Annotated in this window: 97 protein-coding genes and 4 tRNA genes (2 of these 101 cut by a window edge); 29 read left to right on the top strand and 72 right to left on the bottom strand. The window is 69.4% G+C overall.

The genetic code is table 11. The features are described from left to right. From mltG to aspS, 6 genes are all read right to left on the bottom strand, one after another. Window positions 1-806 carry the 5' portion of an endolytic transglycosylase MltG gene (gene mltG, locus DFO65_RS11750; protein WP_245940669.1) on the bottom strand. The gene continues 517 nt to the left of window position 1, outside the view, so 806 of the gene's 1,323 nt are visible here — the first part of the coding sequence; it begins with the start codon at window positions 804-806; the stop codon falls past the left edge of the window. Next, window positions 803-1,279, bottom strand: coding sequence for a Holliday junction resolvase RuvX (ruvX, locus tag DFO65_RS11745; protein ID WP_113904617.1), 477 nt, complete (start codon window positions 1,277-1,279; stop codon window positions 803-805). Before ruvX ends, mltG begins: the two co-directional genes overlap by 4 nt. Then, window positions 1,276-3,930, bottom strand: coding sequence for an alanine--tRNA ligase (gene alaS / locus DFO65_RS11740; RefSeq protein WP_113904616.1), 2,655 nt, complete (start codon window positions 3,928-3,930; stop codon window positions 1,276-1,278). Before alaS ends, ruvX begins: the two co-directional genes overlap by 4 nt. A 189-nt stretch (window positions 3,931-4,119) precedes the next feature. Beyond that, window positions 4,120-4,719, bottom strand: coding sequence for a 30S ribosomal protein S4 (rpsD, locus tag DFO65_RS11735; RefSeq protein ID WP_181778714.1), 600 nt, complete (start codon window positions 4,717-4,719; stop codon window positions 4,120-4,122). Window positions 4,720-4,964: 245 nt separating this feature from the next. Beyond that, on the bottom strand, window positions 4,965-6,683 hold the full coding sequence (locus DFO65_RS11730) for an AAA family ATPase (protein ID WP_113904614.1): 1,719 nt from the start codon (window positions 6,681-6,683) through the stop codon (window positions 4,965-4,967). A 61-nt stretch (window positions 6,684-6,744) separates the two neighbouring features. Continuing rightward, on the bottom strand, window positions 6,745-8,526 hold the full coding sequence (gene aspS / locus DFO65_RS11725) for an aspartate--tRNA ligase (protein WP_113904613.1): 1,782 nt from the start codon (window positions 8,524-8,526) through the stop codon (window positions 6,745-6,747). Between the two features lie 136 nt (window positions 8,527-8,662). On the opposite strand from aspS, the gene DFO65_RS11720 reads away from it, so the two are divergent. Beyond that, window positions 8,663-9,010: an ArsR/SmtB family transcription factor gene (locus DFO65_RS11720; RefSeq protein ID WP_113904612.1), complete on the top strand. Its 348-nt coding sequence runs from the start codon at window positions 8,663-8,665 to the stop codon at window positions 9,008-9,010. Between the two features lie 94 nt (window positions 9,011-9,104). Here the strand turns inward: DFO65_RS11720 and hisS are convergent, their stop codons facing one another. Beyond that, window positions 9,105-10,439, bottom strand: coding sequence for a histidine--tRNA ligase (hisS, locus tag DFO65_RS11715; protein ID WP_113904611.1), 1,335 nt, complete (start codon window positions 10,437-10,439; stop codon window positions 9,105-9,107). 125 nt (window positions 10,440-10,564) lie between these two features. Then, window positions 10,565-11,209 (bottom strand): MBL fold metallo-hydrolase, encoded by a 645-nt coding sequence (locus tag DFO65_RS11710; protein ID WP_113904610.1) that lies wholly within the window; start codon window positions 11,207-11,209, stop codon window positions 10,565-10,567. A 115-nt stretch (window positions 11,210-11,324) separates the two neighbouring features. Between DFO65_RS11710 and DFO65_RS11705 the strand changes: the two genes are divergently transcribed. Continuing rightward, a complete protein-coding gene (locus tag DFO65_RS11705; protein ID WP_113904609.1) occupies window positions 11,325-12,677 on the top strand; it encodes a DUF349 domain-containing protein in 1,353 nt (450 codons plus the stop codon). A 105-nt stretch (window positions 12,678-12,782) separates the two neighbouring features. Next, complete coding sequence (locus DFO65_RS11700; protein WP_245940667.1) at window positions 12,783-13,355, top strand: hypothetical protein; 573 nt, start codon at window positions 12,783-12,785, stop codon at window positions 13,353-13,355. A 169-nt stretch (window positions 13,356-13,524) separates the two neighbouring features. Here DFO65_RS11700 and DFO65_RS11695 read toward each other — a convergent pair whose 3' ends face one another. From DFO65_RS11695 to DFO65_RS11605, 19 genes are all read right to left on the bottom strand, one after another. Further along, a complete protein-coding gene (locus DFO65_RS11695) occupies window positions 13,525-15,837 on the bottom strand; it encodes a RelA/SpoT family protein (protein WP_113904608.1) in 2,313 nt (770 codons plus the stop codon). 19 nt (window positions 15,838-15,856) lie between these two features. Next, a complete protein-coding gene (gene secF / locus DFO65_RS11690; RefSeq protein ID WP_113904607.1) occupies window positions 15,857-16,873 on the bottom strand; it encodes a protein translocase subunit SecF in 1,017 nt (338 codons plus the stop codon). After that, the gene (gene secD / locus DFO65_RS11685; protein ID WP_245940665.1) at window positions 16,870-18,936 is read right to left on the bottom strand and encodes a protein translocase subunit SecD; all 2,067 of its coding nucleotides are present in this window, start codon (window positions 18,934-18,936) and stop codon (window positions 16,870-16,872) included. Before secD ends, secF begins: the two co-directional genes overlap by 4 nt. 90 nt (window positions 18,937-19,026) lie before the next feature. Beyond that, window positions 19,027-19,635 carry a preprotein translocase subunit YajC gene (gene yajC / locus DFO65_RS11680; protein WP_245940663.1) on the bottom strand — a complete coding sequence of 203 codons (609 nt, stop codon included), beginning with the start codon at window positions 19,633-19,635 and terminating at the stop codon, window positions 19,027-19,029. A gap of 80 nt (window positions 19,636-19,715) precedes the next feature. Further along, window positions 19,716-20,759, bottom strand: coding sequence for a Holliday junction branch migration DNA helicase RuvB (gene ruvB, locus DFO65_RS11675; protein ID WP_113904675.1), 1,044 nt, complete (start codon window positions 20,757-20,759; stop codon window positions 19,716-19,718). A gap of 71 nt (window positions 20,760-20,830) precedes the next feature. Next, window positions 20,831-21,430 (bottom strand): Holliday junction branch migration protein RuvA, encoded by a 600-nt coding sequence (ruvA, locus tag DFO65_RS11670; protein ID WP_181778709.1) that lies wholly within the window; start codon window positions 21,428-21,430, stop codon window positions 20,831-20,833. A gap of 271 nt (window positions 21,431-21,701) precedes the next feature. Then, on the bottom strand, window positions 21,702-23,735 hold the full coding sequence (locus DFO65_RS11665; RefSeq protein ID WP_181778708.1) for an HNH endonuclease signature motif containing protein: 2,034 nt from the start codon (window positions 23,733-23,735) through the stop codon (window positions 21,702-21,704). An 820-nt stretch (window positions 23,736-24,555) separates the two neighbouring features. Further along, complete coding sequence (gene ruvC, locus DFO65_RS11660; RefSeq protein WP_113904602.1) at window positions 24,556-25,152, bottom strand: crossover junction endodeoxyribonuclease RuvC; 597 nt, start codon at window positions 25,150-25,152, stop codon at window positions 24,556-24,558. Then, window positions 25,152-25,904, bottom strand: a complete 753-nt coding sequence (locus DFO65_RS11655) for a YebC/PmpR family DNA-binding transcriptional regulator (protein WP_113904601.1) — start codon at window positions 25,902-25,904, stop codon at window positions 25,152-25,154. The genes ruvC and DFO65_RS11655 overlap by 1 nt, the downstream gene beginning before the upstream one ends. A gap of 241 nt (window positions 25,905-26,145) precedes the next feature. Continuing rightward, window positions 26,146-26,625 (bottom strand): NUDIX hydrolase, encoded by a 480-nt coding sequence (locus DFO65_RS11650; RefSeq protein WP_113904600.1) that lies wholly within the window; start codon window positions 26,623-26,625, stop codon window positions 26,146-26,148. After that, a complete protein-coding gene (gene pgsA / locus DFO65_RS11645) occupies window positions 26,612-27,232 on the bottom strand; it encodes a phosphatidylinositol phosphate synthase (RefSeq protein ID WP_113904599.1) in 621 nt (206 codons plus the stop codon). The genes DFO65_RS11650 and pgsA overlap by 14 nt, the downstream gene beginning before the upstream one ends. A gap of 4 nt (window positions 27,233-27,236) precedes the next feature. After that, window positions 27,237-29,411: an alpha/beta hydrolase family protein gene (locus DFO65_RS11640; protein WP_113904598.1), complete on the bottom strand. Its 2,175-nt coding sequence runs from the start codon at window positions 29,409-29,411 to the stop codon at window positions 27,237-27,239. Then, window positions 29,408-30,016 carry an HIT family protein gene (locus tag DFO65_RS11635; RefSeq protein ID WP_113904597.1) on the bottom strand — a complete coding sequence of 203 codons (609 nt, stop codon included), beginning with the start codon at window positions 30,014-30,016 and terminating at the stop codon, window positions 29,408-29,410. Before DFO65_RS11635 ends, DFO65_RS11640 begins: the two co-directional genes overlap by 4 nt. Beyond that, window positions 30,013-32,019, bottom strand: a complete 2,007-nt coding sequence (gene thrS / locus DFO65_RS11630; protein ID WP_113904596.1) for a threonine--tRNA ligase — start codon at window positions 32,017-32,019, stop codon at window positions 30,013-30,015. Before thrS ends, DFO65_RS11635 begins: the two co-directional genes overlap by 4 nt. A 156-nt stretch (window positions 32,020-32,175) precedes the next feature. Continuing rightward, on the bottom strand, window positions 32,176-33,480 hold the full coding sequence (locus DFO65_RS11625) for a DUF4190 domain-containing protein (protein WP_113904595.1): 1,305 nt from the start codon (window positions 33,478-33,480) through the stop codon (window positions 32,176-32,178). Window positions 33,481-33,690: 210 nt separating this feature from the next. Next, window positions 33,691-33,762, bottom strand: a tRNA-Val gene (locus tag DFO65_RS11620). Window positions 33,763-33,800: 38 nt separating this feature from the next. After that, window positions 33,801-33,872: transfer RNA gene (locus DFO65_RS11615), tRNA-Val, on the bottom strand. 32 nt (window positions 33,873-33,904) lie between these two features. Further along, window positions 33,905-33,975, bottom strand: a tRNA-Cys gene (locus DFO65_RS11610). 26 nt (window positions 33,976-34,001) lie between these two features. Continuing rightward, window positions 34,002-34,074: transfer RNA gene (locus DFO65_RS11605), tRNA-Gly, on the bottom strand. A gap of 251 nt (window positions 34,075-34,325) precedes the next feature. Between DFO65_RS11605 and DFO65_RS11600 the strand changes: the two genes are divergently transcribed. Beyond that, window positions 34,326-34,685: a TIGR02611 family protein gene (locus DFO65_RS11600; RefSeq protein WP_113904594.1), complete on the top strand. Its 360-nt coding sequence runs from the start codon at window positions 34,326-34,328 to the stop codon at window positions 34,683-34,685. A gap of 51 nt (window positions 34,686-34,736) precedes the next feature. Here DFO65_RS11600 and zapE read toward each other — a convergent pair whose 3' ends face one another. The 8 genes from zapE to hrcA all read right to left on the bottom strand — a co-directional run bounded on the left by zapE (window position 34,737) and on the right by hrcA (window position 42,633). Further along, window positions 34,737-35,753, bottom strand: coding sequence for a cell division protein ZapE (gene zapE, locus DFO65_RS11595; RefSeq protein ID WP_113904593.1), 1,017 nt, complete (start codon window positions 35,751-35,753; stop codon window positions 34,737-34,739). 72 nt (window positions 35,754-35,825) lie between these two features. Beyond that, window positions 35,826-36,761, bottom strand: coding sequence for a GTPase Era (era, locus tag DFO65_RS11590; RefSeq protein ID WP_113904592.1), 936 nt, complete (start codon window positions 36,759-36,761; stop codon window positions 35,826-35,828). Window position 36,762: 1 nt separating this feature from the next. Beyond that, window positions 36,763-38,016, bottom strand: a complete 1,254-nt coding sequence (locus DFO65_RS11585) for a hemolysin family protein (RefSeq protein WP_113904591.1) — start codon at window positions 38,014-38,016, stop codon at window positions 36,763-36,765. A gap of 2 nt (window positions 38,017-38,018) precedes the next feature. Then, the gene (gene ybeY, locus DFO65_RS11580) at window positions 38,019-38,507 is read right to left on the bottom strand and encodes an rRNA maturation RNase YbeY (RefSeq protein ID WP_113904590.1); all 489 of its coding nucleotides are present in this window, start codon (window positions 38,505-38,507) and stop codon (window positions 38,019-38,021) included. Then, window positions 38,504-39,508, bottom strand: a complete 1,005-nt coding sequence (locus tag DFO65_RS11575; protein ID WP_245940661.1) for a PhoH family protein — start codon at window positions 39,506-39,508, stop codon at window positions 38,504-38,506. The genes ybeY and DFO65_RS11575 overlap by 4 nt, the downstream gene beginning before the upstream one ends. 162 nt (window positions 39,509-39,670) lie before the next feature. After that, window positions 39,671-40,420, bottom strand: coding sequence for a 16S rRNA (uracil(1498)-N(3))-methyltransferase (locus tag DFO65_RS11570; RefSeq protein WP_113904588.1), 750 nt, complete (start codon window positions 40,418-40,420; stop codon window positions 39,671-39,673). Beyond that, on the bottom strand, window positions 40,417-41,529 hold the full coding sequence (gene dnaJ, locus DFO65_RS11565) for a molecular chaperone DnaJ (RefSeq protein WP_113904587.1): 1,113 nt from the start codon (window positions 41,527-41,529) through the stop codon (window positions 40,417-40,419). Before dnaJ ends, DFO65_RS11570 begins: the two co-directional genes overlap by 4 nt. Window positions 41,530-41,589: 60 nt before the next feature. After that, window positions 41,590-42,633 (bottom strand): heat-inducible transcriptional repressor HrcA, encoded by a 1,044-nt coding sequence (gene hrcA / locus DFO65_RS11560; RefSeq protein WP_113904674.1) that lies wholly within the window; start codon window positions 42,631-42,633, stop codon window positions 41,590-41,592. A 197-nt stretch (window positions 42,634-42,830) separates the two neighbouring features. On the opposite strand from hrcA, the gene DFO65_RS11555 reads away from it, so the two are divergent. Beyond that, on the top strand, window positions 42,831-43,679 hold the full coding sequence (locus DFO65_RS11555) for a DUF3097 family protein (RefSeq protein WP_113904586.1): 849 nt from the start codon (window positions 42,831-42,833) through the stop codon (window positions 43,677-43,679). A gap of 120 nt (window positions 43,680-43,799) precedes the next feature. Continuing rightward, window positions 43,800-44,666, top strand: coding sequence for a DUF4870 domain-containing protein (locus DFO65_RS17395; RefSeq protein ID WP_113904585.1), 867 nt, complete (start codon window positions 43,800-43,802; stop codon window positions 44,664-44,666). A 229-nt stretch (window positions 44,667-44,895) separates the two neighbouring features. On the opposite strand, the gene hemW is transcribed toward DFO65_RS17395, so the two are convergent. Both hemW and lepA read right to left on the bottom strand, forming a co-directional pair. After that, window positions 44,896-46,128, bottom strand: coding sequence for a radical SAM family heme chaperone HemW (gene hemW, locus DFO65_RS11545; RefSeq protein ID WP_113904584.1), 1,233 nt, complete (start codon window positions 46,126-46,128; stop codon window positions 44,896-44,898). After that, on the bottom strand, window positions 46,129-47,982 hold the full coding sequence (gene lepA, locus DFO65_RS11540) for a translation elongation factor 4 (protein ID WP_147233345.1): 1,854 nt from the start codon (window positions 47,980-47,982) through the stop codon (window positions 46,129-46,131). Between the two features lie 97 nt (window positions 47,983-48,079). Between lepA and DFO65_RS11535 the strand changes: the two genes are divergently transcribed. Together DFO65_RS11535 and DFO65_RS11530 are read left to right on the top strand one after the other, a co-directional pair. Beyond that, the gene (locus tag DFO65_RS11535; protein ID WP_113904582.1) at window positions 48,080-48,847 is read left to right on the top strand and encodes an endonuclease/exonuclease/phosphatase family protein; all 768 of its coding nucleotides are present in this window, start codon (window positions 48,080-48,082) and stop codon (window positions 48,845-48,847) included. A gap of 11 nt (window positions 48,848-48,858) precedes the next feature. Further along, window positions 48,859-49,467, top strand: a complete 609-nt coding sequence (locus tag DFO65_RS11530; RefSeq protein ID WP_113904581.1) for a type II toxin-antitoxin system PemK/MazF family toxin — start codon at window positions 48,859-48,861, stop codon at window positions 49,465-49,467. Here DFO65_RS11530 and DFO65_RS11525 read toward each other — a convergent pair. Continuing rightward, window positions 49,439-49,633 carry a hypothetical protein gene (locus tag DFO65_RS11525; protein ID WP_147233343.1) on the bottom strand — a complete coding sequence of 65 codons (195 nt, stop codon included), beginning with the start codon at window positions 49,631-49,633 and terminating at the stop codon, window positions 49,439-49,441. The genes DFO65_RS11530 and DFO65_RS11525 overlap by 29 nt on opposite strands. Window positions 49,634-49,650: 17 nt before the next feature. Further along, window positions 49,651-50,838 carry an APC family permease gene (locus DFO65_RS11520; RefSeq protein WP_113904579.1) on the bottom strand — a complete coding sequence of 396 codons (1,188 nt, stop codon included), beginning with the start codon at window positions 50,836-50,838 and terminating at the stop codon, window positions 49,651-49,653. Here DFO65_RS11520 and DFO65_RS11515 point away from each other — a divergent pair. Continuing rightward, a complete protein-coding gene (locus tag DFO65_RS11515; protein WP_181778707.1) occupies window positions 50,815-51,774 on the top strand; it encodes a GlxA family transcriptional regulator in 960 nt (319 codons plus the stop codon). The genes DFO65_RS11520 and DFO65_RS11515 overlap by 24 nt on opposite strands. A gap of 190 nt (window positions 51,775-51,964) precedes the next feature. Then, window positions 51,965-52,225: a 30S ribosomal protein S20 gene (gene rpsT / locus DFO65_RS11510; protein ID WP_113904578.1), complete on the top strand. Its 261-nt coding sequence runs from the start codon at window positions 51,965-51,967 to the stop codon at window positions 52,223-52,225. A 169-nt stretch (window positions 52,226-52,394) separates the two neighbouring features. Here rpsT and holA read toward each other — a convergent pair whose 3' ends face one another. The 5 genes from holA to DFO65_RS11485 all read right to left on the bottom strand — a co-directional run bounded on the left by holA (window position 52,395) and on the right by DFO65_RS11485 (window position 59,079). Further along, window positions 52,395-53,378, bottom strand: coding sequence for a DNA polymerase III subunit delta (holA, locus tag DFO65_RS11505; RefSeq protein WP_113904577.1), 984 nt, complete (start codon window positions 53,376-53,378; stop codon window positions 52,395-52,397). A 43-nt stretch (window positions 53,379-53,421) separates the two neighbouring features. Then, a complete protein-coding gene (locus tag DFO65_RS11500) occupies window positions 53,422-55,881 on the bottom strand; it encodes a ComEC/Rec2 family competence protein (protein WP_245940657.1) in 2,460 nt (819 codons plus the stop codon). Next, entirely contained in the window at window positions 55,865-56,749 is an 885-nt protein-coding gene (locus DFO65_RS11495; protein WP_113904575.1) for a ComEA family DNA-binding protein, read from the bottom strand. The genes DFO65_RS11500 and DFO65_RS11495 overlap by 17 nt, the downstream gene beginning before the upstream one ends. Before the next feature lie 159 nt (window positions 56,750-56,908). After that, window positions 56,909-57,775 (bottom strand): DegV family protein, encoded by an 867-nt coding sequence (locus DFO65_RS11490; RefSeq protein ID WP_113904574.1) that lies wholly within the window; start codon window positions 57,773-57,775, stop codon window positions 56,909-56,911. Then, window positions 57,772-59,079 (bottom strand): UDP-glucose dehydrogenase family protein, encoded by a 1,308-nt coding sequence (locus DFO65_RS11485; RefSeq protein ID WP_113904573.1) that lies wholly within the window; start codon window positions 59,077-59,079, stop codon window positions 57,772-57,774. The genes DFO65_RS11490 and DFO65_RS11485 overlap by 4 nt, the downstream gene beginning before the upstream one ends. A gap of 94 nt (window positions 59,080-59,173) precedes the next feature. On the opposite strand from DFO65_RS11485, the gene DFO65_RS11480 reads away from it, so the two are divergent. Continuing rightward, a complete protein-coding gene (locus DFO65_RS11480; protein WP_113904572.1) occupies window positions 59,174-59,869 on the top strand; it encodes a hypothetical protein in 696 nt (231 codons plus the stop codon). A 148-nt stretch (window positions 59,870-60,017) separates the two neighbouring features. Here the strand turns inward: DFO65_RS11480 and nadE are convergent, their stop codons facing one another. Together nadE and leuS are read right to left on the bottom strand one after the other, a co-directional pair. Beyond that, on the bottom strand, window positions 60,018-60,845 hold the full coding sequence (gene nadE, locus DFO65_RS11475) for an NAD(+) synthase (protein WP_113904672.1): 828 nt from the start codon (window positions 60,843-60,845) through the stop codon (window positions 60,018-60,020). 43 nt (window positions 60,846-60,888) lie between these two features. Then, window positions 60,889-63,810, bottom strand: a complete 2,922-nt coding sequence (gene leuS / locus DFO65_RS11470; RefSeq protein WP_113904571.1) for a leucine--tRNA ligase — start codon at window positions 63,808-63,810, stop codon at window positions 60,889-60,891. 181 nt (window positions 63,811-63,991) lie between these two features. Between leuS and DFO65_RS11465 the strand changes: the two genes are divergently transcribed. Together DFO65_RS11465 and DFO65_RS11460 are read left to right on the top strand one after the other, a co-directional pair. Further along, window positions 63,992-65,800, top strand: a complete 1,809-nt coding sequence (locus DFO65_RS11465; protein ID WP_113904570.1) for an AMP-dependent synthetase/ligase — start codon at window positions 63,992-63,994, stop codon at window positions 65,798-65,800. A 126-nt stretch (window positions 65,801-65,926) separates the two neighbouring features. Then, entirely contained in the window at window positions 65,927-66,961 is a 1,035-nt protein-coding gene (locus DFO65_RS11460) for a glutathione S-transferase family protein (protein WP_245940656.1), read from the top strand. A 55-nt stretch (window positions 66,962-67,016) separates the two neighbouring features. On the opposite strand, the gene DFO65_RS11455 is transcribed toward DFO65_RS11460, so the two are convergent. Next, a complete protein-coding gene (locus DFO65_RS11455; RefSeq protein WP_245940655.1) occupies window positions 67,017-67,835 on the bottom strand; it encodes a DedA family protein in 819 nt (272 codons plus the stop codon). A 109-nt stretch (window positions 67,836-67,944) separates the two neighbouring features. Between DFO65_RS11455 and DFO65_RS11450 the strand changes: the two genes are divergently transcribed. The 3 genes from DFO65_RS11450 to DFO65_RS11440 are packed head-to-tail and all read left to right on the top strand — an operon-like array spanning window position 67,945 to window position 71,132. Further along, window positions 67,945-68,982, top strand: coding sequence for a YhjD/YihY/BrkB family envelope integrity protein (locus tag DFO65_RS11450; RefSeq protein WP_113904568.1), 1,038 nt, complete (start codon window positions 67,945-67,947; stop codon window positions 68,980-68,982). After that, window positions 68,979-69,668 (top strand): DNA-3-methyladenine glycosylase, encoded by a 690-nt coding sequence (locus DFO65_RS11445; protein ID WP_113904567.1) that lies wholly within the window; start codon window positions 68,979-68,981, stop codon window positions 69,666-69,668. Before DFO65_RS11450 ends, DFO65_RS11445 begins: the two co-directional genes overlap by 4 nt. Before the next feature lie 12 nt (window positions 69,669-69,680). Further along, on the top strand, window positions 69,681-71,132 hold the full coding sequence (locus DFO65_RS11440; RefSeq protein WP_113904566.1) for a glyceraldehyde-3-phosphate dehydrogenase: 1,452 nt from the start codon (window positions 69,681-69,683) through the stop codon (window positions 71,130-71,132). Window positions 71,133-71,207: 75 nt separating this feature from the next. Here the strand turns inward: DFO65_RS11440 and DFO65_RS11435 are convergent, their stop codons facing one another. The 9 genes from DFO65_RS11435 to DFO65_RS11395 all read right to left on the bottom strand — a co-directional run bounded on the left by DFO65_RS11435 (window position 71,208) and on the right by DFO65_RS11395 (window position 82,211). After that, window positions 71,208-71,783, bottom strand: coding sequence for a hypothetical protein (locus DFO65_RS11435; RefSeq protein ID WP_113904565.1), 576 nt, complete (start codon window positions 71,781-71,783; stop codon window positions 71,208-71,210). Then, a complete protein-coding gene (locus DFO65_RS11430; protein ID WP_113904564.1) occupies window positions 71,780-72,745 on the bottom strand; it encodes a D-2-hydroxyacid dehydrogenase in 966 nt (321 codons plus the stop codon). Before DFO65_RS11430 ends, DFO65_RS11435 begins: the two co-directional genes overlap by 4 nt. Continuing rightward, complete coding sequence (locus DFO65_RS11425; RefSeq protein WP_113904670.1) at window positions 72,687-74,414, bottom strand: MDR family MFS transporter; 1,728 nt, start codon at window positions 74,412-74,414, stop codon at window positions 72,687-72,689. The genes DFO65_RS11430 and DFO65_RS11425 overlap by 59 nt, the downstream gene beginning before the upstream one ends. An 8-nt stretch (window positions 74,415-74,422) precedes the next feature. Continuing rightward, on the bottom strand, window positions 74,423-75,064 hold the full coding sequence (locus tag DFO65_RS11420; protein WP_113904563.1) for a TetR family transcriptional regulator: 642 nt from the start codon (window positions 75,062-75,064) through the stop codon (window positions 74,423-74,425). Between the two features lie 119 nt (window positions 75,065-75,183). Next, window positions 75,184-77,217, bottom strand: a complete 2,034-nt coding sequence (gene dnaG / locus DFO65_RS11415; protein ID WP_113904562.1) for a DNA primase — start codon at window positions 77,215-77,217, stop codon at window positions 75,184-75,186. Window positions 77,218-77,220: 3 nt separating this feature from the next. Next, window positions 77,221-78,492: a deoxyguanosinetriphosphate triphosphohydrolase gene (locus DFO65_RS11410; protein WP_113904669.1), complete on the bottom strand. Its 1,272-nt coding sequence runs from the start codon at window positions 78,490-78,492 to the stop codon at window positions 77,221-77,223. A 35-nt stretch (window positions 78,493-78,527) separates the two neighbouring features. Continuing rightward, entirely contained in the window at window positions 78,528-79,772 is a 1,245-nt protein-coding gene (dusB, locus tag DFO65_RS11405) for a tRNA dihydrouridine synthase DusB (protein WP_181778713.1), read from the bottom strand. 5 nt (window positions 79,773-79,777) lie between these two features. Further along, entirely contained in the window at window positions 79,778-81,478 is a 1,701-nt protein-coding gene (locus DFO65_RS11400; protein WP_113904561.1) for an ATP-binding cassette domain-containing protein, read from the bottom strand. Between the two features lie 184 nt (window positions 81,479-81,662). Then, window positions 81,663-82,211 carry a helix-turn-helix domain-containing protein gene (locus DFO65_RS11395; RefSeq protein WP_113904560.1) on the bottom strand — a complete coding sequence of 183 codons (549 nt, stop codon included), beginning with the start codon at window positions 82,209-82,211 and terminating at the stop codon, window positions 81,663-81,665. Window positions 82,212-82,267: 56 nt separating this feature from the next. Between DFO65_RS11395 and DFO65_RS17390 the strand changes: the two genes are divergently transcribed. Beyond that, a complete protein-coding gene (locus DFO65_RS17390) occupies window positions 82,268-83,752 on the top strand; it encodes an L-lactate permease (RefSeq protein WP_113904559.1) in 1,485 nt (494 codons plus the stop codon). Between the two features lie 21 nt (window positions 83,753-83,773). Here DFO65_RS17390 and DFO65_RS11385 read toward each other — a convergent pair whose 3' ends face one another. Continuing rightward, window positions 83,774-85,102 (bottom strand): M24 family metallopeptidase, encoded by a 1,329-nt coding sequence (locus DFO65_RS11385; protein ID WP_181778706.1) that lies wholly within the window; start codon window positions 85,100-85,102, stop codon window positions 83,774-83,776. 174 nt (window positions 85,103-85,276) lie between these two features. Between DFO65_RS11385 and DFO65_RS11380 the strand changes: the two genes are divergently transcribed. Beyond that, on the top strand, window positions 85,277-85,762 hold the full coding sequence (locus tag DFO65_RS11380; RefSeq protein WP_113904558.1) for an Lrp/AsnC family transcriptional regulator: 486 nt from the start codon (window positions 85,277-85,279) through the stop codon (window positions 85,760-85,762). Then, window positions 85,759-87,150: an aspartate aminotransferase family protein gene (locus DFO65_RS11375; RefSeq protein WP_113904557.1), complete on the top strand. Its 1,392-nt coding sequence runs from the start codon at window positions 85,759-85,761 to the stop codon at window positions 87,148-87,150. Before DFO65_RS11380 ends, DFO65_RS11375 begins: the two co-directional genes overlap by 4 nt. A 142-nt stretch (window positions 87,151-87,292) precedes the next feature. Here the strand turns inward: DFO65_RS11375 and DFO65_RS11370 are convergent, their stop codons facing one another. Together DFO65_RS11370 and DFO65_RS11365 are read right to left on the bottom strand one after the other, a co-directional pair. Next, the gene (locus DFO65_RS11370; RefSeq protein ID WP_113904556.1) at window positions 87,293-88,729 is read right to left on the bottom strand and encodes a YibE/F family protein; all 1,437 of its coding nucleotides are present in this window, start codon (window positions 88,727-88,729) and stop codon (window positions 87,293-87,295) included. A 36-nt stretch (window positions 88,730-88,765) separates the two neighbouring features. Continuing rightward, a complete protein-coding gene (locus tag DFO65_RS11365; RefSeq protein WP_113904555.1) occupies window positions 88,766-90,148 on the bottom strand; it encodes a glycine--tRNA ligase in 1,383 nt (460 codons plus the stop codon). Between the two features lie 416 nt (window positions 90,149-90,564). On the opposite strand from DFO65_RS11365, the gene DFO65_RS11360 reads away from it, so the two are divergent. Further along, entirely contained in the window at window positions 90,565-92,382 is a 1,818-nt protein-coding gene (locus DFO65_RS11360) for a DEAD/DEAH box helicase (RefSeq protein WP_113904554.1), read from the top strand. 457 nt (window positions 92,383-92,839) lie between these two features. On the opposite strand, the gene DFO65_RS11355 is transcribed toward DFO65_RS11360, so the two are convergent. The 4 genes from DFO65_RS11355 to DFO65_RS11340 all read right to left on the bottom strand — a co-directional run bounded on the left by DFO65_RS11355 (window position 92,840) and on the right by DFO65_RS11340 (window position 97,644). Next, entirely contained in the window at window positions 92,840-93,616 is a 777-nt protein-coding gene (locus DFO65_RS11355) for an isoprenyl transferase (protein WP_113904553.1), read from the bottom strand. Next, entirely contained in the window at window positions 93,613-94,341 is a 729-nt protein-coding gene (gene recO / locus DFO65_RS11350; RefSeq protein WP_113904552.1) for a DNA repair protein RecO, read from the bottom strand. The genes DFO65_RS11355 and recO overlap by 4 nt, the downstream gene beginning before the upstream one ends. A gap of 107 nt (window positions 94,342-94,448) precedes the next feature. Next, window positions 94,449-96,203, bottom strand: coding sequence for a 2-isopropylmalate synthase (gene leuA / locus DFO65_RS11345; protein ID WP_113904551.1), 1,755 nt, complete (start codon window positions 96,201-96,203; stop codon window positions 94,449-94,451). A gap of 271 nt (window positions 96,204-96,474) precedes the next feature. Further along, the gene (locus DFO65_RS11340; RefSeq protein WP_147233341.1) at window positions 96,475-97,644 is read right to left on the bottom strand and encodes a DUF6636 domain-containing protein; all 1,170 of its coding nucleotides are present in this window, start codon (window positions 97,642-97,644) and stop codon (window positions 96,475-96,477) included. Window positions 97,645-97,705: 61 nt separating this feature from the next. Between DFO65_RS11340 and DFO65_RS11335 the strand changes: the two genes are divergently transcribed. Beyond that, window positions 97,706-98,542, top strand: a complete 837-nt coding sequence (locus tag DFO65_RS11335; protein WP_113904549.1) for a L,D-transpeptidase family protein — start codon at window positions 97,706-97,708, stop codon at window positions 98,540-98,542. After that, window positions 98,543-99,091, top strand: a complete 549-nt coding sequence (locus tag DFO65_RS11330; protein ID WP_113904548.1) for a hypothetical protein — start codon at window positions 98,543-98,545, stop codon at window positions 99,089-99,091. Between the two features lie 22 nt (window positions 99,092-99,113). On the opposite strand, the gene DFO65_RS11325 is transcribed toward DFO65_RS11330, so the two are convergent. Both DFO65_RS11325 and DFO65_RS11320 read right to left on the bottom strand, forming a co-directional pair. Beyond that, window positions 99,114-99,770, bottom strand: coding sequence for an NAD(P)-dependent oxidoreductase (locus DFO65_RS11325; protein ID WP_113904547.1), 657 nt, complete (start codon window positions 99,768-99,770; stop codon window positions 99,114-99,116). Between the two features lie 17 nt (window positions 99,771-99,787). Further along, window positions 99,788-101,470, bottom strand: coding sequence for an N-acetylmuramoyl-L-alanine amidase (locus tag DFO65_RS11320; RefSeq protein ID WP_113904546.1), 1,683 nt, complete (start codon window positions 101,468-101,470; stop codon window positions 99,788-99,790). A gap of 255 nt (window positions 101,471-101,725) precedes the next feature. Here DFO65_RS11320 and DFO65_RS11315 point away from each other — a divergent pair, with 255 nt between their 5' ends. Next, window positions 101,726-104,419: a penicillin acylase family protein gene (locus DFO65_RS11315; RefSeq protein ID WP_113904545.1), complete on the top strand. Its 2,694-nt coding sequence runs from the start codon at window positions 101,726-101,728 to the stop codon at window positions 104,417-104,419. Between the two features lies 1 nt (window position 104,420). Here DFO65_RS11315 and DFO65_RS11310 read toward each other — a convergent pair whose 3' ends face one another. Further along, window positions 104,421-105,620 (bottom strand): alpha/beta hydrolase family protein, encoded by a 1,200-nt coding sequence (locus DFO65_RS11310; RefSeq protein ID WP_113904544.1) that lies wholly within the window; start codon window positions 105,618-105,620, stop codon window positions 104,421-104,423. A 141-nt stretch (window positions 105,621-105,761) separates the two neighbouring features. On the opposite strand from DFO65_RS11310, the gene msrB reads away from it, so the two are divergent. Together msrB and DFO65_RS11300 are read left to right on the top strand one after the other, a co-directional pair. Then, window positions 105,762-106,163 carry a peptide-methionine (R)-S-oxide reductase MsrB gene (gene msrB, locus DFO65_RS11305; RefSeq protein WP_113904543.1) on the top strand — a complete coding sequence of 134 codons (402 nt, stop codon included), beginning with the start codon at window positions 105,762-105,764 and terminating at the stop codon, window positions 106,161-106,163. Further along, window positions 106,160-106,747, top strand: coding sequence for a GNAT family N-acetyltransferase (locus tag DFO65_RS11300; protein WP_113904542.1), 588 nt, complete (start codon window positions 106,160-106,162; stop codon window positions 106,745-106,747). Before msrB ends, DFO65_RS11300 begins: the two co-directional genes overlap by 4 nt. Here DFO65_RS11300 and DFO65_RS11295 read toward each other — a convergent pair. Further along, window positions 106,655-107,209, bottom strand: coding sequence for a MarR family winged helix-turn-helix transcriptional regulator (locus DFO65_RS11295; protein WP_113904541.1), 555 nt, complete (start codon window positions 107,207-107,209; stop codon window positions 106,655-106,657). The genes DFO65_RS11300 and DFO65_RS11295 overlap by 93 nt on opposite strands. Before the next feature lie 118 nt (window positions 107,210-107,327). On the opposite strand from DFO65_RS11295, the gene DFO65_RS11290 reads away from it, so the two are divergent. Next, the gene (locus tag DFO65_RS11290) at window positions 107,328-107,546 is read left to right on the top strand and encodes a hypothetical protein (protein WP_113904540.1); all 219 of its coding nucleotides are present in this window, start codon (window positions 107,328-107,330) and stop codon (window positions 107,544-107,546) included. A 1-nt stretch (window position 107,547) separates the two neighbouring features. Here the strand turns inward: DFO65_RS11290 and hemQ are convergent, their stop codons facing one another. Genes hemQ through hemE form a run of 3 tightly spaced genes read right to left on the bottom strand, consistent with a single transcriptional unit; the run spans window position 107,548 to window position 110,704 of the window. Beyond that, on the bottom strand, window positions 107,548-108,258 hold the full coding sequence (gene hemQ / locus DFO65_RS11285; RefSeq protein ID WP_113904539.1) for a hydrogen peroxide-dependent heme synthase: 711 nt from the start codon (window positions 108,256-108,258) through the stop codon (window positions 107,548-107,550). Further along, the gene (gene hemG, locus DFO65_RS11280) at window positions 108,255-109,658 is read right to left on the bottom strand and encodes a protoporphyrinogen oxidase (RefSeq protein WP_245940654.1); all 1,404 of its coding nucleotides are present in this window, start codon (window positions 109,656-109,658) and stop codon (window positions 108,255-108,257) included. Before hemG ends, hemQ begins: the two co-directional genes overlap by 4 nt. Then, on the bottom strand, window positions 109,658-110,704 hold the full coding sequence (gene hemE, locus DFO65_RS11275; RefSeq protein ID WP_113904665.1) for a uroporphyrinogen decarboxylase: 1,047 nt from the start codon (window positions 110,702-110,704) through the stop codon (window positions 109,658-109,660). The genes hemG and hemE overlap by 1 nt, the downstream gene beginning before the upstream one ends. 156 nt (window positions 110,705-110,860) lie before the next feature. Between hemE and DFO65_RS11270 the strand changes: the two genes are divergently transcribed. Further along, entirely contained in the window at window positions 110,861-111,475 is a 615-nt protein-coding gene (locus tag DFO65_RS11270) for a DUF3000 domain-containing protein (RefSeq protein WP_113904538.1), read from the top strand. Further along, window positions 111,472-112,656, top strand: coding sequence for an HRDC domain-containing protein (locus DFO65_RS11265; RefSeq protein ID WP_113904537.1), 1,185 nt, complete (start codon window positions 111,472-111,474; stop codon window positions 112,654-112,656). The genes DFO65_RS11270 and DFO65_RS11265 overlap by 4 nt, the downstream gene beginning before the upstream one ends. A 114-nt stretch (window positions 112,657-112,770) precedes the next feature. Here DFO65_RS11265 and dxs read toward each other — a convergent pair whose 3' ends face one another. After that, window positions 112,771-114,705: a 1-deoxy-D-xylulose-5-phosphate synthase gene (dxs, locus tag DFO65_RS11260; protein ID WP_113904536.1), complete on the bottom strand. Its 1,935-nt coding sequence runs from the start codon at window positions 114,703-114,705 to the stop codon at window positions 112,771-112,773. Window positions 114,706-114,809: 104 nt separating this feature from the next. Here dxs and DFO65_RS17200 point away from each other — a divergent pair, with 104 nt between their 5' ends. Beyond that, window positions 114,810-115,094, top strand: a complete 285-nt coding sequence (locus DFO65_RS17200) for a hypothetical protein (protein ID WP_220151291.1) — start codon at window positions 114,810-114,812, stop codon at window positions 115,092-115,094. A 121-nt stretch (window positions 115,095-115,215) separates the two neighbouring features. On the opposite strand, the gene acnA is transcribed toward DFO65_RS17200, so the two are convergent. Further along, window positions 115,216-115,343, bottom strand: the final stretch of a protein-coding gene (gene acnA, locus DFO65_RS11250; RefSeq protein WP_113904535.1) for an aconitate hydratase AcnA. Its footprint extends 2,557 nt past the window's final position; the window shows 128 of its 2,685 coding nt (coding positions 2,558-2,685); its start codon lies off the right edge, out of view — the gene reads right to left on this strand; the stop codon is at window positions 115,216-115,218.

Below are 115,343 nucleotides of genomic sequence, written 5' to 3'. Positions count from 1 at the left end.
GACTCCCCGAGGTCGTAGGTGGCTGGGTAGAGGTACCCCTCGAGGCTGGGGGCGTCGACGTCGAGGCCGTAGTCCTTCGGCTTCTTCCCGTCGATCGCCTGGTCGACCGCCTCGGCGCTCATCCCGGACTCGATCATCGTCGCCTTGATCTGGTCGATCCTGCGGCCCTCGGCGATCGTGATCGTCGGCGGCTTGATCGGGTCGACGAGAGCGTCGACCGCGGCCTCCGCGCTCATCTTCTCCCGCATGATCACGGGTCCTGCCTTGATCGTCACGTCACGGCGCTCGATCTCGTCGAGGAACGGCTCTGAGTTCATGATCACCCCGGCCTCGACGAACTGGTTCGCCACGGACCGCGCCGAGGCGCCCGGCGGGATCTCGAGGGTCACCTCGCTTGTGCCCTGTCCCTCGTAGTCGCCCTTGGGCCCGAACAGGTCGCTCACCGCTCCCCCGGCGGACTTGACGGCGAAGAAGCCCCCGAAGCCGAAGACGAGCACGCACAGGGTGACGATGACGGTGGTCCGGCGGCGGCGCAGCATCCGCCGGCGCTTCCGCGCCTTGAGCTCGGCTCGGCTCAGGCCCGCGTCCGCGCCGAAACCGGGGACGGCCGGCGCGTCGGCACTACCCGGTGCGTCATCGGGAGCCGTCGGGTCGGACTCGGCGCGGGCGCCCGGCGACGGTGTGCCGGCGCCTGCGGCATCACTGCCCGCGCCGGCGCGCGGATCCTGCGCATCGGCGCCCGTGGTCTCTCGTCGTGTCTCGGGGTCCGGCTCGGAATCCGAGGGTGGGCCTGGGAACGGACTCATGGTTCTCCCTCCGTCTGCGGCATGTCGCGACCGGCCGCGGCACCGGTGGTGTGCTCGTACTCGAGAGCATGCTGGAGGATGATGACGGCGGCCTGGGCGTCGACGATCTCCCTGCGCTGGCGTGAGTTCCTCCCTGCCGCGGCGAGTGCCTGGTGCGCCTCGGCGGTCGTGAAGCGCTCGTCGACGAGGCGGATCGGCGTCGTCGTGGTCTCGCCGATCCGGCGGGCGAACTCGAGCGCGGCGCCAGCCGCGGCGCGGGCGGTGCCGTCGAGCGACCGGGGGTCGCCGACGATGATCTCGATGGGCTCGTACTCGTCGATGATCTCGGCCAGGGCCCGCAGGGCGGCCGGTTCGTCACCGCGCCGGACCACGGTCAGCGGGGTCGCGAGGATCCCGTCGGGGTCGCAGGCCGCGACCCCGATCCGCACGGAGCCGATGTCGAGGCCGAGCCTGCGGCCCCGGCGGAAGCTCACTGGAGCGCAGCCTTCACCGCGCCGATCGCCGCGGGCACGGAATCGACGTCGCTGCCGCCGCCCTGGGCCAGATCCGGCTTCCCGCCGCCTCCGCCGCCGAGTTCGCGGCAGGCGAGGCCGACGAGCTTCCCGGCCTGGATCCCGGCCTCCCGGGCGCCCGGGGTCGTGGCGATGACGACGACGGGCTTGCCGTTGCTCACGCCCACGCCGAGGACGACGGCCGACTGGTCGGACACCCGGGAGCGCAGGTCGGTGACGATCGTGCGGATGTCCCCGGCGTCGGAGACCTCGCCGAGCTCGGCGACGACGAACAGCGTCGAGCCGACGCGCTGAGCGGAGTCGAGGAAGCGGCCGGCCTCGGCGAGCAGCTGCGCCGAGCGCAGCCGCGCGATCTCCTTCTCGGCGTCCTTGAGCCTGGTCATGAGGTCGGAGACGCGGTCGCGGACGTCGGGGCCGGGAACCTTGAGCATCTCCGAGAGCGAGGACACGATCGTCCGCTCGGCCGCGAGCGACCGGAACGCGTCCATGCCCACGGCCGCCTCGATGCGCCGCACCCCGGACCCGACCGAGGCCTCGGAGAGCACGGAGATCGGGCCGACTTCGGAGGAGGCGGCCACATGGGTGCCGCCGCACAGCTCGCGGGAGAAGGGCCCGCCGATGTCGACGACGCGCACGACGTTCGGGTACTTCTCCCCGAACAGGGCCATGGCCCCGGACTTCCGCGCGACGTCGAAGGGCAGGTACTCGGTGCCGACCTCGTAGTTCGACCGCACCGCGAGATTGGCGACGTCCTCGATCTCGGCCCTCATCTGCGGGCTCGGGGCCTCGGGGAAGGAGTAGTCGAAGCGCATGTAGCCCGGCTGGTTGAGCGAACCGGCCTGGACGGCGTGGCTGCCGAGGATCTCCCGCAGCGCGGCGTGGACGAGGTGGGTCGCGGTGTGCGCCTGCGAGCCCTGGAAGCGGTGGTCGTGGTCGACGGTCGCGAGCACGTCGGAGCCGACGCGGATCTCTCCGGCGAGGACCTCCACGCGGTGGACGGGCAGGCCCTTGATCGGGTTCTGGACGTCGAGGACGCGGGCGCTGAAGCCGTCGCCCTTGATGAGGCCGATATCGGCGCGCTGACCGCCGGACTCCGCGTAGAACGGGGTGAGGTCGAGGATGAGGTCGGCGGTCTCGCCCGTGCCGATGACCTCCCGCGCCTCGCCGTCGACGACGATGCCGCGCACCCGGGAGTCGGCGTCGAGCTGGTCGTAGCCGACGAACGTCGGTGCGCCCTCCTCGAGCAGCGCCGAGTAGGCGGAGAGGTCGGTGTGGTCGCCGCCCTTCTTCGCCTTCGCATCGGCCTTGGCCCGCCGGCGCTGTTCGGCCATGAGGGACCGGAAGCCCTCCTCGTCGACGGAGACGCCGTGCTCGGCGGCCATCTCGAGGGTGAGGTCGATGGGGAAGCCGTGGGTGTCGTGGAGGGCGAAGGCGATGTCGCCGCTGAGCGTGCGCTCACCCTTGGGCAGCGAGGCGGCGGCGTTCTCGAACAGCTGCGTGCCGGATTCGAGAGTGCGGAGGAATGCCTTCTCCTCGGCGTAGGCGATGCGCGAGATCCTGTCGAAGTCGGTCTCGAGCTCCGGGTACGAGGACTTCATCGCCTCCATCGACACGGGCAGGAGCTCCGGGAGGACCTCGGTGGTGACGCCGAGGAGGCGCATCGCCCGCACGGCCCGACGGAGCAGCCGGCGCAGGATGTAGCCGCGGCCCTCGTTGCCGGGCCGGACGCCGTCGCCGATGATGATGAGCGCCGAGCGGACGTGGTCGGCGACGACGCGCATCTGCACGTCCTCGTCGTGGTTGGCGCCGTAGGCGTGGCCCGAGAGGCGGCTCGCGGCCTCGATGACGGGGAACACCTCGTCGATCTCGTACATGTTCTCGACTCCCTGGAGGAGGAACGCGACGCGTTCGAGCCCCATCCCGGTGTCGATGTTCTTCGCGGGCAGCTCTCCGGCGATGTCGAAGTCGACCTTGGAGCGGACGGCGGAGAGCTCGAACTCCATGAACACGAGGTTCCAGATCTCGATGTAGCGGTCCTCGTCGGCGACGGGTCCGCCCTCGACGCCGTAGTCGGGTCCGCGGTCGTAGTAGATCTCGGAGCAGTAGCCGCCGGGACCGGGCTGTCCGGTGTGCCAGAAGTTGTCCTCGTGCCAACGGGTCTGGATCCGCTCGCGCGGGATCGAGGTCTCGGTCAGCCACAGGTCGATCGTCTCGAGGTCGTCCTCGTGGACGGTGGCCCAGAGCAGGTCGGGGTCGAAGCCGAGGCCGCCATCGGCGACGGGATTCGTCAGCAGCCCCCAGGCCAGGCGGATCGCCTCGCGCTTGAAGTAGTCGCCGAAGGAGAAGTTGCCGTTCATCTGGAAGAACGTTCCGTGGCGGGTCGTCTTGCCGACCTCTTCGATGTCGCCCGTGCGCACGCACTTCTGGACGCTCGTCGCGCGGGGGAACGGCGCGGGTTCGCGTCCGGTGAGGTACGGGATGAACTGGACCATTCCCGCGATGTTGAACAGGATGGACGGATCGGAGCTGATCACCGACGCCGAGGGAACCACTGCGTGTCCGTTCGCTTCGAAGTAGTCCAACCAGCGCTGCTTGATCTCTGCCGTCTTCATCCAAGGCCTTTCGAATGGTGCGTGCACTCCGGTGGGGAGTGTCTCGTCGGTGCACGTCAGGGCTGACTGAGGTGCATGTCAGGGAACAGTTTAGTGGGTCATGCTCATAATGCGAGGTGACCGGCGGCTCGGCCGTGAATGCACGACTGCCCGGAACGAAGCCGTTCCGGGCAGTGCGGTGCGGGTCGATCAGCGCGAGTAGTGCTCGACGACCAGCTGGACGTCACAGGTCACGGGGACTTCGCTGCGCTTGGGGCGGCGGAGCAGAGTGGCCTGCAGACCTTCGAGGTTGACGTTGAGGTATCCCGGAACGGCGGGGAGGACGTCCTTGTGACCACCGGCAGCGGCGATCTGGAACGGCTCGGTCGCCGCGCTCTTCTCATGCACCTGGATCGTCTGACCCTCCTTGACGCGGAAGGACGGACGGTCGACGCGCTGGCCGTCGACGGTGATGTGACGGTGCACGACGAACTGACGGGCCTGGGCGATGGTCCGGGCGAAGCCGGAGCGCAGGACCAGGGCGTCGAGACGCATCTCGAGGAGTTCGACGAGGTTCTCACCGGTCAGACCTTCAAGGCGCTTGGCCTCCTTGTAGGTCTTGAGCATCTGGGCCTCGCGGATGCCGTACTGGGCGCGCAGGCGCTGCTTCTCCTTGAGGCGGACCGAGTAGTCGCTGTCGTTGCGGCGACGGGCGCGGCCGTGCTCGCCCGGAGGGTAGGGACGACGCTCGAAGTACTTCTCCGCCTTCGGGGTCAGCGGCATGCCGAGTGCGCGCGAGAGGCGCGCCATCCGGCGGTTACGTGCTGGTGCTGGCACTGTGAAACCTTTCATTCATCTGGATCGTTCCGACCGGCCTGAGGTTCTCGCCCGTGCCGGAACCGTTGTTTCTCCGGTTGAGAAAGAGGGATTGAGCGTCGAGATCCGCTCGCACCGACCGCCTTTAAGGTGCAGGCACAACAGCTATTCATCTTAGCTCACGGGACTCCCCGACACCAAGCCGGACACCGGGGCACTCGCAGCAGCGGGCGTCGGCGTCAGTCCTCGCTCGAGCGGAGGATCCGCTGCAGGGTCTCGAGTCGCTCCTGCAGCGTGCGCTCGAGGCCGTTGCCCGTCGGCGCGTAGTACCGCCTCCCGGTCAGGGTCTCCGGCAGGTAGTCCTGCGGTGCGACCCCGTGCGGGTGGTCATGGGAGTACTTGTAGCCCCGCCCGTGCCCGAGTTCCTTCGCGCCCGGATAGTGGGCGTCGCGCAGGTGGAGGGGAACCTGACCGGCGAGCCCGTTGCGCACATCGGCGATCGCGGCGTCGAGGGCGCGGTAGGACGCGTTCGACTTCGGGGCCAGGGCGAGGTAGGTCACCGCCTCGGCGAGGGGGATGCGGCCCTCGGGCATGCCGATGTTGGCAACCGCCGTGGACGCGGCGACGGCGATGGTGAGCGCCTGCGGGTCGGCCATGCCGATGTCCTCGGCGGCGGAGATGACGATGCGGCGTGCGATGAACCGGGGATCCTCACCTGCGACGATCATCCGGGCGAGGTAATGGAGTGCGGCGTCGACGTCGGAGCCGCGGATCGACTTGATGAACGCCGAGATGACGTCGTAGTGCTGATCGCCGTTCCGGTCGTAGCGGAGAACGGTCTCACTGCTCGCCTCGGCGCAGGCCGCCTCGGTGATGAGGATCGGCGCGTCCTCGGCGTCGGCCTTCTCGGGCCAATCTGCCCCGGCATCCGTGCCGTCGTCAGTTTTCGCACCATCGTCCGATTCCGCAGCGTCGCCCCGTTCCGTACCGTCGTGAGTTTTCGCGCCGTCGACAGACTCCGTGTCGTCGCCCGACGCGCCGTCGCCAGGTTCCTTGCCGTCGCCAGGTTCCGTGCTGTCGCCGGTCTCCGCGGCGGCATCGTCACCGGTCCTCTCGGGCCCGTCCGCCTCGGGGCGCACGGCGTCGTCTGCGCTTTCGGTGCCTTCGGCCCTCGCGGCATCCGCGCCCTCGGCGTCGTCCGCGAACTTCGCCTGCGCCGCGGCGATCCCGGCGGCGGCCTCGAGGATCGTCAGCGACCGCCGGGCGTCGGCACCGGCGATCCGCACGATGAAGTCCTTGGCCGCGGGCTCGAGGGCGAACTGCCCGGCCAGCCCCCGTTCGCTGGCGATCGCCCGGTCGAGCAGCTTCGCGATCGCGGTGTCGTCGAGCGGTCGGAGGGTGAGCAGGAGGGAGCGGGAGAGCAGCGGTGAGATCACCGAGAACGACGGATTCTCGGTCGTGGCCGCGACGAGGACGACGAGGCGGTTCTCCACCGCCGGCAGGAGGGCGTCCTGCTGCGCCTTGGAGAACCGGTGGATCTCGTCGAGGAACAGCACCGTGGTGCGACCGTACATCTCGCGTTCGCGCCGGGCGTTCTCGATCACCTGCCGCACGTCCTTGACCCCGGCGGTGATCGCCGAGAGCTCGACGAACGTGCGGCCGGGGGCATGGGAGATGACGTGCGCGAGCGTCGTCTTCCCCACCCCGGGCGGACCCCAGAGGATCACCGAGGAGGCCCCCGCGCGATCGCCGCCGCTCGCCTCGACGAGCTGGACGAGCGGAGAGCCGGGGAAGGTCAGGTGCTCCTGACCGACCACCTCGGCGATGGTGCGCGGACGCATCCGCACCGCCAGGGGATCGAGCGCACGACCCTGCCCTCCGGGCCCCGTCACGGACGGGCCGGCGCTCGGACCCGGCGCGTCGCCGCCGGCCGAGAAGAGATCGGGACCCTCGGTCATCGACTGCCCTCGGCCATGTCCTCAATCATCGTCTGCTCCGCATGCTCCCCTGCGCCACCGGCTACTCGGCGGCGTCGTCCTCCGGTTCGGCGTCAACTCCGGCCTCAGCGCGCTGTGCGGCCGTGATCGGGGCCGGGGCCTGGGTCAGCGGGTCGAATCCAGCACCGGTCTTCGGGAAGGCGATGACCTCACGGATCGAGTCGACGCCCGCGAGCAGGGCGACGATGCGATCCCAGCCGAAGGCGATGCCGCCGTGCGGAGGCGCTCCGAACTTGAATGCCTCGAGGAGGAATCCGAACTTCTCGGCCGCCTCGTGGTCGGAGATGCCCATGATCCGGAACACCCGCTCCTGGACGTCCTTGCGGTGGATGCGGATCGACCCGCCGCCGATCTCGTTGCCGTTGCAGACGATGTCGTAGGCATAGGCCAGCGCCGCCCCGGGGTCCTCCTCGAGCGTGTCGAGGAACTCCGGTTTCGGCGCGGTGAAGGCGTGGTGGACGGCGGTCCACTGTCCCGCACCGACGGCGACGTCGCCCGAGGCGACCGCCTCGGCGGCGGATTCGAACAGGGGCGCGTCGACGACCCATACGAAGGCCCAGTCGCCGTCCTTGATCAGCCCGGTCCGCTCCGCGAACTCACGGCGCGCGGCGCCGAGCAGCGCCCGCGAGCTCGCGGCGTCGCCGGCGGCGAAGAAGATCGCGTCCCCGGGGTTCGCGCCCGCGGCCTCGACGAGCCCGGCCTTCTCGGCCTCGGAGATGTTCTTGGCCACGGGGCCGGTCAGGGTGCCGTCCTCGCCGACGAGGACGTAGGCCAGGCCCTTCGCGCCGCGCTGCTTGGCCCAGTCCTGCCAGCCGTCGAGCTGACGCCTCGGCAGCGAGCCGCCGCCGGGATAGACGACGGAGCCGACGTAGGCGGACTGGAACACCCGGAACGGGGTGTCGGCGAAGAACTCGGTGAGGTTGTGCAGCTCGAGGCCGAAGCGCAGGTCGGGCTTGTCGCTGCCGTACCTCTCCATCGCCTCGTGGTAGGTGATGTGCGGGATCGGGGTCTCGATGTCGTGGCCGATGAGCTTCCACAGGGCGACGAGGATCTCCTCGGCCAGGGCGATGACGTCCTCCTGCTCGACGAACGAGGCCTCGATGTCGAGCTGGGTGAACTCCGGCTGGCGGTCGGCGCGGAAGTCCTCGTCGCGGTAGCAGCGCGCGATCTGGTAGTAGCGCTCCATGCCGGCGACCTGGAGGAGCTGCTTGAACAGCTGCGGCGACTGCGGCAGCGCGTACCAGGAACCCGGCTGCAGGCGGGCGGGGACGAGGAAGTCGCGCGCACCCTCCGGCGTCGACCGGGTCAGCGTCGGGGTCTCGATCTCGACGAAGTCGTGCTCGTCGAGCACGCGGCGAGCCGCCTTGTTCACCGCCGAGCGCAGGCGCATCGTGTGCGCGGGACCCGACCGGCGCAGGTCGAGGTAGCGATAGCGCAGGCGGGTCTCCTCGCCGACGGTGCCCGCGTCCTCGGCATGATCGGAGACCTGGAAGGGCAGGGCCGAGGATTCGCTGAGGATCTCCACGGTCGTGTCGACGACCTCGATCTCACCGGTGGGCAGGTTGGGGTTGGCGTTGCCCTCGGGACGCACGGAGACGGTTCCGGTGACCTTGACGACCGTCTCGTTGCGCAGCGCGTTGGCGTCGTCCTCGCGCACCACCACCTGGACGATTCCCGAAGCATCGCGCAGATCGATGAAGGCGACACCCCCATGATCGCGCCGACGGTCGACCCAGCCGGAGAGGGTGACGGTTTGTCCTGCATGGGATGCTCGCAGGCTTCCGGATTCGTGGCTTCGCAGCACGGAGGGCTCCTTTACGATGTCTTATAGCGCCTCGTCAATACTAGTCGGTCGGCTGCGCCGATCGGACATCCCCGGGGCGGGCGCGGATGGCTCGGCGGGAGCCGGTGACCACTGACGAGCGAAGGGAGACGAGCACATGGGTGTCGAAGATCTCAGTTCGGAGCACCCCTCGGCTCCCACCTCGGCGCAGGTCGAGGTCGCGGCGGAGACGTTCCGCATGCTGGCGTCGAGCACCCGTCTCCGGCTCGTCTGGACCCTCGTCAACCAGGAGCTCGACGTCTCCTCCCTCGCCGAGGCGATCGGGGCGGCCGTGCCCACCGTCAGTCAGCATCTGGCGAAGATGCGCTTGGCGGGCCTCATCTCCTCGCGGCGGGACGGTCGGCGGATCTTCTACACCGTCGACGACCCGCATGTCGTGTCGATGGTCCGCGAGATCTTCGAGCACATCGCCCCGGACGGTTCACTCGCCCCCGACCCGGTCTGAGCCCAGCCCCTCCCCGCAAATGTGACCCGAACGCACTGATGTGACGTGGCGCCACATCACATCAGTGCGTTCGGGTCGATTCAGCGGCGGGGGGTCAGGCGCGGTAGACGCGCGGGCGGCGGTCGGCGTCGGCGGGCTCCCAGGTCGCGGGGTCGGCCGGCGTCTGCTCGCCGCTGCGGATGTCCTTGATCTCGTGGCCGCCCTCACCGTCGGTGAACCAGACGAACGGGATCTCGCGGCGTTCGGCGTAGCGGATCTGCTTGCCGAACTTCGCCGCGCTCGGGGACACCTCGCAGGCGATGTCGCGGGCGCGCAGCGCGGTGGCCACGGCGTCCGCGTCGGCGCGCCGGTCCTCGTCGGCGACCGCGATGACGACGACGGACGGGGTACCGCGGGTGGCGGTGATCCCGGTCGCGGGGTCGAGGATGTGGGCCATGAGCCGTGAGACGCCGATCGACATCCCGACTCCCGGGTAGTTCTTCCTCCCCACCGTGGCCAGGGAGTCATAGCGTCCCCCCGAGGCGACGGATCCGAGCTCCTCGTGGCCGATGAGCTGGGTCTCGTACACGGCGCCCGTGTAGTAGTCGAGGCCGCGGGCGATCTTCAGCTGGGCGACGATGACACCCGGGGCACGGTCGTTGGCCGCGGTGAGCATCGTCGTCAGGGACTCGAGGCCCTCCTCGAGGAGGGGGTGCTCGACGCCGAGGGCACGCACCTCGGCGGCGAATTCCGGCGAGTCCGATTCGATGGCCGCGAGCCGCAGGCACAGGTCCTGCTGCTCCTCGTTCGCTCCCGCCTCGACGCCGAGCAGGCGGGCGACCTCCGCGGGGCCGACCTTGTCGTACTTGTCGAGGCAGCGGAGCACCGCCTGGACGTTGTCGAGGCCGATGCCGCGGGCGAATCCCTCGAGGAGCCGACGGTCGTTGACGACGATCCTGATGCCGGGCACGCCGAGGGGCTCCAGCCGGGAGAAGGCGTCGGCGACGGCGAGCGGGATCTCGACCTCGAAGTGGCCGGGCAGGTCGGTGTCGGCGATGACGTCGATGTCGGCCTGGATGAACTCGCGGTACCGACCCTGCTGGGGCCGCTCACCGCGCCACACCGGCTGGATGCGGGTGGCCTTGAATGGGAAGGCGAGCTCGGAGGCGTTGTCGGCGACGTAGCGGGCCAGCGGCACGGTGAGGTCGAAGTGCAGGCCCAGGGGGTTGCGTTCGGCGCCCTCGGAGTGGAGGCGCGAGAGGGCGAAGATCTCCTTGTCGATCTCCCCGTCCTTGGCCAGCTGGCTCAGCGGCTCGACCGCGCGGTGGTGGATGGAGGAGAAGCCGTGGAGGGCGAAGGTGTGCTCGAGGGTGTCGATGATCGACCGCTCGATCACTCGCTGGGCCGGAAGCCGTTCCGGGAATCCGGACAGGCGGGCTGACTTCGCCATTGTTCTCCTAGTCGCTGCTGGTTGGGTTCATGTCGTCGGGCCCGGTGCGGACCCGTTCGGTCCCGCTGCGTCCGCACGGGCCCGAGGAGTCCCGAGCGGCGTGCCCGGGGCCGGCTCGTGCCGTGTCAGAGGAACGGGTTCGTCGCGATCTCGTGGCCGACGCGCGAACCGGGACCGTGTCCAGGATAGATGGGAACGTCGGGCAGCGTCGTGAACGATCGCAGGGTGTCCGCCATCGCCTCGGCGTCACCGCCGGGCAGGTCGACCCGGCCCATCGCCCCGGCGAAGACGACGTCGCCGGTGAAGATGACCTCCTCGTCGCCGTCGCGCACCCGCAGCAGCATGGATCCCTCCGTGTGACCGGGGGCGGCGACCGCGGTCACCGTGAGTCCGGCGACGGTGACGACCTGACCGTCGACGAGGCCCTCGACCGCCGGGGCGGCCCAATCGCGCACGAGAGGCTCGAGCAGGGGCGCGAACTGGGGGCTCAGCGTCTCAGCGGGCGAGTCGAGGCGGTAGAGGTCGGGCGCGCCGAGGTGGACCGGGACGTCCCAGTGCGCGAGCACATCGGGCAGGCCGAGGATGTGGTCGGGATGCCCGTGGGTGAGGAACACCGCCGCGGGCTCGAGCCGTTCCTCCTCGGCGATGCGCGCCAGGCCGGGCGCGCAGTCGGCGCCGGCGTCGATGAGCAGGCACCGACTGCTGCCCTCGGCGCGCACGGCGTAGCAGTTGACGTCGAGGAACTGCGCCTGGGTCACGAATACATCCATGGGCAGAGTCTATCGAGAGCCCTGCGGATCGTTATGCTGGGATAACGTCAATATCGAGTGATCGGCAGAGAACGGATTCCCTGCCGGTTCGACCGATGGAAACAAGGTGAGAATCATGTCGACCCCGACACCGAAGCCCGTCCCCCGCCCCTCGTCCCTCCCCCGCCCGCAGGCGGCCGCGACGGTGACGGCGACGACGGTGGATCACGATGCCGAAGTCCGCCGAGCGATGGCTCATGGCCGCGCCGATGCCGACGGCAGCGTCTTCGTGATCACCGCCGAGGGCGAGAGGCCCGTGGGACAGTACCCGGACGCCGGTGCCGACGAGGCGCTCGAGTACTTCGCGAAGAAGTACGTCGAACTCGTGGAGAACGCGGCTCACCTGCGCAACCGCCTCTCGGCGGGTGCTCCGGGCCGCGATGTCGCGGCCGCCGCGAAGACCCTGCAGGAGACCCTCCCCGAGGCGAACGTCGTCGGTGACCTCCGGGGCCTGTCGGCGACGCTCGACACCCTGATCTCCGACGCCGAGGCGACCGAGGCCAAGCAGGCCGCCCGGGCCGAGGCCGCGAAGCTCGCGGCCGCCGAGGAGCGCGAGGAGCTCGTCGTCGAGGCCGAGTCCCTCGCCCGCCGCGATCCGGAGAGGATCCAGTGGAAGCAGTCGGGAGCCAGGATGCGGGAGCTCTTCGATCTGTGGAAGGAGAAGCAGCGGTCGGGACCGCGCCTGCCCCGGTCCGTCGACCAGGAGCTCTGGGGCCGCTTCTCCAAGGCGCGGACGACCTTCGAGCAGAAGCGCAAGGAGCACTTCGCCCAGCTCGACAAGCTCAACTCCGAGGGCAAGCGGATCAAGGAGAGGATCGTCGCCGAGGCGGAGGCCCTGTCCGGCTCGACCGACTTCCGCCACGTGTCCACCCAGTTCAAGGACCTCATGGCCCAGTGGAAGCGCGCACCTCGTGCCTCCCGGAAGGACGACGACGCCCTGTGGGCCCGCTTCCGCGCGGCGCAGGACGTCTTCTTCGCCGCTCGCGACGCGGAGAACGCCGCGATCGACGAGGAGTACCGGGGCAACCTCGAGGTCAAGGAAGCTCTGCTCAAGCGGGCGCAGGCGCTGCTGCCGATCACCGATCCGGCGGCGGCGAAGCGCGAGCTGCGGGCCATCCAGGACGACTGGGAGGAGGCCGGCAAGGTGCCGCGCGCCGACGTCTCCCGGATGGAGAACGGTCTCCGGGAGGTCGAGCGCGCCCTGGCCGAGGCCGAGGAGGAGGCCTGGAGGCGCAGCAATCCCGAGACGAAGGCGCGGACCTCCGGGGCTCTGAGCCAGCTCGACGAGTCGATCACCGAACTCGAGCAGAAGCTCGAGACGGCCAGGGCCGGAGGCGACGAGAAGGCCATCGCCGAGGCGCAGTCCGCACTCGACGCCCGGCGGGCCTGGCGGGATCAGTTGGCCCGGACCGCGGCCGAGCTCGGCTGAGAATCGGGGGCTCCTGTCCACAGGCGGCGACGGACGAGTGACCTGTTGTCCACAGGCCGCCGGCCGGCCCTTGAACACGGGTGAGCACCACGCGATAGTTGCTCCATGGACGCTCTGTTTCATCTCCGTGACCACGGGTACGAGCATCTCACCGAGCTGACGATGGACGGGCTGCTCAGCCGGCTCACGGAGACCACCTGGGTGCGCACGGGTGCCGTGCTCGGCCCGGAGGACCGGGTCGAGGCGCTGCGCTCCCAGGTCCCGCCTCGGCTCGTCCTCTCGCACTCGACCGCGTGGTGGATCCACACCGGCCTCGGCCGGGCGCCGAGCCCGCTGACGTTCATCACCGTCCCGCGCCGCCGCTTCGTCGAGGACATCGACGCCGTCGTCCATGAGCTGCGGCTGAGCCGCGACGACTTCACGGTGATCGGCGGACTGGGCGTGACGACCGAGGAGCGCACCCTCTTCGATCTGCTGCTTCCGTTCGCCCGGTCGCGGACCGCGACCGCCGACCGGGATCGCTCGACGCTCTCGATCTCCGCGGTCAGGCACCTCGTCGAGGAGATGCCGGTGCCGGCCCGCCGGCGCTTCTCCCTCTATCTCGAGGGGATCTCGCGGCGTCCGTACGTCGGCCACGTCCGGGACATCTTCCACCAGGTGTGCGCCGGCCTCGGATGAGCGCCTCGCGTCCCGAGCAGCGGGCGGGGCCGCGGCGGCGAGACGACGGTCGCCTCATCGGCCGCGAACCGAGTGCCGCGAACCGACTGCCGCGAATCGATGATCGAATCGACGGCGGCGAGACGCCGGCTGCGGATCGACGGTCGAGAGCACGGCAGCGACCGCGGGCTCAGCCGCCGGAGATGCGGTAGACGTCGAAGACGCCCTCGACCTTGCGCACCGCCGAGAGCACGGTGCCCAGATGGCTCGCGTCGCTCATCTCGAAGACGAACTTCGACTGGGCCACCCGCGCGCGGGACGTCGCCACGGAGGCGGACAGGATGTTGACGTGCGTGTCGGTGAGCGTCTTCGTGATGTCGGAGAGCAGCCCCGCACGGTCGAGGGCCTCGACCTGGATCTGGACGAGGTAGACGCCACTCGTCTTGTCGCCCCAGGACACGTCGACGAGGCGCTCGGGCTCCCGCTGGAGGGAGGCGACGTTGGGACAGTCGACGCGATGGACCGAGACGCCCGAGCCGCGCGTGACGAAGCCGATGATCTCGTCACCGGGCACCGGTGTGCAGCAGCGGGCGAGCTTGACGAGGACGTCGTCGACGCCCTTGACGATGACGCCTTCGGACGAGGAGAGGTGCCCCGAGGATCGACCCGTGCGATTGCGCGGTGCCGGTGGCAGGACGGAGGCCTCGTCGTCCTCACCGACCTCCTTGGCGAGCAGATCGGTGACATGCGCGGCCGAGACCGAGCCGTTGCCGATCGCCGCGTAGAGTGCGGAGACGTCGGCCAGGCGCAGGTCGCTCGCGACGGCTTGGAGCGCCTCCTGACTCATCAGCGCATTCGCCGAGAGGCTGTGCCTGCGCATCGCTCGGGCCAGCTGCTCGCGCCCGCTCTCGATCGCCTCCTCCCGGCGCTCCTTCGAGAACCACTGGCGGATCTTGCTCCGAGCCCGCGGGCTCTTGACGAAGCCGAGCCAATCACGGCTGGGGCCCGCGTTCTCGTCCTTCGAGGTGAACACCTCGACGGAATCGCCGTTCTTCAGCTCCGTGTCGAGAGCGACGAGACGACCGTTGACCCGGGCGCCCATCGTCTTGTGCCCCACCTCGGTGTGCACGGCGTAGGCGAAGTCGACGGGAGTGGCCCCGGCCGGCAGGCTCATGACATCGCCCTTGGGCGTGAAGACGTAGACCTCCTTCGAGTTCACCTCGTAGCGGAGGCTGTCGAGGAACTCGTCGGGATCGCTGACCTCGCGCTGCCATTCGAGGAGCTGGCGCAGCCACGCGGCGTCGTCGACCTCTCCGGCGTCGGAGACCTTGACCGAACGGGCGGTGTTCGACGTCACCGCCTTCGACGACGCCGTCTTCGAGGAGGCGCCCCGGTCCTTGTACTTCCAGTGCGCGGCGACACCGAACTCGGCGCGCCGGTCCATCTCGTGGGTGCGGATCTGGATCTCGACGGGTTTGCCGCCCGGACCGATGACCGTGGTGTGGAGGCTCTGGTACATGTTGTACTTCGGCATCGCGATGTAGTCCTTGAACCGCCCGGGGACGGGACTCCACCGGGAGTGGACGATGCCGAGGGTGGCATAGCATTCGCGGACGGTCTCGACGAGCACGCGGACGCCGACGAGATCGTAGATGTCGGCGAACTCGTGCCCGCGCACGACCATCTTCTGGTAGATCGAGTAGTAGTGCTTGGGCCTGCCGGTGATGGAGGACTCGATGCCGGACTCGGTGAGCTCGTTCTGCAGCTCGGTCGACACCGTCGAGAGGTACTTCTCGCGCTCCGGCGCGCGGTCGGCGACGAGGCGGACCACCTCGTCGTAGACCTTGGGGTGGAGGACCTGGAACGAGAGGTCCTCGAGCTCCCACTTGATCGTGTTCATGCCCAGCCGGTGGGCCAGGGGCGCATAGATCTCGAGGGTCTCGCGGGCCTTCTTCGCGCTCGAGGAGGCGGGGACGAAACGCCACGTGCGGGCGTTGTGGAGGCGGTCGGCGAGCTTGATGACGAGGACCCGGATGTCCTTGGCCATCGCCACGATCATCTTGCGCACCGTCTCCGACTGCGCGGCCTGGCCATAGGTGAGCTTGTCGAGCTTGGTGACCCCGTCGACCATCCCGGCGACCTCGGCGCCGAACTCCTCCGTGAGCTGCTGAAGGGAGTACTCGGTGTCCTCGACGGTGTCGTGGAGCAGCGCCGCGGCGAGCGTGACCGGCAGCATGCCGATCTCGGCGAGGATCGTCGCCACCGCGACCGGGTGGGTGATGTACGGATCCCCGGACTTCCGCGTCTGACCGCGGTGCGCCGCCTCGGCGATCTTGTAGGCCCTGACCACGAGGTCGATGTCGGCCTTCGGGTGGTTGGTCTGCAGGGCCTGGATCATCGGACCGAGGACGCGGGGGTAGCCCGGGTTGTTCTGGGCCCTGGCCGCCCACCATGCCAGGCGGGAGATGCCTCGCGGACGGCGCGATTCGGCTGAAGAAGCCATGACATCCCCTCTCTTCTGCTCAGACCTCGGCGTGGATCACCGGTGGAACGTCGTCGACGCCGTTCTTCAAGCGTAGTTCACGCACGGCCTCCTCCTGTTCCCGCACCGCGGGTTCGTTGGCCCGGAGCAGGGCGTAGAGGGGGCTGGCGACGAACAGTGTCGATGCCGCTGCGACTATCGTACCGATGAACAGCGACAGCGAGATATCGACCAGGGTCCCGGCCCCGAGCATGAACACACCGATGAACAGGATCGACGCGATCGGGAGCACGGAGACGACAGAGGTGTTGATCGAGCGCACTGTCGTCTGGTTGATGCCGAGGTTGACGAGTTCGGAGAACTTGAGGTCCCGCTTGTCCTGGAACCGCGTCGTGTTCTCCCTGATCTTGTCGAAGACCACCACCGTGTCGTAGAGCGAGAAGCTGAGCACGGTGAGGAAGCCGATGACGGCCTCGGGGGTGACCTCGAAGCCGGTGACGGAGTAGATGCCCATCGTGACGATCATGACGACGAAGAGACCGACGATCGCGGCCAGGGACATCTTCCACGTGCGGAAGTAGAGGGCCATGACTACCATGGCGATCGCGACGAAGATGACGAGGGCACGGAGCATCTTCTCGGTGACGTCCTGACCCCACTCGGGGCCGACGAAGGTCGAGGTGACGTCCTCGGCCGGCACGTCGTAGCCGGCGATGAGGGCGTCGCGGACCTCCTGCATCTGCGGGTCGCTGAGCTGGTTCGTCTCGATCTTCACCGCGGTGTCGCTCGTCGGCGTCAGTCGCGGTTCGGAGTCGGGAGCGACCTCGGTGACGATGTCCTCGCCTCTGGCCGCCGAGGTGTCGCTGATGTTGTCGATCTGGAACTGGGAACCGCCGCGGAAGGCGATGCCGAGGTTGAACCCGGCGATGAGCGGGACCAGCAGCGACAGGAGCACGAGGGCTCCCGAGATGGTCAGCCAGAGCCTGGCCTTCCCGACGAACGGGATCGACGATTCACCGTTGTGGAGGCGATTGCCCCAGGCGAAGAACCTCTTCACTTGTCTGCCTCCTCAGTGTGCGCCGAATCCTCGGCGGCTCTCTTCGCCGCCGCTTTCCGCTCGGCGATCGACATGCCCGCAGCCGTTCCCACCACCGTCGCCCCGGTGCGACGACCGTGGCGATCCCGCGACTTCGCCGGCTCGGACCGTTCGGCCGCTGCGACGTCTCCTCCGGGCGCCTCGACGTCCATTCCCACCTTCCGCGCTCGCGCCTTCTCGCGGCGCTTCGTCTCCGGGCGCTTCTCGCCCTCGTCGAGATCGACGCCGAGGGCACCGCGGTAGGCGGCGGGTTTGACGCCGAGGAGGCGCGGGTCCATTCCGGACATCGGGTGGCCCTCGCCGAAGAACTTCGTCCGGGAGAGCACCTCGAGCATCGGGTGGGTGAACAGGAACACGACGAGGACGTCGATGATCACGGTCAGGCCCAGGGTGAACGCGAATCCGCGCACCGAGCCGACCGCGAGGATGTAGAGGATGACCGCGGCGAGCATGTTGACGGCCTTCGAGGCGTAGATCGTGCGCTTGGCCCGTTCCCAGCCGACCTCGACCGCCGAGAGGAGGCTCCTGCCGCTGCGCAGTTCGTCGCGGACGCGTTCGAAGTAGACGATGAACGAGTCGGCGGCCATGCCGATGCCGATGATGATGCCCGCGACGCCGGCCAGGGACAGTCGGTAGCCGTATCGCCACGAGGCGATGAGCAGCAGGAGGTAGGTGAGCACACCGGCGACGACGAGGCTCGAGACCGTGAGCAGGCCGAGCACCCGGTACTGCAGGAGCGAGTAGACGACGACGAGGAGGAGACCGACGACCCCGGTGAGCAGACCGATCATCAGGTAGTTCGACCCCAGGGTGGGTGAGATCTGCTGTTCGCTCTGCACCTCGAAGCTGAGCGGCAGCGAACCGTTCTTCAGCTGGTTGGCCAGGGTCTGCGCCTCGTCGAGGGTGAAGTTGCCCGAGATCTCCGCGTTGCCGTCGGTGATGACGGCGTTGGAGGTCGGTGCGGAGAGGACGAGTCCGTCGAGGACGATCGCGAACTGGTTGTAGGGCTGCTGCTTGCCGGTGATGTCCGAGGTGATCTGTTTGAAGATCTCACGGCCGGTCGCGTCGAACTCGATGTTGACGGCGGGGTTGTTCGTCTGCACCCCGTTGGCGCCGGCCGCGTAGCCGAAGTTCGCGTCGGCGAGGTGGTCGCCCGAGAGCTCGACGGGTCCGAGGATGAATTTCGACTGCCCGTCCTCCGCGCAGGAGACGACGGGCTCGTCGGCGGGCAGCGGCTGCCCGCCGGTCCGGTTGGCCGGATCGGTGCAGTCGAGCTCGGCGAACCGGGTCATGATCTCCTCGGTCTGCCACTTGTCCGTCTCGGTCTCGGGGTCGAAGAGGGGCCGCGGGGTCGAGTCGGTGACCTCGGCGGGCTTCTCGCCCTCGGACGGCTGCGCGCTCTCCGACGGCTGCGCCTCGGCGGGAGCCTGCTGCGCCTCCGCCGACGATGCGGCGGGATCGGTCACGCCTCCCCCGGCATTGACGACCTCGCCGCCGCCGGTCGGAGCCTCCTCGCCGGCCGGTGCCTCCTGGCCGGAGCCCTGGGCACCGGCGTCGGCCTGCCCGCCCGAGTCGCCGATGATCTCCTCGAGGCGCTTGCGCTCCTCCTCGCTGAGACCCTCGGCGGGATCGCCGCTCTGGCCTCCCCCGTTCTCCTGCTCCTGCACGATCTGCTCCTGGGAGCGGGGATCACCGACCAGCGCCACGCGCCGGAAGACGAGCTGGGCCGAGGAGCGGACCAGTTCGCGGGTCTCCTCGTCGGGGTTGCCGGGCAGATTCACCACGATGTTGCGGTCGCCCTGCGTGGTGATCTCGGCCTCGGAGACGCCCGTCGAGTCGACGCGCTGGCGGATGATCGCCACCGCTTGATCGAGCTGCTCCTTGCTGATGTCCGTGCCCTCCGACACCTGGGGCTCCAGGATGATCGACGTGCCGCCCTCGAGGTCGAGGGCGAGCTTAGGGCTGGTCGTGGCATCGGACCACACGACTCCGGCGGCGAGGACGCCGAAGAGCAGTGCTGTCACGATCGTCAGCCACAGGAAGCGCAAACCAGGGCGTGGCTTTTCTTCAATATCGGACACGGTTCAGCTTTCGATCGAGTGCGGTGAGGGGATTCAGTTCTTCTTGTCGGTTCCGGACGTGTCGGTGTCCGGTCCCTCCGAGTCGGTTCCCCGCGGGTCCGCGTCCGTGGCGTCCTTCGGTCCGGTCGTCGAATCGTCGACGGTGTCGTCGGCGCCGGCGGTCGTTCCTGCTCCGGCGGTGGTGTCCGTGTCGACGGCGTCGTCCGCTGAGTCGGTCCGTGCCTCGGCGGGGTCGACGGCGGACGCGCCGTTGACGCTGTCGGAATCGCCGGATTCGGCGCGCTTGCGTTCGATCATGGCGTCGAGCTCCGCGTCGGTGATCGCCGGAGCTTCGGTCGTGTCGCCGGGAGCGTCGGTGCCGGCGGCACCGGCGGCGGGATCCGCGGCGCCGGGGGTGTCGATCTGGCCGATCGCCTGGCGGTGGACCCTGAGGGTGGTGCCGGGACCGGATTCGATCGTCACCTGGTTGTTCTCCTCGTCGATCGCGACCACCGTGCCGAACACGCCGAAGGTCGTCATCACGGAGGCACCGGGGACGAGGTTGGTCTTGATCTGCTCCATGCGCGCCTTCTGCTTACGACGCGAATTGAACAAGAAGAAGATCAGCAACGCCGCAAGTGCGAGGGGGATCAGCAAATCCACAGATTTCTACCTTTCATAAGAATGAACCAGTGCACTAGCTTAGTTCGTCGCAGGGACCGAGGGCGAACCCGCGCACGGGGTCAGAACTCATAGTTCGCTGGGATCTGCATGCCCAAGTGCTTCCATGCCGCCGAGGTGGCGACCCGTCCGCGCGGCGTGCGGCTGATCAGTCCCTCCCTGACGAGGTACGGTTCGGACACCGTCTCGACGGTGTCGGCCTCCTCGCCGACGGACACGGACAGGGTGCCCAGTCCCACCGGTCCCCCGCCGAATCGCTGGCACAGCACCTTCAGGACGGCTCGATCGAGCCGGTCGAGGCCGAGGGCGTCGACCTCGTACACGGTCAGCGCCTTGAGCGCGGCGGCTTCGTCGATCACTCCGGTGCCGCGCACCTGAGCCCAGTCGCGGACTCGGCGGAGCAGGCGGTTGGCGATGCGCGGGGTGCCGCGGGAGCGGGTGGAGATCTCACGGAGGCCGTCGATGTCGGCCTCGATGCCGAGCATCCGCGCCGAGCGGATGAGGACGGTGAGGAGGTCGGAGCTCGAGTAGAAGTCGAGATGGCCGGTGAAGCCGAAGCGATCGCGCAGGGGTGCCGGCAGCAGTCCGGATCGCGTCGTCGCGCCGACCAGGGTGAAGGGAGGCAGATCGAGCGGGATCGCGGTGGCCCCCGGCCCCTTGCCGACGATGACGTCGACCCGGAAGTCCTCCATCGCGACGTAGAGCATCTCCTCGGCCGCGCGGGCCATCCGGTGGATCTCGTCGATGAAGAGGACTTCGCCCTCCTCGAGGGAGGACAGGATCGCGGCGAGGTCGCCGGCATGCTGGACAGCGGGCCCCGAGGTGACGCGCAGGCTCGTGCGCATCTCGTGGGCGATGATCATCGCCAGGGTCGTCTTGCCCAGGCCGGGAGGACCGGAGAGCAGCACATGATCGGGTGCCTTCCTCCGTGCCTTCGCCGCGTCGAGGACGAGCGAGAGCTGTTCGCGGACCTGCGGCTGGCCGATGAAGTCCTGCAGGCCCTTGGGCCGCAGAGCCGCCTCGGCGTCGCGTTCCGCGGATTCTGCCTGGCCGGAGACGAGACGCTCCTCCTCCGCTCCGGTCAGCCGCTGATCCCCGAAGTCCATCTCGTAGGACACCGGTCCTTCGCTGTCCATGACATCCTCCGTCCCGCCGAGGCGTCGGTGATCTGGTGAGGTCATTTCCTGGCGCCCAGTGCCTTGAGAGCGGCCTTGAGGATCGCCGAGGTGCCTGCGTCGGAGCCGATGTCAGCGGTCACCTCGCTCACCGCCTCGGCGGCCTGTGGCTCCTTCCAGCCGAGGCCGACGAGCGCATCGACGACCTGCTGATTGCCGCCGGCGGCGAAGGCCAGCTGCGGTCCCGGCGATGCCGCCGCCAGGGTCGGAAGCTTGTTCTCGAGTTCGAGGATGATCCGTGAGGCGCCCTTCTTGCCGATTCCGGGCACTCTGGTCAGCGCATTGGCATCCTGGTTCGAGATCGCCGCGGCCAGTTCGTCGGGCCCCATGACGGCGAGGATCGCCATCGCCAGTCGCGGTCCGATCCCGGAGATCGAGAGCAGTACCTCGAAGGTGTGGTTCTCCTCCTCGGTCGAGAAGCCGAACAGGGTCATCGAGTCCTCGCGGACGACGAGGGTGGTGACCAGTTCGATGTCGGCGCCGTGGCGAGTCCGCGAGAGCGTCTCCGGGGTCACATGGACTCTGCGCCCGACTCCGTAGGTGAGAACGACGAGGTGGTCAGCTGCGATGCGATGGACCGTACCGCGGAGGAGACTGATCACGGACTGCCTTTCAAGTGGGAACACGTGTACGAATCCAGGTTAGCAGGACGGCGCCTGCGCCTCGAGCCCGACATTCCGAGCCCGACCGACCTGACGTTCCGGGCCCCATACTCCGACGGTACCAGCCGCCGCGATCTCACCCGAGCGTCTCGCCGGCCCACGACGATCGACGACGTCCGCTGGAACGCCTGTTGCCTGCGGGAACGCCCGACGTCCGCGGGAAGCCCAGCACCCGCTGGAACGCCGGATGTCCGCGGGAAGCGCCTCGACATCAGTCGAACAGCGTCTCGATGATCTCCCGTGCGATGAATCGGGCATGGAGGATCGGCTTCCTGGCAGGGTCGATCGCGGCAGGCGGAACCCATGCGGGACGACCGTCCCTGAGCATCACCGTCTCCCAGTCGGTGCGGTCGAGCAGTCGATGGTGGGCGCCGCAGACGAGCATCATGTTGTTGACATTCGTCTTCCCTCCCTCTGACCACGGAACACAATGGTGGACATCGCACCAGCCCGGCGGAGTGTCGCACCCCGGGAACACGCATCCTTGGTCTCTGGCCGTGAGCACGGCGATCTGCTTGGCGTTGGCGAATCTCTTCTCCGTGGTGACCTGCACGGTCTTCGCGTGTTCGCTCATCAGATGGAAGAACACCGCTCCGTTGAGGCCCCCGCGCACCAGCTCCTCGATCGGCACCGGAGTTTCGATGCTGGTGGTGCCCGTGCCCTTCCGCTCTGCAAGATCGTCGGCCTTGGCCGTGACGACAAGCGCATAGGGTGCTCCTGCTGCCACCCGGGTCATGTCGATGCGCGAGACCAGAGTCGCGAAGCGTTCGTAGATGTGGGCCCTGACCGAACCCTGTTCTTCGCACAGATCGACGAGGCTCCCGTCCTCTCGGATTCCGACTCCGGCCGCTCCTTCGTCCGTTGTCCTCGAAACCATCGGCGCGTCAGACCGGTCACCGCTGAGGACGGCATCGAAGATCTCGAGCATCTCCTGGCCGGGCAGATCCGGGTTCCCCGATGCGTCGTCTCCATGGCTCGGCTCAACTGCCCGGTTCGTCGAATCCGTATCCCGATCACTGCCGCCTGAACCGTCGTCGTGCGTCGGGCCACCGGAGCCGGCGATGGCGCCCGCAGTGCGGTTGCCCTCGGTTCCGGCTTCTGCCGTGGCCGGAGCAGCACCGTTGGTTCCGTCAGTGGAGGACTGGATGCGGGAGGTGAGCAGCCCGTGGAGGACTCCCCCGGTGATGGCGTCCAAGCGTCCGGACAGGTCCCAGCTGCCGTTCCTGCGTGCCCTGAGTTTGACACAGTACGTCGACCGATCGTCCGGCTCTGTGGGTTCCTCGCCATCCGGGTCGATCTCGTCGAGCAACCGCTTGAAGATCACGCGCAGGTCCATCACCCGTACCCGCGGAGCGTGCTCGACCAGAATCCTCTCGACTTCTGCGCGCACGTCCGGACCCGCCTTCGCCGGGACCTTCTGGAGGCACTCCCCGATCACTGCGGCCTGACCGGCTGAGAGGACACCAGTGTGCAGTCCATCGGCCACCACCGGGCAGAGCGGCTCGATCGACTGGCCCGATTCGGTCACGCGGTTGCCGAGGTTCTTCGCCAGTTCGGTGCGCCGAGCGGCTTCGGCACCGGTGAGCTGGAGCCGATCCCGCACGAGGTCCTTCGTCGATTTGGCGCCGAGATCTGCCGGGGTGCCGCATCGCTCGAACACGGACAGTGCCACCGCCGACAGCCCCTCGAGGACCCGGGTGGCGGTTTCGATTCCGTCGATGACGAGCACCGCCTCGTCGGGACCCATGAGCCGCTCGAAGGTTCGCAGTCCGTCCTTGAGGCTCTCCAGTCTCTCGATGCTGGCCGTCAGCTCGGGAGCGAATCGTTCGAGGTCGCTCCACGATTCGGCGGAGAACAGCGGATGCGACGAGGCAGAGCTCGGACGGTCGTCCGCCGGAGCGACGGCCTCCCCAGCCGCGGTGGTCACCGCAGTCGCAGTGGCGCGCCGTTCGCGGGAACCGCCTGAGTCGGGACCGGGAATTCCGGCCTCGTCGACTGCCAGCGGTTCGGACGAACTCGCCGCCCGGGGTTCGGACGAACTCGCCGCCGGCAGTTCGGGCGATTCAGCTGCCGACGCGGCGTGCGAGTCGTCCACCGCAGCGGAGGGAGCGGTGACGCCGGTCTGCACGACGTGGGATCCACGCGATGTCTCCCCGGACTCGGCAACCGGCGCCTGGTCGTCATCACCGGGAACAGCCGGGAGAGCGGCGAAGCGGTCGCCGAGCGGGTGGTCTGTCAGATCCATCCCGGCGGCCTCGAGCTGCTCCCGCAGTGAGGAGTACGCGGTCGACGCTTCGCTCCCACCGACGTCGAGGGAAAGCGAAGAAGAGAACGGAGACGAAGAAGAGGAAGAGGAACCAGATGACGAATGGGAACCGTCCACCTCAGAGCGGGCCGCCGCGTCAGAACCTTGGCCGTCACGGCCCCTGCTCTGTCGCTTCCTGCTGTCCGGTGTGAGAGTCATCGTCTCTGTTCCGTTCGTCAACACCTGTGTTGCCGTCGTCTTAGTCCGATTATATTCGTGTCGAACTGCTCTGTCTACGTTTTTCTTCGAATGTTTTCATTCTTTGATGAAGTTCAGGGATGTTTACTTCCCTTCTCTTCTCTTCGGGGCCGGCGCCGACAATCCACTGCTCTGCTCCACCGCTGAGGGCCTCTCCCTGCTGAGAGCCTGCGAAGGATTGCGTGATTTCCTTGGATGTCTGTCGGTGCTTCTACGCTATCGCGAGCATCTGACACGAGACGACCATCGTGCTCACATCCGCCGACAGACACAGAGGCACCCGGCTTCACCAGGACACTCGGTTTCGTGCCCGGCTTCTCCAGGACGCTCGGTTTCGTCCCTGCCCCCACCGGAGCACGTCCCGCATCACCGCGGTGCGCCGCGCATCACCGTGGTGCGCCGCGATCTGCAGCCGCCGAGGCCCGCCCCACCGGAGTGCGCCCGGCTCACTCCCGGCTATGTGCCCCAGGCCGCCGAGGCGATCACAGCCCGGTCCGAGGCGCGCGCCGGCGAACACAGAAGAGGTCCCGAACCTCTCGGTCCGGGACCCCTGCGAGCAGTCCTACTTGGCCTGCCTGAGCGCTCTGGCCCACTGCTCCTGGGCCTTGGTCAGGCCGGAGCCCTGCCTGCCCCCACCCTTCCTCTCGGTGAGGTCCTTGACCGCCCCCGGCGTCGACTGCGCACTCATCACACCTCGCCACGAGTGGCAGATCGCGATCGCCAGCGCATCGGCGGCGTCGGCGGGCTTCGGCGGCGCGTCCAGTCCGAGGATCCTCGTCACCATGTTGGTCACCTGCTTCTTGTCGGCCCGACCGGATCCGGTGATCGCGGCCTTCACCTCCGACGGAGTGTGCATGGCGACGGGAATGCCTCGTCTGGCCGCCAGTCCCATGGTCAGCCCGGATACCTGAGCCGTGCCCATGATCGTCGAGACGTCGTTGCGCGCGAACACCCGCTCGATGGCGACGACATCGGGACGATGAGTGTCCAGCCAGGTGTCGAACGCCTCGGCGAGGCTGCCCAGTCGGAGATCGACGGAGTCGGCAGAGGGCGTGCGGAGCACGTCGACCGCGACGATCCTCGCCTTGCGTGCCGGCAGGGTGTCGATGACACCGAGCCCGCAGCGAGTCAGGCCCGGATCGACGCCGAGGATGCGCATCAGGCGTCGATCTCGGCCAGAACCTCGTCGCTGACGTCGGCGTTGGTGTACACGTTCTGGACCTCGTCGCTGTCCTCGAGGGCATCGATGAGGCGGAAGACCTTGACGGCCGTCTCCGCGTCGAGGCTGACCTCGAGGCCGGGAACGAACGACGCCTCGGCGGAGTCGTAGTCGATGCCGGCATCGACGAGGGCGGAGCGCACGGCAACGAGGTCGGTCGCCTCACAGATGACCTGGAAGGTGTCCCCCTCGTCCTTGACCTCTTCGGCTCCCGCATCGAGGGTCGCCTCGAGGATCGCGTCCTCGTCGGTGCCCTCGGCGGGGACGACGATGACGCCCTTGCGGTTGAAGTTGTACGACACGGAACCGGGATCGGCCATCGAACCGCCGTTGCGGGTGACCGCCACGCGGACCTCGGACGCGGCGCGATTGCGGTTGTCGGTGAGGCACTCGATGAGCAGGGCGACACCGCCGGCCGCGTAGCCTTCGTACATGATGGTCTCGTAGTTGACGCCGCCGCCGTCCAGGCCGCCTCCGCGTTTGACCGCTCGGGTGATGTTGTCGGCGGGAACGGAGTTCTTCTTCGCCTTCTGGATCGCGTCGAAGAGCGTCGGGTTGCCATCGGGATCAGGTCCACCGTTTCGGGCGGCAACCTCGATGTTCTTGATCAGCTTGGCGAAGAGTTTGCCGCGCTTGGCATCGATGGCAGCTTTCTTGTGCTTAGTCGTTGCCCATTTGGAATGACCTGACACTGGTGTTCCTTCCTATAGATGAAGCCCTTCGATTCTATACCTCGCCGGAACCCGCGCTCGAAGCGTCCGTGCAGGCATCAGCAGGGCCGGGCCCTGCCGCACCGGAGACGAGCCCTCCCAGCCCATGCCGCACTGGAGACGAGCCCTCCCAGCTCATGCCGCACTGGAGACGATTTCCCAGCCCCTGCGCCGCAATCCCCCGATCGAACGACCGCCAGGGCACGCTGCTCCCTCCAGCTGGTCAGTCGATGACGACGGGCACCTCGGGGACCGCGCCGGCCATCGCCATGTCCATGAGGCTGATGAGGTTCTTCGGGTAGATCGTCTCGGTGGTTCTCAGGAGCTCCTCACGCGACCACCAGCGGAACTCGAGCAGGCTGCGCTTCTCGATGTCGGTCCACACCGCGTCCTCGAGTTCGATGTCCTCACTGGTCCGGAACGCGAAATAGGTCTCGTGCTGGTGCAGCGACTTCTCCGTGAACTCGAAGATCTCGTCGCGGATGGCCAGGGGTCCGATGAGCTCGCCGGGCTCGCACTCGAGCCCGGTCTCCTCGGCGAGTTCACGGGCCGCCGTCTGTGCCGGGGTCTCGCCCATCTCCGAACCGCCGCCGCATGTCATCCACCACTGATGAGTGGGGGTGAGCAGGTCCTGCGCCCGGATCAGGAGAACCTCGTCGCGTTCATTGAGCAGAACGACCCGGGAGGCTTTACGAGGTTTCATGGTTCTCCAGGAGTTGACGACGTACTGAGGTGATCCGCTGCAGGATGGTGATGCAGCAGGCGAGCATGAGAACGGCAAGGGCGACCGACAGAACGATATCGGGAAGTCCGAGCCCGACCAAGCCGGTGACGACCAATGTGACCAGCAGACGATCGGCGCGTTCGGCGATCCCGCCGGAGGCGTGGACGCCCAATCCCTCGGCCCGGGCCCGCACGTAGGACACGAGGGAACCGGTGACCAGGCACCCGAGAGCGAGCAGCGCGGTGACGGGATCGTGGGCGCCGAGGAAGTACCACAGAGCGAGCCCGACGAACACCGCGGAGTCGGCGAGGCGATCGAGCGTCGAGTCGAGAAACGCTCCCCACCTGCTGTTGCGGCCGGATTCACGGGCCATGATCCCGTCGAGCATGTCGCCGAAGACGAACACGGTGATGACCAGGGTGCCGACGAACAGCTGACCGAGGGGATAGAAGATCAGAGCGCCCGCGCTCACACCGAGGGTGCCGATGATCGTCACGGCGTCGGGCGTCAGACCCAGGCGCAGCAGCAGCTGCGCCAGGGGCCGGAAGAGCCGCGTGAATGCGGCACGCGCAATCGAGTTGAGCATGGGGTCAGCGATCCGCTGAGGGCTGAGGTGCGGTTCCCGTCGATTCCGAGGACACGAGCGAGTCGATCTCATCGATGGCGTCCGCTCCCAGGGTTCCCCCGGGCAACGGCGTCGACTCGGCCGAGGCCGCGCCCGCATCCACAGACGAGGCCGCTCCCGCACCGGCCGATGCGATCGACGCCGCACCGGTTTCGGCAGGCTCGTCCACAGCCGGCTCGGGCCGATCTGCGGCGAGGTGGCGCTGCCACCACTCGAGGATCGCCTCGAAGCGCTGCCTGCGGTGGCGCGGCTGCCCCGAGCGGGAGAGCTCGTGGTTCTCCCCCGGGAAGATGAGCAGCTCGGTCGGCACGCCGGCCCGCTGCAGCGCCGCATAATACTGCTGCGCCTGTTCGAGCGGGCAGCGATGGTCGAGTTCGGAATGCATGACGAGCGTGGGAGTCCGGACGTCTCCGGCGTGCGCCAGCGGCGACTGCCGGTCGATGGCGGCGCGGTCCCGGGTCGTGTACTCCTCGGTGAAGTAGCGCCCGATGTCGGAGGTGCCGACGAAGCTGTCGGGGCTGAGGTATCCGCGCTCGACGATCGCAGCCCGGAAGCGATGATCGTGCGCGGTGATCATCGCCGTGAGGAATCCGCCGTAGGATCCGCCCTGCACGCCGAGGCGGGTCGGGTCGAGAGCGGAATGGTGGGCCAGGGCATGGTCGAGGACCGCGAGGACATCGGCCATCGCGGGTTCGGCCATGTTCCCCTGCACCGCTCGGCCCCAGGTGCGCGTGCGTCCTCCCGATCCCCGCGGATTCGCGTAGACCACGGCGAAGCCCGCCGAGGTGAGCACCTGGGTCTCGTCGAACCATCCGTGGGTGTGCTGCGCGAACGGTCCGCCGTGGATGTTGAGCACGACGGGGAAGGGCCCGTCGCCGGCAGGCGTCGCCAGCCACCCGGTGATCGTCCCGCCCTCGCCCTCGACCTTGAGGACCGTGGGCAGGACCGATGCGGTCGGAGCCGGGTGCTCCTGGAGCACGACGGAGCCGGAGCGGCCGTGCAGCGGGGTGCGCACGAGGACGGAGGGCTTGGTCGCCGTCACCGCCGTGCAGACCACGTCACGGCCGTCGACGGTGAAGCCGGTGACCACGGTGACCGGGTCGGTGACGAAGTCGAGAGCGGTCGCGGGCACCGCCTCGGCGTCGAGCGGAACGCGCACGACCCGTGCGGCCCCGTCGGTCTCGACGACGGCCACGACCGAGTCGACGGTGCCGCTGTGGGCGCTCGCGGTGATGGCCACCGGGGGGATCTGGGCCACGGCCACCGTCTCGGGGTCGGTCAGCCGCCTCGTCGTGCCCGAGCTCAGGGAGTGCAGGAAGAGTCCCGGCATCTGGGCGACGAAGTCGAGCTCGTGGTCGGTGAGATCTGAGGCGACGAGCAGGAGCGTCTCGTCGTCGATCCACCGGTGGAGCTTGACGCTCATTCGGGGCAGGTCGATCGGCCGCGGGGCGTCCATGCCGAGCAGCCAGACCGTCGTCGCGAGGCTCGGGCTGCCGGGGTCGGGCGTGACGTCGGCGATGACGCTGGTCAGGGCGCCGCTCGGCGAGAACTGCGGGTCGTGGACGTCGGAGTCGGGAGTGGCGAGCCTCGTCGAGTCCGGCACGACGCCGGACCCCTCGATGCCCGATCTGCCGAGCCCGGGATCGACGAGGTCGACGAGGAACGCCCGGGCCGGCCGGTCCCTCGTGTACCCGATCCCGTTGCTGAGGTAGGCCGAGGCCGTGATCCGTCGCGGCGCCTCCTCGGCGGCGGGGATGTCCGGATCCTCGCCGTAGCGTCCCCGCTCGCCGACGCGGGCCACGTAGAGGGCTCGCCCGGCCCGCCCGTCGAGGGCGAACTCGTTCACGCCGAGGTGCTGGTCGGTGATCCGATGCGCGGCTTCCAGGCTGGGCCCGACGCAGAGCTGGGCGGGCTCCCCGCGGCGTGCGCTGAGGTATCCGGCCCACTCACCCGCGAGGAGCGGGGCCGAGTCGTGCCAGCCGTGGCTGATCCGCACCGGCCGTTCCGCGGAGAACGAGTACAGCTGGGACAGGTAGCTGTTCGTCTCGAGGTCGGGTCGGGAGATCGCGATGACGACGTCGTCGTCGCGGACCACTGGGGATGTGTACTCGGCGAGGGAATCGAGGTCTTCGGGGTTCATCCGTTCCATTCCTTGGACAGCGCGGCCTGCACATCGGCGTGCACCTGCGGCAGAGCCTTGGTCTGCGCGACGATCGGCAGGAAGTTCGCGTCTCCGCCCCACCGGGGAACCACGTGCTGGTGGAGGTGAGCGGCGATGCCGGCGCCGGCCACTCCCCCCTGGTTCATACCGAGGTTGAAGCCGTGCGGGGAGGACACGGCGCGGATGACGCTCATCGCCTTCTGGGTGAAGCGGGCGAGTTCCATCGTCTCGCTGTCCGTCAGCTCGGTGTAGTCGGCGACGTGACGATACGGGCAGATGAGCAGGTGGCCCGGGTTGTACGGGTAGAGGTTGAGGACCGCGTACACCTCGTCGCCGCGAGCGACGATGAGGCCCTCGGCGTCGGACTTCGTCGGGGACGCGCAGAAGGGGCACTCGGCGATCCCCGAGTCCTTCGGCTTGTCCTGCCCGCCGATGTAGACCATCCGGTGCGGAGTCCACAGCCGCTGGAACCCGTCGGGCTCCCCCGGGTACCCGGCGGCGGCTTCGAAGTCGACGCCGTCCTCGACGAGGCGGTCCTGCGCATCCGCGTCAGGACCGGCCCCGGCACCGGTGCCAGGGGTCATACCTGGGCCTTCGTCTCGATCGCCGAGAGGATGCGGGCGATCGCCTCGTCGACGGGCACGCCGTTGTCCTGCTCACCGCTGCGGAACCGGAACGACACGGCGCCGGCGTCGCGGTCGTCGCCGCCGGCGATGAGGGTGAAGGGCACCTTCGACTTCGAGGCGTTGCGGATCTTCTTCGGGAACCGGTCGTCGCTGTCGTCGATCTCGACCCGCACACCGGCGGCCCTGAGCTTGGCGGCCACCTCGGCGAGATAGTCGTTGAACTCCTCGGCCACGGGGATGCAGGTGACCTGGACGGGCGAGAGCCAGACGGGGAACGCCCCGGCGTAGTGCTCCGTGAGGACGCCGAGGAACCGCTCGATCGACCCGAACTTCGCCGAGTGGATCATCACGGGCTGCTTCCGGGTGCCGTCCGAGGCCTGGTACTCCAGGCCGAAGCGCTCGGGCTGGTTGAAGTCGAGCTGGACAGTCGACATCTGCCAGGTCCGACCGATCGCGTCGCGGGCCTGGACGGAGACCTTGGGTCCGTAGAACGCGGCGCCGCCGGGGTCCGGGACGAGTTCGAGCCCCGTCTCCCGGGCCACGTCCTCGAGGACCTTGGTGGCCTCCGCCCACTGCTCGTCGGAGCCGATGAACTTGTCCTTCTTCTTCCCGTCCTCGTCACGGGTGGACAGCTCGAGGTAGAAGTCATCGAGCCCGAAGTCCCTCAGCAGGCTGAGCACGAAGCCCAGCAGATGCCGGATCTCGTTCGGGGCGTCCTCCTGGGTCACATAGGAATGCGAGTCGTCCTGGGTCAGGGCGCGGACACGGGTCAGCCCGTGCACGACCCCGGAGGCCTCGTTGCGGTACACGGTGCCGAACTCGAACAGCCGCAGCGGCAGTTCACGGTAGGAGCGCCCGCGGGACCGGTAGATGAGGTTGTGCATGGGGCAGTTCATCGCCTTGAGCCGATAGGCGGTGCCCTCCTTGACGATCTCACCGGACTCGTCACGCACTTCGTCGACGGCCAGGGCCGGAAACATGCTGTCGCCGTAGTACGGCAGGTGGCCCGAGGTGTAGTACAGGGACTCCTTCGAGATGTGCGGGGTGCCGACGTACTCGAAGCCCTCCTCGATGTGGCGGGCGCGGACGTAGTCCTCCATCTCCCGTTTGATGACTCCGCCCTTGGGATGGAACACGGGCAGACCGGAGCCGAGCTCCTCGGGGAACGAGAACAGGTCGAGCTCCGCACCGAGCTTGCGGTGGTCGCGGCGCTCCGCCTCGGCGATGCGGTCCTGGTAGGCCTTGAGATCGTCCTTCGACGCCCATGCGGTGCCGTAGACGCGCTGGAGGCTCGCGTTGGCCTGATCCCCGCGCCAGTAGGCCGCCGAGGAGCGGGTGATGGCGAATCCGTTGCCGATGAGCTTCGTGTTCGGCAGGTGGGGACCGCGGCACAGGTCCTGCCACACGACCTCGCCCTTGCGATCGACGTTCTCGTAGACGGTGAGCTCGCCGGCGCCGACCTCGACCGCCGCGGACTCGTCGTCCCCGGCGCCCTTGTCGGCGATGAGCTCGAGCTTGTACGGCTCGTCGGCCATCCGGCGACGCGCTTCGTCGTCGTCGACGACGACCCGGTTGAACGTCTGGCCGGACTTGACGATCTGCGCGGCCTTCTTCTGGATGGCCTTGAGGTCGTCCGGGGTGAAGGGCTCGGCCACGTCGAAGTCGTAGTAGTAGCCGTCGGTGATGTAGGGACCGATGCCGAGCTTCGTGCCCGGGAACAGCTCCTGGACGGCCTGCGCGGTGACGTGGGCGGCCGAGTGGCGGAGGATGTCGAGTCCTGCCGGGGAATCGATCGTGATGGGAGCGATCCGGTCGCCGGGGCGAAGTCCCCGGCTGAGGTCGGCCTGCTCGTCGTTGAGCCACATGGCAACGACCGTGCGGTCCGTGGAGAACACGTCGGTCCCGGTCAGACCCTCTTTCCAGGGGATGTTCTCGCCCGCGCAGTCAATGCCGTCTGCCACTGATTCTCTCCGATCGTTCACGTTGGGGTTGAGTCGCTCTTAGAGTCTAGTACCAAACCACTTGGGTGGCAGTCGACGACTGCCACCCAAGTGAGGTGTCGGTTCGAGCCCGGGATCAGGGCTGAGGGCGCGCCGCCGACCGGTGCGCCGAGGAGGTCAGGCGGCCTTGCTGAACTCGAATTCCGTGCCCTTGCCGAGGTCCTCGAACAGGGAGAACTTCAGATGGAGCTGATCGACCTCCGAGGCGGGGACGCCGAAGGCGAACTCGTAGGTCTTCTCGCCGCCGGCCGGCACGGGATCGGCGAAGGCGAGGATTCCCTGGTACTTGCTCCCGTCGAAGACGTCCTGATACGTCGCTCCGCTTCCGTTCTCCGCCTGAATGCTCGAGAGGGACAAATCAAGCTCTGAGCTGCTGTTGTTCTTGACCGTCATCGAGACGACGGCGACCTCGCCGTTGGTCGACTCGGCTCCGACAGCGTACTCATCGACGGTGCCGGAAGCGACGCTGACAGCAGCCGTCACGTCGGTGCCGATCTCCACCTCGCCGCCTTCGACGGGAGCCGGAGCCGCGTCGGTGCCGGAGGAGTCACCGGAGTCGGGCGACTCGAAGCCGGGCTGGGAGGGATCGACAGGGGCCGGGGCGGTGGGAGAGTAGCTGTCGATGGCCTTCGACCCCTCGTTGAAGACCCATGCGCCGAAGGCGATGTAGCCGATGAGGAAGACGATCGAGAGCAGGATCGCCACGCCGCTGAGGATGATGCCCCAGATGTTGAGGCCGCGGTTGGTGGCGAGGCCCTTCTTCACCGCACCGAGGCCGATGAAGCCGAAGATCAGGCCGGCGATGCCGAAGATCGCGCCGAAGATCGCCCACGACAGGACGATGCCGACGATGCCGCCGATGAGGGCGAGGATCCCCCAGATGTTCTTCGAGGTGTTCCCGCCCATGCTGCCGGGAGGGTAGGAGCCGTAGCCGGAATTCGGGTTGGCCGGGATGAACTGGTCGGATCCCCCGCCCGCGGCCGCGTAGGCCGGCTGCTGCGCGTACTGGTTCTGGTCGTATCCGCCCTGGCCCGATCCCCCGCCGTACTGGTGGGGATCGTACTGGTTCTGGCCGTACGAGCCTTGCCCGTATCCCTGCGAATCGCTCTGGCCGTAGGAGTCGCCCTGACCGCTCTGACCATAGGAGTCGTTCTGGCCGCCGTAGTTCGGCTGCGAGCCGTACTGGGGAGACGATCCGTACTGCGGCGCGGAGCCGTACTGCTGCGTCGGATCCTGGGACTGGTTCGACTCGTACGCGCGAGTCGGCTGGTCGGAGCTCCCGCCCGAGGTACCGTACTGCGGCTGCGACCCGCCATCGCCCTGACCTCCGTTGACGGGCGAGGAGCCGCTCGAGGACTGGTCGTTGGAGTTCTGATTCCCCGTGCCGCGGTTCGGCTCATAGGGATTCTGAGGAGTTGACATGAGGGCTCCGAAGTCTGTGGTGACGATTACTGTACCCAAGGGTACTAGCACCCGGCCCGGTTCGACCGTGCGGGCAGGGTTGCAGTTCTGAAACAGCTCGACGAGCGTGGCGCCCGCCCGGACTCCCGGGAACCCGCCTTGACGCGAATGTCGGGGCCGAGCAGCCGGTGAATGCACGGAACCCCGAGCGTCTGCCCGGGGTTCCCCATGTGCGCGATACTGGGATCGAACCAGTGACCTCTTCCGTGTCAGGGAAGCGCGCTACCGCTGCGCCAATCGCGCTCTATTCATTTGTTGCACCGGAACCACTGGGGTCCCTGTGCGCGATACTGGGATCGAACCAGTGACCTCTTCCGTGTGAAGGAAGCGCGCTACCGCTGCGCCAATCGCGCTGATTCCCGGCGGTGCCCCGTCGGGAGATCTGAGGTGGCGACGGGATTCGAACCCGTGTAAACGGCTTTGCAGGCCGCTGCCTCGCCTCTCGGCCACGCCACCGCCAAGGCAGTGCCATGACGCCTCCGAGCGGATGACGGGACTCGAACCCGCGACCCTCACCTTGGCAAGGTGATGCTCTACCAACTGAGCCACATCCGCGTTTCGCTGCCTGGTTTCCCCGGCAACGAGATATAACTCTATACGGAGGTCGGCTCATTGGCAAAATCGAAACGGAGTGATCGTGCTCACAGTCCCGGATCAAGCTTTCAGGCTGGTGGTCCACTATTGAATCCGTGAATGGAAGTCCCCGGAGACAGAGGCCGCGAGGGTGGCTCTCGCGCTCTCACAAGCACGGTCGCCGGCCTTGGCGTCAGCTTCGTCTGGCCTTCCTGCGGTGGCGGTCCCTCGTCATGGCCAAGCCCCATACGGCTCTGGCCTATCGGGTGGTCGTCGCGCTCCTGGGCGCGTTCGTCGTGCTCATCGGACTCGCCCTCGTCCCCCTGCCCGGCCCGGGGTGGCTCATCGTCATCATCGGCCTGTTCGTCATCTCGACCGAGTTCCATTGGGCCCGCCACGTGCTCCAGTTCGTGCGCACCAATGTGGAGAGATGGAGCCGGTGGATCATGGCGCAGCCGGTCTGGGTGCGCTGGACGGTGGGCGCGGTGACCCTCGCCTTCGTCGCGGTCGTCGTCTGGGCGGTGGTGCGCCTCATCGGGCTGCCGCACTGGGTGCCCGAGCTCGAGGTCCTGCGCCGGCTCGACCTCCAGTGAGCCCGCATTCGACGAGGTCTCGCCGGCGACCACCGCCTCCGCGGCGTCGGATCAGTCGGTCTTCGACGAGAGCGCGGTCAGGCGCGAGAGGCATCGCAGGTACTTCTTCCGGTAGCCGCCGGAGATCGCCTCGGGTGTGAAGACCTTGTCGAGGGCCTGCCCGGAGTTGACGATGCGGACATCGCGGTCGTAGAGCCGATCGACCAGCGCGACGAATCTCAGCGCCACGTTCTCTCCATCGATCGTCTCGACGTCCTCCCACACGGCGGCGTCGACGCCGTCGACCATCCGGCCGTAGCGCGAGGGGTGGACGGTCGCGAGATGCTCGAGCAGGATCGCGAAGTCGTCTCGGGCGACGACGCCCTCGAGATCCGCCGTGCGCTCGTCGAGCTGGTCGGCGGGAACGGGACGGGCGGGTTCGCTCAGCCCGCGGTGCCGGTAGTCCTGACCGTCGATCCGATAGACCTCGAACTGATCGGCCAGCGCCTGGATCTCGCGGAGGAAGTCCTGAGCGGCGAAGCGCCCTTCGCCGAGAGCGCCGGGAAGGGTGTTCGACGTCGCGATGATCTTCACCCCGGCGTCCGTGAGCTCGCGCATCAGCCGCGACATGAGGACGGTGTCTCCGGGATCGTCGAGTTCGAACTCGTCGATGCAGACGAGCTTCATCGCCGACAGGTCGTCGCGGGCGCGGGCGAAGCCGAGCGCCCCGACGAGGTTCGTGTACTCGACGAAGGTGCCGAAGGTCGCCGGCTTCTCGTTCGCATGCCAGGCGGAGGCGAGCAGGTGGGTCTTGCCGACACCGTAGCCGCCGTCGAGGTAGACGCCCTTCGGTCCCTCCTTGCCCTTGCCGAAGAGCTTGGAGAGGAAGCCTCCCGACCGCGAGTCCGCGACGAACTCCTCGAGCTTGTTCCGTGCCCTCGCCTGCGACGGTTCGGAGTCGTCGGTGCGATAGCTGGCGAAGGACACGTCCTCGAACTGCGGAGGCGGGACGAGTCCCGCGATGAGCTCGTCGGGGGCGACCTGGGGATGGCGGTCGCTGAGCGCGATCAGAGTCTGCTGAGCATTCACCCGCCCCAGTGTATTGCAGGCGCGGCGGAGCCGGGCAACCGCTCCCCGTGGCCCGCCGCCACGCCCGCCCGGTCAGCTGAAGTCGAAGCCCAGTCGGCCGAGCTGCTTGGGGTCGCGCTGCCAGTCCTTGGCGACTTTGACGTGCAGGTCGAGGTAGACCTTCGTCCCGAGCAGCGCCTCGATGCCGCGCCGGGACTCGGAGCCGATCTCCTTGAGCCGGCTGCCGCCCTTGCCGATGATGATCGCCTTCTGGCTCGGCCGCTCGACGTAGAGGTTGACGTGGATGTTCCACAGCGGATTGTCCTCGCTGCGCCCCTCCCGCGGGTACATCTCCTCGACCTGGACGGCCAGGGAGTGCGGGAGCTCGTCGCGCACGCCCTCGAGCGCCGCCTCGCGCACGAGCTCGGCGATCATCACCTCCTCGGGCTCATCGGTGAGGTCGCCCTCGGGATAGAGCGGCGGTGATGTGGGCAGGTAGGAGGTGAGCACCGTGTCGACCGTGTCGACCTGGAAGCCGTCGACGGCGGAGACGGGGACGACGTCGGCGAAGTCCGCGAGCTCGCCGACGGCCAGCAGCGCCTCGGCGACCTGCTCCTGGGGCACCTTGTCGACCTTCGTGACGAGGGCGACGATCGGGGTCCTCCCGTCGAGCAGCTCGAGCTGCGAGGCGATGCACCTGTCGCCGGGCCCGATGGCCTCATCGGCCGGCAGGCAGAACCCGATGACGTCGACCTCGCTGAGGGTGGCCGCGACGAGGTCGTTGAGCCTGGAGCCGAGCAGGGTCCGGGGCCGGTGCAGGCCGGGGGTGTCGACGAGGATGAGCTGGTGGTCGTCGCGGTGGACGATGCCGCGGATCGTGTGGCGGGTCGTCTGGGGCTTCGCCGAGGTGATCGCCACCTTCTCCCCCACGAGTGCGTTGGTCAGCGTCGACTTGCCGGTGTTCGGCCGACCCACGAAGCAGGCGAAGCCGGCTCGGAAGTCCTCGGGATAGTCCGTGCGAAATTCCATGTCAGTCCTCTTCCTTGGTCACTGAGACGTGGGTGATGCGGTGCCTGCGGCCCTGGCCCTCGAGCGCCGTGATGCGCAGCCGGCCGATCTCGGCCGTCGATCCGGCGATGGGCACCCGGCCGATGAGCGTCGTGAGCAGTCCTCCGACGCTGTTGACGTCGTCGACGTCGATGCGCACGTCGAAGTGGTCGGCGAAGTCGGTGATCGACATCCGGGTGTTGACGATGAAGCTGCCGTCGTCGGCGGCGACGAGCTCGTCGTCCGCGGTGTCGTACTCGTCCTCGATCTCCCCGACGATCTCCTCGACGATGTCCTCGATCGTCACCAGGCCGGCGGTGCCGCCGTACTCGTCGACGAGGATCGCCAGATGGGTCGAGTCGACCTGCATCTGGGCGAGCAGCTCGTCGGCGGGCTTCGTCTCGGGCACGAAGAGAACCGGGCGCGCGAGGATGTCGACGGGCCGCTCGGCGTCCTCGGGATGGACGTGGAGACGACGGGCGACGTCCTTGAGGTACGCCACGCCCTCGATGTCGTCGAGGTCCTCGCCGCTGATCGGGATCCGGGAGAAGCCCGACCGCAGGAACAGGTTCATCACCTTGTTGAGCGGCGTTCCGGAGATGACGGTGACGAGGTCTGTGCGCGGAACCATGACCTGCTTCGCCGAGGTCTCGGAGAGGGTGAACACGGACTGGATCATCTCGCGTTCGCCGTCCTCGATGACGTCCGATTCGCTCGCCCGCTCGACGAGATCGCGCAGCTGGTCGGAGGTGACGAACGGGCCGTCCTTGTACACCCGGTCCGGGGTGAGCAGGTTCCCCAGCCACACGAGGACCCGCGTCAGCGGTTTGAGGACGACGAGGAGGACGGACACGAACCAGCCGAGGTTGAGGCACACGGCCAGCGACCGCCGGCGTCCGATCGTCCGCGGCGAGACCCCGGCGACGATGAAGACGGCGATCGACGAGGTGAGCACGGAGAGGATGACCATGAGCGGTCCGACGGCGTGGACCGACGCATAGGCGAGGACGATGAGCACCGTGGCCATGGCCTCGAGGAAGAGCCGGACGAAGATGACGACGTTGATGTTCGTCGGGAGGTCGGCGATGATCCGCTCCACCCGCAGCGCTCCCGGTCTCCCCTCCTCCTTCGCCTCCTCGATCGCGTTGTGCGAGACGTTGAGCAGGGCGGCGTCGACCGCGGCCAGCGCCGCGGCGATGACGAGGCACAGGGCCGCGCCCAGGAACAGCCAGACCACGCTCAGACCTCGGTCGGCGAGGGGATGTCGGTGCGGCCGTCGTAGCGGGCGGCGAAGAACGTCAGGAGCAGATGCCGCTGGAGGGCGAACATCTCCTCGCGCTCCTCGGGCTCACCGTGGTCGTATCCGAGCAGGTGGAGGAAGCCGTGGACGGTGAGCAGGAGGATCTCGTCCATCGTCGAGTGCCCGGCGGCCGCGGCCTGGCGGGCGGCCACCTCGGGGCAGATGACGATGTCGCCCATCTGGCCCTCGGTCGGGGCATCCGCGCGCCCCTGGCTCAGCTGGTCCATCGGGAACGACATGACGTCGGTGGGTCCCTCGAGGTCCATCCACGTCAGGTGGAGCTCCTCCATCGCCGTGGCGTCGACCATCGTCACCGCGAGCTCGGCCCCCGGGTGCATGTGGAGGGCCGTGCCGAGGTACTCGGTGAGGGCGACGACCTCGTCGAGGTCGATGGGGGCGTCCGTTTCGTTGGAGATCTCGGTGTTCACTGCGCTGCTCCCCACAGGTCGTAGGCGTCGACGATCTTCGTCACCAGGGAGTGCCGGACCACGTCCTTGGAGCCGAGGTGGCAGAACCGGAGGTCCTCGATCCCGTCGAGGATCTCCTGGACGACCTTGAGTCCGCTGCGGGTGCTGCCGGGCAGATCGATCTGCGAGACGTCCCCGGTCACAACCATCCGCGAGCCGAAGCCGAGGCGCGTGAGGAACATCTTCATCTGCTCGCCGGTGGTGTTCTGGGCCTCGTCGAGGATGATGAAGGCGTCGTTGAGGGTGCGCCCGCGCATGTAGGCCAGGGGCGCGACCTCGATCGTCCCGGTCTCGATGAGGGTGGGGATCGACTCGGGGTCGACCATGTCGTGCAGGGCGTCGTAGAGGGGCCGGACGTACGGGTCGATCTTCTCGTTGAGCGTCCCGGGCAGGAATCCCAGGCGCTCGCCCGCCTCGACGGCGGGACGGGTGAGGATGATCCGCGAGACCTCCTTGTGCTGGAGGGCGTTGACGGCCATCGCCATGGCCAGGTACGTCTTGCCGGTGCCCGCGGGACCGATGCCGAAGGTGATCGTGTGGTTGCGGATCGCCTTGACATAGTCGTGCTGGCCCATGGTCTTCGGACGGATCGACCTGCCCCGGGTGGAGAGGATGTTCGTCCCCAGCACCGCCGAGGCGGCCTTGCCCTCGGCGGAGAACGACGAGACGCGCTCGATCGTCTCCTCGTCGATGCGGTGCCCGGATCCGTGGAGCTTCTTCAGCTCGCCGATGAGGGCGACGAAGCGGGCGACCTCCTCGGGGTGGCCGCTGACCTGGACCTGATTGGCACGCACGTGCAGATCGAGCCCCGGGAACACCCGTTCGAGCTGGCGGACGTTGGACTCGCCCGGGCCGAAGAACTCGACGAGGTCGATGGAGTCGGGGATGACCAGCCGCACGGTGTCGCTGTCGGCACCGTGCGGGGAGGCGGCCGCGCCGGTGCCCGGGGCGGCGTCGCTCACTGCTGCGTCAGTCGTCGGCGTCTCGGAGTCGGTGGGGTGGGAGGAGGTGTTCAGGATGGTCCTTTGCGTATCGGTTGCTCACGTGTGCCTGCCACTATCCTACTTCGTCGCGGCTCCCGTCGCGGGGCGTCCTCCACACCGGTGGGACAGGGGTTGTCGCCGTCACCATCGGCCCAGCGCGCACTGGGCCATGACGAGACCGGCCGGGCCGGCCGAGGAGGACCGGAGGATCGTCGGGCCCAGCAGGACGGGAGTCGCCCCGACGGCGCTCAGCGCTGCGAGCTCTGCCTCGGAGATCCCGCCCTCGGGTCCGACGACGAGGACGACGCGTCCGGACTGTCCGTCGCGGACATCGGCCACCGCCTCGGAGAGCCTGGTCCCGGCGGACTCGTGGAGCACGAAGATGCGATCGGTCTCGGTCAGGACGGCCAGGAGGCGAGTGCCGCGGACGAGTCCGTGGAGGATCGGGAATCGGGACCGGCGGGCCTGGAGGGAGGCGGCTCGCAGCAGGTTCTCCCATTTCGTGGCCATCTTGTCCCGCTTCTTCTCGGGCCAGTCCGCGATCGAGCGCTCCGCCGCCCAGGGGACGACCTCGTCGACGCCGATCTCCGTCGCCTGCTCGATCGCCTGGAGGTCGCGATCGCCCTTGGCCAGCGCCTGGACGAGCACGAGGGCCGGCGTCGACGGCGGGGTGCGGGTCACCGCGGTGACCTCGACGCTGAGCTCGTGCGCCGACGCGGCGGCGATCCTCGCCCGGGCCCGGGCGCCCTCTCCGTCGACGAGGTCGAGCTCCTCACCGGGAGAGAGCCGGCGGACCCGCACTGCGTGCCCGGCCACATCCTCACCGAGGACGAGGCTGTCGCCGACCTCGGCACGGGCGGCCTCAGCGGCGAGGAAGACGGGAAGGCTCACCGCCCGGCGAACTTCTCACGCATGCGGGAGAACATTCCGCGGTTCTGCGAGGTGATCTGCGCGCGCGGGGTCTCCTCGCCGCGCAGCTTCGCGAGCTGGACGAGCAGCTCCCGCTCCTCGTCGCCGAGGTGCTCGGGGGTGAGGACCTCGACGGTGATGAGGAGGTCGCCGCGGGTCTCCGAGCGCAGGCGCTTGGCGCCGAGTCCGGCGAGCTTGACGACGGTTCCCGACTGGGTTCCGGGCTCGATCGTGATGTCCTGGGAGCCGTCGAAGGTCTCGAACGGGATCGAGGCACCGAGGGCCGCGGCGGTCATCGGCACGGAGATCGATGCCCGCAGGTTGTCGCCGTCTCGCTGGAACACCTCGTGCCGGGCGACCATGACCTCGACGAAGAGGTCGCCGGCCGGACCGCCGCCGGGTCCGACCTCACCCTGGGAGGAGAGCTGGATCCGGGTGCCGTCGGAGACGCCTGCGGGCACACGGATCTTCATCGTCCGCTGCTTGCGGACGCGACCGTCGCCCTGACAGTTGAGGCAGGGGTGCGGGATGACGGTCCCGAAGCCGTGGCAGTTGTTGCAGGTCTGGTTGGTCACCATCTGCCCGAGCAGGGTGCGCGTCATCCGCTGGATGCTGCCGGAGCCGTGGCACAGCGAGCACGTCTCGACCGACGTGCCCTCCTGGGTGCCGGCGCCGGAGCAGGTGTCGCAGACGACCGCGGTCGTGACGTCGAGGTCGACGGTGCCGCCGAAGGCCGCGGTCCTCAGGTCGACGTTGACGCCGACGAGGGCGTCCTTGCCCCGCTGCACGCGTGGGATCGGTCCGCCCGCGGAGCCGGCTCCACCGCCGAAGAACGTCTCGAAGATGTCCCCGAACCCGCCGAAGCCGCCGGAGGGGAAGCCCTGCCCGTTCTCTCCGCCGCCCATGTCGTAGTTGCGCCGCTTCTCCGGATCGGAGAGGACGTCGTACGCGAGGGAGATGGCCTTGAACTCGTCTCCGTGCCCCGGGTTGACGTCGGGGTGGTACTTCCTGGCCAGCTTCAGATAGGCCTTCTTGATTTCAGCCGCCGAAGCGTCCTTGGACACTCCGAGTGTTTCATAGTGATCGGCCACAGAAACTTCTCTCTCCCTGATGGTGTGGATGGTTCACGTGCAGTGGGGATTCGCCGGTCCTCATGATCGCTCGAGCGCCGAGGACACGTACTTCGCGACGGCTCTGACTGCGGAGATGGTCATCGGGTAGTCCATTCGGGTCGGCCCGAGCACGGCCAACCGGGCCGAGGACCCCGACTCCTGACCATATTCCGCGGCGACGAGCGATGTCGAGCTGAACGACTCGTGAGAGTTCTCACGGCCGATGCGGACACTGATCTCCGCCTGGTCCTCGGCCATGGAGGTGAGCAGACGCAGCAGGACGACCTGCTCCTCGAAGGCCTCGAGGATGGGGGCCATCTTCTCCCCGAACTCCTTGCCCGATCGGGCGAGGTTCGCGGTGCCGGCCATGATGATGCGCTCCTCGCGGGACGCCGCGACGAGATCCGCGACCGCGGCACGGATGCTCGCGAGCACCTCGGCGAGGGGTGAGTCCGGTGCCGACGATTCCGAATCCTCGGTCGCCTCGCGGTCGGGGTGGTCGGCCATGACGTGGGAGAGCTTACGTCCGGAGAACTCGGAGTTGATCCGGTCGCGGACGGTGTGCAGCTCCTCCTCGTCGACGGACCGGCTGGTCGCGACGATCTTCTGCTCGACCTGTCCCGCGTCGGTGATGAGGACGACGAGGATCCGGCTCGGGGCCAGACCGACGACCTCGATGTGCTTGATCCGCGCCATCGACACGGACGGGTACTGGATGAGCGCGACCTGGTGAGTGAGTCCCGCGAGGACGCGCACGGTGCGTTCGAGCATGTCGTCGAGGTCGACGTTGCGGTCGATGAGCTGGGAGATCGCGCGCCGCTCGGCCTGGCTCAGCGGTTTGAACTCCTCGAGGTGGTCGACGAACGTGCGGTACCCGAGGTCCGTGGGGATGCGCCCGGCCGAGGTGTGCGGCTGGGCGATGTAGCCCTCCTGCTCGAGGGCGGCCATGTCGTTGCGGATCGTCGCGGGTGAGACTCCGAGGGTGTGGCGCTGGACGATCGCCTTCGAGCCGACGGGTTCGTTGGTGGCCACGAAGTCCTCGACGATCGCGCGCAGCACCTGCGCACGTCTGCTCTCGTTCATCTCATCCCTCCCCGCCCTGACGATCGTCCGGACCGACAGCCGCGGTCCGGCATCTGCGGTCTCGCACGGACGCTCACGGTCTGGCACTCGCGAATCCTGAGTGCCAATTCTACTCCCCTTCGATTCCGATTTCACTTTGGCCGGTCCCCAGCGGGTCAGCGCCGGACAGGCTCGTCCCTTCGTTAGGGTGAGCCGTTGTGAATACCTTTGATCGCTATGGATCCGATGTGCTCTCGCCCTCGTCCCACCGCCCGAAGAAGTCCGAACCCGTCGAGCTCGCCCTCGGGATGGTGCTCGAGGATGCCATGAGCGGGTACGTGGGCGCTGTCGTCGGTGCGCAGAAGACGACCGCGGGAGTCATCGTCAACCTCGAGGACCGCCGCGGCTCGGTCCGCGCGTTCCCCCTGGGCCCCGGCTTCCTCCTCGAGGGCCGTCCGGTCGACGTGCGGCTGCCGACGAAGAGGAAGGCGGCACCGCAGCGCACGGCCTCGGGGTCACGGGCGGTGGCCGGGGCCCGGGCGAGAGTGGCGCGCGGTTCACGCATCTGGGTCGAGGGCAAGCACGACGCCGAGCTCGTCGAGAAGATCTGGGGCGACGACCTGAGGATCGAGGGAGTCGTCGTCGAGCCCCTCGGCGGGCTCGACGACGTCGGCGAGAAGCTTGCCGAGTTCGCCCCGGACAGGGAGCACCGGGTCGGGATCCTCGCCGACCACCTCGTCGCGGGGACGAAGGAGTCGAGGATCGCCGAGGCGGTCCGCGCCGACCCCCGTCATCGCGATGTCGTCCATATCATCGGCCACCCCTACGTCGACATCTGGCAGGCGGTCAAGCCGCAGGTCGTCGGGATCGATCGCTGGCCCGAAGTGCCGCGCGGCGAGGACTGGAAGACCGGTGTCCTGCGGCGGATCGGCTGGCCCCATGGCGACCACCGTGACGTCGCCCGGGCATGGGCCCGGATCCTCGGGCGGGTCACCACGATCGCCGATGTCGAGCCGACCCTGTCGGGACGGGTCGAGGAGCTCATCGACTTCGTCACGGTCGATTGAGCCGGCCTCCTCGTGACCCTTCGGGCACAGAGGACTTGTGACCGTATCGGCACGGAGAACATGGCCCGCGTCGTCACGAGTGGGCTAATGTGAATGTGCAGAAGCTCTGAAAGGAACCTCATGTCACAGAACCCCCAGCATCCGGGCTCCGGCCAGTCCCGTCCGATGCCGCCCAACTACTCTCAGGCTTCTGGACCCCAGCAGCCCTATGCGAACGGCCAGCAGGCCAACGGCCCCCAGCAGTACGGCTCGCAGCCGCAGTACGGCTCGCAGCCGAACAGCGGCTCGCAGCAGTACGGCTCGGGGCCCCAGTACGGACAGCCGGGGCAGCAGTACGGCTCGCAACAGCAGTACGGCTCCCAGCAGCAGTACGGACAGCAGCAGGGACACGGCTCCCAGCCCGGTCAGCAGCCCGGCTACGGCTCCCAGCCCGACTACGGTGCGAGTCAGCAGTACGGGTCGGGGCCCCAGTACGGACAGCCGGGACAGCAGTACGGCTCGCAGCAGCAGTACCAGGGCGCGCAGAACTACGGGATCCACGCCGGCACGGGGTGGGCCGATCCTGCGCTGTTCAATTCCCAGGCGCTGCCCGCGCACGCCTACGGCGCCGGCTCGGCGCAGTTCTGGAACGCCGGCGAGTCCGAGCGGACGACTGCCCTGTGGACGCATGTCGGCGCGATCTTCATCGGCTTCCTCCCGCTCATCATGTTCCTCGTGAAGAAGGACGAATCGCCCTTCGTCCGTGAGCACACCCGGCAGGGGCTCAACGCCTGGATCACGAACATGATCATCACGTTCGCAGCCTCCGTGGTGCTCGGGATCATCGCGGTGATCGTCGCCCTCGTCACCTTCGGGCTGGGGGTGTTCATCGTCTACCTGGCGTTCCTCATCCCCCTCGTCTACGCCATCCTCTACATCATCGCCGCGGTCGCCGCGAACAAGGGAGAGGGCTACAAGTTCCCGATGACCTTCAACTTCGTCAAGTGACCTCGGCTGCCTCGGAGTGACCCCGGCTCCCGCGAGGAGCACACGTGACGACAGCGCCCCTCGGGCTCGGACGGTTACCGAGACCGAGGGGCGCTGTGCTGCCCGCGGCGCGATCGTCAGCGCCCCGCCGAGTGGGGGGTCCTGGTCCGGCGACCGGCCGGGGTTCCCGGTCCGACGATCGGTCGGGGTTCGCGCTCCGCGGACCGGCCGGGGTGCTCGGACCCGGCGGTCAGGCGACGTAGTCGGTGAGGACGCGGACCATGTGGTCAGCGAGCAGCCTGCCCTGCAGGGTGGGCGAGAACCGTCCGTCCGCGGCGGCCGCGGGGTCGAGCAGTCCCTGGGAGAGGAACTGGCGGATCGCGGCCTCGCTGCCCGGCGCCAGGGTCTCGAGCCTGAGCTCCGAGTCGATGCGCGCGGCGAGCATGATGCGCTCGATCTCCTGGGTCGTCTCCCCCAGCACCTCACGGCCGATCGCCGGCGAGCTGCCCGCGAGCAGCCGGTCCGCCCAGGCACGGGGGTGTTTGGCGTTCCAGAATCGGACTCCGCCGATGTGCGAATGGGCTCCCGGGCCGAAGCCCCACCAGTCGGCGTTGCGCCAGTAGGCCATGTTGTGCTCGCAGCGGGTCTGCGCCGAGGTCGACCAGTTGCTCACTTCGTACCAGGTCAGCCCCGCGGCGGTCATCGCGGCGTCGGCGATCTCGTACTTGTCCGCCAGATCGTCCTCGTCGGGCATCGGCAGCTGTCCACGGCGGACCATCGCGCCCATCTTGGTCCCCGGTTCGACGATGAGTGAGTAGGCGGAGATGTGGTCGACCTCGTTGTCCAGCGCCACCTCGAGGGACCGGTGCCAGTCGTCGATCGACTCCCCCGGCGTGCCGTAGATGAGGTCGAGGCTGAGCTCCAGACCGGCCTCCTTGATCCACCGCGAGACCTCCGGGATCTTCACCGGATCGTGGGTCCGGTCGAGGGTCGCGAGCACATGGGGGACCGCCGACTGCATCCCCAGGGAGATGCGGGTGAAGCCGGACCGGGCCAGGGTCTCGATGTATCCGGGGGTGAGCGTGTCCGGGTTCGCCTCGGTCGTCACCTCGACGTCGGCCGTCAGGCGGTGGCGGGCCCGGATGTCGTCCATGACCCCGGCGAGCACATCCGCGTCGAGGAGGGTGGGCGTGCCTCCGCCGAAGAAGACCGTCGCGATCTCACGATTCCCGGCCCCCACCTCGGCGAGGGTGCGAACGGAGAGATCGAGCTCACGGGCGAGGTTGGCGCGGTAGTCCTCCCGCGAGGCGCCGGGGCCGAGGTCCTCGGCGGTGTACGTGTTGAAGTCGCAGTAGCCGCAGCGGACCCGGCAGTACGGGACGTGGATGTAGAGGCTCAGGCTCCGCTCGTGAGCCCCCGCACCGGCAGAGGCCGGGAGGGAGCCGTCGAGCGGAGGGATGTCTCCGTCGGGTTGGGCCGGCACCTACTTCTTGGCGTCCTTCTTCGCATCGGGCTCGTCAGAGGACAGGGCGGCGATGAAGGCCTCCTGCGGAACCTCCACGCTGCCGACCATCTTCATCCTCTTCTTGCCCTCCTTCTGCTTCTCGAGCAGCTTGCGCTTGCGGCTGATGTCGCCGCCGTAGCACTTGGAGAGCACGTCCTTGCGGATCGCGCGGATGGTCTCGCGGGCGATGATGCGGGAGCCGATCGCGGCCTGGATCGGCACCTCGAACTGCTGGCGCGGGATGAGCTTGCGCAGCTTGCCCGCCATGAGCACGCCGTAGGAGTACGCGTTGTCGCGGTGGACGATCGCGGAGAACGCGTCGACAGTGTCGCCGTGGAGGAGGATGTCGACCTTGACGAGGTCCGCGGCGTCCTGACCGTCGTCCTGGTAGTCGAGAGAGGCGTAGCCCTTGGTCCGGGACTTGAGCTGGTCGAAGAAGTCGAAGACGATCTCGGCCAGCGGCAGGCGGTAGCGGATCTCCACCCGGTCCGAGGACAGGTAGTCCATGCCCTGGAGCTTGCCGCGCTTCGTCTGGCACAGCTCCATGACCGCGCCGATGTAGTCGCTCGGGGTGAGGATCGTGGCCTTGACCATCGGCTCGCGGACCTCCCGGATCTTGCCCATGGGGTACTCGCTCGGGTTGGTCACCGTGACCTCCGAGCGATCCTCCATCGTCACCTCGTAGATCACCGAGGGTGCGGTGGAGATGAGGTCGAGGTCGAACTCGCGTTCGAGCCGCTCGCGGACGATCTCGAGGTGGAGCAGGCCGAGGAATCCACAGCGGAAGCCGAAGCCGAGCGCCGTCGAGGTCTCGGGTTCGTAGACGAGGGCGGCGTCGTTGAGCTTGAGCTTGTCGAGGGCGTCGCGCAGGACCGGGTAGTCCGAACCGTCGATGGGGAACAGTCCGGAGAAGACCATCGGCTTCGGCTCCTGATACCCGGGCAGCGCCTGCGTCGCGGGCCGCCCGGCCAGGGTCACGGTGTCGCCGACCTTGGACTGGCGGACGTCCTTGACCCCGGTGATGAGGTAGCCCACCTCGCCGACCCCGAGGCCCTTGGAGGCGTTCGGCTCCGGTGAGGACACGCCGATCTCGAGGAGCTCATGCGTCGTGCCGGTCGACATCATCGCGATCTTCTCGCGCGGGGCCAGTGCCCCGTCGACGAGGCGCACGTAGGTGACGACGCCGCGGTAGGTGTCGTAGACGGAGTCGAAGATCATCGCGCGGGCGGGGGCCCCGGCGTCGCCGACGGGGGCCGGGATGTCGGTGATGATGCGGTCGAGGACCGCCTCGACGCCCTCCCCCGTCTTCCCGGACACGCGGAGGCAGTCGTCGGGCTCACAGCCGATGAGGTTCGCGAGCTCCTCGGCGTACTTGTCGGGCTGGGCCGCGGGCAGGTCGATCTTGTTGAGCACGGGGATGATCGTCAGCTCGTTCTCCATGGCCATGTAGAGATTGGCCAGGGTCTGGGCTTCGATGCCCTGCGCGGCGTCGACGAGCAGCAGGGTGCCCTCGCAGGCGGCGAGCGACCGGGAGACCTCGTAGCTGAAGTCGACGTGCCCGGGGGTGTCGATCATGTTGAGCGCGTAGGGGGTGCCATCGGTCTCCCAGGGCATGCGCACGGCCTGGGACTTGATGGTGATGCCGCGTTCACGTTCGATGTCCATCCGGTCGAGGTACTGGGCGCGCATGTCGCGCGGCTGGACGACTCCGGTGATCTGGAGCATCCGGTCGGCCAGTGTCGACTTGCCGTGGTCGATATGAGCGATGATGCAGAAATTGCGGATCAGCTCGGGTGAGGTGGCGGACGGTGAGATCCGCTGCAGTGCTTGCATATTCACCTGAGGTGACATGGACGCCCTTTCGACTTGAGACCAGAACCTCCATTGTTCCATGAGTTGCCAACCAGCCCGGAATCCGCAGGATGGGGACATGAGCGAATTCTCCGTCATGAGCTTCAACCTCAGGTACCCCGCCGCCGATGGTCATCCGGTCGCCACGCGGCTGCCGATCGCCGCCGAGCTCATCGCCGCCGCGCACCCCCATCTCATCGGCACCCAGGAGGGAGAGCTCGATCAGCTGGAGTCGCTCATCGAGCTCCTCCCCGCTGAGTACATCTGGCTCGGGGAGGGTCATGCGGGCGGCAATGCCGGTGAGTTCACCGCCGTGATCGCCGACTCCTCCCGGTTCGAGGTCGAGGCCGTCGACATCTCCTGGCTCTCGGAGTCCCCCGAGACGGTCGCCTCGGAGTCGTGGGGCGTCTCCCACGCCCGCACCCTGACCACGGTCGACTTCACCGACCTCATCACCGGTCATGGGGTGCGACTGCTCAACACCCACCTCGACCACAAGTCCGAGCACGCCCGGCTGGAGTCCGGGAAGATCATGGCCGCGAAGATCGCCGAGGCGAGCGACCGTCTCGTCGTCACGGGCGACTTCAACGTCGCCACGGGCTCCCCCGTGTACGACCTCTTCTGCACGGAGCTCGGGCTGCGGGATTCGGCCGTCGACGCCCCGGGTGAGGACATCGGAACCTTCCACCGTTACCGCGGTCCGCGGGCCGGCGCCCCCCGCATCGACTGGATCCTCACTGGCCCGGGACTCCGGGCGCGCTCCACTCGGATCAACACGCACTCGGACGACGGCGACTTCCCCTCCGACCATTTCCCGGTCGAGGCGGTTCTCGACTACGTCGATTAGGCTTGGCGCCCATGAGCTGGAGATCAGTGGTCAACCGTGCCGTCAGGATCGGCATCGATGAAGGACTGAAGTTCCTCAGGGAATCGCAGTCGAAGGACAAGCAGGGACGAGGACCGGGACCGCGCGACGACCGGCGCCCACCGCGACCGACGTCCCCCGGCCGCCCCTCGCCTGCCGACCGGGCGGGCGACGGGCGCGGACGATCGGCCTCGGCCGGCTATCCCGGTGACTTCCCTGGAGAGGTCCGCGCCACCTACTCTCCCCGGCTCGACGGGGACGCCGACCCGGGCGAGGTCGTCTGGGGGTGGGTCCCCTACGAGGAGGACCACAGCCGGGGCAAGGATCGCCCCGCTCTGATCGTCGGCAGGGACGGTCGGTGGGTTCTCGCGCTCATGCTCACGAGCAGGGACCACGTGCCCGGCGGCCTCGGGGAGATCCATTCCGAGGGCCGTTCGCGGTGGATGAACGTCGGCAGCGGAGCCTGGGACAGCCAGGGCCGACCCTCCGAGGTGCGTCTCGACCGCGTGATCCGGCTGGACCCGAATGAGATCCGCAGGGAGGGCGCGATCATGGACCGCGAGGTGTTCGACCTCATCGCGAAGAGCCTCGGCGGGCGCTGAACGCGGCCAGGGCGACGACGATCGCGAGGCCGATCGGGATGAGGATGTGCCAGCCGGCGAACGGCACGGTGACGACGAGGAACCCCAGGGCGATCCCGGCGACGAGGCGAGCGCGGCCGGAGAACAGGCGCACGGCGGCGGCGGTGCCGATGAGGTAGGTGGTCATCACGAGCACCGCCGGGATCACGACGAGGTGCTCGGTCTGCCATCCGAAGACGAGCGATCCCAGGTGTCCCAGCGTCCCGATGCCCCCGACGGTGAGCACCGAGACCACGGGAACCGACTCGGCGTTCTCATGGGCCAGCGCCCGGGGCGCCCAGCCGTCACGGCCCAGCGCCGATCCGAGCCGGGAGATCGAGTGGAGGAAGGCGTGGGTCGTGCCCAGGCAGATGACGACGGCGGCGACGGCGACGGCCCCCGAGGCGGCCACACCCCATCCGCCTTCGACGATGAGCCCCAGGGAGATCCGGTCGGTTCCGGGATCCCCGTAGGTCCGGTTCCGACCACGGCAGTCGCGACGCCGAGGTAGAGGACCGTGACGATGAGCACCGTGAGCAGCGTGGCGCGCGGCAGAGTCCGTCGCACGTCACGGAACTCCGCCGACAGGTGGGCGACCGCCTCCCATCCGGCGAAGGCGAAGAACAGCACCACGACCGCCTGGCCGATTCCGGCGATCCCGGTGGGGGCGAAGGGGGTGAATGCGGCACCGGAGACCTGCGGCACGGCGACGACGATCACCGTGAGGAGTATCCCCGCGACTCCCAGCGCCAGGCCGATCTGCAGTCTCGCCCCGACGGCGACGCCGGCCAGGTTGGCCCACACGGTGACACCGAGGATGAGGATCCCGAACACCGGGGCCCAGTGTCCGCTCAGGTCCAGGGCCGCACACAGGTAGTGCCCGGCGGTGAGCGGCACGACGGTCTGTCCGACGGCCACGGCGATGAAGTACCACCAGCCGGCGATGGCGCCGGCCGTCGGGCCGAACGCCCGGGCCGCATAGGTCGCCACTCCGCCGGCATCGGGCATTCGCGCGGCCAGAGCGGCGAAGGTGAACGCCAGCGGAATCCCGAGCACGGCGCTGAGCGTCCAGGCCACGAGCGACGCCGGTCCCGCCTGGGAGGCGACCTGACCGGGCAGGACGAGCACGCCTGCGCCCAGAATGGCGCAGGTGTAGAGGGCTGTTCCCTGGAGAAGACCGATCCGCGCAGGCGGAGCGGAATGGTCTGTCCTCGGTGCAGGGGTTCGGGTGGGGGCGTCGGGTGCGTGCCGGAGGACGAAGCGGGTTCTGCGGTCATACGTCCATTCCAGCCTCGGCCACCTCTGTCGGCCAGTGTCATAACGGACACCATGCTCAAGAATTCCGACATTCATCGGGTGGTGCTCGCCCTCATGCCGGGCGCACCCATCTTCGAGCTCGCCGTCCCCTGTGAGGTGTTCGGCATCGAGAGGGCGGAGATCGCCGATCCCTGGTATCGCTTAGACGTCTGCGCCACCGAGCCGGGAGCCGTCGTCTCCGGCGGGTTCGCGGCGATCGACGCGCTCGGCCTGGACGCCCTGGCCGAGGCCGACACCGTCATCGTGCCGGCCTGCGCGAACGTGCATGCGGCCGCGCCGCACGACCTCGTCGAGGCGGTGGCGGCCGCTCATCACCGGGGTGCCCGGATCGCGTCGATCTGCTCCGGCGCCTTCGTCCTCGCCGCAGCCGGGATCCTCGACGGCAGGAAGGCGACGACGCATTGGATGCATGCCGAACTCCTCGCCCGCCGCTACCCGGCCGTCCAAGTCGATCCGACCGTCATCTACACCCAGGACGGTCGCGTCTTCACGTCGGCCGGGACTGCGGCGGGCATCGACCTGTGTCTGGAGCTGGTGCGACAGGATCACGGAACTGCCGCGGCGAACGCCCTCGCGCGACGGCTCGTCACTCCCCCGCACAGGAGCGCCGACCAGGCCCAATTCATCCTCTCGCCCGTCGTCGAGGGTTCGGATTCCCCGCTGGCATCCACGCTGCAGTGGGCCAGGCGGCACCTCGGCGAGCCGATCAGGGTGAGGGACCTGGCACGACACGCCCACCTCAGCGAACGCCAGCTGTCCCGGCGGTTCCTCGATCTGCTCGGCTGCACTCCCGGCGAATGGCTGCTGAAGGAGCGACTGCGGCGGGCGCAGGAGCTGCTCGAGGTCACCGACCATTCGATCGAGAGGATCGCCTCGCTGAGCGGCTTCGGCACGTCCGCCGGACTGCGCGGTGCCTTCGTCCAGCATCTCCATGTGTCCCCCAGCCAGTATCGGAAGACCTGGGCGGCATGAGCGATTTCGGCGTGGTGCCCGTCTGCTGGTAAGATCAACAGCTGTGTCTTCATCAAGGCGTGTGTCTCGCCGAGGTCGGGTGAAGATGCCGTCGGAACCGATTCGTCGATGTGTTTCCCCGCGGAGACGAGCACATCGTGTCCGATGCGCCCTCACGACCATGTACCACTAACACGAAAGAGTGTTGAAATTGGCTAATATCAAGTCACAGATCAAGCGGATCAAGACCAACGAGAAGGCTCGCCTGCGCAACAAGGCGGTCCGGACCGAGGTTCGCGGACTCGTCCGCGCCGTCCGCGAGAGCATTGCCGCCGGGAACAAGGACGAAGCACAGCAGGCCTATGCTGTCGCCGCCCGCAAGCTCGACAAGGCCGTGTCGAAGGGTGTTCTGCACAAGAACAACGCTGCGAACCGGAAGTCGAAGCTGGCCAAGCAGATCAACGCTCTCTGATCACTGCGACAGTCGCCGAGGGGCCCGATCCATCCGTGGATCGGGCCCCTCGGTCATTCACGGGCGGCCGACCTGCGGGCGGTTCTCGACTGCCGGCGGCTGCACCGACCAGTGGGCCGACCCGCACGCTGCCGGCCCGCGCCGGCGTCACCTGCGGGCGGCGTGGGCGTCACCTGCGGGCGGCGAGCCGGCACACCTCGGCGACGAACGACTCCACGGCGTAGACGGGATCGCGGCCCCCGCCCTTGACTGCCTCATCCGCCTCGGCGGCGGCGATGAGGGACTGACCCAGCGCCACCTCGTTCCACCGACGCACCTCACGCCTGGCGCGGTCGACCTGCCAGGGAGCCATCTTCAGCTCGGCGGCGAGCTCTCCGCTCGATCCGGAGAACCCCTGGACCTTGGCCATCGAACGCAGCTTCATCGCGACGGCCGCCACGAGCGGCACCGGGTCCGAACCGGTCGACAGGGCGTGACGGAGCAGGCTCAGCGCGCTCCCGGCGTCACCGCTGACCGCGGCATCGGCGACCTTGAACCCGGTCGCCTCGACCCGTCCGCCGTAGTACTTGTCGACGATCTCCGCGGTGATCGTGCCCGTCGTGTCCTCGACGAGCTGATCGATCCCGGCGTTGAGCTCGGCGAGATCGGACCCCAGCGCCGCCATGAGCGCGGCCATCCCGCCCTCGTCGATCTGCCGCTTCGCGGCCTTGAACCGACCCTGGGCGAACTTCGCGCGATCGCTCTCGTTCTTCAGCGGCGCCGCGTCGATCCGGGGATATCCGGCGGCGTCGAGCTTCTTGACGAGCTTGGCCCCGCGGTTGCCGCCCCCGTGGAGCAGCAGGAGGACGGTGTCCTCGTGGGGATCGTCGAGGTAGCCGAGCGCGTCGTCGAGGAACGCCTCCGAGCACTTCTCGACGGCGTCGACGGTGATGAGCTTCGCGGTGGAGAACAGGGAGGGCGAGGCGGCCATCGCGAGCTCTCCGCCCTGGCAGGAGGAGGCGTCGAGGTCGATCTCCTCCGGATCCTTCTTCCGCGCGGCCGCGACGATCCTGTCCTTCGCCATGCGGACGAGCACCTGCTCGCTGCCCGAGATCATGACGACGGGTGCCGGCTTCGCGGAACTCCAGGGGACCAGGGTCTTCTTCACTGCCATGGCTCCAGCCTAGCGTCCGGTCCCGACACGGGCCCTCGTCGGCTCAACGGCACGTCCGCTCCGTGGAGAAGCGGGCGTCGGGATAGATCGCGATGGTTCCGCAGCGGTCCGTGCGCGCCACCGGAACGGGACCGAAGGCGCTGAGCGAACGCCGAGTGGGATGGCCGTAGCTGTTGTCCCCGACGGACACCGCGCCGAGGCGGGCGCCGGCCGCGGTGTAGAAGTCCTCCGACAGGTCGGAAGAGCCGTGGTGCGGGGCGAGCAGCACATCGACCGGCTGCAGGCTCTGGGCGAGGACGAACTGCTCATCCTCCCCGATGTCCCCGGGGGCGAGCAGGCTGAGTCCGCCGATCTCGATCCGCAGCACGAGCGACTCCTCGTTGCGGGCCGCGGAGTCCTCCGCCGGGCGCAATGGATTCCGCTGCCCCGGGGACTGGGTCGGTGCGGAGAGGGCCGACCCCTGCTCCGCCGGACCCGGCTGGACCGACCCCTCTTGGGTCGGTCCCTGGACGGCCGGCGCAGGAGGCCAGAGGATCTCGATGTCGGCGGCGCCGAGGCGCATCCGCCGACCCCGCTGCACCGTGACCACTTCGGCGCCGGTGCCCTCGGCGATCCGCTGGGGCGCCTCACCGCTCGCCGCGTTCGGTGACAGCCACAGCCGCTCGATCGACCGCGACCACGTCGTCCCCTCCCACCCTGCGCTGTGATCGGCGTCGAAGTGGGAGATGACGAGCTCGACGTCCTCGACTCCAGCGGTGTCGAGGCATTCGTCGACCGGCTTCGGCTCCTCGCCGGTGTCGACGACGAGTCCGGTGCCGGCGCCGAGGTTGACGACCGTCGCCGACCCCTGGCCGACGTCGCAGACGAGCACGACCCAGTCCGCGGCCGGCAGACGGCCGCGCTGGGCGACGACGACGAGCGCGGTCAGCGCCACCGCCACGACGAGCACCGGGATCCCCCACAGCCGCCAGCGCAGGACCAGCCATGCCCCCGCCCCCGCGATGACGAGGAGCACGAGCGCGATGACGGTTCCCCAGGGAGGTGCCGGCCAGTCGAGTGCGGCACCGGGCAGACCGGCGAAGAGCTGCGCGACCGCGACGATCCACCAGGCGCACGCCGAGCCCGCCCAGGCGAACACGGTCGCACAGACGGCGATGACGGGGACGCCGAGGAGACCGAGCCCTCCGCAGACCAGGGCGAGGAAGCCGAGGACCGTGGCGGGCAGGACGGCCGGTCCGGCCAATGCGTTGGCGGGCACCGACCACAGGCCGACCTTCGGGTCGATGGCGACGAGCACCGGGGTGCAGGCGAGCTGCGCGATGAGGGGCACGGCGAGCGCGGAGACGATCAGCGCGGGGACCCGTCGCAGGCGGACGGTGAGCACCCGGACCAGGGGCGGCACGACGAACATGATCGCCGCGGTCGAGGCCACGGAGAGGACGAAGCCGACGGTGGAGGCGAGCAGCGGCACGAGGCTGAGCAGGGTGCACACGCTCGCGGAGATGACGGCCACGGGCGAGATCCCGCCGCCGCGGAGGAAGACGAGGGCCACGGCGATCGCCATCGCCGCCGCCCGGATGGCACTCGGCTCGAACCCGACGATGATGAGGTAGAAGGCGCAGGTGAGCATGCCGACGCCGACGCGGGTGCGGGGTCCGGCCCGGCACAGTCCGGCGAACAGACCGGCGCCGACGACGACGATCGTGACGTTGGTCCCCGAGACCGCGGAGACGTGGCTGAGCGAGACGATGCGCATGTCATCGCGCATCCGCGCATCCTGCGGCGCGGTGTCGCCGACGACGAGTCCCGGCAGGAGGCGCCCGCCTCGATGCCCGGTGGACAGGGAGTCCTCCCGCAGCTGCGCCCGCACCTCGTTCCGCCACTGCCACAGCGGGCCCGGCTCCTCGAGCACCGCGGGCTCCGTCCTGGTGATCCGGATGTCGCCGAGGCTCTCCGTCGTCATCTCCACCCGTGAGCCCACGGCGGGGACGCTCGGGGAAAGGACCTCGACGAGGCCGGTCGTCGAGGCGACCGTCAGCCGTGACCACCCGGATGTCCCCGGCTCGCCGCGGCCGACGACGAGACCCGCGACCGAGGACCGCTGTGCCGCAGTGCCCGGACCGCCGACGGGTCCTGGTCCGCCGGCGGCGGCGAACAGCTGGACGGTGGCCAGGCAGGCGAAGAGGATGAGTCCGACGCCGAGGTGGTGGCGCGCGCCGAGGCATGCGAACCCGGCCATGGCCACCGCGGGCGTGAGCAGGAGCGCCCAGGGCCCCGGAGAGGCCAGGGCCAGTGCCCACAGCCCGACCGCGCACAGGAGGAGTCGGGTCGAGCCCGGCCAGAGCGCGGTCGCCCTCCCCAGCCGGGCTGCTGCCGTCGACCTCGCCACGAGCGACATCCCCAGCCCGGGCGCGTTGCCCGTCCTCGGCGTCCCCGCCGACCGCATCCAGCCGGCCGGCGCCCGGTTCTGCCGGCCCCCGGCTCGCTCAGCCGACGGTGACAAGGTCCTTGAGCCTCTCGTACGTCTTGGGGCCGATGCCGTGGACGAGGAGCAGGTCCTCGACGCTCGTGAAGGGCTGGGTCTGCCGGTGCGCGATGATCGCCTCGGCCGTCACGGGCCCGACCCCGGGCAGGGTCTGCAGGGCCGTGGCATCGGCGGAGTTGAGATCGATCTTCGCCGCGGCGCCTTCCGGGTCCGCGCCCGTCGGCCCCGGTCCGGGACCGGAGGATCCCGCACCTGAGGCGTCCTGGCCTCCCGCGCCCTGACCGCCGTCCGCACCGGTGCCCTGCCCGGCCGCGGCATCGCCTCCCCGGTCGGACACCCGCTCCCCCGGCTTCGGGATGTGGATCTGCTCGCCGTCGACGAGGACTCGCGCGAGGTTGACCGCCTCGGCATCCGCCGCGCTGCCCAGACCCCCGGCTGCCTCCACCGCGTCGTGGATCCGCGAACCCGCGTCGAGCGTCACCACTCCCGGATCGCGCACCTGCCCGGTGACGTGGACGGTGACCGTGCCCGACGGCTTCCCCGCGGCGGCCTGGTCCGCCCCGTGACCCTCCGCCTGGCCGGTCCCCTGCCCCGCCGCCGCGCCGCCGCTGGGGACGGCGCCCGCTCCCTCGGAGACAGGAGCCCCTGCGGGCTGCCCGACCGACGATTGCCGGTCGACGGGGCGCAGCACCAGGAATGCGGCGACGAGGACCGCCGCGGTGAGGACGGCGAGGGCGACGAGCACGGGCAGTCGGGTCCGTCGCGCCGGAACGGGCTCCTCCTCGCCATGGTCATCGGCGGTGACGACGTCTCCCGGGACCCATCCGCCGCGCTCGGCGCTTGCACTGATGAGTCCGGCGAAGCGATCGTCGGGAGACACTGCCATGCCCGCACGCTAAGGGGCGAGCAGAGTCCCACGCCAGGAAGGGATCGGGGCCTGTGGACGGCGGTTGGGCGTCCACAGGCGAATCGAGCACGAGTCCGGGGCCCATCCCCAGTCCGCCGAGCATGAGTGGCCCGCCCCACCGGACGGCGGCCGCGGCACTCAGCGGGTGGTCTGGACGGTGACGCCGATCGCTCCGGGCCCGACGTGCGCGGTGATGACCGGCGACAGCGTCCGTCGGGCGGTCTCGAGGCCGAGCCCGGCGAAGCGCTCCTCGAGCCACACGACGTCGGCGTGGTCGCCCTCGCCTCCCGCGTGCTGGATCTCCACCCGCACGCTCTCATCGAATCCGGCGGCCGCCTCGGCGGACAGCTTGGCCATCCGCTCGAGCGCCTTCGACCACGTCCGCACCCGGGCCAGGGGCACCACGGCGCCGGCGCGCAGGCCGAGCACCGGGACGATCTGCAGCGCGCGGCCGAGCAGTGACGACGCCGCACCGATCCTGCCGCCCCGGCGCAGGTGTTCGAGGGTGCGGGGGGCGAACAGCGTCGTCGTCTCCCCCGCGTTCCAGTCCGCCACGGTGCCCGCGATCGACTCGGCGTCGAGGCCCTGGGAGATGCCGTGGGCGGCGATGGACACGGCCCCGGCCAACCCCGCCGAGGTGGTTCGGGAGTCGACGACGTCGATGAAGATCGGCTGCGCCTCGGCGGCGGTCACGGCCGAGTCCCGCGTGCCCGACAGCTCGCCCGACATCGTCACCGTGATGACGGATTCGGCGCCGTGGTCGATGAGGGTGGCGAAGGCGTTCGCGAACTGCGCCGGGGTGGCCTGAGAGGTGCTCACCTCGGTTCCCTCGCTCATCGCCCGGCACAGCTCCTCGGGGCTGAGCTCGCCGTCGGTGAACTCGACGCCGCCGACGATGACGGTCAGCGGCACGACCTGCATGAGGCCGCCGGTGAGCTCGTCGAGACGGGCGAGCTCCGCCGCGGACAGCTGTGCCGTCGAGTCGGTGACCAGTCCGATCCTCATGGCCGCCCCAACGCCCGGTACGTCCATCCCGCCGCGCGCCAGGCCACAGGATCGAGCACATTGCGCCCGTCGACGAGGACCTTACCCGCGACCAGCCTAGCCGTCGCATCGGGATCGAGGTCCCGGTACTCCCGCCACTCGGTGAGCAGCAGCACCGCATCGGCGCCCCTGAGCGCCTGACCGGTGTCGGCGACGAACCCGAGCTCGGGGAACAGCCGCCGGGCATTGCCGATCGCCTCGGGGTCCGTCACCGTCACCACCCCGCCCTGCGTCGCGATGAGCCGCGCCACCGCCAGGGCCGGGGAATCACGGACATCATCGCTGTCGGGTTTGAACGCCGCCCCGAGGACCGTGATCCTCTTGCCGATGAACGACCCGTCGAGGGCATCGCGGGCGATGTCGACCATCCGCACCCGCCGACGCATGTTGATCGAGTCGATCTCCTTGAGGAACGCCACCGCCTGATCGGCGCCGAGCTCTCCCGCCCGCGCCATGAACGCCCGGATGTCCTTGGGCAGGCACCCGCCCCCGAACCCGAGCCCGGCATTGAGGAACTTCCGCCCGATCCGGTCGTCCATCCCGATCGCATCCGCGAGCAGGGTGACGTCTGCCCCGGCGGCCTCGCACAGCTCGGCCATCGCGTTGATGAACGAGATCTTCGTCGCGAGGAACGAGTTCGCCGCCGTCTTGACCAGCTCCGCGGTCGCATAGTCGGTGACCATCCGCGGCGTGTCGGCGGCGAGGATCGTCGCGTAGACGCCGTCGAGGGCGGCGGTGGCCCGCTCACCGGCGGCACCGTCGGCGACCCCGTAGACGAGACGATCGGGATGCAGGGTGTCCTCCACGGCGTGGCCCTCGCGCAGGAACTCCGGATTCCACATCAGATCGGCCCCGGAGGACGCGAGGACACCGGCCAGACGCTGCGCGGTGCCCACGGGCACCGTCGACTTGCCCACAACCACCGACGTCGCAGTCAGATGCGGGGCCAGGGACGTCACCGCCGCATCCACGTACGTGACATCGGCGGCGAACTCACCGGGCTTCTGCGGGGTGCCGACACACACGAAGTGCACCTTCGCCCCGGCGACCCGGGAGATGTCGGTGGTGAACTCGAGGCCGCCCTGCTCACGCCCGCGCACCAGCAGCTCGCCCAACCCGGGCTCGTAGAACGGGGGCCGGCCCGCGGTCAGGGCCGCGATCTTGTCCTCGTCGACATCGACTCCGACGACCTCGTGGCCCAGAGACGCCATCGCCGCCGCGTGCACGGCACCGAGATATCCGCATCCGATGACTGAAATCCTCAACCTGAGCTCTTCCTCCCGGCGACCTGCATTCCGAGCACACTATATGCCACCGAGGTCCACAGGATCCGCAGGTTGGAACAGTAGTCTTGGTACCGTGAAGCGTTTTCTCGATTTCCTCACCAACTCACCGGCAGCGGTGACCCTCGCCGTCCTCACCGTCGCGGCCGCGGTGCTCTTCGCCGTGCCCGGGCTGCACGGCTTCGCGTGGATCATCGGCCTGTTCCTGTGCCTGGGCTGCGTCGCCGCCCTCCTCATGGTCCACGGCGAATGGAGGCGCGCGCAGCACCAGGTCGATCGCCTCCGCCAGGAGCTCAGCGTCGAACGGGGACGGCTCGACACGCTCGGGCTGACCCCCGTCGACGAGGAGGTCGCACAGATCCCCGACGAGATCGCCGCGCAGAGGATCCTCGCCCTGCTGCCGGATTCCGACGGTCTGATCCAGTCCCTGCGCCTGGACGCCACGTTCGGGACGCTCGCCGTCGACGAGCTCGAACCGCTGCACGCCTTCCGCTCGGAGTTCAAGAAGGCGAGCTTCGACAACCCCCGGTCCCACACGGCCTTCATGAACCTCTATCGCGCGGCCGAGGCCCTCTCGATCTGGGTCACCGAGGAGACCCGAGTGCTGCCCGACGACCCGACCCGCCGCGAGATCCGTCCCGGCGACACCCGCGAGGGCGGATGGCGCGAGTACACGCAGGCGCGGACCCGCGGGGAGAGCCTCGGCGACCGGTTCCTCTCCGCCAGGTGGGAATTCAACCAGACGGCGCTCGAGCTCGGCCTCGTCGCCTGAGCCGAGCGCTGCCCGTCTGCTGAGCCGACGGATGCCCCGTCAGCCGAGCCGGGAGGCGGGGGCACGCGCGGACGACCGGCAGTGGGACGTCAGGAGGGCCGGTGGATTCCCACCGGCCCTCCTGACTCTGGCGCAGTACCTCCCCGTCTCAGTGCCGGATCCACCAGGTGTCGGTCGGGGTGACGGGGGTCCGGCGCTTGTGCTCGCTGGCCCGGTACTTGTCGATGAGGCGCTCGGCCGCCGCGGGGTCGATCTGCCTGCCCTCGAGGAAGTCGTCGATCTGCTCGTAGGTCAGCCCCAGCTCGGCCTCGTCGGTCTGACCGGGCTTCTCATCGAGGAGGTCCGCGGTCGGCGCCTTGGTCACCAGGTGCGCCGGGGCGCCGAGGTGCTCGAGCAGGGCGCGACCCTGGCGCTTGTCGAGGCCCTCGAGCGGGACGACGTCGGCGGCGCCGTCTCCGTACTTCGTGAAGAACCCGGTGACCGCCTCGGCGGCATGGTCGGTGCCGACGACGAGGAGGCGCTTCTCCCCCGCGACCGCGAACTGGACCATCATCCGCATCCGCGCCTTGACATTGCCCTTGCCGAAGTCGGTGATCGCCTCTCCGCTCGCGTCCCGGTACTCCTCGGCGAACGCCGAGGTGGCCGAGCCGATGTTGAACACGAGCTCATGGTCGGCGCCGATGAAGTCCATCGCGTCCCGGGCGTCGGACTCGTCGGCCTGCACCGCGTGCGGCAGCCGCAGCGCCCAGAACTCGGCCTCGGCCCCGCGGCGCCGCAGCTCCTCGACGGCGAGCTGGCTCAGCCGCCCGGCCAGGGTCGAGTCCTGACCGCCGCTGATGCCGAGGACGAGCCCCTTGGCGCCCGTCGTGAGGATGTAGTCGGCGAGGAACTCGACCCGGCGGACCACCTCGGTGGCGGGATCGATCGTCGGTCGCACACCGAGGGTGTGCCTGATCTCGTCCTGGATGTCTTCCATGGTCATAACCTAGTCGATCTCCTCACTGCCGGGCAGCCTGGGCTCAGGCGTCGGGGACGATGTTGACGAGCTTCGGAGCGCGCACGATGACCTTGCGCACTCCGGCCCCGTCGAGGGCCTTGATGGCGTTCGGCGACTCCAGGGCGAGTCGTTCGAGCTCGGCCTCGGAGATCTCCGGGTCGACCTCGATCCGGGCCCGCACCTTGCCCTTGACCTGGACCACGCAGGTGACCTGGTCGGCGACGAGGTGCTGCGGGTCCGCCGCGGGGAAGGAGGCGTAGGTGATCGTCGAGGAGTGCCCGAGTCGTGACCACAGCTCCTCGGCGAGGTGGGGGGCGAAGGGCGAGAGCATGATGGTCAGCGGCTCGAGCACGTCCCGGGTCGCCCCGCCCTGCTTGGTCGCATGGTTGGTGAGCACGATGAGCTTCGAGATCGCCGTGTTGAACCGCAGGTTCTCCATGTCGTCGCGGACGCCGTCGATGACCTTGTGGAGGACCTTGAGGGTCGCGGCGTCGGCCGTGCCCTCCCGGACCACGGTCCGACCGGTCGTCTCGTCGACGACGAGGCGCCAGACGCGCTGGAGGAACCGGTGCGCGCCGACCACGGCGCGGGTCTCCCAGGGCCGGGCCTGCTCGATCGGGCCCATCGACATCTCGTAGACCCGGAACGTGTCCGCCCCGTACGCGTCGTACATCTCGTCGGGCATCACCGAGTTCTTCAGGGATTTGCCGATCTTGCCGTACTCCCGGTTGACCTGCTCGCCGGCGTACCAGAACGTCGGCTCACCGCTCTCGTCGGTGCGCTCCTCCACCTCGGCGGCGGGAACGTAGACGCCGCGCGAGTCGGTGTAGGCGTAGGCCTGGATGTAGCCCTGGTTGACGAGCCGGTGGAACGGCTCGGACGAGGAGACGTGGCCGAGGTCGAACAGGACCTTGTGCCAGAAGCGGGCGTAGAGGAGGTGGAGGACGGCATGCTCGGCGCCGCCGACGTAGAGGTCGGCGCCGCCGCGCGGCTTCGACTCCCGCGGCCCCAGCCAGTAGGCCTCGTTGGCGGGGTCGACGACCTTCTCGGCATTGTGCGGATCGGCATACCGCAGCTGGTACCACGACGACCCGGCCCAGTTGGGCATGGTGTTCGTCTCCCGGTAGTACGTCCGGGGGCCGTCGCCGAGGTCGAGTTCGACCTCGACCCAGTCGCGGTTGCGGCCGAGAGCCGGTTCGGGCCGGCTGTCGGCGTCGTCGGCGGCGAAGGTGCGCGGGGCGAAGTTGTCGACCTCGGGCAGCTCGACGGGGAGCATCTCGTCGGGCAGGGCGATCGGTGTGCCCTCGGCGTCGTAGACGATGGGGAACGGCTCGCCCCAGTAGCGCTGGCGGGAGAAGAGCCAGTCCCGCAGCCGGTACTGGGTCGATTCCTCGGCCAGACCCTGATCGGCGAGCCAGCGGGTGATCCGCGCCTTCGCCTCGGCGACCTCGAGTCCGTTGATGTCGATGGAGTCGTTGGCGGAGTTGATCATCCGCCCGTCCCCCGTGTACGGCGAGTCCTCGTCGTGGTCGGCGGGCGGCTCGACCGTGCGGATGTAGGGCAGACCGAACTCCTTCGCGAACTCCCAGTCGCGGGGGTCCTCGGCGGGCACGGCCATGATGGCACCCGTGCCGTAGCCCATGAGCACGTAGTCGGCGACGAAGACGGGGATCTCCTGCCCCGTCGCGGGGTTGAGCGCGGAGGACCCGGTGAAGATGCCGGTCTTGTCGCGGCTCTGCTGGCGGTCCGCGTCGGTCTTCGCCGCGGCTTCGCGCTGGTAGGCGGCGATCGCCTCGGCGGGGGTCGCGCCCGTCCCGCGCCAGCGCTCGGGAACGGTCTCGTCCCAGGCGGCGGCGGTGAGATCGGCGACCTGCGGGTGCTCGGGGCTGAGCACGAGGTAGGTGGCCCCGAAGAGCGTGTCCGGACGGGTCGTGTAGACCTCGACGTGGGCATCGGAGCCGGCGACGGGCAGACGCAGCAGGGCGCCCTTGGACCGGCCGATCCAGTTGATCTGCATCGTGCGCACGGCCGACGGCCAGTCGAGGGCGTCGAGGTCGTCGATGAGGCGGTCGGCGTAGGCGGTGATCCGCATGTTCCACTGCCGCAGCCGGCGGGTGTAGACGGGGAAGTTGCCGCGCTCGGACAGTCCTTCGGCGGTGACCTCCTCGTTGGCGAGCACCGTGCCCAGGCCCGGGCACCAGTTGACCGGTGACTCGGAGACGTAGGCGAGGCGGTAGTCCTGCAGGATCGACTCCTGCTCGGCCCGGCTCAGCTGCGCCCAGTCGCGGCCGTCGGGCGTCGGCCTCGTCCCGGAGGCGAACTGGTCGATGAGCGTGCCGATGGGCCGGGCCGCACCCACGGAGTCCTCGCCCTCGGTCCGCGCCTCGGGGTCGTACCAGGAGTTGAAGATCTGGAGGAAGATCCACTGCGTCCACTTGACGAACTCGTCGTCGGTCGTCGCGAAGCTGCGCCGCGCGTCGTGGGCCAGGCCCAGCCGGCGCAGCTGCTGCTTCATGTTCGAGATGTTGGCGTCGGTGGTGATGCGCGGGTGCTGACCGGTCTGGACCGCGTAGAGGTCGGCGGGCAGACCGAAGGCATCGTAGGACAGGGCGTGCATGACGTTGCGTCCGCACATGCGCTGGTAGCGGCCGAAGACGTCGGTGGCGAGGTAGCCCAGGGGGTGGCCCACGTGGAGGCCCGCTCCCGAGGGATACGGGAACATGTCCATGATGTAGAGGGACTCGCGTTCGAACAGGTCCTGCGGCGGCCCATAGGCGGAAGCGGTGTCGAGACGACCGAGCTCTCCGGTCGGGCTGAGATCACCGGCGGGATTCGGGGTGTGGTACGTCCCCGCCTCTTCCCACCGCTGCTGCCACGATTCCTCGATCTTCTCGGCCAGCGACGCGTCGTAGCGGAAACCGGCTTCCTCAGGGTTCGTCGTCATTACCTTCCTTCGCAGCTGATGTGGGTTTTGACCATCGTACTCCGAACAATCCGGGCGTCGTCTTGGCTAGACTGGCGCCAAGTCGTTCGATGAGCGTCTGCGCGTGCAAACGTGAGCGATTTCACCACTTAGTGACCGAGCAGTAAGATGGCGGGGCAACGTCGCCCGCAAAGGAGTCCCCATGAGCCCATCGACCATGCCCCAGTCCTCCACCCCGGTGGTCGGCTTCGAGATGGACACGACGTCCTCGACGATCGACGTCTTCCTCGAGCAGGTCGCGAAGAACCCGGACAAGCCCGCTCTCGCTCGCGCCGCGGGCGGGGACTGGGAGTACGTCACCGCCGGGGAGTTCCTCGCCGAGGTGCGCGCCGCCGCGAAGGGACTGCTCGCCGCCGGGGTCGAGGTCGGCGACCGGATCGCGATCTTCGGTCCGACCTCCTATGAATGGACGCTCAGCGACTACGCCGTGTGGTACGCCGGCGCGATCTCCGTCCCCTTCTACGACACGTCGTCCGAGGACCAGCTCGCCTGGATGATCGGCAACGCCGCCGTCGGACGCGGCCTCGTCCGCAGCCGCGCGCACGCCGAGAGGGTGCAGGCGGCCGCCGCGGCCGCCGGAGTCGAGCCGCCGCGACTGTGGGTCTGGGAGGACGGGGCGTTCGCCGAGCTCGAGGCCGACGGACGCGATGTCGACGACGATGCGCTCGAGGCGCAGCGGACGCAGGTGACGAGCGAGTCGATCGCCACGCTCATCTACACCTCGGGCACGACCGGGCGGCCCAAGGGCTGCGTGCTCACCCACGCCAACTTCGTCCAGACGGCCCTGGCCGCGCGGATGCAGATCCCCGAGGTCTTCACCGACGACGCTCGGTGCCTGCTCTTCCTCCCCCAGGCCCACGTCTTCGCCCGGTTCATCGAAGTCCTGTCCATCACCTGCGGCTCGCTGCTCGCCCACCAGTCGGACCTGACCAAGCTCACCGACGCCCTCGGCACCTTCAAGCCCACCTTCATCCTCGGCGTTCCCCGCGTGTTCGAGAAGGTCTTCAACTCCGCCCTGGCGAAGGCCGAGGCCGGAGGGAAGGAGAAGGTCTTCCGCCGCGCCGAACAGGTCGCCGTCGCCTACTCCAAGGCTCTCGACAACGGCGCCGTCCCCCTGACCCTGCGGCTCCAGCACGCGCTGTTCGACAAGCTCGTGTACTCGAAGCTGCGCGCGATCATGGGCGGCAACGTCACCCACGCGGTCTCCGGCGGCGGTCCGCTCGGCGCCCACCTCGGGCACTTCTACCGCGGAGTCGGGCTCATCGTGCTCGAGGGCTACGGACTCACAGAGACCACCGCGCCGATCACCGTCAACGTGCCCGAGAACGCGAAGATCGGCACCGTCGGAGTGCCCCTGCCCGGCTGCTCGGTGGCCATCGCCCCCGACGGCGAGGTGCTGGCCAAGGGCGTGTGCGTCTTCCGCGAGTACTGGGACAACCCGGAGGCCACCGAGAACGGCTTCCACGACGGCTGGTTCGCCACCGGCGACCTCGGAGACCTCGACGAGGACGGGTACCTGACGATCACGGGCCGCAAGAAGGAGATCATCGTCACCTCGAGCGGGAAGAACATCGCCCCGGCTCCGCTCGAGGACGCCCTGCGCCGGCACCCGATCATCGGACAGCCCGTCGTCCTCGGCGACAATCGCAAGTTCATCTCCGCCCTCGTCTTCCTCGACTCCGAGATGCTTCCCACCTGGCTCCAGAACCAGGGCCTGCCCGAGATGAGCCTCGAGGAGGCGGCACGGGACCAGACCGTGCGCCACGCGATCGAGAAGGCCGTCGACCGGGTCAACAGAACGGTCTCCCGCGCCGAGGGGATCAAGAAGTTCACCATCATGCCGGTGGAGCTCAGCGAGGCCAACGGCTATCTCTCGGCCAAGCAGTCGGTGAAGCGGCACATCGTCGCCGAGGACTTCGCCGAGGAGATCGAGGCGATCTACGCCGAGTGAGGACCATCGACCGGCCGGTCGGCGACCGCCGATCGCGCCGGTCGGCCCCGACCGGGCCTGCCGGCACCGGTCGTCGGAGAGGCGCCGACCGGCGCCGGCGAACGAATGAGGAACAGGGAGGACGACATGGCGGAGACGACGAAGGGCTCGTACGTCGAGCCGGGTGCGGAGTTCACCCGGGACACCAACTACATCGAGGATCGGATCCTCGACGAGGCGGGGGCGCGCTGGCCGGTGGAACCCGGTCGCTACCGGCTCATCGCCGCCCGCGCCTGCCCCTGGGCGAATCGCTCGCTGATCGTGCGGCGGCTGCTCGGGCTCGAGGACGTCATCTCCCTGGGGATGCCCGGGCCCACTCACGACGCCAGATCATGGACGTTCGACCTCGACCCCGACGGAGTCGATCCGGTGCTCGGCATCGAGCGCCTCCAGCAGGCCTTCTTCGCCCGGTTCCCCGACTACCCGCGCGGCATCACCGTGCCCGCGATCGTCGACATCCCCTCCGGACAGGTCGTGACGAACGACTTCCCCCAGATCACCGAGGACCTCAGTTCCCAGTGGAGGCGCTTCCACCGGGAGGGCGCACCCGATCTGTGGCCCGAGGACACCCGGGAGGAGATGGAGGAGCTCATGCGCTTCGTCTACACGGAGGTCAACAACGGCGTCTACCGGTGCGGCTTCGCGGGCTCGCAGGAGGCCTACGAATCGGCCTTCGACCGCCTGTTCTCCGCCCTCGACGTCCTCGAGGAGCGTCTGGAGTCGCGCCGCTTCCTCATGGGCGGGTCCATCACCGAGGCGGATGTGCGACTGTTCACGACGCTCGTCCGCTTCGATCCCGTCTACTTCGGGCACTTCAAGTGCAATCGGCAGTCGCTGACGGACTTCGAGAACCTGTGGGGCTATGCCCGCGACCTCTTCCAGACGCCGGGCTTCGGGGACACGGTCGACTTCGTGCAGATCAAACAGCACTACTACATCGTCCACGAGGACGTGAATCCGACGGGGATCGTGCCGCAGGGTCCCGACCTCTCGGGTTGGCTGACTCCCCACGGCCGGGAGGCCCTCGGCGGGTCGCCGTTCGGCACGGGCTCGGCACCCGGACCCGTCAGGCCCGGCGAGGAGGTGCCGCGGGAGCACACCGCGGCGGCGTGGGCGGACTGACTCAGCCCGTTCGGTCGGCTCGGCCGGTTCCGCCGGGGCGGCCGGTTCCGCCGGCTCAGCCCTCCCGGGGGTCGCGCCCTCTTCCGTCCCGGGGGCCGGCGCGTCCGTCGTCGCGTCCCTCGACGCCACCCTCGTCGGAGGAGAAGCCGCCCTCGCCGAGTCCCTCGGCGGCGTCGTCGCCGGTGCCCGGACCGGCGGACCGGCGCCGGTGCTTGCGGACCTTGAGGACGACCCAGACGACGATGAAGACGAGGACCGCGACGATGACGAGCTTCTGGAACACGCCCGCATAGGACTCGACGATCGCCCAGTTCTCGCCCAGCCAGAATCCGGCGACGACGAAGATCGTGTTCCAGATGGTGCTGCCCGCCGTCGTCAGCAGCACGAAGCGGACCAGCGGCATGTCGCGCATACCGGCGGGAATCGAGATGAGCGACCGGAAGATCGGGATCATCCGGCCGAAGAAGACGGCCTTCCCACCGTGGCGGTCGAACCACGCCACCGTCTTCGTGATGTCGTCGACATCGACGAGCGGGACCTTCAGCGCGATCCGGCTGATCCGCTCGAGCCCGATCCATCTGCCCAGCGCCCACAGCAGCAGCGCTCCGGTGAGCGAGCCGATCGTCGCGAAGACGATGGCCAGGAGCAGGCTCATCTCCCCCCGGCTCGCGGTGAAGCCGGCCAGGGGCAGGACGAGTTCGCTCGGGATCGGGGGGAAGATGTTGTCGAGGAATACGAGGAAGCCGACGCCGATCGGCCCGAGCGTCTCCATCACGGTCACCGCCCAGGCCGAGAAGCCGTTGAGCTGATCGGCGGCGGAGGACGCGCGGGTCGCGGAGGCGGCGAGTTCGGGCATGGCGAGAGCTGTCGTCATGGATGACAGTCTAGAGAGACGAGCCCGGCGGCGTTCACAGGGGCCGTCCAGAGCAGACCGACGCGAGCCGGTACTGTGGACGCGACAGCACGACGAGAAGGAGCAGAGTGTGACCCCAGCCAAGGTCCTGGCCTCGCGCAGCACCGTCGCCGCGGCGGGACACTCCGCCATCTCCCAGCCCGGCCCCGCGCACCTCATCCGCGCCCTGGGGCGCTATCTCGTCCGCATGGGCAACCAGCTCGCCGGAGCCGTGACCTATTTCCTCGTCCTCGCGATCATCCCCGTCGCGATGTTCACGTTCGCTGGACTCGGCTTCGTCCTCGACGTCCTCCGCCCCGACCTCGTCCCGGTCATCGCGGCCGAACTCGATCGCATCGCCCCGGGCAGCCCCGCGCTGAGCAACGCTCTCGAGAGCGTCCTCGGCAACTGGCAGGCCGTCGGCGTCGTCGGCGTCCTCGCCGGCCTGTACTCGGGCCAGGGGTTCATCGAGACGCTCAAATCCGCGATCCGCACTCAGCTCGCCCACGAGATCGGCGAGATCAGGCAGGAGCCGATCGTCCGGAACTTCCTCGTCAACATCGCCATCCTCTTCGGCCTCGTCACCGGCATCCTGCTCACCGTCGCGCTCACCGTCATCGGCACGGGGCTCGCGTCCCTCATCGTCGACTTCCTCGACCTGCCGGCCTGGGCGCCGGTCCTGCTCATCCTCGGCCAGCTCCTCATCAGCCTCGCCGCGGCATGGGGGATCTTCATGTTCCTCTTCACGGTGCTGCCCCAGAGCCCCGTCGAGCGCAGTCCGAAGATGAGGGGCTCGTTCATCGGGGCGGTCTCCTTCGTCGTGCTGCTCAATCTCGCGACCATCCTCATCGACCTGTTCTCCGGGAATCAGGCGGCGTCGATCTTCGGGTCGCTCATCGCGGTCATGCTGACGATGAATCTCTTCGCCCGCCTCATCCTCTTCGTCGCCGCCTGGGTCGGGACCGCCGCGCGGGACCGGCCCGCCGAGGACACGACTCCCGACGACGCCATCACCATCCCCCGCCTGCAGGCCCAGACCCTCGGAGCCCTGCTCACCGCGGCCGGACTCATCGCGCTGACCCTGCTCGGGTTCAAGCGCCTCGACGACCGAGAGGACGACCACCCATGACGGATGCCCTGCTCACCGGCACCCCGGACCCTGCCCTCGTCGACTTCTTCGACCGCCCGGTCCTCGACGTCGCGCCCCTCGTGCTCGGCGCGGTCCTCAGCCGGTCGACCGACGCCGGACGGGTCGCGATCCGGATCACCGAGGTGGAGGCCTATGACGGGCGCACCGATCCCGCCTCTCACGCGTACCGGGGACGGACGGCGAGGAACGCCTCGATGTTCGGGCCTCCCGCTCATCTCTACTGCTACTTCATCTATGGGATTCATCACAGCCTCAATCTCGTCTGCGGACCCACCGGCACCCCGACCGGTCTCCTCGTGCGGGCCGGCGAGGTGGTCGAGGGAGTCGAGCTGGCCCGGAGCCGGCGCGAGGCCAAGCCGCGCAAGCATCCGCTGCCCGATGCCGGACTGGCGCGCGGTCCGGGCTGTGTGGCCAGCTGTTTCGACGCCGACCTCAGTCAGGACGGGGCGCCGCTCGACGGACGCGAATGGTCGCTGACCCCTCCTGCCGCACCGAGCGCCGACATCCGCTTCGGTCCCCGGATCGGGGTCAGGGGCGAGGGTGCGGATCCGCAGCGATTCGCCTGGAGGTTCCACCTCGGCGGAGAGCCGAGCGTGTCGGCGCGGAAGGCGGGCAACAGGCTAGACTTGGGCGAGAATTCGTCAATCGACTCGACACTGACCTGAGGGGACACGACCTTGACTGATGCAACCACGGCTCGCCTGGACGAGTGGGCGAAGAAGCAGACCGCGGCGGAGGACCTCATTCCGCTCGTCGGCCGGCTGTACCGGGAGAACGATGTGCTGCTCACCCTGTTCGGCCGGTCCTTGCTGAACAAGTCCGTGACCGGCATGATCAAGGCTCATCGCTACGCCCGCCACTTCCTCGGCGCGGAGCTCGACATCGAGAAGACCCTCGATCTCGTGCGCGTGCTCGCGGAGCTCGACCTCGGCGCCGCCCGCATCGACGTCGGCCGTCTCCTCGAGAGGGCGGAGAGCCGATCGGGAGACCTCGCGGAGTTCCTCCGCTCGGAGCTCGCTCCCGTCGTCGGCGCCGCCGGTGAGGACCAGCCGGTGCGCGACGTCGTCCTCTACGGCTTCGGGCGCATCGGACGCCTCCTCGCCCGGATCCTCCTCGACCGCGCCGGCGGCTCGGGGATGCGGCTGCGGGCCATCGTCGTGCGCCGCGGCGGCCCCGACGACATCGTCAAGCGCGCCTCCCTGCTCCGTCGTGACTCCGTGCACGGGAAGTTCGACGGCAGCATCGTCGTCGACGAGGACGCCAACACCATCCTGGCCAACGGCACCCTCATCCAGGTCATCTACTCCGACGATCCCTCCCAGGTCGACTACACCGCCTACGGGATCGACGACGCGATCATCGTCGACAACACGGGCAAGTGGCGCGACGAGGAGGGTCTGTCGAAGCACCTGGCCTGCCCGGGTGCCTCCAAGGTCATCCTCACCGCCCCCGGCAAGGGCGATGTCAAGAACATCGTCTTCGGGGTCAACGACTCCGACATCCTCGACTCCGACACCGTCGTCTCCGCGGCCTCGTGCACGACGAACGCGATCACCCCGGTGCTCAAGGCGCTCAACGACCGGTTCGGCGTCCGCAACGGCCACGTCGAGACGGTCCACTCGTTCACGAACGACCAGAACCTCATCGACAACTTCCACAAGGGCTCCCGCCGCGGCCGCGCCGCAGGGCTGAACATGGTGCTCACCGAGACCGGTGCCGCCAAGGCCGTCGCGAAGGCGCTGCCGGAGCTCAAGGGGAAGCTGTCGGGCAACGCCATCCGCGTGCCCACCCCCAACGTGTCGATGGCGATCCTCAACCTCAACCTCGAGACCGCCACGAGCGTCGGCGAGCTCAACGAGTTCCTCCGTCAGACCTCGATGGACTCGCCGCTGCGCAACCAGGTCGACTACGTCGCCTCCCCGGAGCTCGTCTCGTCCGACCTCGTCGGGTCGAAGCGCGCAGGAGTCGTCGACGGTCTCGCGACGATCGTCGACGAGGACCGCGCCGTCGTCTACGTCTGGTACGACAACGAGTTCGGCTACAGCTGCCAGGTCGTCCGCTGCGTCGCCGCGATGGCCGGGATCGACACGCCCGCCTTCCCCCGCGCGGAGGCGCTGGTCAACGGCTGACACCGCAACCGAGCACGGTGAGAAGGCGCCCGCAGCACATGCTGCGGGCGCCTTCTCGTCGTCGGGAGACGGGTCTCAGTCCGAGTCGCCCATCGCCTCGTGCAGCCAGATCGGCGTGAAGTCCGCGAACCGCGCCGCGAGCTCGGCATCGCCCTCGAGCATCGCCGCGAACCTGTCGTCGCCGGCGGCGAGCTCGTTCGCCCAGATCGGTCCGAGGCACGCGAGCAGGGCGCAGGCGACGGCGATCCCGACGGCCAGGACCGGGGTGGTCTCCCACAGCATCACGCCGAAGACCAGCCCGAGCAGTGCGAAGCCGACGGCGACCGCCGTTCCCCCGGCCTGGGACCGCGGCGCCCGCGCGCTGACCGGCCTGCGGGCGGCGACGGAGTCGAGGACGTCGCGGTTGATCCGGGTCCAGGCGACGATCGCCGCGAGGCCGCAGACGATCCCGATCATGATGAGGGTGAATGCGGAGAACAGGAGGACGGCGTCGACCCGCTCCCCCTGCGCCTGCAGGGCTGCGCCGAGCCCGGCGACGAGCATGGCCGCGGCGAGGACGAGGAGACTGAGCAGCCGCGCCCTGCGCACGGCGACGAGCTCGCCGAGCACCCCGGCCAGGAGCTGCCTCTCCGCATGTCTGCGATCGCTCATCGGACGTAGCCCGCGCTCTTGTCGACGGTGTGGGCGAACGGCAGGCCGGCCCGGTGGCGGGCGAAGAGGTCGACGAACTGGTCGGCCAGCCGTCCCCGCCACCCTTCGGTGTCGCCGCTCATGTGCGGGGTGATGATGACGTTGTCCATCGCCCACAGCGGATGATCGGGCGGCAGCGGCTCCTCGGCGAAGACGTCGAGCCCGGCGCCGGCGATCCGTCCCTCGGCGAGGGCGGCGACGAGGGCGGCGGTGTCGACCGTGGCCCCACGGCCGACGTTGATGAGGTGCGCGTGCGGCTCCATCGCGGCGAGCACCTCGGCGTCGATGAGGTTCGCGGTCCGCGCGGTCAGCGGGGCGATGTCGATGAGCCAGTCGACGCCGGAGAGGTGGGAGGCGAGGTCCGCGGAGTCGATGACCCGACCGAAGTCGGGGTCGCCCTCCCGGGCCCGGCTGCCCGCCCCGACGATCTCGACGTCGAGGGCGGCGAGCACCCGGGCGATCTCCCGGCCGATCGAGCCGGTGCCGACGATGAGCGCCCGCGATCCCGCCAGGTCCCGCGACGACCGGCGGTTCCACTTGGACTGCCGCTGGTCCGTGAGCGTCCCGAGCAGGCTCTTGGCGTGGACGAGCATGAAGCCGAGGACGAACTCGGCGATCGGCCGGTCGAAGATGCCGCGCGCGTTGGTGACGACGACGTCCGAGTCGACGAGGTCGGCGAAGAGCAGGGAGTCGACGCCGGCGCTCGCGGCGTGGATCCAGCGCAGGGAGTCGGCCCGGGCGAACTCCGACTCCAGTGCGGTGGAGAAGAAGTCCCAGAGCAGCAGCACCTCGGTGCCGGGCAGTGCGGAGCCGAGCTCCTCGGCGGCGACGATCCGCAGTTCGACGTCGGGCGCCTCTCCGAGCTCAGTCAGCTGCGCGGGAACCCGAGTTCCGGGCGAGTTGAGTATCGTCAGCACCGTCATCCGTGACATCCTTCCCTGTGGTCTGCTCTGCCAGGGTATCGGATGCCCGGTCGACGTCCACGCGGGTGCGCGTCGTCGACTCAGCGCCCAGGCCCTTGGCCAGCGGGGTGCCGGGGAGGAAGAGGAGGAAGACGAAGCCGAGGACGGCCAGGGGCGCCACCCAGAGGAACAGCGGGACGAGGGCGTCGTTGTAGGAGCCGACGATGAGCGAGTGCACGGGTTCGGGCATGTCGGCGACGACCCCCGGCGTCAGCCCGGTCGAGGACACCGCCGGCAGCGGCTGGTCGCCGGCCTTCGCGGACAGCCCCGCCAGTCCGGTCTCGATGTTCTCGAGAAGGCGCTGGGTGAAGACCGATCCGATGAGCGCCATGCCGAGGGTGGCGCCGACCTGCCGGAAGTAGTTGTTCGCCGCGGTGGCCGTCCCGACCATGGACACGGGGAACGCGTTCTGCACGACGAGCACGAGCGTCTGCATGCTCAGGCCGAGTCCCAGGCCGAGCAGCGCCAGGTGCCAGATCGTCTCCCATTCGGAGCTGTCGGCCCGCAGCTGGGACATCAGGGCCAGGGACAGTCCGATGAGGAGGATCCCGACGAGCGGGTAGATCCGGTAGCGGCCCGTGTGGGCGACGACGAAGCCGATGACGGTCGAGGAGATGAGCATCGTCCCCATCATCGGCACCATCATCAGCCCCGCCACGGTCGCATCGATCCCGTGGACCATCTGCAGGTAGGTGGGCATGTACGACAGGACCCCGAACATCGCGACGCCGATGAACAGGCCGGCGGCGGTGCAGAGGAGGAAGTCCCTGTTCCTGAACAGGAACATGGGGATGATCGGCTCGCTGACCTTGGTCTCGACGACGACGAAGGCGATCGCGGCGAGCGCTCCGACGACGATGAGGGAGATGATCTGCCAGGAGTCCCAGTCGTAGTCGTGACCGCCCCACGCCGAGGTGAGCACGATCGCGCTCGTGACGATGGAGATGAGGAGCATGCCCGCGCCGTCGACCTTCGGGCGCGGTCCGTGGGCCCGCTTGGGCACCTTGAGGAAGACGGCCGCGGCGATGAGGGCGAGGATGCCGAGGGGGAAGTTGATGGCGAACGCCCAGCGCCAGCCCGGACCCTCCGTGAGCCAGCCGCCGATCAGGGGGCCGGCGACCGAGGAGACGGCGAAGGCCGAGCCCATGATCCCCATGTACTTGCCGCGTTCGCGGGCGGGGACCACCGAGGCGATGATCGACTGCGAGAGGATCATCATCCCCCCGCCGCCGATGCCCTGGAGCACGCGGCCGAGGATGAGCATGGACATGCCCTCGGCGACGAGCGCCAGGGCGGACCCGGCGAGGAAGCAGCAGATCGCGAACATGAAGAGCGGCTTGCGCCCGAACAGGTCGCCCACCTTGCCGTAGATGGGCATCGTGATCGTCGAGGCGAGCATGAAGGCCGTCGAGACCCACAGCATCTGGTCGACCCCGTCGAGTTCGCCGACGATCGTCGGCAGGGCCGTGGCGAGCACGGTCTGGTTGAGGGAGAACATGAACATGGCGATCATCAGGCCCACGAAGAGGAGGACGATCGCCGAGGTGGTCATCGGTCGGTCCTCGGTGCGGATCGTCATCTCGCCCGTCGGCATCGTCTCGCCGGTTCTCGGCGTCTCGGCATTTCTCATCTGGTCCTTCATCTCAGTCGTTCGAGCACTGTCAGGAAGAGTCGGAGGGACTCCTCGTAGATCGGGTGGGAGCCGCCGCGCTCCTCGACGAGCCCGGGCGAGTGCTTGATCGTCCGTCCCGCGTGGTGCAGGGGCACCATGCACAGCTGGGTGAGCATCCTCGAGCTGCGCCGTGCCGAGTCCTCGCTCGAGAACTCCTGGCCCAGGTGCTCGAGTCTCGCCCGCACGTGCTCGGCGAGCCGCTCCTCGAGGGCCTCGGCCCGCTCGAGGCGCTTGCTCACGAGCTCGGGGTGGCGCGCGAAGAGCAGACGCCGTCTGGCCGGGGTGTCGGGGTGGAGGGATCCGATGAACAGGGCCTCGCTGATGAAGCGGGCGGTGTCCTCGGCCAGGGTGTCCAGCCCGGCCTCGGAGTGCACGTAGGCGTCGACGAGCTGGGCGTCGACGTCGGACTCGTCGAGCCCGACGATCGCGTCCTCCTTCGTCGCGTAGTAGTTGAAGAAGGTGCGCGTGGAGACCCCGGCGTCGGCGGCGATGGCGGCCACCGTCGCCGCTTCCAGGCCGTCCTCGAGCACCCGCGTGACGGCGGCCTCGTGGAGGGCGTTGCGGGTCAGCCGCGCCTTCTTGGCGCGCAGCGATTCAGTGGTGGCCATGCCTCCATTTTGCATGCTGTGCATCTTTGCATCAAGTGCAAACTTTCATCTGTGCACGAAATCACGCGGTTCGCGCGGCGGCGTGTGTCAGTGCCGCACGCCGAGGCGGGAGGAGCTGCTCACATGAGCGCGCGGAGGCGGGCGCGGTGCTGCTCGAGGACCTGCAGCTGGCCGAGCAGGTTCGTCCCCGACTGCGTGTCGGAGGGATCGAGCCGCTGGAGCCGGGAGTGGAGCTCGCCGGCGATCCGTTCGAGGTCGTAGTCGAAGAGGCGGGCGACGATCCCCTGGGCGAACCGTTCGGCGCTCACCCCTTCGGCGATGGGCAGCGGGGTGACGAGCAGCTGGGTGACGTAGGGGCGCAGATCCTCGGGGCTGACCGCGAGCACCGCCTCGGTCCACCGGGACTGCTCCCCTCCGGCGGAGCGCAGTCCGCCTGCCTCCTGGATGGCGGCCTGGATCCGGCGCAGTCCCGGGTGCTCGAAGGCCCTGGCCGAGAGGGAGTCGAAGAGCTTCGCGTTGACGAACTCGGGGTGCTGGAGGGCGACCATGAGCGCGCCCTTCTCCGTCTTCAGCCGGGCCGGGCTGATCGGGGCCGACAGGTTCGAGACGTCCGGGCGCTCGTCGTAGACGTACTCGAGCGCCGTGTCCTCCCCGCCGGGCCCCGGCGCCGGTGCGGGAGCCGGGCCGGGTTCCGGGTTCCACGTCCGCTGCACGGGATCGCTCGGCGGCTGCGCCCCCGGTCCCGCCGGGCGGTCGGCCGGCCGGCCGGCGCCGCGTCCCGGGGCCCGCCCGCCGTCGGGGCGGACGGGGTCGCTCGACCGGCCGCGCTGCGGGCGCTTCCGTGCCGCCTTGACCGCGGACTCCACCTCGGCGATGTCGACACCGATCCGCCCGGCGACGAACCGGTAGTAGTGGCTGAGGCTCGTGCGGTCCCGGATGCCGGTGAGCACCTCGGCGGCCGCCTTCACCGCCGAGATCCGCCCCTCGACGGAATCGAGGTCGAAGCGGGCGATCGACGTGGTGATGACGAACTCGAAGAGCGGCTTGCGGGCGTCGACGAGCTCGCGCAGCGCCCCGTCACCCTTCTGCATCCGCAGGTCGCAGGGGTCGAGGCCGTCGGGCTCGACGGCGACGAAGGTCTGCGCGGTGAACTCGGCCTCGAACTCGAAGGCCTTGAGCGCGGCCTTCTGCCCGGCCTCGTCCCCGTCGAAGGTGAAGATCACCTCGCCGCTCGAGTCGTCGCCGAGCAGCCTGCGGACGATCTTCACGTGCTCGGCGCCGAAGGCCGTTCCGCACGTCGCGACGGCCTGGGTGACCCCGGCCAGGTGCGCGGCCATGACGTCGGTGTAGCCCTCGACGATGACCACGCGCTTGGTCTTGGCGATGTCCCGCTTCGCGAGGTCGAGCCCGTAGAGGACCTGGTTCTTGCGGTAGAGCGCGGTCTCGGGGGTGTTGAGGTATTTCGGTCCCTGGTCGTCGTCGAAGAGACGGCGGGCGCCGAAGCCGATCGTCCGGGCGGTCATGTCCTTGATCGGCCACACCAGGCGGCCCCGGAACCGGTCGTAGATCCCCCGACCGCCCTCGCTCGCCAGGCCGGCGGCGAGGATCTCCTCGTCGCTGAATCCGGCACGGCGCAGATGGGACGTCAGGGCGTCCCAGGACTTCGGGGCGAAGCCGAGGCCGAAGTCCCGGCTCGAGTGGGTGGGGAAGCCGCGCCCGGTGAGGAAGTCGCGGGCGATCTCCCCCGCCTCGGTCTCCAGCGCCGCGGCGAAGAAGTTCCCGGCGACCTCGTGCATCTCGAGCAGCCGCTGCCGGCGGCTGGCCTGCTCGCGGTCGGGGCCCTTGCCGTCCTCGTAGCGCAGGTGCATGCCGGCCTTGGCCGCGAGCGCCTCGACGGCTTCGACGAAGCTCAGCTGCTCGACCTTCTGGAGGAAGGAGAAGACGTCGCCGGATTCCCCGCAGCCGAAGCAGTGGTACATGCCGACCTGGGGTCTGACGTGGAAGGACGGGGTCTTCTCGTCGTGGAAGGGGCACAGTCCCTTGAGGGAGCCGATGCCGGCGGTCTTGAGCGTGACGAACTCGCCCACCACCTCGTCGATGCGGACCCGGCTGCGGAGCTCGTCGATGTCCTCCCGTCTGATCAGGCCGGCCATGGTTTAGAGTCGATCCCCCGCTCCGGCCTGGATCCGGTGGTAGAGCGTCCACGCGGAGTGATCGGTGAGCGAGGCGATCTGGTCGACGACGACGCGCAGCCGGGAGGCGTCGTCGGCGGCCTCGAGGTAGTCGGCGCGGAACATCGGGTCGAGCGTGTCCGGGGCCTGCGAGTACCATTCGGCCAGCGAGGTGAGCACGGTCGACTGGATGTCGTGGAGGCGCAGCCGATCCTCGGCGACCATGACCGTCAGTGTCGCCATCCCCTTGAGCACCGCGATCTCGATGACCGTGGCCTCCGGGACGACGAGGGAGGCGGCGTAGCGGGCCAGCGGCTCCCAGCCGTACTCCTCGCGGGTCGCGGCCTCGGCGGCGGCGACGAAGCGGCCGATGAGCTGGCTGGTCAGGTGCTTGAGCGCGGCCTGGGCGCGGCGGGACCCGTCATAGGCCTCCGCCGGCCAGTAGGACGCGGCCTGCAGGCGCTCGAGCGCCCGGTCCATGTCGGCATCGTCGACGCCGGGCAGGTACCACTGCCGGGTGATGGCGAACAGTTCGGCCCGCCTCGCCTCGGAGGCGAACTCGGGCAGCCTCAGGTGTCCGGCGACAATCGCGTCCTCGACGTCGTGGACGGAGTAGGAGATGTCGTCGGCGAGGTCCATCACCTGCGCCTCGAGGCACTTCCTCCCGTTGGGGATGCCGTCGCGGTAGAAGGTGAACACCTCGGCGTCGTCGTCGTAGACGCCGAACTTGAACACCCCGGAGTCGCGCTTGCTCACGGCCTCGGCGCGCGTCCAGGGGTACTTGGTCAGGGCGTCGAGGCTGGCGCGGGTGAGGTTGAGCCCGGCGGGACGACCGTCGGGGGCGAGCACCTTCGGCTCGATCCGCGTGACCAGGCGCAGCGTCTGGGCGTTGCCCTCGAACCCGCCGATGTCGGCGCAGACCTCATCGAGGATCGTCTCCCCGTGGTGGCCGAAGGGCGGGTGGCCGAGGTCATGGCTGAGGCAGGCGGTGTCGACGATGTCGGGGTCGCAGCCCAGGTAGCGCGCGAGCTCGCGCCCCACCTGGGCGACCTCGAGGGAGTGGGTGAGCCGGGTCCGGACGAAGTCGTCGGTGCCGGGTTCGACGACCTGGGTCTTGGCCCCCAGGCGCCGCAGACCCGCGGAGTGGAGGACGCGGGCCCGGTCGCGCTGGAACGCCGAGCGGCGCGGGTTCTTCGCCGGTTCGCTCACCCAGCGCGCCTCGTCCCAAGCAGTGTAGGCCGCGACGGCCCCCGACATCGTCGACGCCGGAGGATAGGGATTCGACGGCACGCTCAGCCTCCCGAGATGTCGAGTTCGGCCTCGGAGAGCAGGGACTGCCCCGAGGGATCGAAGACGCGGGAGTCCAGCCAGCCCTCGGGCAGGTGCGGCCGCTTCGGCCGGGTCGTGCGTCCCCGCGATCCCTCGGCCGCCTCCCCCGGGTAGGGGGCGTCGTGGTCGAGCTGGGCGAGCAGCTCCTCGAGCTCGGCCAGGGAGGAGACCATGGCGAGCCGGCTGCGCAGGTCTCCCCCGACCGGGTAGCCCTTGAAGTACCAGGCGATGTGCTTGCGCAGGTCGCGGACGCCGTGGAACTCGTCCTCGTAGTAGTCGACGAGGTACTCGCCGTGTTTGTACACGGCCCGGCCCACCTCGGCGAGTCCGGGACGGTGCCTGACCGGGCTGCCGCCCAGCGCGTTCGCGAGGTCGCCGAACAGCCACGGCCGCCCCTGGCAGCCGCGGCCGATGACGACGCCGTCGCAGCCGGTGCGGTTCATCATCTCGAGGGCGTCCTCGGCGGCGAAGATGTCGCCGTTGCCGAGCACGGGCACGGTGTCGCCGAGGTGGTCCTTGAGGCGGGCGATCGCGTCCCAGTCGGCCTGTCCGGAGTAGAGGTCGGCGGTGGTGCGCCCGTGCAGGGCGACCGCGGCGACACCCGCGTCGCGGGCCATCTCCCCGGCCTCGAGATAGGTGAGGTGGTCCTTGTCGATGCCCTTGCGCATCTTCACCGTCAGCGGGACGTCTCCGCGGGAGGCCTCGCGGACGGCGCCGGTGACGATCGCGGCGAACAGGTCCTTCTTCCACGGCAGCGCCGAGCCGCCTCCCTTGCGCGTGACCTTGGGCACGGGGCAGCCGAAGTTGAGGTCGATGTGATCGGCGCGGTCCTCCTCGACGAGCATCCGCACGGCCGCCGAGATCGTCTCCGGATCGACTCCGTAGAGCTGCACGGAGCGTGGCGTCTCGTAGGGTTCGTGGTGGATGATGCGCATGCTCTTGGGACTGCGCTCGACGAGCGCCCGGGAGGTCACCATCTCGGTCACGTAGAGACCGGCGCCGTACTCGCGGCACAGCCGCCGGAACGCGGTGTTGGTGATGCCGGCCATCGGCGCGAGCACCACGGGCGAGGACAGCTCGATCCCGCCGATGCGCAGGGGCTTCACGGCAGGGGCGGGCACCGGGGCGGACCGGGCGGACGTCGGGGCGGCTGTCCCCGCGGACGCCGGCGGGGCGGTCGGGGATGCGGACTCGTGGCTGGGGCTGATGACACTCACCGTCCCATTATCCCAAAGGCGTCCAAATCGGTCATGCGCAGCTCCTCGACGTCCCACGTCGACTCGAGTCCGAGGTCGGCGGCGAGCCGTTCGTCATGGGTGACGACGAGCATCGCGCCGCCGAATCCCTCGAGGGCGGAGACGAGGGCGGCGAGCGAGGACAGGTCGAGGTTGTTCCCCGGCTCGTCGAGGACGAGCAGCTGCGGGGCGGGCTCCTGGAGCAGGGCGCGGGCCAGTGCCACGCGGAACCGCTCCCCGCCGGAGAGCGTCGAGCACACCTGCTCGGTCCGGCCCGCCCGCAGACCCATCGCGGCCATCATCTCGTGGACCCGGTGCTTCGTCAGTCCCGGAGTGCGCTCCCGGACCGCCTCCATGATGCTCAGCCCAGGCGGCAGCCGGTACTGCTGGTCGAGGTGGGCGACCGGGACGTGCACGTTCACGTCGAGTCCCGGGAACAGACGGTCGAGCCGGGCCGCCGCGGAGCCCGCTCTGGTTGCCGAGCCTCCGTCCTCCTCGGCGCGTGCGGTGTCTGCCCGGAGTCCTTCCGCGTGCGCCGTGATCGCGGTGAGCAGCGTCGACTTGCCCGCGCCGTTGGGCCCGGTGAGCCGGATCCGCTCGGGCCCGACGATCGACAGGGGGCGGGCGAGGGCCGCGGTGTCGATCTCGAGGACGCGCCGGCCCGGGTGGACGGCGGTGTCGGGCAGATGCACGGTGATCCTCGGGTCCTGCCGCAGTTCGTCACGGGCCGCCTGCACCTGGCCCTTCGCCTCGGCTTCGTCGTGGGCCTTGTCCCCGCGGCGCTTGGCGGCGCTCTTCTGCGCCGAGTTGGTCAGCCCGTTCATGACGATCTTCGGCCGCCGCTTGTTCGCATTGTCGGTGGCCGCCTTCCGGTCCGCGCGCGCGAGCTTCGTCTCGAGCTCGATGCGCTGCCGCTTCTCGACGGCGAGCGTCCGCTTGGCGTCGACGAGCGCCTGCCGCTTCGCCTCCTCCTCGGCGGCGACCATGTCCTCGTAGTCGCTGAAACCGCCGCCGTAGACGCGCAGCTCGTCGGTCATCTCGACGATCGCGTCTACCTCCTCGAGCAGTTCGCGATCATGGGAGATGACGAGCGTGGGCCCGCTGCGAGCATTGAGCAGCGCCGTGAGCCTGGCGCGCCCCGCCGCGTCGAGGTTGTTGCTGGGCTCGTCGAGGATGAGCCAGCGTCCGCCGGCCAGCGCCGCCCGGGCGAGACCGACCCGCATCGCCTCGCCTCCGGAGAAGGTGCTGATCGGGCGGTCGAGGTCGGAGGGCTCGAGGGTGAGCCCCGCCTCGGCGAGGGCGCTGAGCGCCTGTTCCTCGATGTCCCAGTCATCGCCGATGACCTCGAAGTCGTGCGCTGTCGCCTCCCCGGCGAGAGTGCGCAGGAGGGCGGCGCGGCGGTCGGCGATGCCGAGCGCCGCGTCGACGGACGCCTCGGCGTGGGGCAGGAGCTGGTCGATGGACACGGCCGGTGCGGCCCCGGTGACGGTGCCGGTGACGACCATGCCCGGCGGCAGGGGCAGCCCGGCGAGGATCGTGGCGAGGGTGGACTTGCCCACCCCGTTGTCGCCGACGAGCCCGACGAGGGCGGCGGGGATCGTCGCAGTCAGCGGTCCGAACACCTCGGTGTCGTCGCCGAGGCGGCAGTGGAGTCGGGAGATGGAGATGGCGAAGGACATGCGTGGCCTCATTTCATGCGCTGGTGATGCGGGCCCGTGGCACCCGCATGGGCGGAAATGAGGTCTTACTTCACGTCGGCTGTGTCCTCGGCTCGGGAATGGTCCGGATCCAGGATGCCCGAGACTCACGTCCAGGTCAAGGAGACGACGGTCCGGCCGCACGGCCCGAGCCCATCCCCAGGGGTCAGAGGATCATGAGGATGAGCTCGGCGGGACGCTCCCCGGGATTCGAGAGCTGATGGGGGACGTCGCCCGGCGCCTGAGCGCAGTCCCCGGCCTGGAGCCTCGTGGTCCGGTCGATCGTGACGATCTCGACGACCCCGGAGAGGACGAAGAAGGTCTCCCGGGCGCCGCTGCGATGGGCGCTGAACGAGGCGGTCTCGCAGTGCGGGTCGAGCCGGTAGTGGACGACCTCCAAGTTCTCGACCGGTGCGGGCAGATCCCGACGCCAGGTCCCGGTGCCGTACGCGCTCGTCCCGCTGATCGAGGCGCTCGGGGTGACGACGACCTCCGGGGTCGCGAGGAGTTCGCCGACGTCGACGCCGAGCGCCCGGGACAGGGCCATCGCATTGGACACCGAGGTGTCCTGCTCGCCGCGTTCGATCTTCGACAGCGCCGCACGGGAGATGCCGGCGCGGACGGCGAGTTCGTTGAGCGTGAGCCCGTTGTACTTGCGGCGAGCGCGGATGCGGGCCCCGAAGACCTTGGCTCCGAGTTCTTCTGCCTTCGACATGGTTCCACTATAGTTGATTCTTGAATAGTGGACTCTGTTCCAGCAAAGGATGATTGATGCCGATGGCAGCTCTGGCCCTGACACCCCTCCTGCTCGCCATCGCCCTCCTGGTGGCTCGGCAGAGCGCGTGGATCGCCGCCACGGCGGGACTGGTCGCGGCCGCCCTCGTGGCGCTCTCCGCCTTCCCCACTGCGGTGCCGGTTCTCCGCGAGTCCGCCCTCGGCTACTTCCCCCTCATCGTCGAGGTCGCCCTCATCCTGCTCTTCGGGATGATCCTGGCCCGGCTGCTCGAGTCGAGCGGGGCGATGCGGGAGATCTCCCGCTGGGTCGAGGACCTGGCACCGAGTCGGCCGCTCGGGGTGGCCCTCGTCGTGTTCGGGATCGTGCCCTTCGCCGAGTCGGTGACCGGGTTCGGGATCGGAGTGACGATCGGGGTGCCGATCCTCGTCCACCTCGGCGCCACGCTGCGGCACTCGGCCCTGCTCGGGCTCCTCGGGCTCATCGCGGTCCCCTGGGGCGCCCTCGGCCCGGGCACCACGGTGGCCGCGGCCCTCGCGGGGCTCGACGTCGACGCCCTCGGGCTCGCGACGGCCCGGATCAATCTCATTCCGGTCGTCGTCGTCACGGTCTCGGTCCTCCTCCTCACCCGTCCGGGCCTCGGCGGGACGATCGGCACCGTCGCCGCGGCAGGGCTGCTGTGGGTCGGCATCCTCGGGGCGAACGCGCTTGTCGGCATGGCTCCCGCCGGCATCATCGGGTCCGTTCTCGTCATCGCGGCCATGGGCTCGCTCTTCGCCGTGCGCGCCCGTCGGCGCTCGAGAGGATCGGGCGCCGGCGGGGACTCAGCCGGCGCGGGACCCGGCAGGAGCGCCGATTCCGGCGCCGGTCCGGATGCGGGTCCGGGCGCGGGGCCGGGCGCGGGGCCGGGTCTGCGTCGGGCCCTCCTGCCCTATGGGGTGCTCACCCTCGGGCTCCTCATCGCCAGGGCCGTCGCCGCCGCGCTCCCCGCGGTGTGGACCGAGGTGCTCGCCTCTCCCCCGTTCTGGCTGGCGGTCGCCTGCGCCGCCGCCGGCGCCTTCGGCGCGCGGGCGACGGTCCGTGCCGCCGCCCGCTCCTGGGTGCCCATCGGCGCCGCGACCGCGGCCTTCATGCTCATGGGGTGGATCATGACGACGACGGGCATGAGCACGGCCATAGGGTCGCTCCTGCCTGCCGGACTCATCCTGCTCACCCCCTGGCTGACCGTCGCCGGCTCCATCCTCACCGGCTCGAACACGGGTGCCAACTCGATGTTCGCCGGCACCCTCGACGCCGCGGCGACGGCCGCGGGGGTGTCGAGCGCCGGCGTCGTCGCCGCCGGCAACGCCGCGGGCTCCCTCGCGGCCCTGGCCGCTCCCCCGCGGGTCGCGATGGCCGTCCAGCTCGCCGCTCCCGGGGCGACGGTCTCGGCGCGCGACGTCTCCGCGGTCCAGGCGCGCGCCCTCGTCGTCAGCGCCGTCGCCGCCCTGGCCATCGGCCTGTGGATCCAGCTCACCCTCTGACAGGCACCCACGCGCCCGGCATCAGAGCCGGATGATCTCCCGGGGGAACGAGGTGAATGCCTCGCACCCGGTGTCGGTGACGAGGATCGACTCGGAGAGCTCGTAGCCGTAGCCGTTCATCCACATCCCGCAGATGAGGTGGAAGGTCATCCCCGCCTCGAGCACCTGCTCGTCCTCGGTGCGGATCGAGATCGTCCTCTCACCCCAGTCCGGCGGATAGCCGATCCCGATCGAGTAGCCCAGCCGGCTCGGCTTCTCGAGACCGGCGACGGCGAGGATCCGGTTCCATGTGCGGGCGAGCTCCGCGGTCGCCGTCCCCGGCGCAGCCGCCTCGAGGACCGCCGCCAGCGCCTCGGCGACGACGCCCTCGAGGCGGACGAGCTCCTGCCGGGGGCGGCCGACGACCGCGGTGCGGGCCAGCGGCACGTGATAGCGCCGGTGCACTCCGGCGAGTTCGACGCTCACCGCCTCGTCGGCGACGAACCGTCGGTCGCTCCAGGTCAGATGCGGCGTGTCCGCGCTCTCCCCGGTCGGGAGCATGGGCACGATGGCCGGGTAGTCGCCCCATGCCCGCCCGCGGCCCCGCGCCTGGGCCGCCGCGATCGCGGAGGCGACCTCGTGCTGGCCGATTCCGACCCCGAGCGTGCCGAGGGCGGCGTCCATCGCCGCGGTCGTCACCTCGGCGGCGCTGCGCATGATGGCCACCTCGTCGGCGGACTTGATCGCCCGGATCCAGTTGACGAGCTCGAACGAGTCGACGAGCCGCCATTCGGGCACCCCGTTGACCAGTGCCCGGAAGGCCCGGGGTGAGAAGAAGTGCGAGTCCATCTCGACCCCGACCGGGGTCGCCGAGGCGCGGGCGACCTCCCAGCGCTGGCGCAGAGCGAAGGCCACCCAGTCGAACGGGTGGATGTGGGGCCGCTGCACGTAGCGCTCGGGGTAGCCGACGATGTCCTCGGGCGGCAGCCAGGACGTGTGGGTGGCGCCGTGCGCGTCCATGTCACGGAGGAAGAGCGTGAGCGGGCCCGACGCGGGGACGAAGAGCAGCTGCGGGGTGTAGAACGACCACGCGTTGTAGCCGGTGAGGTAGTAGATGTTGGCCGGGTCCGTGACGATGAGCGCCGACAGTCCCTGGTCGCTCATCCGCCCGCGCACTGCCGCGATCCGGCCCAGGTACTCCTCGGGGGAGAACGTCAGCGACCGCGAGCCGATCGTGTCGACGTCTCCCGGCCGCGGCTCGGGGCGCGAGCGCACGTCCTGGGAGGCCCTTCCCTGGTCGCTGCCGGGGCGCATGCCCGCCAGCTCCGGCCGGGCCTGATCGCCGGCGGAGAACAGCTCACCTTCGTTCATGCGACCAGTCTGGTGAGGGACTTCACATCATGTCAATGGCCGCCGGATTGCCGCCGTCGGATGACGGATTCCCGAACAGAAACCTGGACATTCGACTGATTCCGCAAACGGAAGTGCGCATTCCGACTGATTCAATGATAGATTGGCGTGAGACTCAAGTCACGGAGGTGAAGAATGGCCCCACTCCTGCCAAGCGGAGGCGACCAGCGTCTGGGCAACCTCGATGAGAAGTCCAAAGCGATCATCGTCGAGCTGCAGCATGACGGACGCAAGTCGTACTCCGCCATCGGCAAGACAGTCGGGCTGTCGGAGGCCGCCGTGCGCCAGCGGGTCTCCAGGCTCATCGAATCGGGCGTGATGGAGATCGTCGCCGTCACCGATCCGCTGAGCCTGGGCTTCGCCCGTCAGGCCATGGTGGGGCTGAAGGTCCGCGGCGACATCTCCAAGGTGGCCGACAGGCTCCACGGCTACGACGAGATCGACTATCTCGTCGTCACTGCGGGGTCCTTCGACATCCTTGTCGAGATCGTCTGCGAATCCGATCGACACCTGATCGAGTTCGTCAATGGGGAACTCCGGTCGATCGACGCCGTCGTCGACACGGAGCTCTTCATGTACCTCTCACTGGAAAAGCAAAAATACAATTGGGGGACAAGATGACAGAGAATGTCACCAGGTCTGGCACCGCGTATCAGGATGCCATTCGCAACAACGTGTGGATGCACATGAGCCCGCACCAGTCGCTGTTCGACGGCGGAGAAGCGCCGATCATCACCCGCGGCGAGGGCAACTACATCTTCGACGACAAGGGCAAGCGCTACCTCGACGGTCTCGCCGGCCTGTTCACCGTCCAGGTCGGGCACGGTCGTGAGGAGATCGCCAAGGCGATGTACGACCAGACGCTCAAGCTGCCCTTCATGCCGCTGTGGTCGTTCGCCCATCCGCAGGCCATCGAGGTCTCGGAGCGCCTGGCCAGCTATGCGCCCGGCGACCTCAACCGCGTGTTCCTCACCTCCGGCGGCGGCGACTCCGTCGAGTCGGCGATGAAGCTCGCGAAGAACTACTTCAAGGTCACCGGCAAGCCCGGCAAGCACAAGATCATCTCCCGTGCGACCGCCTACCACGGCACCCCGCACGGCGCCCTGTCCGTGACCTCCCTGCCCGGGCTGCGCGAGCAGTTCGCCCCTCTGGTCCCCGGCGCCCACAAGGTGCCCAACACCAACTTCTACCGTGCACCCGAGGCCTACGCCCACGACGAGAAGGTGTTCGGCCGTTGGGCCGCCGACCGCATCGGCGAGGCCATCGAGTTCGAGGGCCCCGACTCCGTCGCGGCTGTGTTCCTCGAGCCGGTGCAGAACTCCGGCGGCTGCTTCCCGCCGCCTCCCGGGTACTTCGACCGTGTCCGCGAGATCTGCGACGAGTACGACGTGCTCCTCGTCTCCGACGAGACGATCTGCGCCTATGGCCGCATCGGCGACATGTTCGCCTGCAACGACTTCGGCTACGTCCCGGACATCATCACCAGCGCCAAGGGCATCACCTCGGGCTATGCTCCGCTCGGTGCGATGATCGCCCACGATCGTCTGTTCGAGCCCTTCGGCCCCGGCGGGGACGAGACCTACTACCACGGCTACACCTTCGGCGGTCACCCCGTCGCCTGCGCCGCCGCCATGGCGAACTTCGACATCTTCGAGTCCGAGAAGCTCAACGACCACGTGCACGAGAACGCCGCCGCGTTCAAGTTCACGCTCGAGAAGCTCAAGGACCTGCCGATCGTCGGCGACGTCCGCGGCGAGGGCTTCTTCTACGGCATCGAGCTCGTCAAGGACCGCGACACCAAGGAGTCCTTCACCGAGGAGGAGTCGGAGCGGATCCTCAAGAACTTCGTGTCCGCGAAGATGTACGAGAACGGCCTGTACTGCCGCGCCGACGACCGGGGAGACCCGGTCATCCAGCTCTCGCCCCCGCTGACCGTGGGTCAGGCGGAGTTCGACGAGATGGAGCAGATCATCCGCGGCGTCCTCGAGGAGGCCTGGACCAAGCTCTGATCTGACGGCCGGCCGGGCCGAGCGAGCGCCACCGCCGCGCAGTCCGGACAGCCGAGAAGGCGGCTGCCCCACCCTCTCCGGATGGGGCAGCCGCCTTCGTCGTATGCAGAATGTCGCCCAGTCGTCCGCTGAGGCTCACCCCTCAGCGTCCGCCGTCCTCCTCGAGGCGACGCCGCTCCCGGCGGGTCAGCGGCTGCTTGCCGGCACCGGGCTCCGGCGCACCGGCGGCATCTGCTGCCGCACCGGGCTCCGGCCGGGCCGCCCCAGCAGGCTGCCGGGCCTCGGAGGACGCGCCACCCGCCTCGGCGGTGAGCCCTGCGGTGGCGGTGAGCCCTGCGGTGGCGGTGACGGCGAGGTGCTCGGCCTCGTCGGGATCGGTCGTCCGGGGAACGTCCCGCGCCGGCCGCAGCCCCGACTTCACGACGAGCACGCCGAGGCCCGTGGTCAGCGGGATCGCGATGACCAGCCCGATCGAGCACACGAGGATGCTCACGACCTCGATCGACATCTCGCCCAGGGTCAGCGATTCGAAGAACGACTGGTCGTGGGCGGAGACGATGATCAGCGTCATCAGCGCGGAGCCCACATAGGCGAAGGTGATGGTGTAGACCGTCGAGGCGATGTGGTCGCGTCCGATGCGCATCGCCCGGGCGAACAACTGGCTCGCCCGCAGGTCCGGGGCCACGGTCGCGAGCTCCCACACCGCCGAGGCCTGCGTGATGGTGACGTCGTTGAGGACGCCGAGGCCGGTGATGAGGATCGCGCAGACGATGAGATCCGACATCGACAGGTCGGTCGTGTCGGCGAGGAGGAACCCGTCCTCGGTGTAGGCGATCCCGAGGTTCGCCCACGAGGTCATCCAGGCGCCGAGGACCCCGGTGAGGATGATGCCGAGCACGGTGCCGAACAGCGCCGTCGTCGTCCTCGTCGAGATCCCGTGGGCGAGGTAGAGGGCGATCACCATGATCGCACTCGCCGAGACCATCGCGACGAGTACAGGCGGCTGGGAATCGAGGATCGCGGGCAGCATGAACACGAGGAGCACGACGCCCGCGAAGCCCAGCCCGATGAGCGCCCGCAGCCCCCGGAGGCCCGCCACCGCGAGGACGACGATCGCATAGAGGATCGCGAGCACGAGCAGAGGGACGTCCCGGTCGTAGTCGATGAAGACGTAGTCGGTTCCCGTCTCCGCCCGGTCCGGCGACCGGGTGAAGTCGAGGACCTTGACCGTGTCGCCCACGCCGATGCCCGCCTCGATCGCGTCAGGGGTGACGTAGAGGCTGCCCGGTCGACCGTTCGCCTCCGCCTCGAATGTCGTGCACTCCGCCAGCAGCATAGGGTCGCCCCCGGCGTCCGCGCAGTCCGAGGCGTCGACGGCGGTGACCGTCGCCACGGTGTCCGCGACGCCCTCGGCGGAGTTCGTCGTCGGCCCGCCGCCGGGCAGGTCCGTGTCGGACCCGCCCGGCCACAGGAGGAAGAGCCCGGCCACCGTGAGCCCGAGAAGCGGCACGAGGCAGACGATCATGAGCAGTCGGACCCGTGGCGACGCCCTGGGCACCCGGTGCGAGGTCATGTGCATGGTGACTCCCTGTTCGCCGAGCCGGTCCCGCCGGTCTCAGGCCCCGCCGAGTGCCGCGGCGAGGTAGTCCTCGACCTTGTCGATGCTCACCCGCTCCTGGCTCATGTCGTCGCGCTTGCGGATCGTCACGGCCTGGTCGTCGAGCGAGTCGAAGTCGAACGTGATGCACAGGGGCGTGCCGATCTCGTCCTGGCGGCGGTAGCGGCGGCCGATCGCCCCGGCGTCGTCGAAGTCGATGTTCCAGCGCCTGCGCAGCCGTGCGGCGAGCTCGCGCGCCTGCGGGGAGAGCTTCTCGTTGCGGCTCAGCGGCAGGACCGCGGCCTTGACCGGGGCCAGTCGCGGGTCGAGCCTGAGCACGATGCGCTTGTCCGTGCCGCCCTTCGTGTTGGGTGCCTCGTCCTCGGTGTAGGCCTCGACGAGGAAGGCCATCATCGAGCGGGTCAGCCCGAAGGAGGGCTCGATGACGTAGGGGGTGTAGCGCTCACCGCTGGCCTGGTCGAAGTACTGCAGCTTCGTGCCCGAGGTCTCGGTGTGGGTCCCGAGGTCGTAGTCGGTGCGGTTGGCCACCCCCATGAGCTCGCCCCATTCCGAGCCCTGGAAGCCGAACCGGTACTCGATGTCGACGGTGCCCGAGGAGTAGTGCGCGCGGTCCTCGGCCGGGACGTCGAGGCGCCGCACGTTGTCGGTGGAGATGCCGAGGTCGATGAACCAGTTCCAGCAGTCCTCGACCCAGTCCCGGTAGGACCGGTCGGCGTCGTCGGGGTGGACGAAGTACTCGATCTCCATCTGCTCGAACTCACGGGTACGGAAGATGAAGTTGCCCGGGGTGATCTCGTTGCGGAACGCCTTGCCGATCTGGCCGATGCCGAACGGCGGCTTCCTGCGGGCGGCGGTGACGACGTTGTTGAAGTTGACGAAGATGCCCTGAGCGGTCTCGGGCCGCAGGTAGTGCAGTCCCGCCTCGGAGTCGACGGGGCCGAGGAAGGTCTTGACGAGTCCGGAGAACTGCTGCGGCTCGGTCCACTGCCCACGGGTGCCGCAGTCGGGGCAGACGACGTCGGCCATGCCGTTCTCCGGGGCCTTGCCGTGCTTGGACTCGTAGGCCTCGACGAGGTGGTCCTCGCGGTGGCGCTTGTGGCAGCTGAGGCACTCGACGAGGGGATCGACGAAGGTCTCGACGTGGCCCGAGGCCTCCCACACCCGCTTGGGCAGGATGATCGAGGAGTCGAGACCGACGACGTCCTCACGGCCGCGGACGAAGGTCTGCCACCACTGGGTCTTGATGTTGTCCTTGAGCTCCACACCCAATGGTCCGTAGTCCCACGCCGAGCGGGACCCGCCGTAGATCTCTCCGGCCTGGAAGACGAATCCCCTGCGCTTGGCGAGGGCGATGACGGCGTCGAGTTTGGACTGTGCCACTTGTGATGCTCCTTGGGGTAGTTCGCCGACGGCCGGCTGCCGTGGCGCGCGAGGTCAAGCCTATCGTCTCCGGCCCCGCGCCCACCGTCGGCCGGAGCCGACGACCGGGCGCCGCGCCCACCGTCGGTCCGAGCCGGCGACGGGCGCGAGCGGGGTCGGCCCGCCGATGGGCGACGGAACTCACACCCGCCGATCGCCTCGGCGAGGGCGACCCGTGTAGAATCGGGGGTACACCCAAACCTTCACCGTCACGGATGTGCGTGCCGCCCGCTCGGGCGGCCATGCCCCAAGACGATCTTGGATCTCGTACGGATTCGGCCCGGATTGCTCACGAATGATTGCACAAGCGGCCGCAGGGTAGATCGCCACTACAGTCATCTGCGATCAAGTGTGTGTCAACGTGAGAGAGAAAACTCATGACCGAATCAGCACAGTCCACCACCGAGACCCCGGCCTTCTCCGACCTCGGCCTTCACCCCTCCGTCCTCGCCGCCGTGGACGCCCTCGGCTACGAGACCCCCTCCCCGATCCAGGCGGAGACGATCCCCGCCCTCGTCGAGGGCCGTGACGTCATCGGCCTCGCCCAGACCGGCACCGGGAAGACCGCCGCGTTCGCGCTGCCCGTCCTCTCCCACCTCGCCGAGGCGGGCCGGGCCCTCGACGGCCCGTTCGCCCTCGTGCTCACCCCGACCCGCGAGCTCGCGCTCCAGGTCGCCGAGGCGTTCACCTCGTATGCGACCAACCTCGACGACTTCTCCGTCCTCCCCATCTACGGCGGGCAGTCCTACGGTCCGCAGCTGGCCGGGCTCAAGCGCGGGGCGCAGGTCGTCGTCGGCACTCCCGGACGCATCATCGACCACCTGAAGAAGGGCTCGCTCAAGCTCGGCAGCCTCGAGCACCTCGTGCTCGACGAGGCCGACGAGATGCTCAAGATGGGCTTCGCCGAGGACATCGAGGAGATCTTCCAGCAGACCGGTGATTCGCGTCAGGTCGCCCTGTTCTCCGCGACGATGCCGTCCTCGATCCACCGGATCACCGGCAAGTACCTGAGCAATCCGAAGGAGGTCCGGGTCGCCTCGAAGTCGCAGACGGGTGCCAACATCCGCCAGCGCTACTTCATGGTCCAGCACTCCCACAAGCTCGACGCGCTCACCCGCATCCTCGAGGTCGAGGAGTACGACGGCATCATCATGTTCGTCCGCACCAAGCAGGCCACCGAGGAGCTCGCGGAGAAGCTGCGCGCTCGCGGCTTCAAGGCCTCGGCGATCAACGGCGACATCCCGCAGCAGGCCCGTGAGCGCACGGTCGAGATGCTGCGCGAGGGCAAGATCGACATCCTCGTCGCCACGGACGTCGCCGCCCGCGGTCTCGACGTCGAGCGCATCTCCCTCGTCGTCAACTTCGACATCCCCCACGACACCGAGTCCTACGTCCACCGCATCGGCCGCACCGGTCGCGCGGGACGCTCGGGCGAGGCGATCCTCTTCATCACCCCGCGCGAGCAGCGGCTGCTCGGCTCGATCGAACGGGCGACGAAGCAGAAGGTCGAGGCCCTCGTCATGCCCAGCGTCGAGGAGCTGACGAACACCCGCGTCGAGAAGTTCACCAAGCGCATCGACGATGTGCTGGCGAGCACCGAGCTCACCGAGCTCGCGACGATCATCGAGCAGTACGAGCTGTCCCGCAATGTGCCCGCCACCGACATCGCCGCGGCCCTGGCCTCGCTGGTCCTCGACGGCACATCGCTCAAGGCAGAGCCGATGCCCGAGCCGGGTCGGGGGCGCGACCGCGCCCGCGACGCCGGTCCCGGCGCTCGGGACGGGGGCCGGCGCGAACGTGCTCCGCGCAGCCGTGAGGGCATGGTCACCTATCGTCTGGCCGTGGGCCGCAATGAGCGCCTGCAGCCCGGTGCCGTCGTCGGCGCGATCGCCAACGAGGGCGGGATCACCTCGAAGCAGATCGGGCACATCGACATCCGCTCGAACCACACGCTCGTCGACCTGCCCCAGGACCTCGATCCCTCGGTGCTGCGGAAGCTGCAGCACACCGAGATCCAGGGTCGTCCCATCGACATCCGTCCCGACTCGGGCCGCCCGGGATCGGCGCGCTCGTTCACGAAGAAGCGCAACTTCGACAAGCAGCCCGGCGGCGGGAAGAGCTTCCGCGGCGATCGCCGCTCCGGCGGCAAGAAGTACGGCAGCGATCGCGGCAGCTACGACCGCGACCGCTACTGATCGCCGAGGCGTCGGCACCGGGCACTGAACCTCCCGCGTGAGCCGAGAACGGGCCCGCATCCCCTCCGGATGCGGGCCCGTTCTCCATTCAGCCACTACTCCACTCGGCGGCCCGGCGTCGCTGCTCCACGTGGTCGCGTGGGCCCCGCTCCGGCCGCTGCCCCACTTTGTCGCGTGCGCCCGACCCTGGCCGCTGCCCCACTTTGTCGCGCTGGACCCAGCTCTGAACGGGGCCGGCGCGACAAAGTGGGGCAATGGCCGGCATCAAGTGGGGCCAGCGCCACGAACTGGGGCCGGCGCGACGAAGTGGGCCGGCGCGACAAAGTGGGGCCGGCGCGACGAAGTGGGCCGGCGCGACAAAGTGGGGCCGGCGCGACGAAGTGGGCCGGCGCGACAAAGTGGGGCCGGCGCGGCGAACCGGGCCCGCATCCTCTCCGGATGCGGGCCCGTTCTCGGCTCAGGCGCTGGGGCGGTCGACCGCGGCGCCGAACCGGCGGTCGCGGCGGGCGTACTCCTCGATCGCGGCCCACAGCGTGCGACGGTCGACGTCGGGCCACAGGACGTCCTGGAACACCATCTCCGCGTACGCGGTCTGCCAGAGGAGGAAGTTCGAGATCCGCTGCTCCCCCGACGACCTGAGGAACAGGTCGACATCGGGAACCTCGGGCGCGTAGAGCCGTGAGCGCAGCGCCTTCTCCGTGATCCTGCCGGGGCGGCGCTTCCCCGCGGCCACCTCGGCGGCGATCTCGTTGACCGCGTCGACGATCTCCGAGCGTCCTCCGTAGTTGACGCAGAACTGGAGGACGAGCCCCCTGTTGTGCTTGGTCAGCTCGGCGGCGGACTCGAGCTCGGCGATGACGGATCGCCACAGGCGTCCGCGTCTCCCCGACCACACGATGCGCACGCCCAGGGCGTGGAGCTCGTCGCGCCGGCGTCGGATGACGTCCCGGTTGAAGCCCATGAGGAAGCGCACCTCCTCGGGAGAGCGCTTCCAGTTCTCCGTGGAGAAGGCGTAGGCGGACAGGTACTCGACCCCGATCTCGATGGCTCCGTGGATGACGTCGAGCAGCGAGGCCTCTCCGGCCTTGTGGCCCTCGGTCCGCGGCAGTCCGCGCTGATTGGCCCAGCGGCCGTTGCCGTCCATGACCACGGCGACGTGCCGGGGCACGAACTTCCGGTCGATGTGCGGAGGCCGGGCACCGCTGGGGTGCGCGGGCGGGGCGGGAAGGCTCATGTGCGCTCCAGTACTCTCAGCGATCGGATGTTGCGCTCGAGGTGCCACGACACCCAGTCGGAGACCATCTTCGATCCGTCGATCTGGTCGTGGAGGTCCGAGGCCTCCGCGCGCTCCCAGTCCCCCGACAGCAGGGCCGCGAGGTGCTCGAGGGCGTCGGTGTCGGGCAGGGCGGCGCCGGAGGGACGGCAGTTCGTGCACACCGCTCCGCCGAGCGAGGCGGAGAACGCGCGGTGGGGCCCCGGTCGTCCGCACTGGGCGCAGTCGAGCAGGCTCGGCGCCCAGCCGGCCACCGACATCGCGCGCAGCAGGTACGCGTCGAGGGACAGCCTCGGCGGGTGCTCGCCTTTGCACAGGGACCGGATCGCGGAGACGAGGAGGAGGAACTGGGTCCGGGAGACCGGTTCGGCCTCGGTGATCCGGGATGCCGTCTCGGCCATCACGGTCGCCGCCGAGTACGCGTCGTAGTCGGCGCCGATCCCCCGGGCGAAGGGCTCGATGAGCTCGACCTGGGTGACGATGTCGAGGTTGCGGCCGACGTGGCACTGGATGTCGACGAACATGAACGGCTCGAGCCGCGAGCCGAAGCGCGACTTCGTGCGCCGGACGCCCTTCGCCACTGCCCGGACCAGCCCATGGCTGCGGGTGAGGACAGTGACGATGCGGTCGGCTTCGCCGAGCTTGTGCCCGCCGAGGACGATGCCTTCATCACGATAGTTGTGCACCCGCCCATTATCGCAGAGCACGGCGGGAACAGCGTCCCGCCGCGCTCTGCCCTCTCACGTGAGTTCGACCTCGCCGAGGCGGCCGCGGCGCACCCGGTGCAGCGGGCTCAGCGTTCCCGGATGGCGCGGTTGACGGCGGAGACGACGGCCTTGAGCGAGGCCTTCGTGATGTTCGGGTGCAGTCCCGCACCCCAGACCACGCGATCCTCGTGGGCGAGTTCGACGTAGGCCGCCGCCATCGTGTCCGCCCCCGAGCCGATGGCGTGCTCGGTGTAGTCCTGCAGCCTGACGTCGAGGTCGAAGTTGTTGTTGAGCACGCCGACGAAGGCGTCGATGGGTCCCTTGCCGAGTCCTTCGTAGGTGCGCTCCTGACCGTCGACGAGGAGCGTGACCTCGATGCGCTCGGATTCGCCGGAGTCGTCGACCGATCCGGAGTCGCTGCGCAGGGAGAGGATCTGGAACCGGCCCCAGGCCGTGTCCGGGTCGTCGCTGGGCAGGTACTCGTGATTGAAGATCCGGCGGATCTCCTCGGCGGAGACCTCCCCGCCCGCCTCGGTGTGCTGCTGCACGGCGCGGGAGAACTCGACCTGCATCCGCCGCGGCAGATCGAGACCGTATTCGCTCTTGAGCAGGTAGGTGACCCCGCCCTTGCCCGACTGCGAGTTGACCCGGATGATCGCCTCGTAGGTCCGGCCCAGGTCCTTGGGATCGACCGGGAGGTAGGGCATGTCCCATTCCATGAGGTCGACCGGCACGCCCTGCTCCTTGGCCTTCCTCTCACGGTCCGCGAACGCCTTGTTGATGGCGTCCTGGTGGGAGCCGGAGAAGGAGGTGAAGACGAGGTCGCCGCCGTAGGGATGACGTTCGTGGACGCCGATCTGGTTGCACTCGGTGACGGTGCGGATGACCTCGTCGATGTCGGAGAAGTCGAGTTCGGGGTCGACGCCCTGGGTGTAGAGGTTGAGCGCGATGGTGACGAGATCGAGGTTGCCGGTCCGCTCGCCGTTGCCGAACAGGCAGCCCTCGATGCGATCGGCCCCGGCCATGATCCCCAGCTCGGCCGCCGCGACGCCGGTCCCTCGGTCGTTGTGGGGGTGCAGGGAGACCGCGACCTCGTCGCGGTAGGGCATGTTCCGGCAGAACCACTCGATCTGGTCGGCATAGGTGTTCGGGGTGCCGCGCTCGACGGTGGCGGGCAGGTTGACCACGGTCTCCCGACCGGCCGCCGGCTGCCAGGTGTCGAGCACGCTGCCGACGATGTCGAGGGCGAACTCCGGCTCGGTGTCGACGAAGATCTCCGGCGAGTACTGGTAGCCGAAGTCGGCGTCGGAGAGCAGGGTCTCGGCGTGCTTCATCACCGCCTGGGTGCCGCGCAGGGCGATGTCCCGGGTCTGGTCGTAGCCGTCGCCGTCGAATCCGAACACGACCTTGCGGAAGACGGGGGCGGTGGCGTTGTAGAGGTGGACCGTGGGCATCTTCGCCCCGACGAGCGATTCGACGGTGCGCTCGATGAGGTCCTCACGGGCCTGGGTGAGCACGGAGATCCGCACGTCGTCGGGGATCGCGTCCTGCTCGATGATCTCGCGGACGAAGTCGAAGTCGACCTGGCTGGCGGCCGGGAATCCGACCTCGATCTCCTTGAAGCCCAGCTTGACGAGCAGATCGAACATCCGGCGCTTGCGGTCGGGCGTCATCGGGTCGATGAGCGCCTGGTTGCCGTCGCGCAGATCGGTGCTCAGCCAGCGGGGGGCCTTGCGGATGACCTGGTCGGGCCACGTGCGGTCGCGCATGTCGAGCGAGATGCGGTCCTGGAAGGACTTGTACTTGGCGAAGGGCATGGGGGTGGGCTGCTGCAGATTCATCGTTCCTCAATCATGGGTCCTGTGCTTTCACCAGCATAAGAAACTCCGCGGCGGGTGTGCTGTGAGTTCAGGACCCGTCGCGGCAGGGAAGGAGGAGCAGAGAGTGTGCCACGGGAACGAACCTAGCCCGTGGACGGCCGGAGCCCCGGAATCGTCCACATCTCAAGACGCCGTCGTCCCTGCGCACATAGCGCAGGGACGACGGCGCCCACCGAGGCGTCGTCCGGCGTCCTCGGTCGCAGGTGCCGGGTCCTCGCGCCGAGGCGGGGGCTCAGTTGGTGAAATCGACGCCGGCGCGGCGCACGGTGAAGCCGACGCCCGTCGAGTCGGAGGTGCAGCTCATGCCCTCCCTCGTCGAGGTGCACGTCATCCCCTCGGCCGAGATCGACTCCCCGTAGCCGAGGACCTGCGTGGGTCCGCCCGGGGTCGGCGCCTCACGGCAGGAGAACCCGGCGCTGTCGCTGTTGGCGACGACGATCGATCCCCAGTTCTCGAGCTGGCAGTCGGCGGGTTTCTCGGGCGGCTGGTACTCGTACGCGGAGATCACGCAGCGGGCCCGCTCCGGGTCGATCGTGCAGGTGATGTTCCCCGACGGGGAGGAGAAGGACTCACTGGCCTGCGGAGGCGAGGAGGTTGCCGGATCCTGGGAGTCGGGCGCGGGGTTCGTCGCGGCTCCGGTGGTCGGGCCGCCGGCCACGGTGTCCCGGCCCTGCATGGAGTCCCAGGCGATGTAGCCGACGATGCCGAGCGCGGCGACGAGGGCGATCGAGGCGAGCACCCACAGCCAGGCCGGGACCTTCTTCGTCTCCGGGTCCCGCCGGTGCGGTCCCCCGGGTCCCGGATGACCGCCGGGCCCAGGATGCCCGGGGCCGATCGGTCCGGCCGGCCCGCCCGGCGCCGATCCGCCTGCCCCGTACCCGGCGGAGTACCCGGGCGCCGGGGTGCGGTAGGGGGAAGCGGTCTGCGGCCGGGGCCCGCCGGCCGTCGTATCGGGGGTTCGGGCCTGCGCCGTCGGCGGGACCGGGCCCTGCGGCGGGACCGGACCCTGCGCTGTCGGCGGGACCGGACCCTGCGCTGTCGGCGGGACCGGGCTGTGCGGATTCCATGCCCGCGGTTCGGCGGCGGCGAGCGCCGCCGCGATGTCGGCCGAGCTCACCTGCGGCGCTTCGGTTCCCGCGTCATCGTGCTCCGGGTCGCCGGCTCGCGCGAGCTCCCTGAGCTCCTCGAGACTGAGCACCTCGGTCGCCTCGGCGCCGTCGGAGGAGACCATCGAGCGCAGACGCTCGATCTCCTCGGCGCTCAGGGCCTGGGTGGAGCCATCGGCATCGGCCGACCTGTCCTGCCCGATGAACAGCTGCGTCGTGATCGAATCCGGAGACTCCTCGGCCGGTTTCCGACGCCCGGGGCGCGGAGGGTGGTTGGGCACGGGTGGAATGCTCATGACCGATATTTTCTCACAGTCGCTGCCACGGGGTTCTCAAGGTTCATGAGAGGATGACCTCATGTTCAGCCGTGGAACGTGGTCCGGATCGGGCCTGGTCGCCGCCCTGGTGATCGTGACCTCGACTGCGTGCGGTGCTCCGGACGGGCGCAGCGACGCCGATTCCGTCGACAGCGGGGACCTTGCCATGACCGTTGCCGCTCCCGCCCAGCAGCCGACGATGGGCGACATCGCCGCCCCCGCGCAGAGCACACCGTCACAGGACGGACGTCGGCCCGCGGCGGCCGAGTCGGCATCCTCCACGCCCCATTCGACCCCGGTGCCGGTCCTGGGTCCCGAGATGAATGCGGAGATCCCGGCGGAGACCTCCCAGGTGCTCGTGGCCAGCTCCCCCGCCGTCGACTCCCAGACCGGCACGCTCACGGTCTACCGCTTCGAGGACGGAGCGTGGAGGAAGCTCAAGGCCTTCGACACCCACAACGGCACCAACGGCTGGCTCAGGGACCGGCGGGAGGGCGACCGCACGTCGCCGATCGGCGTCTTCACCCTCAGCGATGCGGGCGGGCATCGGAAGGACCCGGGCACCGAGCTGCCCTACACGCAGGAGCCGGGGCTCTCGAACTCCGCGGCCGCCGCCTACGGCGACGAGTACAGCCGGGTCTTCGACTACGTCATCGCGATCGACTACAACCGCCTGCCGGGCACGCCTCCGACCGACCGCACCAGGCCCCTGGGGTGGGACCGGGGCGGCGGCATCTGGCTCCACCTCGACCACGACTCCGGGACCAACGGCTGTGTGACCCTCGCCGAGGAGGACATCGTGTGGCTCCTGCGCACCCTCGACCCCGCGGCGCATCCGCGCATCGCGATGGGTCCCGTCGCCGAGCTGGAGAAGTAGATGCGCGCGCTGCTCATCTCCCTCGTCCAGTCGATCAACGGCTCCTACGCTCAGGACGACTGGTCGACTGGAGTCTCGACCGCTGCCGATTTCGCCTACTTCCGGAGCCTGCGCCGACAGGCCGGGGCGATCGTCATCGACCGTCGGACCGCGCTCAATCCCAGGCTTCCCGTCATCAATGCTCCCGGGAAGGCCCTGGAGGACACTCCCGTCCACGTCCTCACCGGATCCGACCCCTCGGCCCTGGCCGACGAGCTCGCGACCCGCGGCCTCGACTACCGGGCCCATCACTTCACCCCCGACACCGTCGCCGAGGTGATCGCCGGCCTCGAGAGCCGCAGCGAGACGATCCTCTGCGAGTCCGGGCCCAACCTCGCCTACCGGCTGCTCGACGCCTACCCGAACGCCGAGCTGCATCTGAGCCTCAGCCCGCTCTACATCCGGAACCCGGGCAGCCACTTCTCCCGGCTCGAGGCCGACATCCCCCTGGTCCTGCAGTCGGTCGACAGCCGCGACGGTCAGGTGTTCCTCCGCTACCGTCGGGCCTGAGCCGCCGCCGGGCCTGAGCCGCTCAGAAGGCGTGGATCGACGTCAGCGTCTGGTGTGCCGTGGGCTCGCGGAGGATGTGCTCGGCCGCCGAGGCGACCGCCGAGACGCTCACGGTCTCGACGCCGCCGGTGAGGTCGTTGCGCTCATCGCCGGCGACCGGGGCGAGGATCTTCAGCTCCCGGAAGTGCACGCTCTCGGATTCCGCTGCGGCGACGCGGATGAGCATCTCCTGCGCCGCTCCGAACACGCTGATCGCCCCCGAGCCCACGCAGGCCTCGATGCTCGCGACCCCGTTGAGCGCGACGTGGGTGAGCCGACGCCGTGCCCCGTCCTGCCCGCGGTCCTGCGCGAGCGCGGTCGAGACCTGGCAGGCGGCGAAGTGGGAGCGCAGATGGGAGTCGCAGTCGGCGTCGAAGGCGCCGAGGCCGCGCTCGAGCATCGGCCCGTCGACGTACCAGCCTCCGAGGGCGGCGATGACGGCGTCGACCTGCCGAGGCTCGCCCACCGCCTCGGCGACGGCTTCCGGTCGCTCGACCCAGTCGGGGACGACGACCGGCGAGTACGGCACTGCCGACTCCGGCTCCGTGCGGACGAGACCCCGGATGCGGTGGTCGGCGGCCAGGGTCTCGGCCAGGAGACCGCCGACGTGCCCGGAGGCACCGATGATGAGGATGTCCATGATGTGCGGTCCCCGCCCTAGCGGTAGTGGACCTTCACTCCTTCCGACGGGGTGTAGGTCATGTGGCCGTGCTCGAAGTTCTGCCGGGTCCTGCCTGCCGAGGAGAACTCGCCGCTGGTGGGCAGGCCGAGACGGCTGCGCTCCCAGCCGAGCGCCTTCCAGCGGCTGAGCATCCCGTGGCTGAGCGGCTGCCCCTTCGTCGCGCTCGAGTAGGTGATCATGCCGTGCTGGAAGTTCTGGTAGACCGCGTCCGAGCGGTGCCTGAATCGGATCTCGTCGCTGCTCGGGAAGCCGAGGACGCCCTTCTCGTAGCGGATGGCCGCATAGGCGCTTCTGATCCCTCCGGTGTTGAGGTGCGCACCGGTCGACCGCGACCAGTAGACCGTTCCGTTCGCGAAGTGCTGGTAGGCCCCGGCGGGGTTCGTCAGGGACTTCTCCGTCGCGACAGGCGGGCCGGTCGTGTCGCTGTGATCCCGGTAGTAGGCGCCGATGGCACCGCCGGTGGCGATCCCTCCGCCCACCGATGACTGGAGGGCCTTCGCACCGGTCCTGATGCCGTCCAGCCGGGAGTAGAAGGACGCCCCGGGGCATTCCGTGTAGCTCGTGTCACGATGACCCGAGACGGTCTTCAGGGTCACCGACCGGCCCTCGGGGTACCGGCTCGTCGATCCGCCCCCGGAGGTCAGCGTCATCGTGCCCGTGGGCGAGAAGCCGTACTGGTTGGCCTTCCACGCGATCACGCGCTTCACCGAGCTCTGCGCGGCCTCGCTGGGCGCCGTGGACCCGTACGTGCCGAGGACGCTGATGCCGATCGTCGAGGAGTTGAACCCGGAGGCGTGGGCTCCGGTGATCGCCCGGTCGATGCTTCCGGCGCGGCCTTCGTAGATCACCCCGTACTTGTCGACGAGGAAGTTGTAGCCGAGGTCGCACCAGCCCCGCGATTCGGTGTGGTAGCTGAGGTAGCCGCGGATGATCGCGGGAGCCTGGGATCTCGAATAGGAGTTCGATCCGGCGGTGTGGTGGAGGAACACGCCCTTGGCCCCGGAGGTCGAATCGGGTTCGCAGCGCACGAGCGATTCGTCTGCTCCCCATTCCCTGCGGGTGACGATGTTCGCCTTGAGGCCGTCGTGGTGGATCTGCGCCTCCACACCGTCGCCGGCCCGGTCGCCGGATCCCTGTTCTCCCGAGGGGTTCGGTGCGGCGTCGTCGGCGATCTTCTCGTCGTCGTCGGTCACCGGGGTCGTCACCGTCCTGATCGTGATGTCGGTCGATCCGGCGTGCCGCCTCGCGGACCTCACCTCGACCTCGGAGGCGTCGACGACAGGTACGGCCTCGGTGAGCCCGTCGGTGGTCCCCGACTGGGTGCGGGCCTGCCGGGCCTCCGCTGACTGCTCGTCCGGGCCGCCCTCGTCCCCGACCGGCAGCGGCTGCCAGTCCGACCAGCCGTCGCCGGTGCGGATCCTCATCTCGACCCCGGGGTCCGCCCCGTCCCAGGAGGCGCCGACGAGCGTCACCTCCGATTCGTCGACGTCGAGGGCGGTGACGTCCGAGGAGGTTGCCCGGTGCTCCTTCACCGTCGTCGGCACGTCGGTCTGCTCGACCTCCTCCGCCCCCACCGGAGCGGAGAGGAGCGTCACCGTCAGCACTGCGGCCAGCATGGATGCCGTCGTCGGGACCATCAGCTTCTTCGCCACCGTCATCGGTCCGGGTTCCTCTCGGTTCGCCTCAGCGGCACTGGCGCCGCCCGCACGGGTCGCGTCGTTCACGCGCCTACCGACGGCGACCCCGATTCGCTGGCACCGACGCTAGCACAATGGACCCTGCCCACGGCCCGACCACGCGGGACGAGTGGGGATGCGAGTGCTCGCGCGACTTCCCCCCTCCCGATGCCGGCGGCGAACGGGAGCAGCGCTGATAGTCTGGAGCCGAGGTGACCGACCGGTCGAAGGGGACTCATGGTGGCTGCCGACTCGACGAGCAGACTCCTCACCGCCGTGCGCCCCGGGCACCGGGCGACGAGCGGAGTGAGCCGCGCGGTTCTCCTACGCATCCTCGCCCTCGTCCTCGTCCTCATCACCGCGCTCACCCTCCTCGGAGTCCACATGATCCGCCGGTCGTTCCCGGTCACGAGCGGGGAACTCGTGATTCCCGGGCTCGAGGCACCGGTCACCGTCATCCGCGACTCCTCCGGCGTCCCCGCGATCGAGGCGCGCACCGCCCACGACCTCTTCCTCGCCCAGGGCTTCGTCCATGCCCAGGACCGGTTCTGGGAGATGGACTTCCGCCGGCATGTCACCGCCGGTCGACTCTCGGAGCTCTTCGGGGAGTCGCAGGTCCCCACGGACGCGTTCATCCGCACCCTCGGCTGGCGGGAGGTCGCCGAGGCGGAGGTCGCCGCCCTCGACGACACGACCGCCGGCTACTATCGCGCCTATGCCGAGGGGGTCAACGCCTACCTCGCGGACAGATCCCCCACCGAGGTGTCCCTCGAGTACGGGATCGTCGGCCTGCAGAGCGGGGAGATCGAGATCGAGCCATGGACCCCGGCCGACAGCGTCTCGTGGCTCAAGGCCATGGCCTGGGACCTGCGGTCGAACCTCGAGGACGAGATCGACCGGGCGATCCTCTCGACGACCCTCGACGAGGAGCAGATCGCCGACCTCCACCCCGACTACCCCTACGCGGACCGTCCCACGATCATCGGCGACACGGCGACGACGGGCAGCGGGCATCGGGACGAGGCCCGCGCCGGCGGCACGGTCGGAACCGGTGGGACGGCGGAACCGCGCACGGCAGGGGCCGCACCCTCCGGCACGGAACCGCCCGCGGCAGAGGACGCGACTTCCGCCTCGGCGGGGGCACGTCCGGACTTCCCCGATTCCACTGTCGCCGACCTCGCGGAGCTGAGATCGACGCTGCGCTCCCTGCCCGTCCTGCTCGGGATGAGCGGCAGGGACATCGGCTCGAACTCGTGGGTCGTCTCCGGCGAGCACACCGCCAGCGGCGCCCCGCTGCTCGCCAACGACCCGCACCTGTCCCCCGCCATGCCCTCGGTGTGGCACCAGGTGGGACTGCGCTGCGCGGAGGTCGGGCCCGACTGTCCGTTCGACGTCACCGGCTTCTCGTTCTCCGGACTGCCGGGCGTCGTCATCGGCCACAACCAGGAGATCGCCTGGGGACTGACCAACCTCGGCCCCGACGTCGCCGACCTCGTCGTCGAGAAGGTCCGCGGCACCGAGGTGGTCCACGACTCCGGGTCCCAGCCCCTGCGCGAGCGCCGGGAGACGATCGAGGTCGCGAACGGGCGGCCGCGGGAGATCACGATCCGCTCGACGAGGCACGGGCCGGTCGTCTCCGACCTCGACGGGACCTACCGCGAACTGCTCGAGGCGTCCCCCGGCGCCGGGTCCCCCTCCGACGAGGAACGCCATGTGCTCGCCCTCGAATGGACGGCACTGCAGCCGGGGACCACGGCCCGGGCGGTGTTCGCGATCAACCAGGCGACGGACTGGGACGAGTTCCGCGCCGCGGCCGCACTCTTCGACGTCCCCGCGCAGAACCTCCTCTACGCCGACCGCGCGGGCCGCATCGGCTACCAGGCCCCGGGGCGGATCCCGCGCCGAGGCGAGGGCGACGGAACGCTCCCCCGAGCCGGGTGGCGATCGGCCGAGGACTGGCAGGGCTACCACGACTTCGCGGACCTGCCGAGCGAGTTCGATCCCGACCGCGGGTGGATCGTCACGGCGAACAACCCGGTCGTCGCCCCCGGCACGGCGGTCGAGCTCGGCCGGGACTTCGACGCCGGCGACCGCGCGGCCCGCATCACCGCGCTCCTCTCACCGCTCGTCGCCGAGGGGTCGATCACCGCCGAGGACTTCGCCGCGGTCCAGTCCGACACCGCCAACCCGCTGGCCGGCACCCTGCTGCCGCACCTGCTTGACCTCGATGCGCCAGGCGACGATCGCGTCGCCAGAGCCCAGGAGCTGCTGCGCTCATGGGACGGCCACGACGACGCAGACAGCGCCGCGGCCGCGTACTTCAACATCGTCGCCTCGACCCTGCTCACCGAGGTGTTCGCCCCGAAGCTGCCCGCGGCGACACCGCCGGCGGGCGGATCCCGGTGGCACCTCGTCATCGGCAACCTCCTCGAGGAGCCGGAGTCCGAGTGGTGGAGGGACGAGGAGGTCGACGACCGGGACGAGGCGCTCACCCGCGCGCTCGCCTCGGCGTGGACGCGGGCCGAGGAGCTCCTCGGACCGGAGCCGGTGACGTGGCGTTGGGGCAGCCTCCACGCGCTGACGATCCGCAACGCCAGCCTCGGCGAATCCGGGGTCGCGGTCGTCGAGACGCTCGTCAACCGCGGTCCCTACGAGGTCTTCGGGGGCTCGGGCGTCGTCAACGCCACCGGGTGGGACGCCTCGATCGGCTTCGAGACGAACTGGGTGCCCTCGATGCGTCAGATCATCGACCTCGGGGACTTCGACTCGTCCCGGTGGATCAACCTCACCGGCGCCTCGGGCCATGCCTTCCACGAGCACTACGCCGACCAGGTCGAGGACTGGGCGGCGGGCCGGACCCGGCCCTGGGCGTACTCTCGCCAGGCGATCCGCGAGTCGGCCGTCGACACCCTGATCCTCACGCCGGCGTGAGTCAGTCCTTGGGCAGGATCTTCGCCTCGAGGAAGTTGGCGACGTCGTCCTCCCACCGCACGGGGTCGACATTCCATTCCTTCGTGTGCCGGGCCTTGTCGTACTCGGGCATGACGACGAGGTCGCGGCGGACCGAGGCCAGGGCGTGCGACGGCGTGGACGGGACGAACTCGTCGTCGTCGGAGTGGATGAGCAGCACCGGCACGTCGAGCTCGGCGGCCCTCGTCACCCAGTCCATCCGGGCGAGGTCCACGGGCGTCTGCAGGCCGGTGATCGGCCTCGCCCACGGCTGGGTGATCATCTCGAGGGTCAGCCGCGCGATCGGCGTCGGCAGCATGTTCTCCTTCGCCTGCCGGTCGAGCACGTTGACCCAGTCGACGACGGGTCCGTCGAGGACGAGGGCCGAGACGTGGTCCCGGTTGCGACCGCGGGAGGCCGACTGCAGGGCGATCGCCCCGCCCATCGACCAGCCGAAGAGGACGACGTCCGTCGCCCCGTGGCGCAGGGCGTGGTCGATCGCGACGTCGACGTCGATCCATTCGGTGTCGCCGAGGCCGTAGCGCGAGCTCTGCTCCACCCGCACCTCGGCGTCGTTGCGGTAGGACATGGCGATCGCCGGCACGCCCAGCCTGTTGAGGATCGGGGCCGCCCGCAGACCCTCGGCGCGGGTGCTCGCCCGGCCGTGGATGAGGATCGCCCAGGTGCTGCGCGGCTCGGGGTGGTCGGTGGGCAGGAACCAGGCGGGCAGACGTCCGACGTCGGAGACGAGCTCGATGTCCTCGTAGGGGACATCGGCGGCGACCGGTTCGGGGTAGACGGTGCCGGTCCAGCGACCCTTGGTCGCGCGTCGGATGTCGCCGCGGGTGACCGAGAGGATCTCCCGGGAGACGGTGCGGGACTTCGGATCGTACTCGACGATGTCGCCGATCACCGCGTGGCCCGACCCCTGGTTGAAGTACAGTCCGTACGTTCCCGGGACCGTCGTCTCCTCATCGGCGGGCAGGTGGATGTGCATGTTCGGGGGGAATCCGTCGATGTGGAGGATGTCGAGGATGTCCGGCGAGTTCTCGGGGACGACGATCTTGCGGGCGAAGTACGCGGCAAGTCCCGAGGACGCCACCGAGATCACGGCGCCGAGCCCAGCACCGACGCCCACCGAAGCCAGAAGCAGGCGAGTCGGGAATGTAGAGTCGCGAACCATGAATAACCTCCTGACCTCATTGTCGCCCACGGAATGAGGACAGGCCAATCGCTGTTGAGACGGTGGGTGCGCCCGCCGCCGCCCGACAGGGGCACATGGGACAATGGGACGACGATCGAACACCGACCCCGGGAGGTTGCGATGACGAAGGACGAGACGGAGCTGCACTGGCAGGAGGTGCTCAGCCCCGAGGAGTACGCGGTGCTGCGCCAGGGCGGCACCGAGCGCCCGTTCACCGGCGAGTACGTCGACACCACGGCGGCGGGCATGTACCAGTGCCGCGCCTGCGGCGCCGACCTCTTCCCCTCCGACACGAAGTTCGAGTCGCACTGCGGCTGGCCGTCGTTCTACGCCCCCCTCGCCGAGGACCGGGTCCGCTACATCCGCGACACCTCGATGGGCATGGAGCGCATCGAGGTGAGGTGCGCGAACTGCGATTCGCACATGGGCCACGTGTTCGAGGGAGAGGGCTACGACACTCCCACGGATCAGCGCTACTGCATTAACTCGATCTCGCTCAAGCTGGCCGAAGGGCAGGAGTGAACGAGCCGGCACTCGTGCTCAAGCCCTTCGCCGCGCTCACGGGCGAGGAGCTCTACGGGATCCTCCAGCTGCGGTCGCGCGTCTTCGTCGTCGAGCAGGACTGCCTGTTCCTCGACCAGGACGGGGTCGACACCCTGCCGGGCACGCTCCACGCCTTCTACCCTGCCCCGGCACAGTCGATGACGGACACCCACGGCGCCGAGGTGGGAGTCAGCCTCGAGCCCCTCGCCTGCGCCCGCGTGCTCCCGCCCGGATTTCCCGACGGCCCGGCGTTCGAGCCCGGCGCCCGGAGCATCGGGCGAGTCGCGACCCACCCCGCGGTCCGCGGCGCCGGCTGGGGGCGCAGGATCATCGCCGATCTCGTCGCCGCGCACGGCGACGGGCTGCTCACCCTCAACGCCCAGACCCACCTCGAGGACTTCTACCGGTCCTTCGGCTTCTCCCCCAACGGCCCGAGGTTCACCGAGGACGGGATCGAGCACACCCCGATGTCACGCCCCGCGGGAGGCCGGCTCACCGACGGCGCCGGGCTCACCGACACCGGGGTCACCGGCGCCGGCACGGTCCCCGGAGCCGGCCGCTGAGGCCCGCCGGATCGTGGTCGACTCCGCGGCGTCGACCGCGGCGATGAGCTCGGTCATCGTCGCATGCAGCGACCGCAGTCCGGCCTCGTCCATGCCGAGCTTGGCCATCATCGTTCCCGGGATCGACTCGGCGCTCGACCGCAGATCCCTGCCCGCCGCCGTCAGGGACACCTCGACGATCCTCTCGTCCTGCCTGCTCCGCTCCCGGCTCACATAGCCGAGGGTCTCGAGGCGCTTGATGAGAGGCGACACGGTCGCCGGTTCGAGACGCAGCATCTCGGCGACCCTCTTCACCGGCAGCGTCTCGTGCTGCCACAGGGCGAGCATGACGAGGTACTGCGGGTGGGTCAGCCGCAGCGGCTCGAGCACGGAGCGGTACGCGGCGATCACGCTCCGCGATGCCACCGCGAGCGCGAAGCAGATCTGGCTCTCCAGGGCCAGGGGGTCCTCGGTGGTCGACATGGGAGCCGTCCTCTCGATTGATGAGTGCACTAATGATCAGGGTACTCTGGAGGAGTACTCTCGTTCACCCGCATCCCGGCTCCGCGCCGGCACCGGGCCTCTGTCGAATGGACCGCTCATGACTGACAGCTCCGATCCCCAGCGTCGCGTCGCCTGGCTCAACCGCTTCTTCCGGAAGATCGTCGGACCCGCCCAGGTCGACCACACCCGCCCCGGCGGCTACCACGAGAACGAGCACCTGCGCCACGAGCGGCTCGCCGCGATGGGCCTCGAGATGCGCACGGACGCCGCGGGCCACTCCTACGTCGTCAAGAAGGAGCGGCCCGCGGCGGACTGACTCAGCGCCAGGCGGAGACGATGTCGACGAGCTCCTTGCGCGGTCCCGTGTAGAACGGCACCTCCTCGCGCACGTGCAGCCTGGCCTCGGTGTTGCGCAGGTCCCGCATGAGATCGACGATCCGGTGGAGTTCGGCCGCTTCGAAGGCGAGCAGCCACTCGTAGTCACCGAGGGCGAACGAGGCGATCGTGTTGGCCTTGACGTCCTTGTAGCCAGCGGCGGCCATCCCGTGGTCGCGCAGCATCGTCGAGCGCTCGGCCGGATCGAGGAGATACCAGTCGTAGGAGCGGACGAACGGGTAGACGCACACGTAGTCGCCGGGTTCGTCGTCGGTGAGCAGCGCCGGCAGGTGCGCCTTGTTGAATTCGGCGGGCCGGTGGAGGCCGACGACCGACCACACGGGTTCGAGGATCGCGCCGAGCAGGGTGCGCCGCACGGCCGAGTACGCGGCCTGGACGAGTTCGACGGTCGGGGCGTGCCACCAGAACATGATGTCGGCATCGGCGCGCAGGGCGGACACGTCGTAGACGCCGCGGACGACGAGGCCCTGTTCGCGCAGCGGCGCCAGGGCGGAGTCCACCTCGGCGGCGAGTCCGGCCCGGTCGCTGTCGCCGAGCTCTCCGGCGGCGGCGAACACCGAGTAGGCGATGTAGCGGGTCTCGGCGTTCGCCTGCGCGATCTGCTCGTCGGTGGGGTGTGCGTAGTCGCTCATTCCTTCTCCTTCTTCTCGTGGTCGTTGCTCGGGTGGGCCAGGAGCCGTCGGACGACGGTCTCGGCCCGGTCGATGCAGGCGGGGATGCCCACGCCGGTGCAGGCCGATCCGGCCAGCTCGAGGCCCGGGACACTGCGGAGCTCGGCATCGATGTCGGCCATCGTCGTCAGGTGCCCGGGCAGGTACTGCGGCAGGGCCCGGTCCCAACGGCGGACCTCGGCGGTGATGAGCCGGTCGTCTCGGCCGGTGATCGCCTGCCAGTCGCCGAACGCCCGGTCGACGAGCTCGGCGTCGGGCAGGTCCCGCCAGTCCCGCGGATCCTCGCCGAAGCGGCCGATGCTCATCCTCACCACCGCCTGTCCGGGGGCCAGGCGGTCGGCGACCCAGGGCCATTTGCTCGACACGTGGGTCGCGGCCTTGATGAAGCTCGGCTCGGTCGCGGGCACGAGGATCCCGGAGCCCTCGAGTCGCCGGTTCCCGGTCTCGATGAGGGCGAGGACCAGGGCGGTCGAGGCGTAGGGGATGCCCGCGAGCCTCCGCGCGACTCCGGGGGCCGCCTCGGCGAGGAGGTCCGTCGCCACATGGGCGGGGGTGGCGACGACGACGGCGTCGACCGTGAGGTCGAGGCCGGGTGCCCGCACGGCCCAGGATCCGTCGAAGGCGCGGAGGGACTCGACGGGGGCGCCGAGGCGGATCGTGCCTCCGGCGGCCCGGATCCGGTCCGCGAGCGCGGGGACGAGCCGCGAGATCCCGCCCACCGTGGTCATGAACACCGGCTGCGGCGGTCCGGCCGCCGCGTCGCGGGCGGCGACGAGCGAGCGGACGAGGTCGAGCACCGAGGTGCCCGCTCGGGCGGCCAGCAGGAGCGCGGGCACCGTCGCGGCCAGGGACAGATCCCGGCAGCGTCCCGCGTACACCCCGCCGAGCAGCGGGTCGACGAGGGTGTCGACGAGATCGTCGCCGAGGCGCGCGGCGAGGAAGCCGCCGAGGGAGACGTCGTCGGCGATCGGCGGGGTCAGGACCTCCGCGGCGACCCGCTCGGCCCCCACCGCGCCGAGGAGGTCGGTGAGGTCGGCGGGCGCGGCGGGCACGCCCATCACCGTGCGCCTGGGGATCGTGTGGAGACGGCCTCGCGCGAGGATCTGCGAGGAGTGGGCCGTCGACGGGAACTCGGGCGGCAGGCCCAGCTCCGCGGCGAGCTCGCGGGTCTCCCTGCGCCGGTGGAGGCTCGCCTCGGCGCCGACGTCGAGGCCGGCGGGGAAGGCTCCGCCGAGGTCCGTCGACCGCAGGCAGCCGCCGAGGCGCTCGCTCGCCTCGACGAGGGTCACCTCGTGGTGCGGGGCGAGCCGGTGAGCCGCGACGAGGCCGGAGACTCCCCCGCCGATGACCGCGACGCGCATCAGACGCGGGAGGCGAGGATCTCGGCCGACACCCGGTGGACCTCGTCGACGATGCGTCCGGGCACCTCGGGGTCGGTGTCGGGCAGGACCCCGTGGCCGAGGTTGAAGACGAAGCCTCCCTCGTGCTCGAGGCCCTCGCGCACGATCGCCGCGATCCGCGGGGCCAGGGCCTCCCACGGGGCGAAGAGCAGGGCGGGGTCGAGGTTGCCCTGCAGCGCCTGACCGGGCCGCACCCGCGTCGAGGCGTCCGCGAGGCCGACCCGGAAGTCGACTCCCATCGCGGTGGACCCGGCCCGGGACATCGCGCCGAGCAGCTCCCCGGTCTGGACGCCGAAGTGGATGCTCGGCACGTCGTGTCCGGCGAGGGTTGCGAAGACGGCGCTCGAGTGCTCGAGCACATGGTCCTCGTAGTCGCGCCGGGAGAGGTAGCCGGCCCAGGAGTCGAAGAGCTGGAACGCCTGGGCGCCGGCGCCCAGCTGGACGTCGATGAAGGTCGCGGAGATCCGTGCGAGCTTGGCCAGCAGCGCCGAGAAGGTCTCGGGCTCGGCGATCATCAGCGACTTCGTCTTCTCGTGGTTCCGGCTCGGTCCCCCTTCGATGAGGTAGCTGGCCAGGGTGAAGGGGGCGCCGGCGAACCCGATGAGGGGGGTCCGGTCGCCGAGCTCGGCCCTGATGCGGCCGATGGATTCGGCGATGTCGGGAATCTGCTCGGGGTCGAGCTCGGGGAGGGCGTCGACGTCGGCGCGGCTGCGGATCGGCTCGGCGATGACCGGGCCCTTCCCGGCCACGATCTCCACGTCGACGCCGGCCGCCTGCAGGGGCACGACGATGTCGGAGAAGAAGATCGCCGCGTCGACTCCGTGCCGGCGCACCGGCTGGCACGTGATCTCGGTGACGAGTTCGGGGTCGCGGCAGGCGGCGAGCATCGAGGTTCCCGCGCGCAGCGCCCGGTACTCGGGAAGGGAACGTCCGGCCTGGCGCATGAACCAGACCGGAGTGTGGTCGATCGGCTCCGCACGCAGGGCGGGCAGCAAGGTGGAGGTCATGGTCCCCATCTTCCCATCCCGCCCGACCGCGCGCCCACCGGAGGGTGTTTTCAAGATGCGGCGTCTTGACTCCCGCCCGGTCCCCGGCGACATTTCCCTCACCGGCCACGGCGTGGATGATTCCGCTGCCCTGCCGCCTCATCTATCGTGGCGAGTGTGGTCAACACCTCACCTCTCAATCGGATTCCGGCGGAGTTCTCCGCCGTCACCTCGGTGCTGCGCGCCGCCCGGAACACGGACAACGTGTCGATCTCCGAGATCCCGGCGCCGGCGAAGCTGGCCCCCTACTCCTACGCCCTCGGGGCCGAGGTCCGTGCGGATGAGACGTTCATGCGCGCCAGCGGCGAGACCATCGAGGAGCTCGCCACCGGGCGCATCGTCGTCCTCTACGACCCCGACTCCCCCGCCGAGTGGGAGGGGCCGTTCCGGGTCGTGTCCTACATCCGGGCCGAGCTCGAGCACGAGCTGGGCAATGAGGCCATGCTCGGGCATGTCGCCTGGACCTGGCTCGAGGACGCCCTCGAGTCCAACGGCTGCGAGGTCGTCGCCGCCGGCGGGACCACGACGCGGGTGCTGTCCGAGAGCTTCGGGACGCTTGCGACCCGTCCGGCCACGATAGACTTGGAGCTGCGCGCTTCCTGGACCCCGGTGATCGCGGAGCCGGAACTGATCGGCGATCACTTCGAGGCGTGGATCGACCTGCTGTGCACGGTCGCCGGACTGCCCCCACTGCCTGAAGGAGTTTCAGCCCTGCCCGGGCGACGTCGATGACCGAAGAACCACCGCTGCTGACATCCCCGGCCGAAGGGACGCCGCCAGTCGTCGCCACCGCGAGCGAGTTCGCCCGCGCCGTCGAGCGCCTGGCGGCCGGATCCGGCCCCATCGCCATCGACGCCGAACGCGCCTCGGGCATCCGCTACGGCCAGCGCGCCTTCCTCGTCCAGGTCCGCCGCGCCTCGGCGGGCACGTTCCTCTTCGACTCCGAGGCGCTGGGCACCCTCGCGGACCTCAACGGAGCCTTCGGCGACGACGAATGGGTCATCCACTCGGCGACCCAGGACCTGCCGTGCCTGCAGGAGCGCGGCATGCGCCCGGCGGCCCTCTTCGACACCGAGCTCGCCGCCCGGCTGCTCGGGTGGGAGAAGTTCGGTCTGGCCGCGGTGGCCGAGCGGGCGCTCGGGGTGCGCCTGGCGAAGGAGCATTCGGCCGTCGACTGGTCGGTGCGTCCGCTTCCCGAGGACTGGCTCGACTACGCGGCCCTCGACGTCGAGGTCCTGCTGCCGATGCGCGCCGTCCTCAAGCAGGAGCTCATCGACTCCGGCAAGTGGGAGTACGCCCGCCAGGAGTTCGAGCACCTGCTCTCCTTCGCGCCGAAGCACCACGCGGAGCCGTGGAGGCGGACGCAGGGCCTGTCGAAGCTCAAGTCCCGCAAGGACATCGCGAAGGTCCGCGAGCTCTGGCGGGCGCGCGACTCGATGGCCTCGGAATCCGACATCGCGCCCTCGCGCATCCTCCGCGACCGGGAGCTCATCGCGCTGTCGCTGTCGCGGGTGCGCTCGAGCGACGACATCCTCTCGCTGTGGCCGAAGCTCTCCCGGGCCGAGTCCGCCCGACTCTTCCGCGCCTACCGGAAGGCCGCGCGACTGACCACGGAGGAGCTGCCTCGGCGTCAGGAGGCCTCCGACGGGCTGCGGTCCCCGCTGAGCCGCACGGACATCCGGGAGCGCACGGCCGCGCTCAAGGCCGCGATCGCCGTGCGGGCCGAGGACATGGAGATCCCGCACGATGTGCTCCTGCAGCCGGCCGCCGTCAAGGCGCTGGCGGCCAGGCCGGGCGTCGACGTTCCCGGGTTCCTCGCCGACCACGGTGCGCGCGCCTGGCAGATCGAACTCTGCGCCCCGGTCCTCGAGAGGGCGCTGGAGTCGCTGCCGGAGGACTCGGCCGAGGGCTGAGCAGGCACAGGGCTCACTCGAGCGATGGACCCGTCAGGGCCGGGAGGCCGATCCACCCCTAGCGAGGCACGGTCGGTTCCCGCCGGCGTGGTCCGTCGGGCGGAACCGGCGGTGTCAGACGGCCGTGCGCGACTGCGCCCGGGAGCGCAGGTCGGCGGGCAGCATGTGGACGATCTCCTCGACCATCGTCGCGACGTCGAGTCCGGCGTACTCGAGGATCTCGTCACGGGTGCCCTGGGGCAGGAACTCGTCGGGTGAGCCGAGCTCGACGACGCCGATGCGCGAATCGGCCGCGCGCAGATCCCCCCTGATCTGGGAGCCGATCCCGCCGATCTTCACGCCGTCCTCGATGACGGCGACGAGGCTGTGCTCGCGGGCCGTGTCGATGACGCTGCCTGGCACCGGCAGGACCCACCTGGGGTCGACGATCGTCGCCGAGATCGACAGCTCGGCGAGGCGGTCGGCGACGTCCTGGGCGCGGGCGGCGAGCGGTCCGACGGAGACGATGAGGACGTCCCGGGACGCGCCGGCGGGCACCTCCCGGAGGACGTCGACCCCGTCGGCGAGACGGCGGACGGCGGGGATGTCGGCGCCGACGCTGCCCCGCGGGAACCGGATGACGGTCGGGGCGTCGGAGATCGCGACGGCCTCCCGCAGCTCCTCGGTCAGCCGGGCCCCGTCCCGTGGGGCCGCGAGCTTGAGCCCGGGGACGATCCGCAGCATCGCGATGTCCCAGATGCCGTGGTGGCTGGCCCCGTCGGGCCCGGTGATCCCGGCCCGGTCGAGGACGAAGGTCACACCCTGACCGTGGAGGGCGACGTCCATGAGGATCTGGTCGAAGGCCCGGTTGAGGAATGTCGCGTAGATGCACACGACCGGGTGGAGTCCGCCGTAGGACAGTCCCGCCGCCGAGGCGACGGCGTGCTGCTCGGCGATGCCGACGTCGAAGACGCGCTCGGGGTACGCCTCGGCGAACTTCTGCAGACCCACCGGCAGCAGCATGGCGGCGGTGACCGCGACGATGTCGTCACGGGTCGTGGCGATGTCGAGGATCTCGTCGCCGAACACCGAGGTCCACGACGTCTGCTTCGACGGCGTCGACCGTCCGGTGACGGGGTCGATGACGCCCACCGAGTGGAATTGGTCGGCGTCGTCGTTGACGGCGGGGTCGTAGCCCTGGCCCTTCTGGGTGATCATGTGCACGATGATCGGCCCGCCGTCGTAGTGCCTGGCCCGCTGCAGGGCCTTCTCGACGGCGGTCAGGTCGTGCCCGTCGACGGGGCCCAGGTACTTGATGCCGAGCTCGTCGAACATGCCCGTCTGCTCGGCGCTGACCATGTCCTTGAGTCCGCGCTTGACGCCGTGGATCGCGCTGTACGCGGCCCGCCCGGGGGCGCCGGACTGCTTCAGCGTGCTCTTGCCCCACGACAGCAGCTTCTCGTAGCCGGAGGTGGTGCGCAGTTCGTCGAGGTGGTCGGCGAATCCGCCGACCGTGGGGGCATAGGAGCGACCGTTGTCGTTGACGACGATGATGAGCTTGCGCGGCGGGGTCGACTTGTCGGCGGCGATCGTGTTGAGCGCCTCCCAGGCCATTCCCCCGGTCAGCGCGCCGTCGCCGATGACCGCGACGACGTGGCGGTCGGTCTCTCCCCGCAGCTGGTGGGCCTTGGCGATCCCATCGGCCCAGGACAGGGACGCCGAGGCGTGGGAGTTCTCGATGACGTCGTGCTCGCTCTCCTCCCGGCTGGGGTAGCCGGACAGGCCGTCGCGCTGGCGCAGGGTCGCGAAGTCGGCGATGCGGCCGGTGAGGAGCTTGTGGACGTAGGTCTGGTGGCCGACGTCGAAGAGCAGGGTGTCGCGCGGGGAGTCGAAGACCCGGTGCAGTCCCATCGTCAGTTCGACGACGCCGAGGTTGGGGCCGAGGTGCCCGCCGGTGCCCGCGACCGTCGTGATGAGGTAGTCGCGGATCTCCTTGGCGAGGACCTCGCATTCGGCCGCGTCCAGCCCGCGCAGCTCGGAGGGCGAGCTGATCGACTCTAGGAATGTCATTCGGCCTCGCTCCTGAACACGCGATGAACAATTGGTGCTGCGATTTCCACTCGGACCATCTTAGCGCGTCGCCTCCGGCCCGGCGTCCTCCGCGCGGGCCCCGAGTGAGGCATCACACCCGCAGCGCGGCAGGCAGCGCACCGGCTGTGCGGCAGGCAGCGCACAGGCGTCGCACGCTCATCTGGACTCCTGACGCCAGTCGCGCCCTGGCCGCCCTCGGCAACGCTCCCGATGCCTATGGGCAGGCCTGGCATCTGCCCGTCGACGACAGCCACCGGGAGCTCGTCGCCATGGCCGCCGAGCGGCCGCGCTCCGAATCCCCTCGAGCTGAGGTGAACCGGTGCCCGCGGTCTCGCCGCGACGGACACGAACCGACCGTCGTCGGATGACGAGCACGCGCCCCGTCAGGCCGAAGCCTGACGGGGCGCGTGGGTGGGACTCTGGTCACGGCGGCGTGTCGGCAGCCGGACCTCCCCGATCCCGTCGAGCGGGTCCGTCGAGCGGGTCCGCTCAGGCGGTCGCGAGCTGGCGCAGCACGTACTGCAGGATGCCGCCGTTGCGGTAGTAGTCGGCCTCTCCCGGGGTGTCGATGCGCACCACGGCGTCGAAGTCGACGCTCGTGCCGTCGTCCTTCTTCG

It is taken from the genome of Brevibacterium sanguinis, assembly GCF_003315415.1.
Taxonomy (GTDB): Bacteria; Actinomycetota; Actinomycetes; order Actinomycetales; family Brevibacteriaceae; genus Brevibacterium; species Brevibacterium celere_A.
This window is presented reverse-complemented; position numbering and strand designations above follow the sequence as displayed.

Coding starts and splice junctions, on each gene's coding strand:
- DFO65_RS11705 (WP_113904609.1), top strand. CDS start 11,325: ATGTCGACCCCGACACCGAAGCCCGTCCCCCGCCCCTCGTCCCTCCCC.
- era (WP_113904592.1), bottom strand. CDS start 36,761: ATGGAATTTCGCACGGACTATCCCGAGGACTTCCGAGCCGGCTTCGCC.
- DFO65_RS11375 (WP_113904557.1), top strand. CDS start 85,759: ATGACAGAGAATGTCACCAGGTCTGGCACCGCGTATCAGGATGCCATT.
- DFO65_RS11400 (WP_113904561.1), bottom strand. CDS start 81,478: ATGTCCTTCGCCATCTCCATCTCCCGACTCCACTGCCGCCTCGGCGAC.
- DFO65_RS11425 (WP_113904670.1), bottom strand. CDS start 74,414: ATGAGAAATGCCGAGACGCCGAGAACCGGCGAGACGATGCCGACGGGC.
- DFO65_RS11635 (WP_113904597.1), bottom strand. CDS start 30,016: ATGACCCCTGGCACCGGTGCCGGGGCCGGTCCTGACGCGGATGCGCAG.
- DFO65_RS11360 (WP_113904554.1), top strand. CDS start 90,565: ATGACCGAATCAGCACAGTCCACCACCGAGACCCCGGCCTTCTCCGAC.
- DFO65_RS11640 (WP_113904598.1), bottom strand. CDS start 29,411: ATGAACCCCGAAGACCTCGATTCCCTCGCCGAGTACACATCCCCAGTG.
- DFO65_RS11355 (WP_113904553.1), bottom strand. CDS start 93,616: ATGAGCCTTCCCGCCCCGCCCGCGCACCCCAGCGGTGCCCGGCCTCCG.
- DFO65_RS11430 (WP_113904564.1), bottom strand. CDS start 72,745: ATGACGGTGCTGACGATACTCAACTCGCCCGGAACTCGGGTTCCCGCG.
- DFO65_RS11625 (WP_113904595.1), bottom strand. CDS start 33,480: ATGTCAACTCCTCAGAATCCCTATGAGCCGAACCGCGGCACGGGGAAT.
- DFO65_RS11445 (WP_113904567.1), top strand. CDS start 68,979: ATGACGGATGCCCTGCTCACCGGCACCCCGGACCCTGCCCTCGTCGAC.
- ruvC (WP_113904602.1), bottom strand. CDS start 25,152: ATGCGCATCCTCGGCGTCGATCCGGGCCTGACTCGCTGCGGGCTCGGT.
- hemE (WP_113904665.1), bottom strand. CDS start 110,704: ATGACCTCCACCTTGCTGCCCGCCCTGCGTGCGGAGCCGATCGACCAC.
- DFO65_RS11295 (WP_113904541.1), bottom strand. CDS start 107,209: ATGTCGACCACCGAGGACCCCCTGGCCCTGGAGAGCCAGATCTGCTTC.
- DFO65_RS11310 (WP_113904544.1), bottom strand. CDS start 105,620: ATGGTTCGCGACTCTACATTCCCGACTCGCCTGCTTCTGGCTTCGGTG.
- DFO65_RS11665 (WP_181778708.1), bottom strand. CDS start 23,735: ATGGATCTGACAGACCACCCGCTCGGCGACCGCTTCGCCGCTCTCCCG.
- DFO65_RS11490 (WP_113904574.1), bottom strand. CDS start 57,775: ATGAGGATCGGACTGGTCACCGACTCGACGGCACAGCTGTCCGCGGCG.
- ruvB (WP_113904675.1), bottom strand. CDS start 20,759: ATGGACTTCGGGGATCAGCGGCTGACCGGAGCGGAGGAGGAGCGTCTC.
- hisS (WP_113904611.1), bottom strand. CDS start 10,439: ATGGCGAAGTCAGCCCGCCTGTCCGGATTCCCGGAACGGCTTCCGGCC.
- hemQ (WP_113904539.1), bottom strand. CDS start 108,258: ATGAGCGACTACGCACACCCCACCGACGAGCAGATCGCGCAGGCGAAC.
- DFO65_RS11460 (WP_245940656.1), top strand. CDS start 65,927: ATGGCGGAGACGACGAAGGGCTCGTACGTCGAGCCGGGTGCGGAGTTC.
- DFO65_RS11335 (WP_113904549.1), top strand. CDS start 97,706: ATGTTCAGCCGTGGAACGTGGTCCGGATCGGGCCTGGTCGCCGCCCTG.
- DFO65_RS11515 (WP_181778707.1), top strand. CDS start 50,815: ATGCTCAAGAATTCCGACATTCATCGGGTGGTGCTCGCCCTCATGCCG.
- DFO65_RS11700 (WP_245940667.1), top strand. CDS start 12,783: ATGGACGCTCTGTTTCATCTCCGTGACCACGGGTACGAGCATCTCACC.
- DFO65_RS11455 (WP_245940655.1), bottom strand. CDS start 67,835: ATGACGACAGCTCTCGCCATGCCCGAACTCGCCGCCTCCGCGACCCGC.
- DFO65_RS11650 (WP_113904600.1), bottom strand. CDS start 26,625: ATGAAACCTCGTAAAGCCTCCCGGGTCGTTCTGCTCAATGAACGCGAC.
- DFO65_RS11465 (WP_113904570.1), top strand. CDS start 63,992: ATGAGCCCATCGACCATGCCCCAGTCCTCCACCCCGGTGGTCGGCTTC.
- DFO65_RS11535 (WP_113904582.1), top strand. CDS start 48,080: ATGAGCGAATTCTCCGTCATGAGCTTCAACCTCAGGTACCCCGCCGCC.
- lepA (WP_147233345.1), bottom strand. CDS start 47,982: ATGCAAGCACTGCAGCGGATCTCACCGTCCGCCACCTCACCCGAGCTG.
- DFO65_RS11530 (WP_113904581.1), top strand. CDS start 48,859: ATGAGCTGGAGATCAGTGGTCAACCGTGCCGTCAGGATCGGCATCGAT.
- DFO65_RS11330 (WP_113904548.1), top strand. CDS start 98,543: ATGCGCGCGCTGCTCATCTCCCTCGTCCAGTCGATCAACGGCTCCTAC.
- holA (WP_113904577.1), bottom strand. CDS start 53,378: ATGGCAGTGAAGAAGACCCTGGTCCCCTGGAGTTCCGCGAAGCCGGCA.
- DFO65_RS11520 (WP_113904579.1), bottom strand. CDS start 50,838: ATGAATGTCGGAATTCTTGAGCATGGTGTCCGTTATGACACTGGCCGA.
- DFO65_RS11340 (WP_147233341.1), bottom strand. CDS start 97,644: ATGAGCATTCCACCCGTGCCCAACCACCCTCCGCGCCCCGGGCGTCGG.
- DFO65_RS11380 (WP_113904558.1), top strand. CDS start 85,277: ATGGCCCCACTCCTGCCAAGCGGAGGCGACCAGCGTCTGGGCAACCTC.
- DFO65_RS11265 (WP_113904537.1), top strand. CDS start 111,472: ATGACCGAAGAACCACCGCTGCTGACATCCCCGGCCGAAGGGACGCCG.
- DFO65_RS11730 (WP_113904614.1), bottom strand. CDS start 6,683: ATGACCGAGGGTCCCGATCTCTTCTCGGCCGGCGGCGACGCGCCGGGT.
- DFO65_RS11315 (WP_113904545.1), top strand. CDS start 101,726: ATGGTGGCTGCCGACTCGACGAGCAGACTCCTCACCGCCGTGCGCCCC.
- DFO65_RS11325 (WP_113904547.1), bottom strand. CDS start 99,770: ATGGACATCCTCATCATCGGTGCCTCCGGGCACGTCGGCGGTCTCCTG.
- leuA (WP_113904551.1), bottom strand. CDS start 96,203: ATGAATCTGCAGCAGCCCACCCCCATGCCCTTCGCCAAGTACAAGTCC.
- DFO65_RS11495 (WP_113904575.1), bottom strand. CDS start 56,749: ATGGCAGTGTCTCCCGACGATCGCTTCGCCGGACTCATCAGTGCAAGC.
- hemG (WP_245940654.1), bottom strand. CDS start 109,658: ATGCGCGTCGCGGTCATCGGCGGGGGAGTCTCCGGCCTCGTCGCGGCT.
- DFO65_RS11525 (WP_147233343.1), bottom strand. CDS start 49,633: ATGACCACCTACCTCATCGGCACCGCCGCCGCCGTGCGCCTGTTCTCC.
- msrB (WP_113904543.1), top strand. CDS start 105,762: ATGACGAAGGACGAGACGGAGCTGCACTGGCAGGAGGTGCTCAGCCCC.
- DFO65_RS11710 (WP_113904610.1), bottom strand. CDS start 11,209: ATGGATGTATTCGTGACCCAGGCGCAGTTCCTCGACGTCAACTGCTAC.
- DFO65_RS11695 (WP_113904608.1), bottom strand. CDS start 15,837: ATGGCTTCTTCAGCCGAATCGCGCCGTCCGCGAGGCATCTCCCGCCTG.
- DFO65_RS11385 (WP_181778706.1), bottom strand. CDS start 85,102: ATGAACGAAGGTGAGCTGTTCTCCGCCGGCGATCAGGCCCGGCCGGAG.
- DFO65_RS11410 (WP_113904669.1), bottom strand. CDS start 78,492: ATGTCGGGGGCCGTCGCGGCCTACACTGCTTGGGACGAGGCGCGCTGG.
- rpsD (WP_181778714.1), bottom strand. CDS start 4,719: ATGGCGCGCCTCTCGCGCGCACTCGGCATGCCGCTGACCCCGAAGGCG.
- DFO65_RS11720 (WP_113904612.1), top strand. CDS start 8,663: ATGGGTGTCGAAGATCTCAGTTCGGAGCACCCCTCGGCTCCCACCTCG.
- pgsA (WP_113904599.1), bottom strand. CDS start 27,232: ATGCTCAACTCGATTGCGCGTGCCGCATTCACGCGGCTCTTCCGGCCC.
- nadE (WP_113904672.1), bottom strand. CDS start 60,845: ATGGAAGACATCCAGGACGAGATCAGGCACACCCTCGGTGTGCGACCG.
- DFO65_RS11395 (WP_113904560.1), bottom strand. CDS start 82,211: ATGTCGAAGGCAGAAGAACTCGGAGCCAAGGTCTTCGGGGCCCGCATC.
- dxs (WP_113904536.1), bottom strand. CDS start 114,705: ATGACATTCCTAGAGTCGATCAGCTCGCCCTCCGAGCTGCGCGGGCTG.
- DFO65_RS11420 (WP_113904563.1), bottom strand. CDS start 75,064: ATGGCCACCACTGAATCGCTGCGCGCCAAGAAGGCGCGGCTGACCCGC.
- DFO65_RS11290 (WP_113904540.1), top strand. CDS start 107,328: ATGACTGACAGCTCCGATCCCCAGCGTCGCGTCGCCTGGCTCAACCGC.
- DFO65_RS11600 (WP_113904594.1), top strand. CDS start 34,326: ATGGCCAAGCCCCATACGGCTCTGGCCTATCGGGTGGTCGTCGCGCTC.
- DFO65_RS11370 (WP_113904556.1), bottom strand. CDS start 88,729: ATGCACATGACCTCGCACCGGGTGCCCAGGGCGTCGCCACGGGTCCGA.
- hrcA (WP_113904674.1), bottom strand. CDS start 42,633: ATGAACGAGAGCAGACGTGCGCAGGTGCTGCGCGCGATCGTCGAGGAC.
- DFO65_RS17395 (WP_113904585.1), top strand. CDS start 43,800: ATGTCACAGAACCCCCAGCATCCGGGCTCCGGCCAGTCCCGTCCGATG.
- alaS (WP_113904616.1), bottom strand. CDS start 3,930: ATGAAGACGGCAGAGATCAAGCAGCGCTGGTTGGACTACTTCGAAGCG.
- dnaG (WP_113904562.1), bottom strand. CDS start 77,217: ATGGCCGGCCTGATCAGACGGGAGGACATCGACGAGCTCCGCAGCCGG.
- DFO65_RS17390 (WP_113904559.1), top strand. CDS start 82,268: ATGCCGATGGCAGCTCTGGCCCTGACACCCCTCCTGCTCGCCATCGCC.
- DFO65_RS11435 (WP_113904565.1), bottom strand. CDS start 71,783: ATGAGCGATCGCAGACATGCGGAGAGGCAGCTCCTGGCCGGGGTGCTC.
- DFO65_RS11320 (WP_113904546.1), bottom strand. CDS start 101,470: ATGACGGTGGCGAAGAAGCTGATGGTCCCGACGACGGCATCCATGCTG.
- leuS (WP_113904571.1), bottom strand. CDS start 63,810: ATGACGACGAACCCTGAGGAAGCCGGTTTCCGCTACGACGCGTCGCTG.